Genomic DNA, 115343 nt, shown 5'->3' on the forward strand with positions numbered 1-115343 from the left:
TGAATTTAAAGCCAGACTTGGCGGCGCGCTGGGCATAGATATCCAGCAGTTCGGCTGCCACGTCTCGCACTTTCTCGGCCGCTTTTTGTCGTGCCCGCCCCCAGGCTTCTCCGCCCAGTTTATGCAGTGGCGCATTTTCATCAGCACCGCCGGAATAACGGCTAATCAGATGCAAAGATGAGACTGGCACATACAACTTATCTTCACCGGCGTAGGTCAGTATCAGGTATTCAGCTTTGATGCCGCCAGCTTCGAGCGTGGTTAAGCCCAGATAGCGGCCCACGCCATGTTCCAGATGAACCACTGGCTGGCCGGGGCGCAGCTCGGCCAGGTTGCGGATTAGGGTATCGGTATTGATGGTACGCCGATTATCCTGCCGACGGCGGCTGACGCGCTCGCCAAGTAGGTCACTTTCACAAATCAGCGCTAATTGTTTATCGGTATCGAGGAAGCCGCGTTCACTGGCGCCGATCATCAGATAATGACCGGGAGCCGCCGCTGGTGGTAACGCTGTAATCAGGCTCGGGCTGATTTTTATCCGGGCCAACAGGTCTTGTAGCGTTTCTCGTCGGCCTTCGCTTTCGACTGAAAACACGATGCTGCCACTGAATGTTTCGATAAAGCGGCGCAGGTTATCCAATGGCGCTTTTTGCTGTGCTTGCACAGCCACATCAGGCAGGGGCTGATAGTGCAAATTGGTATTGGCAGCTTTAGTCGGCAGTGGATCTGTCTTGAACTGGAGCCGAGGCCACTTTTTTAGCTCAGTGAACAGCGAATCAACCCGTAACCAGAGCGTATCGGGTGCCAGCAATGGGCGCATTGGGTCAACACGGCGGCTTTCAAAGCGCTGATTCACATCTAGCCAGAAACGCTCAGCGGAACCTTCCAGATCGCCGGTATTCACCAATAAGGTATTTTCAGGTAAATAACTGAACAGTGAGGGCAACGGTTGGCTAAAGAACAAGGGTTGCCAATATTCGATACCCGCAGGCCAGATGCCTTTACTCACTTGCTGATAGATGTGTTCAGCGTCGCGGCGAACTTCAAATTGTTCACGCCATTGGCTACGGAATAACTCGATTGCGGTTTTGTCTATCGGAAATTCATGCGCAGGCAGGAGGTTTATCTGTTCAACTTCAGACAGCGTGCGCTGCGAATCAACATCAAACACGCGCAGACTGTCAATGTCATCATCAAAGAAATCAATTCGATACGGCTCTTCGCTGCCCATTGGATACAAATCAAGCAATGCCCCACGGGTCGCAAATTCACCATGTTCCATTACCTGATCAACACTGCGGTATCCTGCCTGCTCAAGTTGCGCGCGTAGTTTATCACGCGACAGATGCTGGCCTTTTTTCATCACCAGCGCATGGCCGTGTAGGAATTCATGCGGGCATACGCGTTGCATCAGGGTATTAATCGGGAGAATAATAACACCGCGATCCATCGTGGGCAGATGATACAAACACGAAAGGCGCGCTGAAATAATATCCTGATGCGGCGAGAAACTGTCGTAAGGCAGTGTTTCCCAATCGGATAGGGTGCTTACTGGGCGGAGTGAGAATTGTTGCACCTCATCACGCAGGCGCAGGGCCGTTTGCATGTCAGGGGTAATTAACATTACCGGGCCATCATGGCGCTCAATGATTTCCGCACATTCCACCGCGCAGGCTGAGCCAGTCAACTGACCTAATTGACGGGTATCACCAGGCCGCTGCGGCAATGAATAACGATATTGTTGGGACATAAGCAGTTAAACAGTCTCTTAGTTTGTATACCCGCCGCCCTTCAAGAGGCAGAGGTGTTGGCTGCCCTTGCTCACCCCAATCACTTAGTTATCTAAGCGCTTGAGTATTAATGAGCCTTCACCCTATGGGCTAGCATAAATGCTATTCAAATCGGTTGCTTACCGACTTTTTACTTGGGTGCCGCCTACCGGCATGACCAAGTAACAGGGATAGCGTTAACCCATGTTGCCGTTCAGCAGGACAGTATCAGCACAACAGATGACAAATTATCTCGGCGGCTATCCTAGCACGTGAGGGGGCATAGCCACAGACTGGCACCCTGATTTGGAATAAAAGCCAGAGATATATCCAATAGATCTCAAGATGCAGGAAGGCGGCAAGCGAGAAATCCCGATGAGCTTACTAAAGTAAGTGATTCGGGTAAACGAGCGCGGCCAACACACCTGTAACTTGAAATATGAAGGATATAGGCGGTTAATGGTTCCATAAAGGCGTAGTACCCTTTATTATCCTCGATCACTTTGCTTTAGCAACAGGATCTAAACAGATTTCATGTATCAACCTGTCGCACTATTTATTGGTCTGCGTTACATGCGCGGGCGTGCATCTGATCGCTTCGGTCGGTTTGTCTCATGGCTTTCTACTATTGGCATCACGCTTGGCGTGATGGCGCTGATCACGGTACTGTCGGTGATGAATGGTTTTGAGCGTGATTTGCAGAATAATATTTTGGGGCTGATGCCGCAGGCGCTGATTACCACGCCACAAGGTTCTCTCGACCCGAACAAAATCCCCGCCTCAGCATTGAAATCACTGGCTGGTGTTACCGATATTGTGCCGCTGACCACTGCTGATGTGGTGTTGCAGAGTGCACGTAATTTGGCGGCAGGTGTGATGCTGGGTGTTGATCCCGAGCGTCATGAACCACTGGCCGATTATTTGGTTAACGTGCACCTGAAGGATTTACAGCCGGGGAGTTACAATATTATCCTGGGCGAAAAACTGGCGGGCCAGTTGGGTGTTAAACGTGGTGAAACATTGCGTTTGATGGTCCCTAGTGCCAGTCAGTTCACGCCAATGGGGCGCATTCCTAGCCAACGGCTGTTTAATATCATTGGAACATTCGCCGCAGACAGTGAGGTGGATGGCTACCAAATGCTGGTTAATCAGCAGGATGCATCACGTCTGATGCGTTATCCCGCGGGCAATATTACCGGCTGGCGTCTATTCCTTGCACAACCGCTGTCCGTTGATAGCCTGAGCCAACAGGTGTTGCCAGAAGGCACGGTATGGAAAGATTGGCGTGAGCGTAAAGGTGAGCTGTTCCAGGCGGTGCGTATGGAAAAAAATATGATGGGGTTGCTACTTAGCCTGATTATTGCCGTCGCAGCCTTCAATATTATTACCTCGCTGGGTCTGTTAGTGATGGAAAAACAGGGCGAAGTGGCCATTTTGCAAACTCAAGGATTGAGCCGCCGTCAAATTATGCTGGTCTTTATGGTGCAGGGGGCTACCGCTGGGGTAATTGGCGCATTACTTGGTGCCGGGCTGGGTATTTTACTCGCCAGCCAATTGAACACGATTATCCCGATTCTCGGTTTATTGATTGATGGTGCCACCTTGCCGGTGGAAATTAACCCGGTACAGGTCGCCGTGATTGCTCTGTTGGCGATGGCGATTGCCTTGTTGTCCACGCTTTATCCTTCCTGGCGCGCTGCCGCCGCACAACCTGCCGAGGCTTTACGCTATGAGTAACCATCCATTATTACAGTGTTTAGATTTGTGCAAACGCTATCAGGAAGGGCAATTGCACACTGACGTATTGCGTAATGTGTCGTTCACTATCGAAGCTGGTGAGTTGATGGCGATTGTCGGCAGTTCCGGTTCAGGTAAAAGTACCTTATTGCATCTGCTGGGTGGTCTGGATTCCCCAACCTCCGGCGAGGTTATTTATCAGGGCCGTTCACTGAATCAGCTCTCTTCCACCGCGAAAGCGGAATTACGTAACCGAGAGTTAGGTTTTATCTATCAATTCCACCATTTACTGCCTGATTTTACCGCATTGGAGAATGTCGCAATGCCACTGTTAATCGGTGGAGCCAAACCCGCAGAGGCGCAGGATAAAGCCCGGGCGATGTTGACCGCGGTAGGGTTGGAAAAACGGAGCAAACATCGGCCGTCTGAGTTGTCTGGTGGTGAGCGTCAGCGGGTGGCGATTGCCCGTTCGCTGGTGAACAACCCGTCACTGGTTTTGGCAGATGAACCGACCGGTAACCTGGACCAACGTAATGCTGACAGCATCTTTAATCTGTTAGGTGAATTGAATGTTCGCCAGGGGACGGCATTTTTAGTGGTAACTCACGATTTGCAGTTAGCAAAACGTATGAGCCGCCAGTTGGAAATGCGCGATGGCCAGCTACAGCAACACTTGACACTGGTGGGGGCTGAGTAATGGGTGTGTCGCCACTTTCACTCTTAATCGGCTTACGGTTTAGCCGTGGCCGCCGTCGTGGCGGTATGGTGTCATTAATTTCAGTGATATCTACCTTGGGTATCGCCTTGGGTGTTGCAGTATTGATCGTGGGTCTAAGTGCGATGAATGGCTTCGAACGTGAGCTGAAAGATCGCATTTTGGCCGTGGTACCACACGGCGAAATTGCGGTGGTTAATCAGCCGTTCAGTGGCTGGCCGCAAACTCTACAACGGATTGAAAAAGTGCCCGGTATCGTAGCGGCCGCCCCTTATATCAATTTCACCGGCCTGATTGAAAATGCCACACAACTGCGTGCAGTACAGGTTAAAGGTGTTGATCCGCAGGCAGAACAGCGCCTTAGCGCATTACCCAGCTTTGTGCTTGATCATGCTTGGGATAATTTCAAAGCGGGTCAGCAGCAGATTATTTTAGGTAAAGGTCTGGCTGACGCATTAGGTGTGAAACAGGGGTCATGGCTGACAGTAATGATCCCGAATAGTGATCCTGAAATGAAACTGCTGCAACCTAAGCGTATTCGCTTACAGGTCGCCGGTGTTTTTCAGCTCAGTGGCCAGTTGGATCACAGTCTGGCACTGGTTCCTTTAGCTGATGCCCAGCAATATTTGGAAATGGGTGACAGTGTCACTGGTATAGCCATCAAGGTCAATGATGTATACAACGCGAACAAACTGGTGCGAAGTGCCGGTGAAGTGAGCAATGCGTATGTTTATATCAGCAGTTGGATTGGCACTTATGGCTATATGTACCGCGATATCCAGATGATTCGTACCATCATGTACTTGGCCATGGTGCTGGTGATAGGTGTTGCCAGTTTTAATATTGTGTCCACCCTGGTTATGGCTGTTAAAGATAAAAGTAGCGATATAGCCGTGTTACGCACATTAGGGGCCAAAGATGGTCTGATCCGTGCAATCTTTATCTGGTATGGCTTATTAGCCGGACTTATCGGCAGTATCAGCGGGGTGATAGTGGGGGTGATTGTCTCGATGCAATTGACCAACATTATCCGTGGGCTGGAGCGGCTGATTGGTCATCAATTCTTGTCTGGCGATATCTATTTCATTGATTTCCTGCCGTCAGAATTGCACTGGTTTGATGTGGCCTGCGTATTAGCCACCGCGCTGGTGCTGAGTTTAATTGCCAGTTGGTATCCTGCACGTCGCGCAAGTCGTATTGATCCGGCTCGGGTATTAAGCGGGCAATAATTACCCCCGTTATACTTCAAGCCGCATCTGCGTTGGCTGCTTTCGTTTACCCCCAGTCACTTGTTTCAGTAAGCGCCTGGGACTTATTCAGTTGCCGTCTTCCTACAGCTCGAATTATTTAGGGTATATAAGGACAATTCTATGTATTACGGTTTTGATATGGGCGGCACCAAGATTGAGTTAGGCGTTTTTGATGCCAATCTGCAACGAATCTGGCATAAACGAGTCCCAACGCCCCGTGAAGATTATCAGCAGTTACTGCAAACTTTGCGTGATTTAACGCTGGAAGCTGATGCATATTGTGGTGTTAAAGGCAGTGTGGGTATTGGTATTCCCGGTTTACCCAATGCCGATGATGGCACAGTATTTACGGCCAATGTGCCATCGGCCATGGGGCAATTATTGCAGGGTGATCTTTCCCGCCTGATTGAGCGTGAAGTTCGAATCGATAACGATGCTAACTGTTTTGCGCTGTCCGAAGCGTGGGATCCTGAATTTCGCACTTATCCAACCGTTCTGGGGCTAATTCTTGGCACCGGTGTTGGCGGTGGCCTGATTGTTAATGGCAGTATTGTTAGCGGGCGGAATCATATTACCGGCGAATTCGGCCACTTTCGGTTACCGGTAGATGCGTTGGATATTTTAGGCGCAGATATTCCGCGCGTACCCTGTGGTTGCGGCCATAACGGTTGCATAGAGAATTATATCTCAGGGCGTGGTTTTGAATGGATGTATAAGCACTTTAACCAACAATCGCTGCCCGCAACTGAGATTATCGCCAACTATAATGCTGGCGAGCCTAAAGCAGTAGCCCATATTGAGCGCTTTATGGATGTGCTGGCGGTATGTTTGGGTAATTTATTGACGATGCTTGATCCACATCTGGTTGTCATTGGTGGCGGGCTATCTAATTTTGACAAGATTTATCAGGAACTACCAAAACGCTTACCCGAGCATTTATTGCGAGTGGCGCGATTGCCACGCATTGAAAAAGCGCGTTATGGTGATGCGGGCGGCGTTCGTGGCGCTGCGTTTCTGCATTTGAGTGAATAATAGTCGTCACAAGCTATAGAGTCGTCACAAACAATAACGATATCCAATATAGAGGCAAAAGTTATGCGTATTCGCCATCGGCTATGTCGGTTTCGCAAGAATAAGCATTTGCGGCATCAACGTTTTCGTTCCCGTATCTTTCATCGGGACAGTGCTGCTACATCAGAAATGAAGAAACCGTTTGTGGTGGTGCTTACCGGTGCGGGGATTTCTGCTGAGTCAGGTATCCGTACTTTCCGTGCCGCAGATGGCCTATGGGAAGAGCATCAGGTGGAAGATGTTGCAACGCCGGAAGGGTATCGTCGCGACCCTGAGTTAGTTCAAGCTTTTTATAATGCTCGTCGCCGTCAATTGCAGCAGCCAGAAATTGCACCCAATGCGGCGCATCAGGCGCTGGCAGATTTGGAAGCGGTGCTGGGTGATAACTTTGTTCTGATTACCCAGAATATTGATAATTTGCATGAAAGGGCAGGCAGTAAGCGTGTTATCCATATGCACGGTGAATTGCTGAAGGTGCGTTGCACGCAGTCTGGCCAGGTATTAGATTGGCCGGGAGATCTCTCGGCTGACGAGCGTTGTCATTGCTGCCAGTTCCCATCCCCTTTGCGACCTCATATTGTGTGGTTTGGTGAAATGCCGATGGGGATGGATGATATCTATCAGGCGCTGGCTGAGGCTGATTTCTTTATCTCGATAGGAACTTCAGGCCACGTCTATCCAGCGGCTGGGTTTGTCCATGAGTCACGTTTGCACGGTGCTCATACTGTTGAATTGAATCTGGAACCCAGTCAGGTAGAAAGCCAGTTTGATGAAAAACATTATGGTTTGGCCAGTAAAGTAGTACCTGAATATGTGCGTGAGTTTTTGACTACCCGGGGCGAGAATCGTCAGGGTGATAGCAGTAATTAGCCAAAATGGCGTATAAATAAACGATAGTCCCTGCGGGTTGATGAATAAATCACCCTGCGGGGTTTTAGCATCCCACCTTATTATTCTGGCTTAAGTTTGCCTAAAGCTGACTTGACGCAATATTTGATCACGATCACTTCCCCATAATGATATTCACTATTATGAGGGTGGGAACCATGGACAAATTACTCGACCGCTTTTTCAACTATGTCTCTTTTGATACACAAGCAAAAGCCAATGTAAAATCCGTGCCGAGCACTGAGGGGCAGCACAAGCTTGCGCTGGCATTACAGCATGAGTTGCAGGCGCTGGGGTTTTCTCAGGTTACCTTGAGTGATCACAGTTGTGTAATGGCAACATTACCTGCAAATGTCTCTTGGCCGGTCCCCACTATTGGTTTTATTGCACATCTCGATACGTCACCTGATTTTTCGGGCAAAAATGTTAATCCACAGATTGTAGAAAGTTACCGTGGTGGGGATATTGCCTTGGGGATAGGCGACGAGGTGTTGTCACCAGTCATGTTTCCGGTATTACACCAGCTACTCGGCCACACATTAATTACCACTGATGGTAAAACCTTGCTGGGGGCCGATGATAAAGCCGGTATTGCCGAAATTATTACTGCAATGGTGCGGTTAAAGCACAGTAATGTGCCTCACGGCGATATCCGCATTGCATTCACTCCCGATGAAGAGGTTGGCAAAGGTGCACGCTTCTTTAATGTGGACGAGTTTGATGCCCAGTGGGCTTATACCGTTGATGGTGGTGGTGTTGGCGAGTTAGAGTTTGAAAACTTTAATGCGGCGTCAGTAACGATCAAGATTGTCGGTAATAATGTCCACCCAGGCAGTGCCAAAGGGGTAATGGTAAATGCGTTATCACTGGCGACCCGTTTCCATCAGGAACTTCCTGCGAATGAAACTCCTGAATGTACAGATGGTTACGAGGGTTTTTATCATCTGCAAAGTATTAAAGGCACTGTCGAGCGGGCAGAAATGCACTATATAGTACGTGATTTCAACCGTGATGGTTTTGAAGCCCGTAAGAAGAATATGGTGGATATTGCTAAGCGGGTTGGTAAAGGTTTGCATCGTGACTGCTACATCGAAATCGTTATGGATGACAGTTATTACAATATGCGTGAACATATAATCAAGCACCCGCATATCATCGAGTTAGCACAGCAGGCGATGCGTGATTGCGATATCGCGCCCGTCATGAAGCCAATACGGGGAGGCACTGATGGCGCGCAGTTATCTTTCCTCGGATTACCTTGTCCCAATATCTTTACTGGTGGCTATAATTATCATGGTAAACATGAATTTATTACGCTGGAAGGGATGGAGAAGGCGGTTGCAGTAATCATGCGGATTTCTGAACTAACCGCAGCACGAGCTAAAGCGTCATAAATTGCCTGCTACCTGCTTAACAGCCTATAACAAACGCCCCGTAAATGGGGCGTTTTGTATCATATATCACAGAGATTAGTCGTTGAAATACCAATAACCGCTATTAACCAGTTCCGCCAGCAGTGCCAGGAACGCCGGGTCTTCCAATGCATTACCAAGTTGTTGAGCATCCACACTGAAATGTTGACACAAAGCATTGGCAGCACTCATATGCGGCGTATCAATCAGTTCACCGTTAACAAAGCAGCTATCACCAATACGTAAAGCGCGCAGGCCACTAAGGCGGCGTAATGCCTCACCTTGTTGTAGCAAATCATAGATCTCACTGGCCTGATAAGGTGGTTCAGGTGGTGCAACATCCAGCTCATGACGTGATTGAGAAGTAAACTCACCAAACCAGTTTTGGAAATGCTCGGGTTGCTGGAGTAAATCCAACATCATTGCCCGCAGCTTATCGACTTCATGTGGCAAAATATCTGCTGGCTGGTCACGCAGTTGCAAATCAGGATCACTGTAACGGTAGCTCCCCAATTCACGCGAAAGGATATAATCGGCAAAACCACTGACTAATTCACGGCCATTTGGCGCGCGGAAACCTACTGAATAATTCAATGCATTTTCAAGTGCATAGCCTTCATGGGGGAAACCCGGTGGAATGTAGAGAATATCGCCCGGCTCCATTTCCTCATCAATGATGGCATCAAAGGGAGCGACTTGTAGCAAGTCAGGGTGTGGGCAATGCTGCTTCATTTCAGTTTTTTCACCCACTCGCCAGCGGCGGCGGCCAGTCCCCTGAATGATAAAGACATCATATTGATCAAAGTGTGGGCCAACACCGCCACCGGGTACGGAGAAGGAGATCATCAAATCATCCATACGCCAGTCAGATAGTTGGCGGAAGGGGCGCATTAATGCAGCGGCAGGCTCATGCCAATGGTCAACAGCTTGAACCAGTAGCGACCAGTTGGTTTCACCTAAGTGATCAAAACTCTCAAACGGGCCGTGACTCACTTGCCAACGACCATCTTCATGGCTTACCAAGCGGCTGTCGACTTCATTTTCCATAGCTAGCCCAGCAAGTTCATCCGGCGAGAGCGGGTCTATAAAGTTTTTAAAACCGCGTTTGAGGATAACGGGGCGTTTCTGCCAGTAACGTTGCAGAAAGTCAGGCCAATCGAGACAGAGTTGGTAATCCATGTTTATTCCAGAATAGGAGGGAATTTGCTTGTGATTATAACGGAAGCCAGCCTTTAGTATCAGGGGCTGGCAGGCAAATTTTGTTAATCATCGTGATAATCATGTTGCTGGCCAAAAGTCACCATCATTTTGGCTCCACCCAGGGGGCTTTCAGTGATGGAAATCTCACCTTGATACTGTTCAATAATTTCGGCGGCCACGGATAGCCCCAGCCCTTGTCCAGGGCGCAAAGTATCAACTCGCTGGCCGCGCTGGAAAATCAGCAACCGCTTACTTTCAGGAATACCCGGTCCATCATCATCTACCACAATAGTTAGCTGTTTTTCAGAGTGTAGGGCGGTAATTTCAACGAATTCAAGACAATACTTGCAAGCGTTATCCAGTACGTTGCCCATCACTTCCATAAAGTCATTTTTATCACCAAGGAAGGTGACTTCAGGTGAGATATCCAGCGTCAGTACTACCCCTTTACGCTGATAGACTTTATTCAGTGCACTGCACAAGCTGTCTAACAGCGCCGGTACCGAGTGGATTTCCCGGACCAGTACATTATGTTCGGAACGCATACTGGCGCGGTGCAGGTAATAGCCAATTTGCTGAGAGATACGGCTTATCTGCTCTAGCATGATAGGTTCGACCTCTTCGATGGTCGTCTGCTTGCCGGTACGTAAAGAACGCAGGGTGGTCTGTAATACCGCCAGTGGGGTCTTAAGGCTGTGGGTGAGGTCCGACAAGGTTGTGCGATACTTGGTATAACGTTGACGCTCATTGGTGAGCAGAATATTGAGGTTTCGAACTAAGCTCTGCAATTCACGCGGTGGATTTTCATCCAGTTGTTCGCGTTCACCTTTTTCCAACTGACTGATCTGACTGACCAGTGCTTTAATTGGCCGCAGGCTCCAGTAGGCCGCCAGCCACAGTAAGGGGACCACCAACAGCAAATTAGCCAGTAACACATAGCTAAACCAGTTCCACACCAAGTCAGAACGTTGTAACTCCTGCGGGATAGTATCTACGACCACAATGGTGAGCTGTGGTAAGCGTGAGGTCGCAGGATAAGTATTGACGGAGATGGAGTGCGTTAGGGCGCTGTTATCAGTATCGTCATATTTTTTGAGCTGGTCTTGGGCTTTGGGGTTATCACCCAACATCATGCTACTGATGTGTGTCCCGGTATCCAGCTCGTAGAAGCCGGGTTTTTGTAACCAACTTTTTTCGATATGAGACTCAAGCTCGGGCACATGGCGCTGACGCCACAAAATATTGCCGTCTTTGTCATAAATCAGCACCAATGTTGGGATGTTCAGTTCAAGTTCAGGGGGAACCGAAATACTCAGTTTATTATCATGCCACTGAGCCAAACTGAAAAATAAGTTACTTTCACCGCGATGGGCGCTGAAGGTATTTTTATCAAAGCTGACAATGTACCCAACCACGGCAACCATGCCATAAGATAACGACAGCGCTAAAATGACACCTGCTGTCGCCATAAGAAAACGCGCACGAAGAGAGAACGGTTTGCTATTTTTCCTGAACATAGTGTCTAGCTGGCGTCAAAACGGTATCCCTGACCTCGGATGGTCGTAATCACTTCGCCTTCATGTTCTGCCAGTAGCTTTTTACGCAAACGGCCCATTAATACATCGATGGTGTGGCTCTCACGTAGTTCTGCATCAGGATAGAGTTGCAGCATGAGCGTATCTTTGCTGACCACTTTACCGGCATTACGAATAAGGGTCTCGATGATAGTGTATTCAAAGGCTGTCAGTTTAATCTGTTGCTGATTGACACACAACTCTCGGCGCGAGAGGTCAATCTGAAACGGAGGGAATTCAATTACCTGAGATGCTAAACCAATATTGCGGCGCATCAACGCCTGCATCCGTGCGATGACTTCTTCGAGATGAAAGGGCTTAGTCACGTAATCGTCGGCACCTGCTTCCAGCACGGCGACTTTATCTTGCCAGCTTTCCCGTGCCGTGAGCACCAGAATAGGTAAGTTTGTTTGATGACTGCGCCAGCGACGAATAAGACTTAAGCCATCTTCCCCGGGAAGGCCGAGATCAATAATCGCGATATCCGGGGCATGCTCTTGCAAGAAATAGTCTGCTTCTTTAGCATCTTCCGCCGCATCAACCTGATGGCCCATTTCACGCATTTGCACCGTAAGATGGTGACGCAATAAAGCATTATCTTCCACAACCAGAACCCGCATACCACATTCCTCGATAAGACTTAACCGGGTAACTCAATATTACCCGGTAAGTAAACAATTAAAACCAACGACTTAGAAGTTATAACGTAAACCTGCTTGCATTGCTTGATCACTCACTTTCCAGTTATGGTAGGTGTAACCTACTTCCGCTGCAAGGCTCTGTGTTAAGGCGTAGCTCGTCGTAATTCGCGCTTCATGGAATGCCCGGTGGTCATAATTTGCCAGGCGATAAGCAACATCCATACCGATACTTTGCGTGAGTTTGCTCTTAATACCTATTTCACCGGTAGCGCTATTGTAGGTATTGGTTTTTTTACCGTCTTTGCTGGCATCAAATACCATCGCATGGCGGCTGCCACCCACTAAGCTATAAAAATCGATATTAGGTGAAAAAGCAAAGTGGTACCCCAAGCCGAGCACTGCTTGTGCAAGGCCGCGATCGTTATTGGCAATACTGTTCAGGCGGGCATCAATAAAAAGATCATTATCAAATCCATAGCCACCATTCAGATAAATGCCGCCCATCTCGCGATTACCAGTCTGGCTATACTTTTTTTGGTCAAACTGTTTATCAAAACGGGCATTATTGCTGATGGCACCATATTGCAGGCCACCTGCAACATAAGTGTAATCACCCGCTATTGCGGCTGTACAGGTGCCCATCAGGGCGAGAGATAATAAGGTTTGCTTCAACATATAATAATAGCTCCTGCAATTGTAACGTCCTTTTGGCATCGCGGGTATTATCGATGATAACGGCTAAACCGTTGCTAAACAGGGGAGAGTACGCGGGAAAATAAGAGAAATCAGGGGGATAATACAGGTGGCATAGGGCTACCACCTGTATTAGGGATTAAAAAATTACTTTAATTCATCGACCATAGTGGCTGCCCGGCCAATATAATTAGCGGGCGTCATTGCTTTCAACCGGGTTTTTTCTTCTTCCGGTAAGGCAAGGCCATCGATAAATGCCTGCATGCCTGCGGCATCTACCCGCTTGCCACGGGTGAGTTCTTTTAGTTTTTCATACGGTTTTTCAATGCCATAACGGCGCATTACGGTTTGGATCGGCTCAGCCAGAACTTCCCAGTTGTGATCAAGCTCATCCAGTAGGTGCGCTTCGTTGACTTCCAACTTGCTAATGCCTTTCATTGTCGCCTGATAGGCTATCAACGCATAGCCCAAACCAACACCCAAATTACGGAGCACTGTGGAGTCAGTCAGGTCGCGCTGCCAGCGGGAAACCGGTAATTTACTGGCCAGATGTCCGAGCACCGCATTGGACATGCCCAAATTGCCTTCGGAGTTTTCGAAATCAATGGGGTTTACTTTATGGGGCATGGTGCTTGAACCGATTTCACCGGCGATAGTTTTTTGTTTGAAATGATTTAGGGCAACGTAACCCCAAATATCACGGTCAAAATCGATCAGGATAGTATTGAAACGGGCAACACAATCAAACAGTTCGGCAATGTAGTCATGAGGTTCAATTTGCGTGGTGTATGGGTTCCAGTTGATCCCCAGCGACGTGACAAAACTTTCGCTGAACTGATGCCAGTCCACTTCAGGATAAGCAACGATGTGAGCATTATAGTTACCTACTGCACCGTTGATTTTACCCAGAATTTCCACTTGTGACAGTTGACGGAACTGGCGCTCCATACGGTAAGCAACGTTAGCCAGTTCTTTCCCGATAGTTGAAGGTGTGGCTGGCTGACCATGGGTACGGGACAGCAGTGGCAAATCACGGTACTGGTGGGCCAGCGCTTTAATTGAATCAATAATCTGCCGCCACATTGGCAATACCACATCCTGACGGGCGGTTTGCAACATTAAGGCGTGGGATAAGTTATTGATATCTTCTGAAGTACAAGCAAAGTGAATAAATTCTGACACTGCGTGCAATGCCGGAACACTCGCTACTTTTTCTTTCAGGAAATACTCAACAGCTTTCACATCATGATTGGTCGTGCGCTCAATGGTTTTGATGCGCTGTGCATCTTGTTCGTTGAACTGTTGCACGATCTTATCAAGGTAAGCGTTTGCGTCGGCATCAAAAGCCGGAACTTCTTTGATCTCTGCGCAGGCGGCCAGTTTTTGCAGCCAACGTACTTCGACCTGCACGCGGAATTTCAGCAAACCGAATTCGCTAAAGATTGGGCGCAGTGCGCTGACTTTGTCGCCGTAGCGACCATCAATAGGTGAAACGGCGGTCAGTGAGGATAATTCCATCGGTGGCAACTCCAATTACTTTGGTATGGTTCAATTATGAGCAAGAATACTCTGTGCCTGTTTAAAAAGACGATTTCGCGAAAACATTAACTGCAAGCGGCTTCCACCGACTTGTTGCCAAAGCACGGCTGAGCGAATTCCCGCCAGCAGGGCGGCACGAACTTTTGCCTGCACCAGCGTGCTTTGTAAAATAGCGGGTGAACCGGTAACCTGAATGCGTGGGCCGAGAGGGCTGATGACATCAGTATAAATGGATGCCAGTGAACTCATCATTGTTTCTGATTCAAGATCGAAATGTGCCAGTTGGCGATCAAGCTGATTGATTCGGTCACCTAATGTATTCATGGCAGGCTTATTGCCATTGAGCTTGCGTTCTAACACCATTAAGCTGAGGGTATAGCGGGTCAATTCTGCTGCTGGCCCCTGACGATTGGCATTTAAGACCGTTTGCAGCGTCTCCAATCCCATTTTCAGCGATTGCTCATTACCGCCGTACACCGCAAGTGTTGACGGTGGGTCGGTCTGTAGTAGCCCGCCCAAGATGGTGTTCAATGCCTCATTATCGCACTGGCCTTCATGAGCCAGTTGCTGAACCAAGCGAGCGGACTGGCAGATCCCTGCCAGTGCCAGCGTAATGTCATAATAATTCTTCGCCACGGTCACTCCTGTAAACGTTCTGGTTCATTGCTGGGCTGATTTAGTTTGTTACTACGTCAGTCAGTGGATAACGCTCTTCAATGATACCGCCGCCAAGGCAGACTTCACCTTGATAGAATACAGCGGACTGACCCGGTGTTACTGCGGCAACCGGGCTATCGAATCTGACCTCGATACGCTCATCATCCAGCGGGGTGACGGTGCAGGGAATATCCTGCTGACGGTAGCGTGTTTTCACCACACACTGAAAAGCGGCGGTTATCGGTTGACGGTCAACCCAATGCAACTGTTGGGCTATCAGGCCGACTGACATTAACCGTGGATGTTCATGTCCTTGCGCCACGAGCAAGATGTTATTGGCGACATCTTTATCTACCACATACCATGGGTCATCACCGCCATCTTTGGTGCCACCGATACCCAGCCCTTTACGTTGCCCCAAGGTGTGATACATCAACCCCTGATGCTCGCCCATATGCTGACCGTCAACAGTCATGATAGGGCCGGGTTGTGCGGGCAGATAACGCCCCAGGAAATCACGGAATTTGCGCTCACCGATAAAGCAGATGCCGGTGGAGTCTTTTTTCTTGGCGGTGACCAGATCAAGTTGCTCGGCGATACGGCGCACTTCGGGTTTTTCCAGTTCGCCGACCGGGAACAGGCTTTGGGCCAGTTGGTCGTGGCTTAATGTATAGAGGAAGTAACTTTGATCTTTATTGCCATCCAGACCACGTAGTAAACGGCTTTTGCCATCGACATCCTGGCGGCGAACATAGTGGCCAGTGGCAATATAGTCAGCCCCTAAGTCTTCGGCGGCAAACTCAAGGAAAGCTTTAAATTTGATCTCTTTATTACACAGAATATCAGGGTTAGGTGTGCGCCCGGCTTTATATTCTTCCAGGAACAATTCGAACACGTTATCCCAATATTCTGCGGCAAAATTGACGGTGTGCAACTCCATGCCCAGTTTGTCGCATACTGCTTGCGCATCGGCCAAATCGGTCGCTGCTGAGCAATACTCTTCGCCATCATCCTCTTCCCAATTCTTCATGAATAAACCGGCAACTTGGTAACCCTGTTGCTGAAGCAGGTAGGCGGAAACGGAAGAGTCGACACCGCCGGACATACCGACGATTACTTTTTTCTGGCTATTATCTGACATGGGAGTCTCACTAACGTAAATACCTAAGCTTCTGATAGAGACCAAGGCGGATAGCACTATCCGAACACTTTATCGCCACGGGCAAGGCATTATAAAAACAAGCGCCGGATTTTATCACGTTGACCGCTTGGCTGCATTCTAGATTCGCGCTCTCGACGAAATTACCTGAGTAAATCAACGCTACCTTTTATAAAGGCCAGTTAAAAGAACCAACCAGATCAAGGGAATAACGTTCGGGTTGTTGGTAACAGCGGATACTCTCGGCCACTAATGGTGAACGTAAATTGGCTGATTGCAGTATTTCATCAGCAAAGAGCCACCGACAGCAATCAATATCACTATCATGAGGATGGGTGGGTAAGGGGGCCAGCAGTTCAATAACGAAAGCGAAGCGCAAAAATGGGGTCTTGTCCGGGGCTATCCATTGATGCATTCGCAGAAACGATTGCGGTGTGGCGCGAATTCCGGTCTCTTCCCACAACTCTCTCTCTGCGGCTTGCAACAGAGTTTCATCGGCTTCCAAATGTCCAGCCGGTTGATTCCATAGTTTTTTGCCATTAATCGTCTCTTCGACAACTAAGAATTTCCCTTGAGCGTGCACAACACAAGCGACAGTTACATGGGGTTTAAACATGGTTAATCTCCTTCCATTCGCCGGGCTGTAGGTCGGCAAGGCTTAAATTTCCTACACTAAACCGTATCAGACGCAGGGTAGGGAAGCCAATATGGGCCGTCATTCTGCGCACTTGCCGATTACGACCTTCGTAAAGTGTGATCTGTAGCCAGCAGGTGGGACTATTTTTGCGCTCTCTGATCGGGGGCACCCGCGGCCATAGCCACTCAGGTTCATTAACCAACTCAGCCCCTGCGGGTAAGGTAGGGCCATCTTTTAAGGTGACACCACGGCGTAATTGGCCGAGAGCATCATCGCCAGGTATTCCTTCTACTTGTACAAAATAGATTTTACCTGTTTTCTCGCCTGGCTGGGTGAGTTTGGCTTGCAACTTGCCATCATTGGTTAATACCAGTAAACCTTCACTGTCGCGATCGAGTCTGCCTGCGGCATAAACGTCGTTAAAGGGGATAAATTCCTTCAATGTGCTACGGCCAGACTCATCGGTAAATTGTGGCAAGACATCGAAAGGTTTGTTGAATAACAGCACTCTCCTTGGGCCGACAGGCTTTACCCGTTTGGCCGGTGTCTTGGTGCTGAATCGGTTAACTTTGTGATTTTTAACAGAGAATTTATTCATGTTTATTGCGATTCCGAATGATTAGCGCATTATACCTCAATCCGTTTCGGATTGGCGTGGAACGAATATTCAAGTAGTATTGACACGAATCTTACAAGGCATTAACAAAATTGCGCTGAAGGAGAAGGTTGATGGAAAGCAAAGTAGTTGTTCCGGCAGAAGGTAAGAAAATTACTGTCGATGCTCAGGGTAAACTGGTTGTTCCGCATAATCCGATCATTCCATTTATTGAAGGTGATGGTATCGGCGTTGATGTGACCCCTGCCATGATCCACGTGGTAGATGCCGCGGTTAAGAAAGCCTATAAAGGTGAGCGTAAAATCTCCTGGATGGAAATCTACACCGGTGAGAAGTCAACGCATGTTTATGGCAAAGATGTTTGGTTGCCAGAAGAAACATTGGATCTGATTCGTGAGTACCGCGTGGCGATTAAAGGCCCATTGACTACCCCGGTCGGTGGCGGTATTCGTTCGTTGAACGTTGCTTTGCGCCAACAACTTGATCTGTATGTGTGCCTGCGTCCGGTGCGTTATTACGAAGGGACCCCAAGCCCGGTAAAACACCCTGAATTGACCAACATGGTGATTTTCCGCGAAAATGCTGAAGATATCTATGCTGGAATCGAATGGAAAGCCGGTTCACCAGAAGCTGAAAAAGTGATTAAGTTTCTGCGTGAAGAGATGGGTGTGAAGAAAATCCGTTTCCCTGAACAATGCGGTATTGGTATCAAACCTTGTTCAGAAGAAGGGACTAAGCGCTTGGTTCGTGCGGCAATTGAGTATGCAATTACCAACGATCGTGAATCAGTAACTCTGGTTCATAAAGGCAACATTATGAAATTCACCGAAGGTGCCTTTAAAGACTGGGGTTACCAGTTAGCACGTGAGGAATTTGGTGGTGAGCTGATCGATGGCGGTCCTTGGGTTAAAATCAAGAACCCGAATAATGGCAAAGAGATCATTATCAAAGATGTGATTGCTGATGCCTTCCTGCAACAAATTCTGCTGCGTCCTGCTGAATATGATGTTATCGCCTGTATGAACCTGAATGGTGATTACATCTCTGACGCCTTGGCTGCTCAGGTTGGCGGTATCGGTATTGCTCCGGGAGCCAACATTGGTGATGATTGTGCTTTGTTTGAGGCCACTCACGGCACTGCACCAAAATATGCTGGTCAGGATAAAGTGAACCCAGGCTCAATCATTCTGTCCGCAGAAATGATGCTACGTCATATGGGTTGGTTCGAAGCGGCTGATTTGATTATCAAAGGCACCGAAGGCGCAATTCAGGCCAAGACCGTGACTTATGATTTCGAACGTCTGATGGATGGCGCTAAACTGTTGAAATGTAGTGAATTTGGCGACGCCATTATTCATCACATGTAATTGCGCTATAAGTGCAATATCTCACGGAGGCTCCGGCTTCCGTGATTTTTAAAACCCCACCTAAACGCTCCTGCAAAACTCCTGCAAAACCCCACTGCAAAACAGTCTAGAAAATAACCACAATTAAACGGCTAAAACAGTCCATTCCTTACCTCGATCATCATTGTATTTATCTGTCATTGCCTGATTTTTATGACCGAGTAACGTCTTAGTATCTACCCCTTGCTCTCGATATAATCTTTCTGCTAATGATCTCTGTTCATGGAATGTTGGCGGGGTACCTTCCTTCCATTGCAACCCACTTTTATCTCTTGCCACAGAAAATCCCGTAGTGATTGCATAGCTTGATACTTTGCCACCACGCTTAGCTTTTGATGTTGTGTGGTGGTAATGCAATATATGTGGGCTGACGATTAAATCACGACACCGCGTAATAACATCTTGAAGTGAATAACCTAATACGTCACATCGGATACTAAGTGGAATTGCCAACCTAACACCGGTTTTTTCTTGCACAATATGAAGATGATCGTCCCAAATATCGCTGAACTTCATTTTAGAAATATCCCCTACCCATTCGATGAATAATGATGTCACGCTACGGGTAAATGGCCGCGAGTGGGTAGGGTGGACCTCTGTCTCTATCTCAGCAGGTATCGAGAGATTGGCCCGCGACTTTAATGTAGAGATCACCCGTCAATGGCCTGGTAGTGAAGAGGCTGGACACCTCCAGCCGCGAGTGAAAAAGGGCGATCCGGTCACAGTGTTGATCGGCACTGACTTGGTGGTCACCGGCTATATCGATGCCACACCGGTACGCTATGACGCCCGCTCAGTATCGGTGGGCATTGTCGGTCGCAGTAAAACCGAAGACTTGATCGACTGCGCCGCACTGATAACCCAATTTACCGGCCGCTCTTTTGTCCAGATAGCAACCCAGCTTGCCGCGCCATTTGGTGTGTCCGTAGTTAATGCTGGCGTCGAAAATACGCCCATGCAGGGGTTGCAGGTTGATTACGGCGAAACTGTGGTGGATGTGCTCGATAAAATGATGGGCATTCAGCAAGTGCTGGCCTATGACAATCCAGCCGGTGCGTTGGTCATTGGTCCGGTGGGTGCTTCGCGCACGGTTACCGCGCTGGTACTGGGTGAGAACATCATTTCTTGTGACACGGAACAGAGCATTAAAGACCGTTTTTCTGAATACGTAGTCGCTGGCCAGCGGTCGGGGAATGATGACGATTTCGGCGCGGCAACGACTAATGCGATCCGGGCTAAAACGGTAGACGGTGGGGTAAGTCGCTATCGTCCCATGGTTATCAAGCAGAGCGGTAATGCTACTGGCACCACGGTGATTGAACGCAGTCAGTTTGAAATGCTACGGCGGGCGGCGCGTACCGATGAAGTGACTTACACAGTGCAAGGTTGGCGACAGGGTAACGGCGATTTGTGGTCACCCAATCAACTGGTCACGGTGTTTGATCCGGTACTGGGGTTTAACAACCGCGAAATGTTGATAGCGGAGGTGACTTACAGCAAAAACGAGCAGGGAACAATTACCCAGTTGCGGATCGGCCCACCTGATGCCTATCTACCAAAACCTCCCAACCCCAACAAACGACGCAAGAAAGCCGAAGAGGACGAATTCTAATGAGTAGATTATTCGCGGGTTTGCAGCGCGGGATATCCAATATGTTGGTGCGCGCGGTAGTGCGCCGCCTGGACTCCAGCAGTAAAAACCAGATGCTGCAAATCCAGATGATAGCGGATGAGTTAAAAGACAACATCGAACATCTGGAGCCTTATGGTTTCACCAGCGCCGCACATACTGGCGCGGAAGCGTTTGCCGCTTTTCCAGATGGTGACCGTTCTCACGGCGTGGTGTTGGTGGTTGCTGATCGTCGGTACCGGATTAAAGGGTTAAAGGATGGGGAGGTTGCCATTTATAGCGACGAAGGGGACAGCATTATTCTCAAGCGCGGCAACAAAATAGAGCTGAACACCAAACAGTTTATTGTTAACGCCGAAGAAAAAGCAGTATTCAACACGCCGCTCATTGAAGCTACCGGTGAGATTAAAGCCGTCGGTAACATTGAGTCTGCTGCTGATATTAAAGATAAAACCAGCACCATAGCGACTATGCGTGAGCAGTTCAATTCGCACGATCACCCACATGGCGAACCGAATACTGACAAGCCTAACCAGAAGATGGAGTAACCCATGATCCTGATGGTGAACGGCCAACAACAATCAGTTTCCACCCCAACGGATAGCCTAACCCGCGCGGTGATTATTTTTCTTTTTACCTGGCGCCGCGCTGATCCCGATGATGATTCGGAGCAGCCCATGGGGTGGTGGGGTGATAGCTATCCCACCATACAAAATGACCGTATTGGATCCCGTTTGTACTTACTCCAACGCACCACACTGACCAGTAAAACAGTTGAGCTGGCGCGAGGTTATCTGGAGCAGGCATTGGCCTGGCTAAAAGACGACGGCGTAGTTTCACGAATAACCATCAACGTGCAGCGGCGCGGTACCGAAATACTGACTGCTGAAATAACGCTGTACCGTAACGATGGCAGTTCTCAGTTAATTACCTTCGATGATTTATGGAGTGCACGAAATGGCTGACAGCGGATTTAACCGCCCGACACTTCCCCAACTCATTACCCAAATCCGCAGTGACCTTAATTCTCGATTCCAAACTGATGCCGTTCTTCGCCGTACCGATACCGAGGTTTACAGCCGGGTGCATGCGGCGGCGGTGCATACCGTTTATGGCTATATTGACTATCTGGCCCGCAACCTGTTACCGGATCTGTGTGATGAGGATTGGCTAGCGCGACACGGCAATATGAAACGCTGCCCACGCAAAGAACCCTCAACGGCGACAGGTTTTGTGCGCTGGGAGGGCGTCACCAACGGCATTGAAGTGCCTGCCGGCAGAGTAATTCAACGTGATGATTTGCAGGAGTACACCACCACGGCAGCGGCGACATCTGTTGCGGGTGTTCTGCGGGTGCCGGTGATTTGTTCGGTCGCTGGCACTTTGGGAAATACCGATGATGGTATTGGTATGGTACTGACTCAACCCATTAACGGCCTGCCATCGTCCGCAGCGGCTGACAGCATTGAAGGTGGTACTGATATTGAGCCGGTAGAAGAGTGGCGCGCGCGAGTCATTGAGCGGTGGTATTACACCCCGCAGGGTGGTGCTGATCCTGACTATATTATCTGGGCTAAAGAAGTGCCTGGCGTTACCCGCGCATGGACTTATCGCCACTGGATGGGGGCCGGTACTGTTGGCGTTATGGTAGCCAACAGCAATCTGGAAAATCCAATACCGGATAATGCAGTGGTAACGGCTACGCGCGAGCACATTTTACCATTGGCTCCAGTGGCCGGAGCCAGTCTCTACACCTTTCCGCCGGTTGCCAAAGTGGTGCCGTTCCATATTCGACTCACACCAGATACGCCGGAAGTTCGCTATGCGGTTATAGCGGAGTTGCGCGCCATGTTCATGCGTGATGGTGTCCCCGGTGCAACATTGGATCATTCGCGTATTAGCGAGGCCATCAGTATTGCCACCGGGGAATATAGGCACGTTCTGGTCAGCCCGACCGATGATATACCGCTGGCCGCCACTGAGCTGCCCATTGTGGGAGATTTTACGTGGACCTAACAGATGGCTATGCCCAGCTACTAACAAATCTTCTGCCACGCGGCCCCGCATGGGAGGGTGATGATCCCCTACTGTTGGGGTTGGCTCCGTCATATTCCCGCGTACATCAGCGCGGGGACACTCTGATGGTGGAGATTGACCCGCGCAGTACCACCGAACTGATCGACCGCTACGAGCAACTCACTGGCTTGCCTGATTCCTGTGCGCCAGCAGGCGTACAGACCTTGGCCCAGAGGCAGCAGCGGCTTGATGCAAAGATTAATATCACAGGCGGGATTAACAAAGCGTTCTATCTGGCACAACTGGCGGCATTGGGCTACCCAGATGCCACTATCACCCAGTTTGAAAGTGATGTTTTTCGTTGCACCTCGGCCTGTATTGATTCGCTTTATTCAGAAGAGTGGCGGTACTGGTGGCAGGTCAACATGCCGACCGCCACGCAAATCACCGATATGACCTGCGTCTCGCTGTGTACCGATAGCCTGAGAACGTGGGGTGATACCACGGCTGAGTGCGTCATTAATAAACTCTGCCCATCACACACCTACGTAACTTTCTTATACCCGGAGTAACCCTTTATGCATCGTATTGACACTCCCTCCGCTCAGGTTGATAAATTTGGCGCAGGTAAGAACGGCTTTACCCGTGGCAATCCACAAACCGGTGTACCTTCTACCGCTTTGGATGATGATTACTTTGATGCCATTCAAGAAGAGATAGCTGGAGTTATCGAAAGCACTGGCGCGCCGCTGAATAAAAACAACCGTGCGCAGTTATTAGCCGCTATTAACACCATCATCGCAAATGGGGGGGCTAATTTTCTAAAGAAGACTAACAACCTTTCTGAAATTAAAGACGCTGGCCCGGCTGCGGTTGAACAGACCCTCACTAATATTGGTCTGACGGGGATGGGCATTGGCTTGCCAAGCATGACTGGGATAGATAATTTTGATTTTCAAACATTTGTATTTACATCCGGTGCGAATTACATAGCCTCTTCTACAAATTGGCTAAATGTTCCAACTGAAATTAGTTACCCCGCAGGATTAGCTATTAGCATAAAAGTTGATTATGTAACTGGAACCCAGATTGGGCTTGAGATAAAACCTAGCACTGTAAGCAGCTCAAACTTTAGGGCTTGGTATGTACGGTTGGGCGGTTACCCCGGCTCTCGGACATATACAGCAAGAGAGATCAGAACATCAGCAAACAAAATCCCAGCATCGGGAACTGATGTTGCTACAAATGCGGAAATGCAGGTGGGCACAGCGGATAAGCTGGTTTCGCTGGTTGGGTTAATGAGTGTTTTCGGTAAGAGAACTTTCTCTGAAAATGACTATATTCGCATACCTGATGTGCCAGGCGGATTAATAATCCAATGGATGAAAATCAATAATTTTCCGGCGAACGCATTTCAAACGGTCACACTGCCAACCGCCATGCCACATCAATTGCTTAATGTGGTTTCCACTATGTACTACGGTTCGCTTTCTGCAAGCGCTGAAGCTAACGCGCGCGTTACAGACTTTACATTAACGAGCTTTAGAGCAGCGGCAGGACTATCGTACACAACATCCCAAACCTTTATAGCGATAGGATATTAAGATGAATAATGTCTATTTTTGCGCCGCAACAGCGGGTTTTTACAGTGAACATTTAATAACTGATGGCTCGTATGATGACTCGCTACCCTCTGATGTCGTCGAGCTGACAGTGGAAGAAACCGAAACTTATAAGGGTGTAAATCCACCTGATGGGAAAATGCTTGGTGCCATTGATGGCCGACCTGCGTGGGTGGATTTACCACCACCAACACATGAAGAATTAGTTGCTAGGGCTAATGCCAAAAAGAGCCAGTTAAAAGCTATTGCCGATTCAGAGATTGAATGGCGACAAGATGCCGTTGATGACGGGAACGCCAGCGATAAAGAGATAGCAGCGCTTGCGGCGTGGCGTAAATACCGAGTTGCTTTGATGCGTATTGATACATCAAAGGTGCCGGATATTGAGTGGCCCGGATTGCCAGCATAGGAGCGCCGGGCTTAACCGCCCGGCATTTACTTAATGAATTATAAATCTACCTACCAAATAAGACGACTCTCGCTGGTTTATTATAGCTGATGATTTTTATTAAAAACCAAGCCAGCAAGGTTGTAACAGAGAAACAAACAAGGTTTGAAATAGTATGATTTTCAATGAATGCTAATGTTATTTTTATCGAAAGGTAAATCAATGGACCTTGAATTGCATAAAAAGCCAATGAATTATTAGATAAATAATCTATGGCGTAATTTAATTTTTTATAAATCCAATTATAATCAAGCCCAAATAAAAACACTATGGCACTAATAGCTGTCGCATATCTAACCATGAATAATAGTCTATTATTCAATATATTGTTTTCTATAGTCAAACCAAAAATAGTCTCTACATTTAATCTATGCCATTGCGTTACCAGTGCCAAGTAAACAATCAATGATAAAATATTCACATATCTATTTTTTATTATTGATAAAATTGAGTATTGTTTAAAGCTGTAGCCCATGAAAAAGAAAAAAAACTGCCATGTTAATAAGCCCATTCCGAACTCACCTAGCAAGGTAAACTTATGTTGAAGTCGATCAGATATGATAATGAATATTATTATATAGAGCGCTTTGTTTTTTCTGGCAATACCATAAAGATACATGTTGTAAAAAACAAAACCCATAAGAACCATAAACCAAGAGATGGGTTAACTAGCAATGCTCGCATATAAGAGTAAAAAGAATTTAAATTAACACCATCCGTATTGAACATTAAGTAGTTTATTATTGCCCAAGAAAAGAAAGGGACTAACAAAAGTTTAGCTTTCTTCATTAAATCTGATGATATTATTTTTGGTTCTTTATAAAGATATCCGCTTATACACATAAATAATGGCATGTGAAACGAATAGATAACCTTAAAAAAAATGTCATCATCGAATTTGCTGGTCGTGGTTTGAATGACATGCCCCGCTATAACTAATAATGTTGAAAACGCCTTAAGTGCATCTATATTTTTATTTCTAACGTCCATTCTAGCCCCTTAAAAAGACAAAAGGATAAATTTCTTCAATTTCGCTGTCATTCTAATAAAATGGATAATATCACTGTATTCATATATCTAACAATCATTGCAGACAAAATAATGATGACTATACAAAATAGTCATCAAATGTATTTTTCAATTAGGACAAACATTCTATTGATACTTCCGTTGCACTAACTACCATAAAATCCCCATTGAACACTATCGAGAAGTAACTATTCACCATACTCTCACAGATTTAACTTTTATTTAACTGTGTTTGTATACAGTAATAAATTCCATAATGGTTGAAAAAGCTTTCTGCAAAACTATTTTTCTTCACTTAATAATCAAATGGTTACAAACATCATTTTTAACTGCTTTTAATGAACAAAAAAAGCCATCAATTACTTATAAATCATATAATTACTTGGATTTAGTGTATCTACTGCTGCGTCATATGGGTTGGTTCGAAGCGGCTGACTTGATTATCAAAGGCACCGAAGGCGCAATTCAGGCCAAGACCGTGACTTATGATTTCGAACGTCTGATGGATGGCGCTAAACTGCGCAAATGTAGCGAGTTTGGTCAAGACATCATCGACAACATGTAAATTGTTGAGCAGAACAAAGCCTCGCGGGAGTTTAAGCTGCCGTGAGGCTTTTTTTATCCCAAGAAGGGACGAAGTTGGTTGCTTAAATATCTATTAGTACAGATTTATCTCTTATTTGTTATTAAATTGTTACTCACCGCTCAAGCTGTTCTTGCGGTAGGAATATATGAAGAAAATATTTGACTGATTATGGTAACTCTTTATCCTTTACCGCAAGTTATTTGGCATATAGCTGCTGGCGAATTGTACTGAGCTTATTTAGCGAGCAGTTTTCAAGATATTATAAAAATTTTATTTTTTATTTTCTCTCTTAAAACAGAGGTTTACATTGTGACAAAGGATGTAGAAATTGTTAAAGCACGGCATCCGTTAGATAAGCAGCATATCAAACTGACTTATGTAACTCATTTTTACTGCAATCAGGGAAATATGGATTCTGTTGAATCTTTGTTGAAGGAATATGAATCTTACCCTGATGATATTAAAGATGCAGTGGAGTTTGTCATCGTCGATGATTGCTCGCCATTAGAGTATGACGTAAAAGATTATGATTTGAATTTCACGTGGTTAAGAATAACCACTGATATTCAGTGGAATCAGGCTGGCTCTCGGAATCTGGGGGTGACATACGCGAAGTCAGACAAGATTATCATTACTGATTTAGATTGCTTGCTGCCGGCAGAAACCCTGCGTTATTTGGTGAATGCCCGTAACCCTGGCCGTTCCCTGTATCGTATCTACCGCACAGATGAAAAAACAGGTAAAGCCTATCGTGGTCATCCTAACCTGTTCTTCATGTCCAGAGCACGGTTCTTTAGGTTGTATGGGTATGATGAAGAGTTCGCTGGCCATTATGGCTCGGAGGATTATCGGTTTGTGAAGTTCCATAAAGATCATGGTAGCACACCACGTTATCTGCCTAAGCAGTACCGGTGCATTGAGCGTAATGTGGATAGGAAGAAAAGCTACCATTCTCTGGATCGTGATTTGACTCATAACGCCCCGATTGATGACCGGAAGAAGAGTGAAATTGCACGGTTTGGTGCAGAATATGGCCATAGCCGAATATTCCTTAACTTTAACTGGGAAATTAAAAAAGTGCATTCACGTGTGCCGACGGTGCCTGAACGCAAGCTTTGGTGGCGACCATTATGGTGGTTCCGTTACTTGTTTAGATCACTGGCAGCATAACGGCACTCGCCACAAAATATTGCCATAGCTAGCGGTTATCTGATGGTTGGTTATGGCGTAAATTGGGGCTGCTATCCTTTGCGAAAAGGTATCTGATAGCCTCAACTGATTATCAATTCGAAGTGAGTGACTTATGATTTCTCCGGTTTCTACTTCTTTGCCCGGCTCAGCGCCAGTGCATCGATATGTTGGCATGTTTTCCTGTGCTACGGCATTCCTGTTAGGTATTGGTCTACCCACTTCTAATTTCATAATGAATTTGTCGATGGTGTTAGCTGTCATCTGTTTGCTGCTGAACCGCGATACTCGCTATGTGAAAACGTTGGCAAAGAATCCGTTGATTTGGTTGCCTGCCATTATGTTCATGCTGCTGGCACTGTCGTTGCTCTGGCAGCACAACCTATACGGCAAAGTGATGGTCAGCAAGTACTCCAAATTACTGTATATCTTACCGTTAGCGATGTTCTTTGTGCTGTCACGTTCATTGGCTGGCTATTTTGCCAAAGGTTTTTTACTGGCAAATGCCGTTATCCTGGCAGCCAGCCTGTGGGTTGGTCTTCTCCATCTGCCGCTGGGGCATATTGATCCACTGAATCCCTCTGTGTTTAAACTGCAAATTACGCATAATTTTTTTATGGCACTGGCTGCCGTTATCTGGCTTGCTCTGGCTTTTAGAAGCCAAGGATGGAAGCGTTGGGGTTATGGTCTGTTGGTGTGTTTGGCTATCTATAACATTGTGTTTATGGTGCAAGGCCGCACCGGCTATGTTGCATTGGCCGCGGCATTTGGTCTGTGGGGGTTACTGTCACTGTCAATCCGCCAGCGCTTGGCGATGGCCGTTTGCGCATTTATCGTCGCGGCCATTGTACTTATGGTGCCTAACCGGGCGGTAGATCGGTTGCAGCAGGGCGTGACTGAGGTTAAAACCTGTCTGGCCGTCTCGAATGGTGATGCTAATGTTTCCTGTGACAGCTCGATGGGGCTACGTACCGCATTTATGCTCGCCTCAGTGAAGTTGATTGAGGATGCGCCGGTATTGGGGCATGGGGCCGGGGGTTTTTGGTATTCTTTCTCGCAAAGTGCGTATAGCATCAATCCACATAATGAATATTTGATGCAGACAGTTCAGTCGGGATTGATCGGGTTAGCCTTATTCCTGGGATGGATGTGGTGCTATTTCCGCTCCGCATGGCGTTTATCTGCTCAGGTTAGAAATGTGCTGATTGCATTACTTGGTGCCTATTTGGCTTGCCACTTGTTTAATTCCTTCTTACTCGACTCTTCAGAAGGGCATCTGTTTATTATTCTTACGGCGATAGTTGCCAGTTATTCAGTTCTGCCGCCGAAAGAGCAAAATGAAATCAGTAGTCAATAAAGTTGGCTGTGAAATAAATAAGACAGGTGCCCGATGTGGCACCTGTTCTTTATCTGTTTATTCCGGTGTTGCCGTGGCTGAAGTGATGCCTAAACTGTTGTATCCCTCTTTAAAACCAAATACCTCTAAAAACTCATAAACTATTGAATACATATGGTATGGTGAGAAAAACAACCAGGCAAAAAGTGATAATAAAACCATAATGGCAACTAGCAAGAATTTATCCAGCAGCACTTTTCCTCCTTGTATTTTTTGGCTTCATAAACCTTGCCGAATTGATCTTTTAGGTCTAATACGCAAAGTACAATAACGATAACGTAAAACCATATAAAAATCATGGACAGAGTGAGCGAAAATGACTTTTTAGTCACTAGATCACCCAATTCTATGCAATATATTATTTCCCTCACCTTTGCTTTAGCACAGGTCTGTACAGTCGCCATGATAGCGATGCTCCAGTAGATGCTTCAGCCAATGATGCAGAAAATACGGTGTTCAGATGGGAGATATCAGTAGTAAGGACGACAGTGCTGCTGTATATGCGGGTAATCAGGTTAATCGCCTGACGCGATACCACCGTGTGACCTTAATGGGTCATGTTGTCGTTTTAATTGGTTGATTATCATGTTATTGCCATTGTTGAACAACCGGCACGACCCTGAAGATGAACCAATAAAAAGCCCTCAATGATGAGGGCTATAGACTAACGGTTGGCTTTATCATCAGCCTCATCGAGCAGGCCTTTGGCTATTTTGCTGGCATCCAGATAACGTGCTGAGTGTAAGATGCCGCTAAGCGTCTCTCGGACACTGGCCAGGAACTGATCGTTATCTGACTCATTAGCACATTCAACCATTAACGCGACAAGCAAAGCTTCATGGGCGATCAGATGATCTTCACCAGGTAAGTTTGCATCAGTTTCACCTTTGTGAGCGCGGACAGATGTTTGATTAAGTGATGACATAAAACTCCTTATTTAATAATTGAGTAACTCCCTGACTACTATAGCGGGATTTCTATTTATTGCTATCGTATAAAAATACAGGTGAAATTTATCCACCTGCATAGTGAGATTGGCTAAATTAGATAAAACCTAATTATTTATTGACCAAAGTCGACATCACATGCTTGATAAAACGCATTGCCTGAGTCTGCAACAATCCATGCCAGAATAATGACGTGATGGCCTTTTTTACCTTTAGGTAAATGAACCTTATGCTCGATTTTAGCCACTAACTTATCGTTGTGCGAGTAATAAGGAACATAAGGATAGATATCCTCATAAAACGGTGCTGGCTCTAATTGAGCCCGTGTAATACGTTCTGCTGGGTTCCAATCATCTTTGGTAATAAACCAACGATAACCACGAGTAACATGAGCAACAGTGTAGGCCCAATATATATCAAGGTCACTGCCTGGGTTAACCACGATAGTTGGCCAGGTAAAGTTATCATTAGGGTGACCGATAGACCGTAGCTTGTGTTGCATTTCTTTATCGGTGAAATTCACCACCTCTCGATTACCGCGGTGACCACCACTGAGAATAAGGCCATCAGGAGGTGGTGGGTTGCTCCAACTATCCATTTCGTAAGGGGGGGCGAAAGAACCGCCTGTCAAATCAGGGAAGTTTTTTCCTCCTTCCATTTCATTATTTTCCCATTCAGCAATCAATCCTAAATCAGTTGCTACCAAGCCTCGTGTTTGAGGATCAGTGACCCGGCCATGCCGAAGTTGTAATTTATTGTTACTCATGATTTTTACCTCGATAGTTAAGTGTTTATTTCGATTTTTATGCAACAATATATAAGTATTAATTGGTAATATTGCAGTTTGATACTTTGTAAATAACTTTATTCTACTGTTTATTTAATTATCAAACTTATCATTAATTTGTTTGTGATAAATATCGTTAATGCCAAGTTTGGTGCACATAATGACATTATGTTTTTTTGTGGGGAATTATCGTTTAATATATTATTTTGTGTTTAATTTTTTTATAAGTATGTGGTGTGATAATTCATTTATCAAATCCTTTAATTGTTACTCTATGGGTGAAATATGTATATCTTCACTGCTATTATATTTAACACGGTTACCGAACATGGCTGAGTTAAGGATTGGTCATCATTTTTATTATTATCATTTTTTAGGGGGCGATTAATTTGCATGCCACGATGGAACGTTGTAATTATGTTTATTTATTAAAGCGAAGTGATATTTTTAAAAAATGATACTCAGCCCTCTGACGACGTTAAACGCGGCAGTATTATGGCTACTGGGCATATTATATTATGCTGAAAATAAAGGATTACATCTGAGATGTCAGGCCAATAGCCTTAAGTCATGACGGGTCATATCTTATATGACATTAGCGGAGAATATCTTGCGACACTCTCCGCTAATTTTAATGCGAACATTACTGGATACCGTTCTTAAACACCTCGCCAAAGCCTACCGAAGTAGGGCGTTGGAGTATCAGTGCTGGCACTATTTCAGCGTTATGTCATCTAACAACCTATCTCATTTTACTGGGCGGTAAATTCGAACAGCCGCTGTTAGGCGCAGGGTTCGATGCGCCAATTCTTCTGCCGCCCCGGCATACTGTTCAACCATGGCCGCATTCTGGTGTGTCATTTGATCTAACTGACCGATCGATTGGTTAATTTGACCAAGTGCCTGTGTCTGTTCATGGGTTGAGGTGCTGATTTCACTGATTAGAGTAGAAACTTGACCCGCTTGTTTGACGATATTATCCATGGTGGCCCCGGCATTTTGCACTAAGGCGCTACCGTCACGGACCCGCTCCACACTGGTTTCAATTAATTGTTTTATTTCTTTGGCCGCGGTTGAGGAGCGCTGAGCCAGATGGCGTACCTCGCTGGCAACTACCGCAAACCCTCGACCTTGTTCCCCAGCACGTGCCGCTTCAACCGCCGCATTGAGCGCCAGAATGTTGGTCTGAAAGGCGATTCCTTCAATGACACTGATAATATCTACAATACGATGACTGGAGGCATTAATCGTGCCCATAGTTTCAATGACTTGATGCATCAACTCGCTGCCTTGTTCTGCGGCATGGCTGCTCATCGCGGCCAACGATGTGGTTTCATTGGCACTATTAGCACTGTGCTGTACTGTGGCCACTAATTGTTCTGTGGCGCTGACGATATGCTGCAAGTTGGCGGTAGCCTGTTCAGTTCTGACTTTTAACTCACGATTCCCCGCGGCAATTTCACTGCTGGCAGTGTTAATACCATCAACCTGGCCGCTAACGTCATCCGTCAGAGAACGGAGATTCAGCCCTAATTGATTGACACTCCGCATCAAGTAACCAATTTCATCAACGCGATTTAGCTGTACGTAATCACCAGCTTGCCCAGAAGAGACATCTTGCGCTTGTTGCAAAATTGCGGCGATAGGGCGGGCAACCTGACGTTCTAACCACCAGGAGGTCACCACGCTGCTGGCAACGCTAACTGCGGCCAAAACGAATAATGGCAAACCGGTTATCCCAATCACTCCGGCGGCCACAGTAGGGAGTAAAGCCGCCCCCAATAATGCCCCGCGCAAGCGCCAGCGCAATGGTAATTTTTGGAACAACGACAATAAAGACAACCAACCGGTACGAACAACTAACCCTCGATATAGTGCTATGTGGCGCTGCCTGGCCTTACCCGAATTAAAATCGGCATACAGTGCTTCCGCTTGTTTAACTTCTTCGCGAGTGGGTGCAATGCGTACCGAAATATAACCGGTCAGACGGCCATCATGACGTAATGGCGTAGCATTAGCGCGTACCCAATAGTAGTCACCATTTTTACGGCGATTCTTAACCAGTGATGACCAGGATAAGCCAGCATTCAGGGTTTGCCACATGTCAGCAAATGCCGCGGGTGGCATATCTGGGTGCCGAACAACATTGTGCGGTTGACTCAGTAAGTCCTGATATTCAAAACCACTGGCGCGAACAAAGGCGGCATTGGCATAGGCGATATTGCCGTGAATATCGGTGGTGGATTGCAAGGTGGTATCGCGATCAATGGGATACTCCTGCCGACTGACAGGCTTGTTCACTCTCATAATAACCTCAGTAAATGGGGGAGTTCCCTGATAACAGGTGAATACAATAACTACTGACGGTAATCGGCCTCATAAGATAAAACTTTATACTTTTATTAATTAAATTATTAATTCCCCATAATGGTGCTGATTATTCATGCTATTGCACTTTTTTGGGGCGCAATTGTATTTATGAAATGATTAATTTATTTAAATTTATTTTTTTATTCAATTCTAATTCTATTATTTAAAGTGATGTAAGTTATATAAAAACACATTAAAAACAACTGGATATGATTTTTACTGTAGGGTTGCATTAAATATAATTGATGAAAAGAGTGAATGAGTTCTCTTGCATCTAGTTGTTTGTCTATTATTTAGATAAAAATAGTTCAAATCCGTTTAGATGTTGCAAAAAATGATGTTCATGAGTTTTTTATTTACAATTGACCATTTATTATGAATATATGAATAACTATTTGTTACAGTAGTGGGGTATTAGTTGAGTTGCTATCAAGGGTAAAACCGCTGAAAGGCAGGGGTAAAAGATGATAACACCGTATGGACGTTTAATAGCAAGCTGCTCTAAATCTAATGTTTCATCTGTGCAGCTTGCAAGGTTTTGACGCTTGTAAATGGATTAAACCCATTTGAATATCGCACTTTTGCACCGTGGATAGGGTAAATTTTCTCGTCTAGCTAAAGTGATTATGACTTTTCTTCAAGCTTTCAATTTTCATCAAAAAATCATAGATAGGTGAAAGACGGAGAAAGTCTTTACTCAACCGGTCAACCAGTTGGTTGGAAAATAATAAATCCATATCTCTGCGGTGGCTAATTAATGCCCACGACTTCTTGTTGTACCAGACCGCCAATGCCGGTGGTTGATCTTTAATCAAAGGGCGCTTGTAACTCTCTCCCTCAATCGAGAAATCGGGATAAATACAGTCAGCTATGGTGAGAAAATCAGCCGGAGCACGGAGCAGTTGTTGTCTGAAAAGATCCATTGTTTCTCGCGAGGCGCTGTAATACCCCAACCCATAACGCCACCAGACTGGACCAAATTCGAAAAAGTAAGTTGGAGCATCCGTCCAATTTTTACGTGATCTTTTAAATGTTAACCAAATATTGCTGCGATAGAGTGACTTATCATGAGAAAAACGGGTATCGCGATTCATGCGAGAAATTGTCTTGCCAATCGCCGGACGAACTTCAAACAGTTCATCAATAGTCAGCATATCTGAACTCAGGTCGGTAACCAGTTTTCGCATTGGCTGTAGTAGATGCTGATCATAGATATCGCGATGTTCCTCGAACCATTCTTTGTTATTGTTGTGAGCAATGTGCTGTAAGAATGTCAGCCCATGTTGAGTAAAACCGGTAAATTCACCCATAATATTCCTTTCTATATGCAGGGCGGACTAAGCCTCTGTTGCCAACCATCAATGTTTTCACGTGACATTCATCTATAAGCAGTACACCGAGGTATTCGTTAAGTTATGATACCGGATAACCGCGCTAGGACAATTTTTAATTAGCTCATCTACCAGGCTTTAATTTTATTAAAAGTACAGGGCAATTTTAGGGGCAAACTAATAGTGAAGTATGTACCTCATTAATCCAGTGGCCCGCAAGCGTTGGATCCTTTCAGCTATTATCATATTCATTCGAGTGAACTGAGTGTTATTTGGCCACGGTCACGTCACTTATTGCCAAGCATTCGCTTTATTGTTGATGAACTTATCGCTTTATCGAAGCTGAACGCCTTTAGATAATTGTCATCTTATCTTCCACACTTAGTTCATTTTGGGAAGGTATCAACTTTTTTAACGGCGCTATCATATCTCTCTTAGTGCAATGAAGATGAAAATTGTCGCGCTACCTGGCTGAATGGCGGCTGAGAGGATGTCGATATCGTTTAATTATAATTAATAGCTAAATAATTACTTTTGTAGGTAGGTACTGCTCATTAATTCCTCTATTGTTATTCTCTTCATCACCTCCGTCGCCAGTCAAGAATGTGACTAGTCACGTTATATCATCGTGTTGGCAGCGGCGCTGGCTATTGTCATATAACAAGGGATAAAGAATGAAATTAGAAACATTATCTATTCATGCAGGTTATTCACCGGACCCCACCACCAAAGCCGTTGCGGTACCTATTTACCAGACTTCCTCCTTTGCTTTTGACGATACCCAGCATGGTGCTGATCTGTTTGATTTAAAAGTCGCCGGCAATATTTACTCGCGCATCATGAACCCCACCAATGATGTCCTGGAGAAACGGGTTGCCGCTCTCGAAGGGGGGATTGCCGCTCTGGCCGTGGCTTCCGGTATGGCGGCGATTACTTATGCTATCCAAACCATTGCCGAAGTGGGGGATAATATTGTGTCGGTGGCCAAGTTGTACGGCGGGACTTACAATCTGCTGGCGCATACGTTACCGCGTTATGGGATAGAAACCCGGTTTGCCGATCATGATGATATCGCCGCATTGGAAGCCTTAATCGATGACCGAACTAAAGCAGTTTTCTGTGAATCGATTGGTAATCCTGCTGGGAATATTGTTGATTTGAAAAAATTGGCTGATGCGGCTCATCGCCATGGTGTGCCATTGATTGTCGATAATACCGTCGCAACACCAATCTTGTGTCGACCATTTGAACACGGTGCGGATATTGTGGTTCATTCATTGACCAAATATATCGGCGGTCATGGTTCCAGTATTGGCGGTATCGTGGTGGATTCGGGTAAGTTCCCTTGGACGCAATACCCTGAGCGGTTTGCTCAATTAAATACCCCTGATCCGTCATATCATGGCGTGACCTATACCGAGCAATTCGGCGCGGCTGCCTATATTGGCCGTTGCCGGGTGGTGCCATTGCGCAATACTGGCGCTGCGTTATCGCCGTTCAATGTTTTCCTGATTTTGCAGGGGCTGGAAACATTGGCTTTGCGCATGGAGCGTCATACTGAAAATGCGCTGAAAGTCGCGCACTATTTGCAAAACCATCCACAAGTCAGTTGGGTTAAATACGCAGGCTTACCTGATCATCCTGAGCATGAACTAGCCCAGCGCTATTTAGGTGGCAAACCGGCCTCGATATTGTCATTTGGTATTCATGGCGGCCAGGAGGCGGGCGGGCGTTTTATAGATGCGCTGAATTTGATCGTGCGCTTAGTGAATATTGGTGATGCCAAATCACTGGCTTGCCACCCAGCGTCAACCACCCACCGTCAGCTTAACGATGAAGAGCTGATCAAGGCGGGCGTACCACGGGATATGGTGCGCCTATCGATTGGTATTGAGCATATTGATGACATTCTCAATGATCTTGCTCAGGCACTGGATGCTGCCAAGTCTTAGTCCGGCATTATTATAAGTTCTAATGGAGAACGGCCGGTAACTTAAGGGGAACCGGCCGAGAGTATTTGAATAGATTTAACGTGTTGCTAGCGTTGTAGCAATGACATCTGCATAAGGCGTTGTCGGCCGGCCAATCAGTTTACTCAATGTATGACTGTCATCAAACAGCCCTCCTTTAGCCGCGCCAGCATCAGAATCTGCTAATAGGCTGGCGAAAACATCAGGTAAACCGGCATCGAGCAATGCTTGCTTGAAATCTGCTTCAGACAAATCGTGGTACACCACAGCTTTACCTGACTGGCGGGCAATTTCTGCCGAGAATTCAGCCAGTGTATAGATATCGTCACCGGCTAATTCGTAAACTTTTCCTGCCTGGTTTTCCTGAGTTAGCACCACAGCGGCCGCTTCGGCATAGTCTTCACGTGCGGCAGAGGCGATACGCCCCTCAGCTACTGCGCCGATAAATGCGCCGTGTGCCAGGGCTGGCGCGATACTTGCTGCATAGTTCTCGGTATACCAGCCGTTACGCAATAACACCACGGGCAGACCTGATTCACGTAATAGTGCTTCGGTCGCCCGGTGTTCTTCGCCTAACCCCAGTGGGCTTTTATCCGCATGTAACAAACTGGTATATGCCAACAATTTAACCCCTGCACGCTTGGCCGCCGCGATCACGGCGCTATGTTGGGCAATACGCTGACCCACTTCACTCGATGAAATTAACAGTAGTTTATCAACACCTTGAAAGGCGGTATCCAGCGTGGCTGGTTGGCTATAGTCAGCTTTGCGGATTTGAACACCTAACGCCGCCAGCTCGTGGGCTTTGTCCGGGGTACGTACCGCAGCAATAATCTCACTGGCTGGCACTTTTTTAAGTAATGCATTGATAACAAGGCGGCCCAATTGGCCTGTGGCACCGGTTACTGCGATCATAATGACACTCCAGATTTGATGTTATGAGAAAGATGACAGACAGTTGGCAAAGAATAAAACCGCATGATTGGCCAGAAAGTTGCCCTTAAGTTCATCATATGCAATATACTAACTTTACGTAAGTACGCACCAAAAGGTTAGTATGAAAATAATAGAGCCGCAAAATTTGAGTCACACTGTTTCGTTTCCCGAACAAGTTCGGCGGGGTGAATTACTCAATGCTGATTGTCCCTCAAGAGAAGTGCTCAAGCGCGTAACCAGCCGTTGGGGGGTGTTAGTCTTGATTGCGTTAAGCAATGAGACTCTGCGTTTTAGTGCGTTGCGCAGAAAGATTGGCGGTGTTAGTGAAAAGATGCTGGCACAAACTCTGCAACACCTTGAAGAAGATGGTTTTGTTGAGCGTATTGCTTATCCGGTAGTACCACCTCATGTGGAATATAAATTAACGCCGTTGGGGAAGGAGATTCAGGAGCAGGTGGAAGGGCTGACTGTATGGCTTGAGGCCAATCTGCACCGCATTATGGCGCAACGACAACAGCGGGCAGAATTAACGACCAATACGTTGTAACAGCAGCCATGGCATCAACCATAGCTGCTGTTAGGATTTATCGCATAAAAGCATCACAGAGTTTTCAACGCTTCCACCGACTCGATAGCCATGGAGGCGATAAACTCGGTCACGCTATAATCGGCAACCGCATTAAACGGATCTTCGGCCAATATCTTATCCAGCTCTTCACGGGCAATACTTTTGGCCAAAATAATGCCACCGGTACGCGGCACTTTACGGCCTGATGCGATAAAAACACCTTGTGTATAGTACTTTTTCAACCACTCTTTATGACTTTCAGTGAGTGCTTCGACCACATCGATAGGTTGATGGTAAGTCAGACTGACAACAAACATGCGAAACTCCTTCAGGGCGAATGTCTAATTAAGATAACGCCTTGGCTGATGGCTGGCATCTTTAAAATGCATAATTATTAATTTTTATCTTAAGTTTTGGCCTTCATAGCTAAATTTGGCATATCCAAAGCCATAATCGTTATTTCACCTTTGCGCGCGGCAGCGTCTACCCTTAAAGCATCAGTTTCATCCCGCTAGATAAATAACGCAGAGGTAGCAATGGCTAAGATTACAGCATGGTTTATCGGTCTTCCCCTGTGGTGGTCAGCGCATTCAACCGCGAGCGATACCGTCCTGCATCAAGCGGATGGTGCGCATCTATTAGAAACTATCAATGCTATTGGTGGGTTGTATGGTATTGAGTTTATCCATCACGATGGTGCTTGAACCGCACGGTGATTGCACTAGATGGCGGGCAGAAAATAAAATCATCTGCCCGGATAAACATATTTAGCGGTAAGCGGCTAAAGCAGCTCGCATCCCCACACGTTTAATTGTTTGCAGCTGTTCAGTAATGCTATTGGTGAGCTGCGGGATGTGATTGAGGTCTTGCCCCCAATGGGTGGTGTCGGCTAATACCAATTGCACCAATCCCTCCATCGGCAGTGAACCGGCGTCAACGTCGTGCCACAGGGAGGCGAAACAATTTAGCCAGTGGGCATCATCCTGTAATGCAAAACATTCATCGTCACGTTTTCCTCGATAAAACATCAGTAAGGCGGCAAAAGCAAAGGTGAGTCGTTGCGGTAACTGCCCGTTATTTTGCTGGCTGGAGAGCAACTGAGGCAAAATACGGGTACGGAATTTGGTCATGCTATTGAGGGCAATAGACAGCAGTTGGTGCTGAATAAACGGGTTACGAAAACGGCTCAACACGGCTTGAGCAAAGGTTTGTAGCTCATCCGCGGGTAAATCCAACACTGGAATGATCTCTTCGCTGATCAGTTGTGCGACGAATTGACTGATTTGCGGGTCGGCCATGGCCTCGCCGACTGTATTTAAACCGGCCAGAAATGCGACCGGCACCAATGCGGTATGGGCACCATTGAGAATTGCTACTTTGCGTTCTTTATAGGGCTTAATATCATCGACGATTCGAATGTTTAGTGGGTATTGATTCAGACGTAGTTCCTGCGCTAATGATTGCGGTCCTTGGATCACAAACAGGTAAAAGTGTTCTGCGGTATCGAGGAATGCATCGTGATAACCCAGGTGGTTTTCCAGGGCCACAGCTTCATCGCGGGGATAGCCGGTCACGATACGATCGACCAATGTAGAGCAAAACGTATTGTGCTGTAATAACCATTGACTGAAACCTTCGCCTAAATTCCAGCACTGCGCATAGCGTAGGACTAACTCCAGCAATGCTTCGCCGTTATAATCGATCAACTCACATGGCAACAGCACCCACCCCTTATCGGCTGCCCCGGAAAAATGTTGAAAGCGCTCAAACATGAGCCGCGTTAATTTCGCGGGATAACTGGCGGGAGGCGTATCACCAAACTTATCATCTTCCAGATAACTTATCCCAGCCTCCGTAGTATTGGAGAACACCCAACGAATATCTTCATTACGGGCGAGGGCGAGGTAGCTGTCAAAGTCCTGATAAATATTGATTTCGCGATTAACCGAGCGAATGATGCGCGCATCACTGACTTTCTCACCCTGTTCGTTTAAACCGCGAATAATCGTGGTGTATAAGCCATCCTGAGTATTAAGTGATGGGGGGAAATCACTGTTAATCGGGCGGACCACTACGACACCGGCATTAAGGTCGGTATGTTCATTTAGTCGGTCCAATTGCCAATCGACAAAGGCGCGCAAGAAGTTTCCTTCACCAAATTGAATCACTTTATCCGGGTGAGTACGGCCAGGAAAGTTTTCGCGGTTTAACGTTAGCATGGTGTTATATCCTTAAAATGAGTGAGATCAGAATTGAATAACGCCTTTGATAAGATCTTTATTCTTCACGACCTGCTGTTCATAAATATCTGCCAAGGTATTGAATTCAAAACGATGTGTCAGGATCATGTCCGCCGATAATTTGCCAGCGGCCATTAATTTCCCCACTTTGTCAAAATCCTCAAAGGTGGCATTTCTGCTGCCCATCATGGTGGTCTCTTTCTTATGGAAGTCAGGATCAGGGAAACTGAGATCACCTTTGAATAAGCCCACAAATACAATGCTGCCCCCGTGACGGATAAAGTTGAGGGTGTTATTCATTGCTCGTTGGTTACCTGTGGCATCAATAACTTTTAATGGCAGCATGCCAGCAAATTGCTGGCGTAAATTCTGCTCAAATCCGGCATCGCTGGGATCTAATGCCCGGATATCCAACAGGTTTTCTACATGTTCACGGCGTTGTTCACTGGTGTCGGCCATCACTACATAGGCACCATCGGCTTGCGCAATGGCGGCCACACCCAAGCCAATTGGGCCAGCACCGACCACCAAAACATGCTCATCAGGGTGAACATCGGCACGGCGCACGGCATGGGCGCTGATGGCAAAAGGTTCAATCAATGCAGCCGAGACGGGATCTACATCGTCGACCACCAATAAATTACTGACTGGGACGGATAAATACTCACTGAAACCCCCGTCTTGATGGACGCCAATAACAGAAATGTTTTCGCAGCAATTGGTTTTACCGCTGAGACAAGAATTACAGTGCTGGCAAGCAACATAAGGAATAACGGCAACGCGTTGCCCGGCATGCATATTATTGACGTTATCCCCCAGCGCTATTATTTCGCCACAAATTTCATGACCCAATACCCGTGGATAACTAAAGAACGGTTGATTACCTGCCCAGGCATGTATATCTGTGCCACAAATACCAACATTTAAAACCTTTATTAAGGCTTCATTAATTCTCGGTAACGGTTGAGTTCGTTTTTGATAAATAAGTTTGGTTGGTTCAAGGCAAACTAAAGTATTCATCGTGGTCATGATTATTCCTCCAAAAGGTGAGGTTTGATATTCATTAAAAATCACAACCAGGTTTAAATCGAATGTGATATTTGTGAGGGATGACGAATTATTCTGTTTTAAATTGGTTTTAAATGAATAAAAAACAGCTAAGGATAATCATGAGCAGAACACAAAATCTTCGTCACAATGTCATCAATCAGATGATCGACGCTATTGCCAAAGGGCATATTACATCACCACTTCCTTCTCAAGCTTCCCTGGCAGAAATGTACAGTATCAGCCGAACAACTGTGCGTAATACCCTGAGTCATTTAGATCACTGTGGCGTGTTGGAGAAGGTCGGCGACTACTACATTATTGTCAGAACACCCCAATCAGAGGACGGTTTTGATTGTATCAGTCAGTCACCAGACGCTCAGGCCGACGTATTTGAACGTGCTTTTTTTCAGATGATTAATCAACGTCAGCTTCGTGCAGGAGATTCCTTTTCAGAGTTACAACTTGCTCGTGCCGCCAATGTCAGCGCTGTGGTGGTTCGTGAGTTCTTACTGCGTTTTTGTCGTTATGACCTCATTGTTAATATCCGCCGTGGTCAGTGGAGCATGAAAAAATTTGATCAAAACTATGCTGAAAAGTTATTTGAGTTACGTGAAATGTTGGAAACGCATGCGCTAAATCGCTTTTTAAATCTTGCACATAGTGATGAGCGTTGGCTGCAAGCCAAAGAGCTATTGGCTCGCCATCGGCAATTGCGGGATACCATTGGCAGCAGCTATCGCATGTTTTCACAGTTAGATCGTGATTTTCATACCCTGATACTTTCTGCTGCTAATAACCCATTTTTTAATCAATCTCTGGAGATTATTTCAGTTATTTTCCACTTCCATTATCAATGGGATGAGAGCGATTTAAAGCAGCGCAATATCGTGGCGATAGAAGAGCATATGGCAATTTTAAGTGCGTTAATCTTTCGCAATGATCTGGATGCGGTGCGCGAGTTACGGCGTCATCTTGATACCGCTAAGCAATCAATGATTCGTTCGATCACGCAGTACAGCGAATGATTAACCACCTAGAGAGTATTGCTGAAAGCGCATGCTAAGATAAAAAACTGGATAAAAAACCGCATAAAAAACCATTAAGGACAGATAAAATCCAGCAAACTATTAATCATCTCACGTATTCATCACAAAGATATGCTGTATATAGAATGCCCACATTAACCTGAATTTCAGTTAACTTATCTCTCTATAGTTGACGCTGTAATAAGTCTGTTTTCTTGAGATTTTTATTTCCTAATCGATTCATATCGGCCAGGTTTTTCTATGAATCGCAATATGAATATATTATAAAGTTCAGGAGCTGGGCGTGGAAAAAAATAATGTCGTGATAAATAATGATGCGGGTGTATTAAACCCAATATCAGATGAAACCCCCAAGGTCATACTACATACAGAGCGTTCTAGTCGTATTAAAAGAATTCAAACCGTATCGATGGTTTTATTATTCTTGGCCGCAGTTATTAACTTTCTTGACCGTAGTTCTTTATCTGTAGCGAATTTAACCATTCGTGAAGAGCTAGGGCTAAGTGCCACGGAGATTGGTTTTCTGCTTTCCGCATTTTCTCTGGCATACGGTATTGCTCAACTGCCGTGTGGCCCGTTGTTAGACCGTAAAGGCCCGCGCATTATGTTAGGGCTAGGCATGTTTGTATGGTCATTCTTTCAGGCGCTATCCGGGGCAGTTCATACCTTTACGCAATTTATTCTGGTACGTATTGGGTTAGGTATCGGTGAGGCACCCATGAACCCTTGCGGTGTGAAAGTGATAAATGACTGATTCAATATTAAAGAACGTGGCCTGCCTATGGGGATATTTAATTCCGCGTCGACAATTGGTTTAGCCATCAGTCCACCTATTCTGGCCGCCATGATGATGGTTATCGGTTGGCGTGGGATGTTTATTACCATTGGTCTTCTGGGGATCGCACTTTCTATCGGTTGGTATCTGCTTTACCGTAATCGTGACAGTATCAATTTAACCGAAGCAGAACAAAAATATCTTGATGCTGGCAGTGTTAATGTAAGTCGTAAGCCTATGAATTTTAAAGAATGGCGTGGCTTATTCCGTAATCGGACTATGTGGGGCATGATGCTGGGCTTCAGTGGCGTCAATTATACCGCATGGCTCTATCTGGCATGGCTACCGGGCTATTTGCAGACAACGTATCATTTAAATCTTGCCAGCACTGGCATGTTTGCTTCTATTCCCTTTATTTTCGGCGCGGCAGGCATGTTATGTAATGGATTCATTACCGATTTTCTGGTCCGTCAGGGTATGGCTCCTTTAAAAAGCCGCAAAATATGCATTGCGGTCGGTATGTTGCTGTCAGCGGCATTTACCTCTGTCGTCGTCCGTGCTGACACTACCGGGAGTGCGGTTATATTAATAGGCATGGCACTGTTCTGTATTCACTTCGCTGGGACATCATGCTGGGGGCTTATACATGTCGCGGTCTCTTCTCGTATGACTGCATCGGTTGGCAGCATACAGAATTTTGCCAGTTTCATATTTGCATCATTTGCACCGGTGATAACGGGTTGGATAGTTGATACCACTCACTCATTTAGCCTGGCATTAACCATCTGTTCTTGCGTTACTGTCCTCGGGGCTCTGTCTTACATATTCATTGTACGTGAACCCATTTTAGATACCGCAAAATAAAATGAGCAAGGCCGATCAGAACTCTCGATGAGATAACGATCGGCCTTTCTTGGTTATCTTTGTGGCTGGCAATGATGGCGGCGCTTAAACCAGGATTGCATCATGCCTGGGCGTGAGAACATCACTAAATTACCTAATAGGATGAGTAGTAAACCAATAATGGCATTCAGGTGCCAGTGATAGCCTTCATAGAAGGTTGATATGGTTAGGGCCACCAGCGGAAATAACAAGGTGCTATAAGCCGCACCACTGGCTCCGATTCGTCCAATCAAGCTGAAATAGGCGGCAAATGCAATCACGGAACCGAAGATAGCCAGATACAGCAATGAGCCAAGGTAACGTGGCGTGAGTTCGAGAGTAAAAGAGTGTTGTTGAATCAGACTGAAAAGTCCCATCACTGCCGCACCATAAGTCATGGCATAAGCATTGGTTGACAGAATATCCAATCCCCTGCGTTGGTGGCGGCTACTGATCATATTACCCAGAGAAAAACCATAGGTACCCAGCAAACTTAAGCCAATACCTTTAAGTAATTCCGGGGCCATTTGTGTGGCGGTCAGGTCTTGCCAGAACAAAGCAACAATACCTATCATGCCGAGGATACTGGCTGGCAGCAGGTTAGGGCTAAGGCGTTGGCGAAAGAAAAGCATGCCATTGATGGCATTAAACAGTACCGCCATTGAGAAAATAACCGATTCCAGACCGCTACTGATATAAGCCGCAGCATGATAAAAACAGTAAAAATTAAAAGCAAAGACACAAACCCCTTGTGCCAGACAAAAAAGGTGGTCACGTACCGTGAGCTGGTGCAGTCGGCGGGCGAGCAGTAAAACGATCATCATGACACCGGCCGCCAGCACAAACCGATAAAAAATGGACACAGTAATAGCAACATCACCTTGCTGTTGTAGGGTAATAGCAATCCAGGTCGTTCCCCAGATCAGTACAACTAACAAATATAGCAGCGCGTTCATCGTTATTTCTCATCACAGCTAGAAAACAGCAGTATCCGGTATGGGAAGCAGAGGCGCTTTCAGCGGCTTGCTTTAAATTGCAAAATCTTGCGCATTTTTACGATAAATCACTGGAAAATATAGTCTGCCGTCTGGCAAGCCATTAAACTGGTTTCATCCGCGTACCCAAAGGAAGTCAGCGCAATGTTGGAACGGTATCAAGCCTTTGAAACCCTAAAAGAACACAAAGCGCGCTTGCATGATTGTGTGCAACTCGGCTCGGGTATTCAATTGGCTGCCTGGTCTAACCGTGATGACTGTATTACACAAGAAAGCCCTGATCACCACACCTTGAGCCTGTATGTTGCCGATGGCTATGAGTGCTATCACAAAACGCGCGCTGGCTGGAAAAATGGCGGTGGACCGGATCGTTTTTGTATTATGCCAAAGGGCAGCTTATCCAGTTGGGATGTGCGGGATGACCTGTCATTTGTACATTTGTATTGCACCGATAAGCATCTGCGCCAGCTAGCTGAACAAATTTGGGAGCGCAGCCCCCAGTCAATTCAGGTTGATGAACGAATTTTCGCAGAAGATCCGCAAATAACGTTGTTATATCGCCAATTTTTACTGAATTGTAACTGGCAAGAACAGGCCAATCATTTAGCCCTCAGTAGTGCTGCTACCTTGTTGATGACCCATTTATTAAAAAATTACACCCAGTTGCAGTGGGCGATCCCCATAATTCGCGGTGGGTTGTCTCCGGCAGTGTTAAAACGGGTGAAAGAGTATATTGACGAACATCTTTCACAGCCGTTGCTGTTGTCAGACCTTGCTGAACAGGCAGGGTTGAGTGAGTTCCATTTCGCACGGATGTTTAAGCAGAGTACTGGGCTGGCACCACATCAATTTGTGTTGAAAGCGCGGTTATCTCGCGCAGACCAGCTATTAAGACATAGTATGATGCCGCTTATTCACATTGCCCTGGAGTGTGGTTTCAGCTCTGCCAGCCACTTCAGTAACTGTTTTAAAGTGGCTTATGGCCTAACGCCCTCGACTATTCGGCAACGCTAATCACAGCACGCTATAAGGGGCAACTTAGGTCACCTTCAGCACAATCAAGGAATGACTGTAGTTCTGCCGAGCGAGCTTCAGTTTTGTGGGTCAAACAAGCCGAGATAATCATAGGATGCACTGAACCGCCTTCGGTGGCTGAGGATTGGAAGGTACAATCTGCGTCACGGTATTTTATCCAGGTAAGTTGCGCACTCTTTAATAATGCTCTTTGGGCAACTGGGGTTTTGGCCAAAACCTGTTTATAAATACGGTTTAGTTCGGTATCGGCTTTCTTATAATCTAAATTTGCGCACTGGTTCATATCCAGTTGTGTCAGTGCGTTCTGGCAGTCAAGTGCCAATGCCTGGTGGACGGGTAATGCCAGTAGCGATATCAATATGATCTTCTTTAACATGATTATTTCTCCCAAATAATAGTCAAAAATAATGTTAGCCCCACATTAAATAATGTGAGGCTCAGAATTATATTACATTGGTTTCTTAGGTACCCACTCAATCTCTTTTTTCATCTCAGTAATTTTTTTGTTCGGTGATTTTTTACAAACATCAATCACTTTTGGTGTGTAGACCTGGTCTATTTCCTGGAAATCGACGCTATCGCCTTTTTTATACTGGATATCCTGGTTTAGGATCCAGAAAGCGACGGGGGTCATACTTTTCGGATTAAGATCAAGGAATTCTTTGCAGGTCATCTCTGTTGGGGTAGTGGGTGATGATGCCGCGAATACTGTGTTAACGGTTACGAGCATGAGTGTCACAATGACACTCTTAAGCAGTGATTTATAGAACATGACTATTTCCTTATCTATATATTATATTTCAACTGATATTATTGTTACATGGATGAGAGTTATATCTCGTTATTTAGCATGAGCTATAAAGGTATATCTTGCCAGCGCCAAGCTTAATTTATCGGGAGGAGGGGGTAAGACGGATTATTATTTTCCGCTGGTGTTCCTCTTATGTATCTGATTTGCATGAAAGAGATTTAATAGTGACTTATATAAGATTGGTAAACGTAGCTAGCAACAGTAATTTGTTATATTTTTTTGTTTCTTTATTGATTATGACAGGGTTATTTATTTTGAAATAAAAAGCAGAGCAACAAAATATGCCTGCTTTCAATTTATCTGTTGTTACAATAGTATTAGCTATACTAATAAATATAACATATTAAACTTTGTGGTTTTTATCTGATAGCGGTGGCGGGCATGGATACTTGCCATCATGTTGCGGCGGGATTTTTGCTGGTTGGCCATCATGATGTTCTTTCGCTGGCGGCAACGGGCGGCCACTCTTGTCTTTTGGCGGTTCAGGCGGGCGTTTACATCTCACTCCCGATTGTTTTTGTGCTTCTTTATTAATAGGTTGTGTGGCAAAGCTAGAGGCTGCATTCAATAGCAACACTGATACATCACAAAACATCAGTAACTTCTTCATTCTCGCTCCAGTTATTCAATAGGAATACATCATCACCATAACGGATTGTTCTTTCAGTTTTCTTGGCGAGATTTGTAATGATATTATCAAGTTGAGTGTCTGTAGTTATCTATTAGAGAGTATCATCATTCCAAACCTACACTGATTCATTGGTGTATGTTATAGTTCACAGTGTTATTATTAGCACCATCAGTAGACTGGTTATAATTTCATTTTTTCTTGTTCTAAATTATAGGTGATTTACTTTATGTCTTTATTTTCTTTTTATCATAACTGCCTGAATGCTTTGACTGGGAAAGTATTTGGTCAGCACCGTAAAGGTGAACCAGTGAAGAGAGAGAATGGGAAAGATAAATTATCTAATCTTCAACTGGATGTACTGTTGAATGCGGAAAAACAGGTCGCGATTATTACCACCGACTTAGAGAGTCGGATCACCATATTTAATGTGGGCGCGGAGCGAATGTTTGGCTATTCTAAAGATGAAGTCTTGGGATGCCCTATTTCGGATATACTGCATATTCCAGAGTTTGGTAAGGATCAAGCTGAGCTGGATTATTTATTGCTTAATCGGCGTGATGCCAGCGAGTGGTGTTATCAGCGCCAAGATGGGAAACGTTTCTGGGGAGCACTTAGTGTCCATGAAATAACTGCCGATAATAACCAGACCGTGGGTTATATTAGTGTGATTGCTGATGTTTCGGAAAGAAAATTCCTGCTGATGAAGCTGGAAGAAAGTAAGCAGATGATGGATCGTTTAACTAAGAATTTACCAGCAATGATTTATGCTTATTATTTAGATGCAGAGGGTAAATCTTATTTTAAATATTGTAGCGAGGGTGTCAGAAAAATATTTGCTCTGTCACCGGCTGATGTTTTGTATGTGCCCAGAGAGGAAAACCCTCTGTTTAGCCGCGTGCATACTGACGATATGGATATGCTAAAACAGGCGGTAGCCATCTCTCAACAGAATCTATCTGTCTGGCGCTGCGATTTTCGCGTGGTGTTGCCGGGCAAAGGTACACACTGGCTCCATGGTGAGTCTTTCCCGACGCTTCAGGATGATGGGGCTGTTATTTGGTATGGCTCGTTTTTCGATATTACTGAACTTAAACAGTCAGAATCGATCCTCAAGGCGTTGTCACAAACCGATGTATTAACTGGGGTCGCCAATCGTCGCCACTTTGATGATATCTATCAGCACATCTGGCAAAAAAACCGGATCGAAGGCGGTTCTCTGTCTGTGTTGATGATCGATTTTGATAATTTCAAAAGCTTTAACGACCTTTATGGCCATGCAATGGGGGATGTTTGTTTGAAATCCATTGTCGAAACTTTGTCAAAATCTATTCGTGGTGGTTCAGATATTTTGGCGCGCTATGGCGGCGAGGAGTTTATTGTATTGCTAGCACCCAGTACCCTGGCGGATGCGAAAGCGGTTGCCGAGCGCATGCGTCACTCCATTGAGGAGTTAGATATTCCCCATGGGATGTCGCCAGAGGGGCGGGTGACCATCAGCATTGGTGTGGCTTCGGTATCCGCGCCGGGTGAGTCTATTTCGGCGACAGACTTGTCGGATGCTGCGGATAAAGCGTTATATCGGGCGAAAACCACGGGGAAAAACCGCGTGGAAGCGGTGGTGCTGAACTGATACGTAAAGAGCGTGTGGGGCAGGGAAGAGAGTCATTACTGCCCCACAGAGAGTCGATTTAGGATAGTTAATGTCTAGTTGTCGTGATCCTGAGCTTCACGCAGGCGCTCTTGCTCTTCAGCTATAACCGCTTTGATTTCCTCCAGTACACCCTCAACATCAGCCGCTTCGGTGCTTTCTGCAAACTCACCAGTCAGTTGCGTTTCTGGATGCAGTTTGCCATCCTCATAAAGTGCCCACATCTCTTTGGCATACTTACGATTAAGCAGTTCTGGTGCGTATTGGCCATAATAGTGTGTCATGTTTGCGACATCCCGCTCCAGCATGGCTTTAGCATGATTGTTCGCCGCAGCATTGACGGCTTGCGGTAAATCGATAATGACCGGGCCCTCTTTATCAATTAAGACATTAAACTCTGATAAATCGCCATGAACCAGACCGGCGCAAAGCATCCGTACCACATATTGGATCATCAATGCATGGTCAATCAGCGCTTGTTCTCTGCTAAATGGCACATCACTCAGGCGAGGGGCGGCAAGGCCATCTGCATCGGTGACCAGTTCCATCAATAAAACACCATCAAGGCATGCATAAGGTTGGGGTACCCGAACACCGGCATTGGCGAGCAGGTACAAGGCATCCACCTCGGCAGTTTGCCAGGTCTCTTCCTGTTGCTTGCGGCCAAATTTAGAACCTTTGGCCATGGCTCGCGCGTCACGACTGTTACGAACCTTACGCCCTTCCTGATACTGAACAGCCTGTTTGAAACTGCGGTTTTCAGCTTCTTTATAGACTTTAGCGCAGCGGATATCCTGCCCACAACGGACAACGTATACATCAGCTTCTTTGCCACTTTTCAAACGACGGATGACTTCGTCAACCAAGCCGTCATCAACCAGCGGTTGGATTCGTTTTGGAATTTTCATGGCGTCCTTGTACCCTATTTAAGCCCGCGATGGAATGGCTTTGGCTGAATTTTCCTTCAGTTTACCATTCGCGCCCATCAGCGGGTGGGTTTTTACTGAGTATCAGGCAGCACTGAACTGGGCATTATGCAATTTTGCATAGGCGCCTTTACGGGCCAGCAATTCATAATGGTCGCCCTGTTCCACAATCCCTTCCTTATCGACCACAATGATACGATCGGCATTTTGAATCGTGGCTAAGCGATGGGCAATCACCAACGTCGTTCTGCCTTGTGATAATTCCGTTAGCGCAAGCTGGATGGCTTGCTCAGTGGCAGTATCAAGCGCGGAGGTCGCTTCATCCAGAATCAAAATCGGTGGATTTTTCAGGAAAATACGTGCAATTGACAAGCGCTGTTTCTGCCCACCGGATAATTTTACTCCGCGCTCACCAACAACGGTATCCAGTCCATCAGGCAAGCTTTCAATCAACTCATCTAGCCGGGCTTGTTGTGCTGCAACCATTATTTCATCGTCGCTGGCATCGAGTTTACCGTAAGCAATATTCTCACGGATAGATCCGCCGAATAAGAAAACGTCCTGCTGAACAATACCGATATTATTACGCAATGATTGTTGAGTCATATCACGGATATCAATACCATCAATCGTGATTGCCCCCTCATCGAGTTCATAAAAGCGGGGCAGCAGTGAGCATAATGTGGTTTTACCCGCCCCCGATGGCCCGACGAATGCCACAGTTTCGCCAGCCCGGATTTGCAGGTTCAAATGGGTGAAAATTTTATTCTGTGGTGAATAACCGAAACTGACATTGTGATAACAAATATCGCCATGCAAATGGCCAACAGGGCGAGCGTTTGGTTGGTCGACAATATCAGGCAGTGTATCTATCAATTGAGTGAATCGCTTAAAACCGGCAATTCCTTTCGGATAACTTTCCAGTACTGAGGTTATTTTCGCCACCGGGCGAAAAAACACTTCAACTAATAACAGAAAGCCGACAAAACCGCCGTAACTCAACTGGTCATGCACGACGTACCAGGTACCGGCAACCATCACAATTAACTGCACCAGACGGGTACTGAGGTAGCTCATGGTCATACTGGTGGTCATGATGCGGTAAGCCCGCAATTTGGTGGTGCGGTAGCTTTCGTTATCTGCGGCGAACAATTTCTTTTCATGAGATTCATTAGCGAAAGCTTTGACGACACGAATACCGCCGATACTTTCCTCAATGCGGGCATTAAAATTGCCAACTTGACCAAACAGTTTGCGCCAGGTCTCGGTCATCTGTGAACCGTAGCGGCTGACCAGATAGGTCATAAAGGGTACGATGATGATGGTGAGCATCGCCAGTGGTAAATGGACGGATGCCATCAAAATGAATGCACCGATAAAGGTCATAACGGCAATAAAAAGATCTTCAGGGCCGTGGTGGGCAATTTCTCCAACCTCTTCAAGGTCTTTGGTGACGTGGGTGATAATATGGCCGGTCTTCATATTGTCGTAATAGCTGAATGATAACTTTTGCAGATGGCTAAAAGCCTGGCGGCGCATGTCGGTTTCGATACCCACACCCAATGCGTGCCCCCAGTAGTTAACAATCGCCATTAGCGCAGTATTGAGCAGATAAATCATCAACAGGCCAGTTGCCGCCCAAACGATCAACACCCAATCTTGATTGGGAAGTAATTTATCAATGAACAGTTTTACCGCCATCGGGAAACTCAACTCCAGCAGCCCGGCCAAAATGGCACAGCCAAAGTCCAGATAAAAAAGCCCTTTGTACGGGGCATAATAAGAAAAGAAACGGCGGAGCATTGGGGTATCCTTACAATTACAGAGGAGAAATCGGTACAAATGTCGGAAAGAGCTGTTCGCTGCATTATAAATGTAAATGGTTCTTAATAGCATTTATTTTGCTATTTATTATCCGATAATAGAATTCTTATCTGTGAGAATATGCATTGAAGCCAAGATTATATCGAGTATTGTTAGTCAGAAAATAGCGAGGAGCAGTAGCAATGAATTTGACCATGACAGATGCCCCAACGACTGAAGATATTGCAGAAATCATTGAGGGATTGAAGGCTTTTAACCGTAAATTTGTTGGTGATAATGGTCGTAAACCATTAGCCGTATTTATCACAGGAGAAGGTGGCGAAAAGTTGGGAGGGATTACCGGATATACATTAGGTAATTGCCTGAGTATTGAGTTGTTATGGGTATCGGATGCATTACGTCACTCAGGGGCTGGTACTAACTTGATGAACGCAGCCGAACAGGAAGCAATACAGCGGGGATGCAAGTTTGCCCAAGTAGATACATTCAGCTTCCAGGCTCGCCCGTTCTATGAAAAACAGGGTTATCAATTGAAAATGACGCTAGAAAATGTACTGGGTGAGTACCACCGTTATTATTTGACTAAAAATTTGATTAACGAGTTTGGCGGCACAAACCGACCATGCGCAGTTTAAATTCAAACAGTATCAAGGCCTATGTCTAATAGGTCTATTTTGTTACTGATACATAAAGAGGCTACCGCTGTGAGTATATATACGCCTTAATATTAGTGTCACGCCCACTCAACAGTGAATATTCAGCTTTTAAAGGAGGCTCACATTTTCTCTGAATTGCATCTATAGGCGTGGGTCTTCTATTAGGTTATTCTGTTTTACATTGGATTAGTTAATGTAAATGGAAATGAATATGGCGGCTTCATCAAATAAAAAGCTCTCGCTGTGGTCATTAACCTCGCTGGTCGTGGGTTCAATGATAGGTGCTGGTATTTTCTCTTTACCTGCTACATTCGGCCGAGCAACCGGAGGCTTGGGTGCCATCATCGCGTGGATTATTGCTGGTGGCGGAATGTTAACTCTGGCCTTTGTTTTTCAGACTTTGGCACAACGTAAGCCAGATTTGGATTCCGGTGTTTATATTTATGCTAAAACTGGATTTGGTGATTATGCCGGTTTTGCCTCAGCCATTGGTTTTTGGGCTGGCGCCTGTATCGGCAGTGTTTCCTATTTTGTTTTGATCAAATCAACATTGGGAGCCTTCTTCCCACTATTTGGTGATGGTAATACGTTATCCGCAGTCTTAATTGCGTCATTAATCTTGTGGAGTTTTCATTTTATGGTGCTACGCGGTATCAAAGAAGCCGCAGCAATCAATACTATTGCCACTTTTGCTAAAGTTATTCCGATATTTATTTTTGTTATTGTGCTGGCATTTGCATTTCATACAGATACGTTTGCATTAAACTTCTGGGGTTCCCAATCTTTGTCTGGTGTCGGTGATCTCTCCCATTTGGATGACTATGGTTATACCGGTCATGCGGCATTAGATATTGGTGCAACATCAGAGACACTATTTGCTCAAGTGCGCAGTACTATGTTGGTCACCGTATTTGTTTTTGTGGGCATTGAAGGGGCGAGTGTTTATTCCCGTTACGCTAAAGAAAGAAAGCATGTTGGTATTGCTACTGTTCTCGGTTTTATTGGTGTTTTATGTTTACTGGTATTAGTGACAATGCTTTCCTATGGTGTGCTGCTTCGTCCTGATCTTGCTGCTTTACGGCAACCCTCAATGGCTGGGGTGTTAGAACATATAGTGGGTCGATGGGGCGCTATATTTATCAGCATCGGGCTGATTATCTCCGTTATGGGCGCATATCTGTCATGGACCCTATTGGCGGCTGAAGCACTCTATTCCGCAGCAAAAAGTAATATCATGCCGCAGATATTTGCAACGGAGAATAAGCGCGGGGTGCCATCGGCAGCGGTTTGGATGTCGAATATTTTTATCCAATTATTCTTAATTGTTACGCTCTTCACTGAGTATGCGTTTCAGTTGGCACTGGAACTCACCAGCTCATTAGTTTTGATCCCCTATTTGCTGGTTGCGGCTTATGGGTTGAAATTGGCCTGGACCCGAGAAACCTATTCGGCAGGTTCGGTCGAGCTGAAGAAAGATTTTATTTTTGCTTTGATAGCAACACTATATGCCATATTAATGGTCTACGCGGGCGGGTTGAAATACATATTACTGTCAGCAGTGATATATGGTCCGGGAACTGTGCTGTTTATCATCGCGAAGCGTGAGCAAAAGAAAGCAATATTCGCGCCGATTGAAAAATGTCTTTTTGCCGTGGCCATGATTACCGCTTTAGCCGCTCTGTATAGCCTCGCCACAGGGATAATTACGGTATAATAACGGCGGTGATACAGTAATTGTCTACTGAACAGAGATGACATTATATTATCGCCACAAACACTTAACTAAAACTAATGTATTTTGCGCCTATCCCTAACTTTACAATAGATGGGCTTGATCTATAACACAGAGTACGACAGGATCGCGTTGGAATAACTAATGGTTAGGTTGATATCCGATAGAAATGTATCCATTATAAAACGCGATTTTTCTTATATAGAGTTAGGATTGGTGTGCGCCAATCAGTAGGTATTGCTTTGAAAAAACAACAAAATATTACCCCGAATAGTGATTATTCTGCGGGAATTGGCGATGCGCAATTTGCGCTCGTGGTTTTACTTACAACATCATGTTTGCTGATTGCAATAACATTGATTGCGATCCTATGGCTAATCTAATGATACGCCATAGAAATTAGGGGGAATGTATGGATAAGAGCTTGTTTGATGACAACAAAGTCATCGCATTGATCGGTTTACTGTTGGCGGCACTCATTGTTGTCAGTGTCATGTTTGCGATGACCTATATGGCGGATCGCCAACGTAACGAAGCACAACCTATTGATGTACAGAATTGCTATAAAAAGAACTGAAAAGCGTTATTCGCCGGAGAGCAGTGGTAAGCATTCAGGCGAATCGTGGGTATTGCGGAGTGTTATGCCAGCTTCTGATGAATAGCATGCAAGGGCAACGCGATATTCAGGTCAATATCAGTATTTTGCCTGAAATCATACGGAGTGATACCGTAACGTTTTCTGAACATGTAAGTAAAATGTGACTGTGAGCCAAAGCCAAAGTCCAATGCGATATCAAAAATCGTACTATCACTACTTCTTAGTTGATAAACCGCGCCCGCTAAGCGTCTTTCCCGAATGTATTTACCCAGCGATACCCCGGTCACTTCTTTAAATATTTTCTGCATATGCCAAAGCGAATAGCCTGAATACACGGCTAACTCTTCAAGGTAGATGACCCGCCCTAGATGGGTTTCGACCCATTTACTGAGGGCGCAGACTAACGCGAGATGATTTTCTTGTGACATTATTTAGTCTGTTTTTTCTGGATAGGAGTAGAGCAGTATACACAAGTTGAATCGAACAACACAAAACACCAAATTGCTCCCGATTGAACAAAATAGACCATAAAGACTTTTCAGACAGTGTTTGCAAAAGATTTTTCTGGTGCCATAGTAAAAGGGTAGTGTCATCAGGAAGGGGTCTATCCCGAGGATAAAGGGTTGAGTTTGGAAAAATAGAAATTAAAAATGATGAGGTGATCGCATGTTAATAACGGTGATTATGACTCTGATAGCGGTTGTCGGCGTAACCGTTTTTTTAAAGATGCCAGTAATGGTCCTGCATAAAGGTAAAGGCGCAGGAGGTGATGAACTGTGAGATTAGGAATATTGTGATCGATCTACATCTAATGAGTTTCCTCTAGAACCAGGTGATTGATAATTTCATGCCTGGTTTTTTTATATCCCCCCTTCGTACTGACGTTAGCTTTCTTGCCATCTCATATCTGCTTCTTTCTCGCAAAAAGAGGGGGCAATTGATTGATTAAGCACATCATCGACATCGGTTGTAGGTATTTCATTAGCCGAGGATAATGCCAGTCTCTCGAGTCGACAAGAGCAGTGCAGGTTAAAGAAATATTTCAGCAAGCGTGATATCCTTTTACGATATTACTGAGAAGGAATTATGCATGTCTGAAATGTTTACTAATGACCAAGAGCTGGTGTCAGACTTGGTTGCCTGCCAACTGGTGATTAAGCAAATCCTTGATGTGATTGATATCATTGCTCCGGTGGAGGTGCGAGATAAAATGTCCCATCAACTTAAAGCTATTGATTTCTCTACACACCCGGCAGGGGCGGACCCAGTGACTAAGCGAGCGATTGAGAAAGCCATTGCATTAATTGATATGAAATTTAGCCAAAAATAACCGCTACCGTTTAAGGCTGTCTGCAAGTAGGGCGGTAGTATCAGGCTAGCGGCCGTGGGGGAAATGCACTGCGGGTTATGAATAGCAAACCCGCAGTTCAATTATTCAAAAACGTTATTGCCGATCTTTTTCACTAATGGGCAGTTACTGACACCAATGACACCATTTTCACCGTTTATAAATTGAGCGGTTGTAACAGTTCTTGCCGTCAGATATTTACACTGCAAACCAATGCCTGCGGCGTTTTTCTCACTGCCAATAAGCACGCCATAGCCTGAAAAGAGAAGGCCCAAGTATATGATTGCTGCCACCAGAACCAGTCTGAATAAACTCATGTAGTCACTCCATGTAATTAGTTTTACTTATTTTTTAGGATAAATATTTAACAGTTTAACGAGTAATGATAAGTTAGTTAATAGTAAAAATCCTAAATCATATTGATTTATAAGACTAAACAGTAAATTCTTATAAAAAATGTTGTTACAGAGCTATAGTGCACATCAGTAATTACATTTTGGCTATAAATGGTTGATGTTTAATACAGTATAATTAAAAAAAACATTACGGAAGGTGCCCGATTTGAACATTAAGAAACTTGTTGCAGCGGTAGGGATCATTGCCGTTTGCTGCTTGTTTTATCTATTAGCCCTTGATAGTTATTGCGATCAGGGGGGGACTTTTTCTACCGGTATTTGTGCTATCACTTCGATTATTCCATGGTAAGGATAGCCTATTATGCTTAGCTATAATAACGATAAATAACTATTACTATTCGTTATCGTTATTAAGTATGAATCACTTATTCAGATCCCCTTTGTGGTGGGCAGAGTGATAAGATAGCGCCTTAGCCACGTATGTCATAGGGTCGTCAATGTTAGATACAAATATGGGGGCACTGGGTGTCATCCCAATTGCTTTATCGCTGCTTACTGTCATTTTCTTCTTGATAGTCTGGTTCTTTTTGAGCCGTGCCAGTGTACGAGCAAATGAACAAATCCGTTTGTTACACGAAATTGCCGAACAACAAAAACGGCAAACCGAATTGCTCAATGCTTTACTGGAAAATGCTACGGGTGTCAGGCATGAGCAAGACGATAGTGATATTGTCTCGCCTCTCGACTTTAAAGGGTTTATTCCAGAGCGATAAATCCCCCCGGTTCTGATGCTGTCACCCGGCGGTATCAGAATATCGTCGTAGCCAGAGTGATGGTTTCTCCTGCATAGCCGGCATTATCTTTTTGCGCGATGTGAGTTTGCCCCTTTATTTAGCCCAATATACTGCTCTGATTGTCATAAATTTGTCTTATTTTCGCCGTAATGTAGCCAGGACTTTTCAAGAAAACGGTGATTCTAATGATTAAATGGTATGAAGAAAGTGACACTGAAGTGAACCGAAATATTGCACTGCTGACAGGGGAAGATCCCGATAAGTGGTATCCATACGGTGGAGTTAAAGGTAAGGACTACTGCAAAAACCCTTCTGATGCCTGGCCTATCATCTATGCCAATAAAATTGGCCTCTATTCCCCTGAAGTTAATGATAATAATCAGTGGAATGCTCGGATTACCAATCCGCAAGGTGAGTGGCAAGCCTATAGCCAAAGTCCACTTCGTGCCGCGATGATCTGTTACCTGCTCAGCCAAGATATTTGAGTAAATATTGATGGTTTTCGACCGCGTGGAGACCCATATGCTGAGCGTGTGGCGTGACCAACGGTAAGCGATTCTCTGACTGACTTCTTGGAGCTGATGATGAAACGTATTATTAAAGGGGATTCAAATTTATCTCACCTGGTCATTGCCCATGCGGCGATTGACCACCATCAAAAATCTTATGGTGAGCGGCGTCAAGGCTGGCCTTCAACTTATCTTATCCGCTATAAAAATAATCGCGTGGCGGTTGAAGTTGTCACCCGGCGTCAATCTTATGTCGCGACATTGATGATTGGGGCCAGGAATCTGAGTAAGTTATGTGGCATATCTGCGTTACAACCCTAAACAGACAAAGCATCATTGTCTTCTAATCAAATCCTTCCCATGTAAACATCGGCTGATTGATCCTTCTCCGATAGTCAGCTAACTACCTTTATTCTTGCTGCAATTAGGTTTAAGTGTTAAAAAACCGCCGCAGATTCATTTATGAAAGCGCTGTTTAGCACGTTAGTGCGTAATAGGTGCGGCAGAGGATAGGATGGAACAGCAGTTGCAGGATTCAACACTAAAACGCGGTTTAAAAAATCGACATATTCAACTGATTGCCTTGGGTGGTGCGATTGGGACCGGATTATTTTTAGGGATAGCTCAGACGATTAAGATGGCTGGCCCCTCAGTGATACTCGGCTATGCCATCGGTGGTTTTATCGCTTTTCTCATTATGCGTCAGCTCGGTGAGATGGTTGTCGAAGAGCCAGTTGCAGGTTCATTTAGTCATTTTGCGTATAAATATTGGGGCGATTTTGCTGGCTTCTTATCTGGTTGGAACTACTGGGCGATGTTTATACTGGTTGGTATGGCTGAATTGACCGCCGTCGGTATTTATATTCAATACTGGTGGCCAGAGATTCCCACCTGGGTTTCCGCTGCTGTATTTTTTGTCTTAATAAATGCCATCAATCTTATTAACGTACGTATGTATGGTGAAACTGAATTCTGGTTCGCAATCATCAAGGTTGTTGCCATTATCGGTATGATTGTGTTCGGTGCATATCTGCTGGCTTCCGGTACTGGTGGGCCTGAGGCATCGGTTACTAACCTCTGGGCACAAGGTGGGTTTATGCCCCATGGCTTGAGCGGATTAGTGATGGCGATGGCGGTGATTATGTTTTCTTTTGGTGGCTTGGAGATGGTTGGCATTACGGCCGCTGAAGCTGAAGATCCACATCACAGTATCCCTAAAGCAACCAATCAGGTTGTCTATCGCATCCTTATTTTTTACATCGGTTCATTGGCGGTACTGCTTTCCCTATATCCGTGGGGCAAAGTGGTTGAAGGCGGTAGCCCCTTTGTGATGATTTTCCATGCGTTAGATAGCAATTGGGTTGCAACAATCTTGAATGTAGTGGTTTTGACCGCAGCGCTATCGGTTTACAACAGCGGTGTTTATTGTAATAGCCGCATGTTATTTGGCTTGGCATCGCAGGGGAATGCGCCTAAGTTGTTGACCCGGGTTAATAAACGTGGCGTGCCTATTCTGTCAATCGCACTTTCGGCGTTGGCCACTTCAGCCGGTGTTGTTATAAACTATATTATGCCGGGCAAAGCGTTTGAACTGCTTATGGCGCTGGTTGTTTCAACATTGGTCATTAACTGGGTGATGATTTGTTTAGCTCACCTCAAATTCCGGGCTGCGAAGGTGCAAGAAGGCGTAGAACCGCGGTTTAAGGCGCTATGGTACCCATACGGTAATTATCTGTGCCTGGTGTTTCTGTCGTTGATTCTGGTCATTATGTATCTCACTGATGGTATTCAGATCTCAGTGCTAATGATGCCAGTTTGGGTTGCGCTATTGTGGTGCGGTTTTATACTCACTCGGCGTAAACATAGGCGGCATGAACTGAATGTAAATGACTCAGACGCAGCCTGATTGAAGTGTTAGCATAAAAGTGCCGGGCGATTAACTGTATGAAAAATCAAGCCCGGCGGTTATCACCTAAGACGCTATTTGTTGTGTTTAAATAATCAGCAATAAACTAAGCGGATACTCAGCATAGTTTTAATTGATAAGAACTATCGTATTTTTTGGGATCAATTAACGCTAATTGAGATTAATTCTTAATAGTCGCTTGTAACCACTTTAATTGCATGGTTTAAATAGTTAAATAATAGCGTCCATTAGAATTGCCAGCGCATCCAGGTAAACAAAACATTACCATTATTATAAGTGCCGGGAATATAGGTGCTTTGTAGTGAAAACTTATTATATTCAATAGAAATAAGTGGCAAAGGCAATGGGACAGGAATGTAATAATATTCATGACGTGCGGTAATGCTGGCGGTAAAACCTACGCCAAAACGCCAGCCGTCCATCGCTCCCGGTATCCACATTTTTTGATAGCCATAACCTATAATGGGTTCAATTTGGTTGTGCGAATCCATAAATGCCATCGCATACACAGAGTGCCAGTTGTTATCCTCATCATAGCGATATTTGCCATAGCCGATACCCCATGGCCGCTCATTGTATGACTCTATCTTGTCATCATCGTAGGTCCAGCGGTTGTGCCAGGTATTCAGCGGGATATACAGCTCCTGGTTTGGTGAATCCCAGGTAAGCGAGATGTTGCTCGTCAGGCGTTGCCACAGACTCCCATTGCTGGTTTGCGGGTTATGTTGCCCTATAGATGTCGGTGTTGGCTGATAGTTTTCCTCCGCCAATACAGTAGCGGCCTGACCCCACCATAAGCTACTGAGAATACAGGTGTTGATAATATATTTACAATTCATAACATGGCTCTCTGATGCCCATAAGGCGAAATAAGATATCTGTGCATCAGATAATCTTTGTACTTATCAAAATAAGGGTGATTAATAGATTATTTATAATTGCGTGGAGCTTATAATCTCGAACCTAAACCACACTATAACGATAAAGTAATTTAGAATTTTCAACTGTACATCAGTGCTATTAAATTCTGTTTCAGAAAAGTAAAGAATATATCAAGAGGGATTTCTCACACTAAATGTAGGTGGATTAGGCTGCATTTCACCCTGGTGAATTAACTAATAATGCGTGCTTTAGGCGATATTCATGCAGATTAAATAAAGTGCTATCGCACCTTGTTGGTGCGATGCAGCTAATTTTTCTCGTGTATTGCACCTATATAGCACAATACCAGTCCATATGGAGAGTCAATCTTTTAGTATTAAATTTGGCATTTTGGCTTATATTTTTATATAACAAGTGGCTCTCCTTACTGTTGGGGGTAGGTTGTGCAATTGTGCTTCATAACAAAGTCGTCAATAAATTATTTCTGATTTTTGAGCAAAGATAAGATTCAAGCTATAACCTGATATTAAGTAAGGGGTTAGCTAGCAAGCTTGCCCCTGTGACAGTCACTAGATGAAGAGAGTGAGCCGTCAGAACTGGGGTGGGATATATTCAATTATTATATATTTAATGCTAATAAAATTTATACCATTGTGATTTTCGGTTCGATGCTGGGGATGGAAAACAGCAAATATCCACGTAAGCAGTATTATAAAAAGTGTTAGCTGAAATGTTAAAAACCAGTAAGAAAGCGCGATAGGCCAGTATAAAAAAATAGAGCAGAAAATACGATGACCTTCAACAAATTTCAGCATATTTACGCATTCTTTATGAGCAAGCGTTTCAAATATGTGCGACAGGTTCACCCTTGATTAAAAATGGCTTGCCATCGAATACAGAGTATGTGATAACGCATATGGGTAAAACGAGGTACAGTTCTGTATATGTGTGGCATTTTCAGTAAAGAAGTTCTGAGTAAAGACGTTAGCGTTGAATACCGCTTCTCTGCCGATCCTTATCTTAGTGCCTCAAGCAGTAACGACTCTAGTTTGTCTATGTAAACGCCTACGGGCGAGTTAAACAATCCAAAGGAAATACTCAAGATGGCAAAGATCAAAGGTCAAGTTAAGTGGTTCAACGAGTCTAAAGGTTTCGGTTTCATCACTCCAGCTGACGGCAGCAAAGATGTGTTCGTACACTTCTCTGCAATCCAGGGTAATGGTTTCAAAACCCTGGCTGAAGGCCAGAACGTAGAGTTCGAAATCCAAGACGGTCAGAAAGGTCCGTCTGCAGTAAACGTTACTGCAATCTAATCAGCTCTTTTGCTGTAAAAACCCGCCTTTGTGCGGGTTTTTTCGTATTCAGGGTGCGATAAATATTATCTATCCGTTAAGGCAAAATAATTAAGCCGGAATGTTGATTACGGCCTTTAATCCCTGGATGGGTTGGATCAATCGCTTGCTGCTGGCTGGTTCGGCGGAAACTGGTATATTTGAAGTGACTTTTATTATTATCATCATGTTGAATAGTCGTACAAATAGTACAACTGCCTACATGATCGACTTGATGAATTCCTGCACTTCGTAATTGGTGTTCAGCAATGGCCGCTAAGTTGAGGTGGCGAAAACGGGGTGAAATGATATTTTTAACCAGTGGTAATTTATTAATAAACCTTTCGACCAACTCCTCATTGACTTCATAGCAGCAAGACTGTGCGGCAGGCCCTACGGCTGCAACCCAATTTACAGGGTCATCATCGCGCGCAATACGCTCAACCATCTTTAAGATAATGCCATCAAATAAGCCCCGCCAACCGGCATGAACCACCGCAATGGCTCTCCCTTGTCGTTGGCTAAAAATGATTGGCAGACAATCAGCCGTCAGAACGGTCAATAAAATGCCTGCTTGAGTGGTATAGAAACCATCGGCTTCACCACACTCTTGTCCCGGGGCGGTCACATCGATAATCGTAGTGCCATGAACCTGCTTTTTAATGGCTTGTGAAGCCTGATATGGCAAGAGGCAGGAAGGTAGCAGGGCCGATTTATTGCCAAAACCATGGCAGAGGGTGGTGATCCGGCTAAGTTGTGGTGAAAAATCAGTCATAGAACCTACCTAATGAAGAAAAAGAACGCCACTCAGTGTAAGCCGATTTTTAAGTTATTGACCAGTCACCTTTTCTTTTAAATCGCCGTTAGTGAATTGTTGCAAAATAATGCATCTTGTATCACTGTTTTGGCACCCGTTAGTGTCTGGGATAGGGTTTAATGGCAGCTATGATGCACGCTATTCTCCAGGGTTGATCTTAATGATTCCTAAACCAAAAACTGACAGTAACAACTTTATTCGTTGGCGCTTTGGCTTGTTGTGTAGTTGTATTTTAATGTCACTTTTTGGCCTGCTGGCACGGGTTGCCTGGCTGCAAGTTATTGAACCGGACCCGCTGGTAAAAGAAGAAGATATGCGTTCAGTGCGTGTGGTGGCAACACCCAATACACGCGGTATGATAACTGATCGTGGCGGGCATCCGTTGGCGGTCAGTGTCCCGGTCGAGGCCATTTGGGCTGATGCCAAAACGGTACTGGAAAAAGGCGGGGTAGGTACTACCGAACGCTGGCAGGCATTGGCACAGGAACTCAATATGCCAATAGGCCAATTAATCAACCGTATCAATCAAAACCCCAATGCCCGTTTTATCTATCTTGCCCGACAAGTTGAACCTAATGTTGCTGAGTACATTCAACGCTTGAAACTGCCCGGTATCGCGACCAAAGCGGAGTCACGGCGTTTTTATCCGTCCGGTGATGTGGCGGCCAATTTAATTGGTTTCACTAATATAGATGACCAGGGTATTGAAGGCGTAGAAAAGAGCTTTAACTCGCTATTAAGTGGCACGGCTGGCAGTAGAGTGGTACGTAAAGATCGCTTTGGCCGAGTGGTTGAGGATATCTCTTCTACTGATAGCCACCCGGGACAGAATGTTGAACTCAGTATTGATGAGCGTTTGCAGGCTGAAACATCCCATGCGCTGACCAATGCTGTCATGTTTAATAAGGCTGATTCTGGCTCCGCAGTGGTTATTGATATTAATACTGGCGAAGTCTTGGCGATGGCCAACTATCCCACCTTTAATCCGAATAACCGCGCCGCCACGGCGGAAGAGAATTTTCGTAATCGGGCTATCAGCGATATTTTTGAGCCGGGTTCGACAGTCAAACCGATGGTGGTAATGACCGCATTACAACATCATCTGGTAAAGCCAGACAGCGTACTGGATACCCATCCTTATGTGCTGAGTGGGCACCAAATTAAAGATGTAGGTTTTTATCCCGCGCTATCGTTGACCGGCGTATTGCAGAAATCAAGTGATGTTGGCGTCTCTCGCCTGGCATTGGCAATGCCGTCTTCGGCATTAATGGAAACCTATGCGTTGTTTGGTTTGGGAAAACCGACTCAGTTAGGCCTTACCGGTGAAAGTAGCGGGTTAATGCCACAGCGACAACGCTGGAGTGATCTGGATCGCGCTACCTTCTCTTTCGGTTACGGCTTGATGGTGACGCCGCTGCAACTGGCTCGAGTCTATGCCACCATCGGCAGCTTCGGTATTTATCGGCCATTATCGATTACTAAGGTCGATCCTCCGGTGTTAGGGCTACGGGTATTCCCCGAGGCTCTGGTGCGGCAAGTGGAACATATGATGGAAAGTGTGGCGTTGCCCGGCGGTGGCGGAATGAAGGCAGCCGTCAGGGGATACCGGGTTGCCGTTAAGACGGGGACTGCTAAGAAGATTGGGCCAAATGGCCAGTATATTGATAAATATGTGGCTTATACCGCGGGTGTCGCGCCTGCCAGCCAACCCCGTTTTGCCTTGGTGGTCGTGATAAACAATCCGCAAGGCGGCAAATACTATGGCGGCGCGGTTTCTGCCCCGGTATTTAGCGATATTATGGGGCAAATTTTGCGCACCATGAATGTTGAACCTGACGCTATTCCAGCAGGGATGGTACACCATAGCTGATATTCGACCGATTTATGGCGTTAAACAGTGGCTTGCAACGGTGGAAGTGCTTCTTTAGACTAACGCCGTGTCTGTCCGCGATTCTGGCGGTTATTTGTCTGTCATCTGGAAATCAACCATGTCTTATCAGTGCCCCCTTTGTCATCAGGCTTTGCAGCTTAGCGTGCAGCAGTGGCGTTGCAGCAATAATCATCAGTTCGATTGCGCCAAAGAGGGTTACGTCAATTTGATGCCAGTGCAGCACAAGGGATCGAAACAACCAGGAGATAGCCCGGAGATGATGCAGGCCCGGCGGGTATTTCTTGATGCGGGATATTATCAGCCCTTGCAGCAGCGGGTCTGCGAGCTTCTGGATGCCACGTTACCACTGGATGCCACCATGTTGTTGGATATCGGTTGTGGTGAAGGTTATTACACCGGCGCTGTGGCAGATAGGTTAAATCGGCGGCGTCAAATGGCTGTTTTCGGTTTAGATGTGGCAAAAGTCGCCGTAAGGTATGGCGCAAAGCGCTACCAACAGGTGAGCTTCTGTGTAGCTTCCAGCCATCGCTTACCTTTTGCCCATAATTCGCTTGATGCGGTATTAAGGATTTATGCACCGTGCAAAGCGGCGGAGTTATCACGTACCGTGAAACCTGGCGGGATTGTGGTTACTGTTGCCCCTGGGCCGCGTCATCTCTATCAGTTAAAAGCACTGATCTACCCAGAAGTACAACTCCACGGTGATGCACAAGAGCACCTTGAGGGGTTTGACTTGCTGAGTTGCGAAAAACTGGCTTATGAAATGAAACTTCCGGGTAAGCAGAGTTTTAATTTATTGCAGATGACCCCTTTTGCCTGGCGGGCATCAATCGAGATGGGGCAGGAGTTGGCTGCGCGGCAGGCATTTATCTGTGAAACTGACTTTGTCATTGCGTTGCACCGCCGCAGAGAAGAGCCTGCGGCTGAAATTGCAGCCGTGAGCAGTGACCAATAGTCTATGTTGTTAGCCTTGGCCTGACAGTGTTCGGGCCACGAGTCTTATATAAATTATATCAATCCAGATTTGATTTTTAATAATCACCAATACCTTAATATTAGCTAACTCCCCTAAGGTAAACTCTCATTATTATTTTAATATATTTATAGTGTGACATTCCCTGGTGTAGAATCATTAATTAACTTAAGTCAAATTCATGGTTTTTTTATATTTACTGAAGTGGCTTATTTAAGATCTAAGTTTCGCCAGGTTCGACCACCGGATTCAGTCACCAGTATAGAGGGTATAAACCGTACCTCCTCGGCAATTTTTAGTGCTAAATCAGCAACTTCTTGTTTGTTTAGTGTGCCGCTGCCATAATTGAATTCCCCTTCAGGTAATTTATAGACTTTTTCCCGACCAATAAGGCGGGTAAAGCCGGCATCAATCATTTTCTTATTAAGTGACTCGTAATCGCCGTCCACTGCATTATGCAAAACAACACTAACCGTAAAGTACGGCATATCTATTTGTTCCAAGCTATAAGATGATTATCTTTATATAGCACAGCACTGACAGCGATATTTTGACCAAAGTCTAATTGCGCGACATACCAACCAATAACCCTGCTAAAATTATGTCATTAAGGGCGATTGAGTTAATGCGCTTCTGATGATTGATCAATTTGATGAGTGGGTGGCAGTCATCGCCACCCAGACCAGAAGGTGTTTAGAGTGAGAGTGATAGCCGGTTACGGCCTGCGTGTTTTGCTGCATAACAGGCGATATCTGCCTGACGCATGGCTTGTGCGGCATTCTCAGTTTGGCGAGTTAGCGGGACGGCGCCCAGACTTGCGGTAAATGTATACGATTGACCGTGCCAATGAAATTGGATGGCGGCAATATCGGCAACCACAGATTCCAGAATGTCTGTTGCAGGCTTGTTTTGACTATTAAACAACACGATAGCAAACTCATCGCCACCTAAACGGGCGACAATGTCATTTTCACGAACGGCTTGTTGCATGGTTTGTGCCACCATTCTCAGCACCATATCCCCAGCTTCATGGCCTGCGGTATCGTTAACATCCTTGAAATAGTCTAAATCGACATAACAGAGGATATGCTGCTCGTTGTCCCCCAATTGGCTGATTGATTGGGTGAGCCGCTCTTCCAATCGACGCCGATTAATCAGGCCAGTTAGCATGTCATGATTGGCCTGATATTGCAGTTCGCGCTGTGCATGGCGGGCGCGAGTCACATCCTGAAATACCACGACCGCGCCGGTGAGTATATTGTCACGATCGCGGATCGGCGAGGCAGAACAGCGAATCTCTTGCCGTTCTCCTTGGCTTGATAACAACTGGCTGCCTTCTGGCAATAAGGTATTGCGCCCTTCGGCCAAACACTGATTGAAGGCAACTAACTGATTTTTATCTTGCAACGGAGACCACAAAATAAAAACGTCTTCAATAGGTAAACCGCAGGATTCATTTTGGCTACGCCCGGTCATCTCTTCGGCTTTGGGGTTCATCAGTACCACACGGCCTTCTGTGTCGAGGGAGATAATCCCCTCCTGGATAGATGACAACACCCGATGCAGTTGCTCGCGCTCTTCATAACGTGCGACCTCACTGGCGCGCAGTGCATCTTCGCGTTGTTTGCGCTCACTCATATCACGGATTATTTCGGCATAACCGAGAAGTTTCCCATTATTGTCATGGACAACTGTTATGACTGTCACTGCCCAGTAGCGCGTCATATCTTTGCGAACCAACCAGCCCTCGCGTTCCATTCGGCTCGTCGATGCTGCGGTCTTCAGCAACTTCTCCGGTAACCCGGCGGCAATATCCTCGGGTAAAAAGAAACAACCGAAATGCTGACCAATTATCTCATTACTGGCATAGCCAATATTCCGTTCAGCACCGTGGTTCCAGGTATTGACCCGGCCCCAGGGATCAAGCATTAAAATAGCGTAATCCTCAACAGTATCAACCATTAAGCGAAAACGCTCTTCACTGATGCGCAGTGCTTCTTCTCGTTGACGACGCTCGGTGAGATCACGGACAATTTTGGTAAAACCCAACAGTTTGCCACTGTCATCATGCATTGGGTTAATTGCCACACTGGCCCAATAGCGAATACCGTTTTTGCGCACATGCCAGCCTTCGCTCTGGTAATTACCTTCTGCGGTGGCTTTGGCGAGTGATTTCTCCGGCACGCCAGCAGAAATATCCTCCTGTGTGAACAGCAACGCAAAATGTTCACCGATTATTTCATCACTGGTATAGCCTTCATTCCGTTCTCCACCTTTATTCCAGGTGAGAATTCGGCCATGAGTATCGGTCATGTAAATAGCATAGTCTTCAACTTCACTGATCAGATGACGAAACTGTTCCTCACTCTTTCGCAGCGCATTTTCGCGCTGCCATTTATCCGTCAAGTCGCGGGTGACATGGACGAATCCCTGCAAAATATGGTCTGAATCATGCAGCGCACTCAGCGTAATATTGCCCCAAAAACGTTTACCATTCTTACGCACCCGCCAGCCCTGGGTTTCATAGTGGCCAAACTGATTGGCATGTTGCAGCCCTTTGGCCGGTAATTTGTTCGCCAAATCCTCTGGGGTATAAAACAGTTCGAAAGATTGACCAATAACTTCTTCGCTAGCGTAACCGGCATTGCGTTCTGCGCCACTGTTCCAAGTGAGGATATGTCCTTGAGCATCAATGATGTATATGGCGTAGTCATCAACGGCTTCAATCAAGAGCCGGAAAATATGATCGTCAAATGATGCTGGATGCAAAGCCATTCCTGTATTTCCTTGAATTAATATTCAGCCACCTTTGGCTGAGCGGATCGAGAGCCAGAAGGGTTAATCTGTTATTGCGGTAAAAGTAATGTAGCAGTCTATCGCTAACAGATGAAATTAGGTAATGAGAATTTTCTTACCAGAAATAAATACACGATAAGAATTGTAATGGATATGAGGGTTACGCTTATCAAGCCTGTCACTACGGGGCTTCAGGTAAGGAACTGATGTCAATATAACAGGGAGAAAGAATAAATCGCCTTATTAATAATAGGGGGTGGTTGGCGTGAATAACCCATAAAAATTGACTTAAGTAGGGAAGGGGTAATTAGTCTGGTCGTATATAAAAGTAATTTACGCAATCATTTCCCTTTAATTTCATTTCCCCTCATTTTGGGCCATAAGATTACCGACCGAGATCATGTTCATTACATAACTGATCTAATTTTTTCACGATACAAAAAATAACCCCGCAGAAATGCAGAAGTGCTTGCATCGGCAACTGTTATCAGGATAATTCTGAATCCTTATAATAAGCATTCTCATTATTAACAAAATTGCAAACTTCAGGGGCATCAACACGATGAATCAAACTATCTCTACCTGCGCAAATCAGAAGCGGCTTGCACCACGTCTTTTGTGCGTCATGATCGGTGCGGCATTAGGGACTTTGTCTGCATCTGTATGGGCAGCAACAGCCACAGACAATACGGCTGAAAGCAGCAAAAAGGCTAGCACAACAGCTGATGCCACTCAGGTTGATAGCAGCAAAACAACGGATACTATTACTGTGGTCGGGACGCAAGAGACCTTCCGTGCCGGTGGTAATGATCTTATTCCAACCTATCTGGACGGTCAGGTAGCTAACGGTGGGCGTATTGGCTTCCTGGGGCAGCAAGATGCGCGTAACGTACCTTTTAACGTGATTGGCTACACATCTAAATTGGTAGAAGACCAGCAAGCGCGGACACTGGCTGATGTGGTCAAAAACGATGCTTCAGTACAGAACGTGCGCGGCTACGGTAATGCTTCACAGAACTTCCGTATTCGTGGTTTTAATCTCGATGGGGATGATATTTCGTTCGGCGGTCTGTTCGGCGTACTGCCACGTCAGGTGGTTGATACCAGTATGGTCGAGCGGGTTGAAGTGTTTAAAGGCCCGAACGTATTTGTGAACGGTATTTCGCCGAGCGGCAGCGGTGTGGGTGGGATGATTAACCTGGAGCCTAAACGAGCCGGTGATACCCCATTGACGCGTGTTAGCGTGGATTATACTTCTTCTGCCAAGGTTGGTGGTGCGCTGGATGTCGGTCGCCGCTTTGGTGACAATGACCAATTCGGTGTGCGGGTTAATGTGCTGCACCGCGAAGGCGAAACGGCTATTCATGATCAGAACGAGCGCACGACCGCACTCTCTACCGGTTTGGATTACCGTGGTGACCGCGCCCGTACTTCTTTAGATATTGGATATCAAAAACAGACCGTTCACGGTATGCGTACTGATGTTGCCATTGGTAGTGCGACGGTGATTCCAGAACCACCGGCAGCCACCTTAAACTATGGTCAGCAGTGGGTCTATACCGATATGGCAACCACCTTCGGTATGCTGCGTAGTGAGTATGATTTAAGCCAGAACTGGACGGTATACGGTACCCTCGGTGCCAGCCACAATGACGAAACCGGGCAATATGGCTCACCAACGCTGACTGATAATAATGGCAACGCCACCATCAGCCGCCTGTATGTGCCTTATGTTTCTGACTCTATTGCTGGTTTAGGGGGGATTCGTGGTCATTTTGAAACCGGCCCAGTAACCCATAAGATGAATCTCGGTTATGCCGCTAACTACCGAACGGCTAAATCTGCCTGGAATATGTCAGGACCAGTAGACACCAATATCTATAACCCAGGGGTAATCCCATTCCCCCCAACTGCTTTTGCTAGCCCTAATCAAGACCCAACACTAAACAGTCAGGTTCGGGCCAGTAGCATCTCGGTGTCGGATACCCTGTCGGCAATGGATGATAAAGTGCAGCTGATGCTGGGGCTACGCCGTCAGGAAGTGGTTATTCGCAATTTTGACAGTGGTGTACCAGACAGTAAAAACGTGCAAGATGCCATGAAAGTGACACCAGTTTATGGCTTGTTGGTTAAACCGTGGGAAAATGTTTCCCTGTATGCTAACCACATTGAAGCATTATCGCCGGGGAAGGTCGCGCCTTGGTATACCGCCAATGCGGGTAATGTTACTGGCATTATTCATGCTAAACAGAATGAAGTCGGCGTGAAATTCGATAACAAACGCTATGGCGGTACCTTGGCTCTGTTTGAAATCACCAGACCTGCCGGTGCCATTGATGCAACAACCAATATCTACGCCTTGGGGGGTGAACAGCGTAACCGCGGCGTTGAACTGAACGTATTCGGTGAACCGGTATTTGGTACTCGTCTGTTAGGTAGTGCCGTGTGGTTGGACCCGATACTGACCGAAGCGCAAAGCAGCCAAAATAATGGTAATTATGCTGTGGGTGTGGCTCGCTATCAGTTAGTGTTTGGCGGTGAGTACGATATTAAAGCAGTAGAAGGTTTGACGGCTACGGGTACTGTCACACGTTCTGGTTCGCAGTATGCTAACCAGGAAAACACCTTAAAACTAAAACCATGGACCCGTTTGGATCTGGGCATGCGTTACACCATGCCGCTGAAAGAGACCAATCTGATCTGGCGTGCGAATCTCGAGAACGTGACCAACGAACGTTACTGGGAGTCGGTTGAAGATACCGGTACTTATATGTACCAAGGTAATCCGCGTGAGCTAAAACTGTCTGTTTCCATGGACTTCTAATCAGAGGTTGATGCCCGTTTGCTAAGCGGCATCTGAACCATAAAAAACCCCGCTATTCTTTGAATGCGGGGTTTTTTTTGCCCAATGATTTTATCAGCAGAATAGACGCGTTTTAGCCATTAAGCGACCCGATAGATGTGCTCATACAGAATATTAAAGCCGATCGCTATCAAGACTATCCCACCAATGATTTCGGCACGCTTACCCAATAATGGGCCAATATAACGGCCAATCAGCATACCTAAGGTAGCCATAATCATGGTTGCCAGACCGATCGCCATGGCGGTGTGGACAATGTTCACTTGTAAGAAGGCTAAACCGACACCAATTGCCATGGCATCAAGGCTGGTAGCAATTGCGGTCATGACCAAAACCCAGAAGCTGTGGCTGCGCATTTTTTCAGTCTCTGCAACTTGTTGTTTCGCACCCTCAAAAATCATGCGGCAACCAAGAATAAACAGCAGACTGAAAGCAATCCAGTGGTCCCATTCCAGAATATATTGACTGGCGAACAGGCCGATACACCAACCTATGAGTGGGGTAATAGCTTCTATTACGCCAAAAATAAGGCCAGTACGTAGTGCTTCTCGAAAACGGGGTTGGTGTAGACTGGCGCCTTTACCAATAGATGCAGCAAATGCATCCATAGACATAGCAAAAGCAAGGATAAGAGTTGCAGATAGATTCATAGCAATAAACTCGGCCGGGCGGCTCCATATACACGTAACCCACCCCCAACCTAACGACGGAGCTACGTGTCTATGGTCTCGCCAACCTTACCTGGCTACCCGTACCACGTTTCAATAGATGAAACGAGTATGTTGATACGGGCGTTTCTGCTTATCAATAAATACCCTTCAATTACGTTAGGTACAATTGCACAGAAACCGGCTACTCCCCATGAACGGCGCAACCTTAACATATAAATTATTATATCGACAACCCCAAAGATAATAAGACAAACCACTATTACTGATAATGATTTTCATTATCGAGAGTTTTGTGCGAAATAGTACATATAAACATCGATAACAATGTGGGAATAAGCAGGAGAAGAGACAAGAGTATTGCTGGGAAATTAATCAGTTAAGTAGGCACTCAATAGACACATTTCCCAGGAGTGTTTGTTTATTGTTGATTTTCAAGGAAAAAATTATAAATTCTCTCTAGATCATCTAATTGTTTAACCTGGATTAATAATCTGCGCTGCTCTAAATCAATGACTAAAATTCCATCTTCAGATAAATTCATACTTTTTATTCGGCTATATTCAATAAAAGCATTAGCGTAGAAGAAACCGGTATTTTTAAACAATAATTTGGGCCAACGGATATAAGAGATATAAACCGCAATGAGCGCTAAACCCACTAATAAATAGGTGGTTAACGGTGCACCATTCGCCATGACATTATTGTAAATGAGGATAGCTATCAGTCCGACAAAGATGGCACAGTCGATTTTGCTTTTACGTTTTAAGTGAACTTGCAGTCGGGTCTTCCCTTTCATCATGTTCATGATGAATTCATCATAAATAGCATAAGCGAGCAGTAGGGCGATAAAAACAATTAAAACGAGATCAGTAACCGACATGCAACAACTCCCAAGATATACATCCCCATCATCTTTCAAACCACAGGTGTGTTGCTGCCACCTTCCTGCACTTTGAAATCTATTGGGCATTGGTATCTATCCTAAAAAAAACCGGGAGTAAACCCCCGGTTTTTACCAAATCTAATCAGAACATTAAGGTGCCAGGAAGCCAATCCAGTAACCGAAGATACCGATGGCGAAGAAGCCCATAATAATCCACAACGCGTTAACTTTACGACGTAATAGCCACATACAGCCGAACGTTAACAGTAATGGCACCAAACCTGGCATCAACTGGTCAAGAATGGTTTGCACCGTAGTTACTGTGGTCTGACCATTCTGATTGGTTATCTTGGATACCACCACCGGTATGTTGACGTGGGTCCACTTGTTAACCAAGGCCCCCATAACAAACAGGCCGAGGATAGACGCCCCTTCAGTCAGTTTTTGCAGCAGGCCACCGTCCATATCGCTGACGATATTGACGCCTTTTTTATAGCCATAGGCCACACCGTAATAACGGGTCAGCAAACGTACCAGGTTAAACAGTACAAAGAACAGCAATGGGCCAAGCAAACTGCCGCTCATTGCGATACCGGCACCGAGAGCTGCCAACACCGGGCGCACAGTACCCCAGAATATTGGGTCACCGACACCTGCCAGCGGCCCCATCAGACCGACTTTGATCCCGTTAATTGCCGCATCGTCAATCTCGGCACCATTGGCTTTCTGCTCTTCCATCGCCAGCGTTACGCCCAGAATTGGCGCGGCAACGAAGGGTTGGGTGTTGAAGAATTCCAAATGACGTTTGATTGCCTGCTTACGCTCTTCCGAGTTCTCAGGGTATAGACGACGGATCGCCGGCACCATTGAGAAGCAGAACCCCAGCGCCTGCATACGTTCGAAGTTCCACGACCCTTGGAAAAGGTTAGAGCGGATAAACACCCCGCGAATATCAGCAGGCGTGAGTTTCTTTTCACCAGTCGCTGTGGTTTTATCAAGCACAGTTGTTGTATCAACCATTTCTCTCACCTTTTCCTAGTCTAATTCGTTATCAAGGTCATTATTGGACGGGCCAGACTGTACAACCTGAGACTTGTTGTATTTAGGACTGAGCTGGATATAAAGAAGGGCCATAACCACACCAATAACACCCAATGCCACCAGGTTGAAGTTGGTAAATGCGGCGGTCACGAAACCTAAGTAGAAGAATGGCATCAGGTAGCCGGCACGCATCATGTTAATAACCATGGCGTAACCTACTACGACGATCATACCACCGGCGATATTCAGGCCACTGGTAACCACATCAGGAATCGAACTGAGCAGCATCTGAACTTCAGATGTCCCAACAGACAGGGCAACGATCAGGGCAGGGATAGCGATACGCATCGCCTGCAAGAACAGGGCTGAAATGTGGATCCAGGTTATCGCTCGTAGGCTGCCACGTTCGGCGGCTCCGTCGGCGGCGTGCTGGAAGGCCACAGTAATGGTACGGACGATAATGGTTAATACCTGACCGGCTGCTGCTAGCGGAATAGCCAGTGCGATACCTGCACCGATGTCTTGGCCACCTGCAATAACCAGAATAGTAGAGATAATCGAGGCTAACGCGGCATCAGGAGCTACTGCGGCCCCGATGTTCATCCAGCCGAGCGCGATCATCTCCAAGGTACCACCGATAATAATACCGGTTTTCATATCACCTAAAACCAGACCTACCAGAGTACAAGCGACCAGGGGACGGTGAAATTGGAACTCATCCAGAATGGAGCCCATCCCGGCGATACATGCAACTATGAATATCAGCACAATCTGAAGAGTTGTGATCTCCATTGTACTTCTCCTATGACCAAAAAAGCTGAGTAAAAATAACCGTGTTCCAAACAGAACAGGGCATTACCTTTCTACGTAGTTTTTAATAAAGCTATTTATTAAGTTTGCTGATTAAATCCATCATCTTGAGTCGGCTATCCGAAGAGACTTTCCGAACTTCCAGCTCAATACCACGGGCATTTAATTTATTAAAAGCTTCAATATCTTTTTCATCAACGGAGACCGCATTATTCACCTGGGTTTTACCCTGACGGAATGCCATACCACCGATATTGACTGACTTGATGTCTACACCACCCTCAACCATACGGACGACGTCAGTTGGGTTAGTAAATAACAGCATGACCCTGTCTTTGGCATATTTCGGGTTGTCATAGACGCGAATCGCTTTTTCAACATCAACGACGTGCGCGGTGACGCCGGGAGGAGCAACTTGCTTTAGCAATGTACTGCGCACTTTGTCGGCAGCAACTTCGTCGCTGACGACAATAATGCGGTTTACGTTGGTTTCTTTGGTCCAGCGGGTGGCGACCTGACCATGTATCAAACGGTCATCAATACGCGCCAACACAATCTTCATATGATCATTGGGACCTAAAGCGACGGCTGGGGCCGCGACTTTACGTGCAGCGGCAGGGGATTGCGGGTGAGTGGTATCCACATCAGGTTCGACGGTTTTTAATGCTTTAACCCCCTCACGACCGGTTTGCACCGCGATGTTAACCAATTCAGCAAATGATGGGTTATCATCACGAGCCATAAAGGTTTCAACCAGCATCGGGATATTAACCCCGGCAACGACCTCATAATTTTCTTTATCAGTAACAATTCGACTGGCAGCGTTAAACGGGCTACCACCCCAGGTATCAACCAAGAATAGAACACCACTGCTGGTATCAAGCCCGGTCAATTTACCGTTGTATTTCTCAATCAACGTTTCGGCATTTTCACCGGGGACGAAATCGATATAAGCGACGTTAGCTTGCTCGCCTAAAATCATTTCAGCTGTTTTCAGCAGTTGTTCTGCCGCAGCCCCATGTGTGCCGATGATAATAGCTATACTCACTCGCTACCCCCTCTGTTAACTCAGAATTGAGTCCTAGCACGTAACAGAAAATCCAGTAATCACCCACAGCACTTCGGTATACATTGAATCTATTATGATAGTCACAATATCAGCGTACTGCTGATGATTTATTCGCAACACAAATGAATCGATTCAAGTAGGCCGCTTAATGTTGTTGGATGTGATTTATTTTAGTCAGTGAAAAAATAAATTATGTGACGTTGTTCATTTATTCGGACATGTTATGAATGATTTAGCTTACTTGGGTAATTAATCAACAGTTATATAAACGACATTGATGTATTCAGTTGGGCTGCTAGCGCCATATTAGACTTTTTGTGTTAACTATTTGTGTAATCGGTATAAAAATTGATTCATAACCACTTTTCGGCGAGGGATAAATTTCAGGTATAGAAAAATAGAAGCGCGGCTGATGATGAACCTTAAGGTGATGAGATGACTGTTTATCGTGGGTCAGGTAATAAATCCCCCTATGCTGATAAAAAAAATCCTGATAAAGTTAACGGCTCTATTAATTGTCAGGAGTTAAGGGCCTCAGCTCTCCCTATGGACTGTCACCGAAGTTACTGTTTATTTAGCGTTAATACCCAACCAGTGGGTTTAAATCTGGTTACTCAATCACGCACCTTTGCTGCGTACAATCTCACCCAATCTTTCTGCGTATCTATACTGACAACCGTGCTACGGCGTTTTGCTGTATCTGTTGCAGTGCGCACATCATCTAAATCGTGTTCTTATTTTCGGAGTCTGACATGGAATTTCTAATGGACCCCTCAATCTGGGCAGGGTTATTGACACTGGTGGTGCTGGAAATTGTTCTGGGTATTGATAACCTGGTCTTTATTGCCATTCTGGCTGATAAACTCCCCCCCAAACAAAGAGACAAAGCGCGAATTATCGGGCTGTCGCTTGCGCTGATAATGCGCCTGGGGCTGTTGTCGGTCATTTCCTGGATGGTCACGCTGACGACACCACTGTTTAGTGTCGGCAGTTTTAATTTCTCGGGGCGCGACCTTATTTTGCTGGTGGGGGGGCTGTTTTTGCTATTTAAAGCCACCACCGAGCTACATGAACGGCTGGAGGGTAACCAGCACGATGACAGTGCCAATCGAGGCTATGCCAGCTTCTGGGCGGTAGTGGCACAGATTGTGGTGCTGGATGCTGTATTCTCACTCGATGCAGTGATTACTGCGGTGGGGATGGTGAATGACTTGGCGATTATGATGACTGCGGTTGTCATCGCCATGGGCGTGATGTTGTTGGCATCGAAAACACTGACCCGATTTGTCAATGCCCACCCTACGGTGGTGGTGCTGTGTCTGAGCTTCTTGCTGATGATTGGCCTGAGTCTGATTGCTGAAGGCTTTGGTTTCCACATTCCGAAAGGCTATCTGTACGCTGCAATTGGCTTCTCTATTCTGATTGAGCTGTTTAACCAGATTGCGCGCCGTAATTTCATTAAGCATGAGTCACGCTTGCCAAGACGCCAGCGCACGGCTGAAGCCATCATTCGTTTGATGGGGGGGCGTCAGCAGCAGGAACCACAAAATGGTGACTCGCAACAGATGATACCTACCGAGGCATTTGCACAAGAAGAGCGCTATATGATAAGTGGTGTGTTGACATTGGCATCCCGCTCGATGCGTAGTGTGATGACACCACGGACAGAGATATCCTGGGTCGATTGTAATCGCTCACAAGAGGAGATCCGTGAGCAGCTCTTAGATACACCACACAGTTTGTTCCCGGTTTGTCGTGATTCATTGGATCAGATAATCGGCGTGGTTCGCGCCAAAGATCTGTTAGTTGCCATTGAGCGAGGTGACTCTATTTGTGAGTTCGCGGCGACAACGCCACCGATTGTGGTACCCGATACCATGGACGTGATTAATCTGTTGGGTGTATTACGCAAAGCAAAAGGCCGCTTAGTGGTGGTCAATGACGAATTTGGTGTGGTACAGGGTCTGGTAACACCACTTGACGTGTTGGAAGCCATTGCCGGTGAGTTCCCGGATGAAGATGAAACACCAGACATTATCACTGACGGTGATGGCTGGTTGGTGAAAGGGGGCGCGGATTTACACTCTCTGGAACAGGCTCTGGACTGTCAGGAACTGGTAAGCCCGACCGCCGATTATGCCTCACTCGCCGGGATGCTGCTGTCTCACTCAGGCCATATGCCAACCGCCGGGGATGTGGTTGAACTGCATAACCTGCGTTTTGAGATTATGGAGGTTTCGGATTACCGTATCGAGTTAGTGCGAATCACCAAACTGAATAACGAACTGGAAGAGTAAAACGCTAACAACGAAAAGAGTTTCGGCTAATGCGGGTCATCTTAAGGTGACCCGCATTTTTTAATGGATATTTCAGCGCTTTTTAGTTCGTTCAATTTGTCAGTCTAATGATTTTTAAATGATCAGACTGACAAATAATACTCATCATACTATTAATTATTTTTTAATAGACTAAACAATTATAGTTAATTCTGCTTTTTATTATTATTTAATTTTCCAGATTCGCAATTTAAATAAAGCTGATATATATAATAACGAAAGCAATAATACTAAACCCCAGTAAATACTGATGACTATTAAAATAAAGAATTACTCATTAAGTTATTTATAATCAACGGGTTATGTTTATTTTATGTGTGAATGGAAACAAGGCATAATTATTTAAAATAATAACGCTAAATCAATGGATATATACTATGCTTAAAATCACTTAAGCAAACTAATGCTCAACGCGGTTATCTGGGTATTTAAACAGAATTTAAGTAGGCATTAAAAACAGTTTAAAACATTGGTTTTAATCTATTTTAAAATGCAAAAATAGAAATTAACTTTCTGTTTTTGATGCCGTATAACCTATATTTTCACCATTCGACCCGCTTGTGATGGAGGTTCTATGAGAAAGATAGTTTTTGTTCTTGTATTAATGCTGTCTTCATTTGGTACATTCGGCCAGGAGACGGCGTCAAGGGCGCTTAGTGATGCATTATCGACCCCCATCGCCGCTGAGGTAAATAAAAAAGCGTGCGATACTCAGCCTCAAATACCTCAAGGAGATATTGATTGGTCTGTGTGTTGTGAGATATGTTGCATTCCCGCATGTTTTGGTTGCCAGGCATAACAGCCATTTTTAATCTTTTACTGTGCATCAAGGGGCGCGCCAGCATCCCCTTGATGAACACGATTTTTTCAATGTAATAAATTAATTACATTGCACTTTGATAGCCAGACCGCCACGGGATGTTTCGCGGTATTTAGCATTCATATCTTTACCGGTCTCAAACATGGTTTCGATAACTTTATCGAGGGAGACGCGTGGATCACTGGTGCGGCGCATCGCCATACGTGCAGAGTTAATGGCTTTTACTGATGCGATGGCATTACGTTCAATACAAGGTACTTGTACCTGGCCGGCAACCGGATCACAGGTCAGCCCCAAATTGTGTTCCATGCCAATTTCAGCGGCAATACAGACCTTTTCTGGGCTGGCACCCAGTAATTCAGCCAGACCCGCGGCTGCCATTGAGCAGGCAACGCCCACTTCACCTTGACAGCCTACTTCAGCGCCAGAAATAGAGGCATTCATTTTGTACAAAATACCGACAGCACCTGATGACAGGAAATAGCGGATAAAGATTTCCGGGGTGACCGGCTCAATAAAGTGGTCGTAATAGGCCAGCACTGCGGGGACGATACCGCAAGCGCCGTTGGTTGGCGCGGTAACAACACGCCCGCCCGCCGCATTTTCTTCATTAACTGCCAGTGCAAACATATTGACCCAATCAATAACGTTCATTGGATCACTGGACAGGCTATCGGAAGAGACTAGCAGGCGGCGCAATGCGGAGGCACGGCGCGGTACACGCAGAGGACCCGGTAATACGCCCTCGGTGTTCAGACCGCGATCAATACAGGCGCGCATGGTCTGCCAGATAGCGGTGAAATAGGCTTCAATCTCTTCTTTGCTGTGCATCGCCAGCTCATTCTGCATCACCATACCGGAGATAGACATGCCGGTTTGCTTGCAGTTTGCCAGAATTTCTTCAGCAGAATTAAATGGATAGGGCACGCTGACGGCATTTACCGCAGCTTTGCCGAAATGCTCTTCATCAACGATGAAACCACCACCGATTGAATAATAAGTTTTGCTCAGGACTTTCTCATCACCGGCAAAGGCGTGGATTTGCATGCCATTTTCGTGCAGTGGCAGATTATCGCTGCGGAACACCATTCCGCCTTCCCGTGGGAAATCAACTTCACGCAACCCATTGGCAAGCATCAATTTCTGGCTTAATCCCACATCACGGATAAAGGCTGGGATGCTGTCGATATCCACGGTGTCAGGCATATTGCCGGCTAACCCCATAATAATGGCGATATCGGTGTGATGACCTTTCCCTGTCAATGAGAGTGAGCCGTAAACATCAACGGCAACACGCGTGACAGATGGCATCAGGCCCTGAGTCACCAGCAAATCAGCAAACTCCTTGCCAGCTTTCATTGGCCCAACAGTATGAGAGCTGGATGGACCGATACCAATCTTAAACATGTCAAAAACGCTAATCACGCTATAACTCCTTAACAACGCATTTTGTTATTCCCAGTGCATATGAATGTGACTGAGAATATCTATATTAAGTATAAGAGTTCTGTGGATAGCAGCAGGTTACTTCGCATGATAAATATTTATACATGAAGTATTGCCATCACAGACCCTTGTTTATTTGGGTCCTACTGGTGTTAGCCGCATCGATTTGATGCCGCAACAGTTACATATCACGATCAATTTAGGGCTAAAAAACGATCAAAAACCATATGAAATTAACTACATATGGTGTCCGCCTGTGTTATCACCCACGAACTAAATCGAGAACAGCTTAGGATGACATCAGTAGCGCTCACTATCAGGTTTTAACCTTACATTTTTAGTGGTTTATAGTGATGAATGTTATTTTACAGATATTTCATAACGCTGACAGGCCAGTTTACAGTTTTTTTAAAATGGTTGTGCAGGGAAAATAGAGTAAAAATCGATGTGATGGGGTGATAGGGATCGCTTTATGCTGTAATTCAGCTTTTTTAGCGGCAACGCTGTGAGGTATGTCACTCATTACCCATGCTTGAGTGATGGTTTTAGATTAAATACTCACCTGTTGTGCCAGCCGCCGGATAATTGCCGCCGTCAAGCCCCAGACAAACTGGCTCTCATACCAAGAAAGATAGACCCGGTGATTGACACCTCCACGATGTATATCCAGAGAATAGTAGCGTGAAAGGCTAAGCGCCTCGTGTAAGGGCATTTCAAACAGACCAGCCACCTCTTCTTCATTAGCATGAAAGGCAATATTAGCGGGGATCAAACCAACAATCGGGGTGACCTGATAACCACTGGAACTGTCTAATGGCGCCAGTTGCCCGAGGACATGTACCGCCGAAGCAGGAATAGCGACCTCTTCTTGCGCTTCACGCAGTGCGGTATCAATCAGTGAACTGTCTTCCCTGTCTGCTTTGCCGCCGGGGAAGGCAACCTGACCGGCATGTTTACGCAGATGATCAGAGCGCCGTGTCAGCAGCAAAGTAGGCTCTGGTCGACAAATTATCGGAATTAAAACCGCGGCATGGTGGCTATTGGCCGTAAAGCTGCCAGCTTGGGGCAGTTGCAGTTGAAACCGGCTGATAAATTCAGACAAAGTTTGCCCGATAAATAATTCACTCACAGAATGGCTCGCTTATAAGCTGTCTTTTTCAAAGCCAGGCATTTCCAGTTGCGGCAAAATGCGGGCGATTTTATCAAATGTTTCCTGATATTCAGCCTGCTCCTGGCTATCAGCCACAATTCCTCCACCGGCAGAACAATAGATTTTGCCGTTTTCGGTCAACAGCGTGCGGATGGTGATGTTGGTATCCATCGTACCACAGCAACTAATATAGCCAATGTTACCGCAATAGGCATTGCGCCGCTGTGGCTCCAGTTGTTCGATGATCTCCATGGCACGAATCTTCGGTGCTCCGGTTATTGAACCACCGGGGAAGCAGGCTCGAAGCAGCGCCGTCGCCGGGCATTCAGCAGGCAGGGTCGCGGTAATGGTGCTAACTAAATGGTGCACTGCCGGGAAAGGCTCAACGACAAATAACTCAGGCACCCGCACGCTACCTGGTTGCGCCACACGGCCGATATCGTTGCGCAGCAGGTCCACTATCATCAGATTTTCAGCCCGATCTTTCGGTGAGTTAGCTAAGCGTTCAGCCTGCAAGCGGTCCTGCTCGGGGTGCTCCAAACGTGGCAGTGTGCCCTTGATCGGGCGGGTTTGAATGTGATGGTTTTCCAGCCATAAAAAGCGCTCCGGCGAGACACTCAGTATGGCGTTGTGTGGCAAGCGGATAAAGGCCGAAAACGGTGCGCGATTACTGCGACTCAACGACAGAAAGGCTTGCCATTCATCACCTTGATATTCAGCACTGAATCTCTGTGCCAGATTAATTTGATAACAGTCACCACTGTGTAGGTACTCTTGAATCTGGCGGAATTTTTCGCCATATTCCGCTCGTGACATATTGGCCTGCCATGGGCTGGTCAGTGTGAATGGCTGGGGAGCTTTAGGACTCTGTTGTTGCTGTAGCCAGAGTAGGCGCTGCTCGGCATCCCCGTGACACACCAGCGTCAGCTTCTGCAAATGATGGTCGGCAATCAGCGCCCAGTCATACAAGCCGACCGCCATATCCGGTAATGCGATATCTTGTTCGGCCAGTGTCGGCAACTTCTCAACTCGACGGCCCAGGTCATAACCAAATAACCCCAATGCGCCGCCCAGAAATGGCAGGTCAGGGTGTGATGGCAGTGGCAAGGCGAATTTATCGAGCTGCTGCTGTAATAAACAGAAGGGATCTGCCGGGGAGCAGACTCGGCCGTGCGCGCTGATTATCTCCGTTTGCTGGCCCCGGGTGGTGAGTGTTACCTGCGGGTCAGCGACCAATATATCAAAACGATTATGGGCATGTTCTGCGAATCCCGAATGCAGCAGCATTGCCCAGCTTTGATTGGCGAGTGGAGCAAATTGTTGGAGCAGGGCGTCAGGCTGATAAGGCAAGGCTTTGATGGTCAGGGATTTCTCACTCATGAGTCACTATTCTTTTCTTTCGGATGGACATATTGGGGGCGCGATGACGCAGTTCGCAGCGAGCCGCAGGGAAGATTAGCATAAATTGGCGGGCGGGTCGTCTGGGGCAGTCAATTCACCGCAGACCCGAATAAACAGGTATACTTAATCAATTATATGTTGGAGATGAATCAATGCTAGCGGGTATGCCTTCACTTTCCCATGAGGAACAGCAAGAAGCTGTCGAACGTATTCACAAATTCATGTCGGAAGGTATGAGCAGTGGTGAAGCGATCGCACTGGTGGCCGCAGAAATCCGTGAGCGGCACCAAGATGATCCACAAGCCATGGCTATCTTTGAAGATACTGATTTTGATGATCATGATGAATCTGATTATCGCCGTGATAATGAGCAAGATGCGGATGACATTGAGGATCCGTACGAGGGATAACCTCGGGATAGCAACGGATTAAACCCGCCGTTAATTGGCGGGTTTTTTTATGGGATAACCAGATGAACGGGCTGAGGGTTACCCACTGACCACGACAGCCGCTGCGGCCCGTTTCGCTACTTCGATGGCGGTAGTGATATCATCAGCGACGGCCAGCGCCACCCCTAAACGCCGTTTGCCGGCAATGTCAGGTTTACCAAATAAGCGAATTTGCGTATCGCCAGCCAAAGCAGTTTCTAAGCCATGATAAGCAATATTCTGGCTGGTCAATTCAGGTAAAATAACCGCTGAAGCGGCCGCGCCATATTGACGGATAGTGCCAATCGGGAAACCAAGAAATGCCCGGACATGTAATGCGAACTCAGACATATTTTGTGAAATTAACGTCACCATGCCGGTATCGTGCGGGCGCGGTGACACTTCACTGAAAATCACTTCATCGCCACAAACAAATAATTCCACGCCAAATAAGCCATAACCGCCGAGAGCTTTCACCACCTGAGACGCGATCGCTTTTGCACGCGCCAATGCGGTCTCACTCATCACCTGTGGCTGCCAGGACTCACGGTAGTCGCCATCTTCCTGACGGTGGCCAATAGGCGCACAAAAATGGATGCCATCAACAGCATTGATTGTCAGCAGGGTAATTTCAAAATCAAAACGAACCAAGCCTTCAACAATCACTCTGCCACCCCCGGCGCGGCCACCTTGTTGGGCATAATCCCAGGCGGTTTGCAGTTGATCAGCATGGCGGATCAGGCTTTGGCCTTTACCGGAAGAACTCATTACTGGCTTAACGATACAGGGATAACCCACTTCACTAACGGCCTGACGGAATGCGCTATCAGTGTCGGCGAAACGGTAGCTAGAGGTTGGCAATTGCAGGGTTTCTGCCGCTAAACGGCGAATGCCTTCACGGTTCATCGTCAGCCGGGTTGCCTCGGCACAAGGCACGACCCGTTGGCCCATCTTCTCGAGTTCAACCAGCATATCGGTGGCGATAGCTTCTATTTCCGGCACGATATAGTGCGGTTTTTCCTGTTCGACCAACTGTTTCAGCGCCGAGCCATCCAGCATATTAATGACATGGCTGCGATGGGCAACATGCATGGCGGGTGCATCTGCATAGCGATCCACGGCAATCACTTCCAGCCCCAGTCTTTGGCATTCGATAGCCACTTCTTTACCCAACTCGCCAGAGCCAAGCAACATGACACGGGTAGCGCCTGGGCGCAGAGCGGTTCCAATAGTTAGCATAGTTAGGTACCTACATCAGTGGGATAGTTGCACATTTATTTGTCGCGCGATCAATTTTACGGGCGCCAGTATACGGCAAAATGGCAACGAAAACGATTGCGTATCTGGCGAATGGCAGTGAGTCGATATCAATATATGCGCAGCGCATTGCGTATTTGGTCTGTTTTTTGCGGTTTAACTCCGGCAATGCCCCCATTTCTGGTATTATCGCGCCAAAATCTTGCGCTTGCCTTCAGGCTGTCGCTGCCATTCCATCCAGTTATAAGAGTTACTGCCGTGAGCACAACTTTCTTTTCTTCCCTGACGCTGCCTGCTGAGCAGTTGTCCAATCTTAATGAACTTGGCTATACCGAGATGACACCGGTACAGGCCGCGGCTTTACCGGCAATCCTCAACGGGCAGGATGTCCGGGCGAAAGCCAAAACCGGCAGTGGCAAAACTGCGGCATTCGGTATTGGTTTACTCGATAAAATTGCGGTCGGTGAGTTTGTTACCCAGGCATTGGTACTGTGCCCGACCCGCGAATTGGCTGATCAGGTCAGCAAAGAGTTGCGCCGCTTGGCCCGTTTCACGCAAAACATTAAAATCCTGACCTTGTGCGGTGGCCAACCGATGGGGCATCAATTGGATTCACTGGTACATGCGCCACACATTGTTGTGGGCACGCCGGGGCGTATTCAGGAGCATTTGCGTAAGAAAACACTGGTACTGGAAGATCTTAAGATTCTGGTATTGGATGAGGCTGATCGCATGCTGGATATGGGCTTTACCGATGCCATCGACGATGTCATTGCCTATACCCCGCCACAGCGCCAAACCCTACTGTTCTCAGCCACCTATCCGGTCGGTATCGAACGAATCAGTGCGCGAGTTCAACGCCAACCAATCAATGTTGAAGTTGATGATGGCGATGAAGTTCCTGCCATTGAGCAGGTGTTCTTTGAAACCACCCGCGAAAAACGTTTGCCGCTACTGATATCAGTTCTCAGTCATTATCAGCCGAGTTCTTGTGTGGTTTTCTGTAACACCAAGAAAGATTGCCAAAGTGTCTATGAAGCATTGGAATCTCGTGGAATCAGTGTGCTGGCTTTGCATGGTGACTTAGAACAACGTGACCGTGATCAGGTGCTGGTACGTTTTGCCAACCGCAGTTGTCGTGTGCTGGTGGCAACCGATGTAGCAGCCCGAGGCCTGGACATTAAAGATCTGGCGCTGGTGGTTAACTTTGAGCTGGCCTTTGACCCAGAGGTTCACGTGCACCGTATTGGTCGTACTGGTCGGGCAGGGATGAGTGGTCTGGCGGTTAGCTTGTGTACACCACAAGAGATGTCCCGCGCGCATGCCATTGAAGATTATCTGCAAATAAAACTGAAATGGACCCCGGCGGAACAGGTGAGCCGTAGTGCTAACGCGATGCTAGAGCCTGAAATGGTCACGTTATGCATTGATGGTGGGCGCAAAGCAAAAATTCGCCCAGGTGATATTTTGGGTGCTTTAACCGGTGAGGCCGGTCTGACCGCCGCTGACGTCGGTAAGATTGATATGTTCCCAGTCCATGCCTATGTTGCAATCCGTAAAGCCAGTGCCAAACGTGCCTTACAGCAATTACAACAAGGCAAGATTAAAGGCAAAAACTGCAAAGCCCGTTTATTGAAATAATTACACGAAGGGGAGATGACTGTTGCATCCCCCCGACAACTCACATTATACTGTTTATATGTACAGTTACTTGTGGGCGTGAAAGACATGAAAAGGACATACAGCAATGGCCGTTGAAATAAAATTCGTCGTGGTAAGACAGGGTGAGGAAAAAATGACTTTCACAACCAAAAAAGAAGCCGATGCTTACGATAAAATGCTGGATTTGGCTGACAATTTGTCTGAGTGGCTGTCACAGGCTCCCTTAACCCTTGAAGAAGATCAACGCGAGGCGCTGAGTTTCTTCCTGGCAGAAAATAAAGAGGCTTTGGGGCAAATTCTTCGAGGTGCTAACCCTGCGGCTCCTATCGATGGGCAAGCAAAAGTGAAAGCGGAAAAGAATGTGCCAGAGAAAAAAAACAAATCTGAAGAAAATCAAGCCGCTTAATTTGCCAACTTTCAGCAGAAAGTGAAAAAGGGATCTAAAATGAATCGTGAAATCACCTTCTTTAGCCGATTTGAGGCGGATATTCTGGCAGATCGTAAGACGATCACCATCCGGGATAGCAGTGAATCCGATTTCCGCCCAGGGGAAACCTTGCGCGTATGTCGCAATGAAGATGGCGTATTCTTCTGCCACATTATGGTCAAATCAGTCACGCCAATCACGCTGGAGGCACTGTCTGACCGTCATGCGGAGCAAGAAAATATGTCATTGGATGAGCTGAAAAAGGTGATTAAGGAGATCTATCCTGGGCTGGAACAGTTTTATGTGATTGAATTTACGCGGTGTTAATTAAACGGCGTTATCATTATTACCCTGCAACGCTGTTCACTCTGTAACCTACCTTTCAATCATCGTTCCTGCCATAGGATAGAAATAATAATATTTGGAGGAATGATGAGAAAGACAGGATTAGCCTTGGTATTGATCACTGCATTGGCGGGTATCACCAGTGGTGTACAGGCCCAAGAGCCGCGAGTAGCGAAATTACCTACTTGCCCCGGTTTAAACCAATCTCAGGTAGCAACGCAGGTTAAGCGAGATTTTCTGCAAAACAGAATTACGCGTTGGGAAGCGGATAAGAAACAATTGGGTACTGATAGCCCGGTGGTTTGGATTAGCGCGGTAGACATTACAGGCCAGGATGATGTCTGGCAGGTTCCAATGACTGTTCGTGGTAACAAAGGTGACAAAACCTACCAAGTGGTACTTGACTGCAAAGCTGGCAGCATTACCTATAATGGCCCTAAATAGGTATACCTCTCATTAGTAATTGACTCAAATAGGTCTGGGTAGAATAACGTCTGCATAAAGTTAATTGCTGCCAAACAGGTGCTGGAGGAAACGTATCTGGTACCTGTTTATCCCCCCCTCACGGCGGATACCCTCTCAGGTCTCTTTTATAATCATATTTATCATTTAATTAGCTCCCTTCAGCTAAATTATAAGCATATGCTGGTACTTGGCATCCACAGGTAATCGTGTCACTCTCGCGTTAACGAACACAGATGGATAACTCAACCAATGACCATACCTCCAAAGGCCGATAAACGCCCTTATCCAATAACTATGCACGGCGATACCCGTGTAGATGACTATTATTGGCTACGTGATGACCAGCGTACTGACGCCGATGTTCTGAACTACTTGCAAGCTGAAAATGATTTCACCAACGCAGTGTTGCAGCCACAGCAACCTTTGCGAGAAACCCTGTATCAAGAGATGGTTTCGCGAATTCCGCCACAGGAAGAATCAGTCCCCTATATCCGCAACGGCTATCGCTATCAGACGCGTTTTGAGCCGGGTAATGAATATGCTATTTACGTGCGTCAACCGGTTTGGGCTGATAGCAGTTGGGAAACGTTATTGGATGGCAACCAACGGGCAGCGGACAGTGAGTTTTATACCTTGGGTGGGTTGGATGTTAGCCCGGATAATCATCTATTAGCGGTTGCAGAGGATTTCTTATCGCGTCGCCAATATGATATCCGGGTGAAACATTTGCAAAGTGATGTTTGGCACGAAGAAGTTATCAGCAATACCTCATGTAGTTTTGAGTGGGCCAATGATTCAAAAACGCTCTATTACGTGCGCAAACATGAAAAAACATTACTGCCTTATCAAGTGTATCGCCATGTAGTAGGAACCGACCCTCAATTGGACCAACTTATTTATCAGGAAACCGACGATACATTTTATGTTGGGCTGGAAAAAACCACCTCTGAACGTTTCATTGTTATTAATCTGAGCAGTACCACTACATCTGAAATCTTGTTGCTGGATGCTGATAAGCCTGAATCCGCACCACAGATGTTTGCACCGCGCCGTAAAGACCATGAATACGGGTTGGACCACTATAAGCAACATTTTTATTTACGCTCAAATAAAGATGGCAAGAATTTCGGTTTGTACAAAATAGCCGAAGAAGGTAAGGAACAACGTGATTTTGCCGATGAATCTCAATGGGTGTCATTAATCGCGCCAACAACTGATGTTATGTTGGAGGGCTTCAGCCTATTTCGTGATTGGTTGGTAGTGGAAGAGCGTAGTGAAGGGCTGACGCATTTACGACAGATTCACTGGGCCACTGACGAAGAGAAATACATTACTTTTGATGACCCAACCTATGTTACCTGGCTGGCTTATAACCCCGAGCCAGAAACAGAATTGCTGCGCTATGGCTACTCCTCTATGACCACACCAAGTTCAATGTTTGAACTTAATATGGATACAGGTACGCGCCAGCTACTGAAACAGCAAGAAGTGAAGAATTTCACCCCGGAAAAGTATCGCAGCGAGCGGATATGGGTCACTGCAACCGACGGCGTAAAAGTGCCGGTTTCATTGGTTTATCACCAAGATCACTTTGTTTCAGGCAGTAATCCACTGTTGGTTTATGGCTATGGCTCATATGGCAGCAGTATGGATCCCGCATTCAGTGGTAGCCGATTAAGCCTATTGGATCGTGGTTTTGTCTTCGCTCTGGCTCATATTCGGGGCGGCGGAGAATTGGGGCAGCAGTGGTATGAAGACGGTAAATTGCTCAACAAGTTAAATACTTTCAACGATTTTATCGATGTTACCAAAGCACTGATAACTGAGGGTTATGGTGATGCTAACCGTGTATTTGCCATGGGAGGCAGTGCTGGTGGCTTGTTGATGGGGACGGTCATCAATCAGGAACCCGGGTTATATAAAGGCGTAGTGGCACAGGTGCCGTTTGTTGATGTGGTAACCACAATGTTGGATGAATCGATTCCTCTCACCACTGGCGAGTATGATGAATGGGGCAACCCGAACGATAAGGCGTATTACGACTATATTAAGCAATACAGTCCTTATGATCAGGTAAAGGCTCAGGATTACCCGCACATGCTGGTGACTACCGGCTTACATGATTCACAGGTTCAATACTGGGAACCGGCAAAGTGGGTCGCCAAGCTGCGTGAAATGAAAACGGATGGCCACCAATTATTGCTCTACACCGATATGGATTCAGGTCATGGCGGTAAATCAGGCCGTTTCAAAGCGTATGAAGACATCGCTTTGGAATATGCATTCATACTGGCTTTGGCTTAATCTAGTCAGGGATATTACGTCAGGTAATAGGTCAGGGTATGGCGCATATCTGGCGTAAGGTCAGTTATTGAAGCTAACATCCAACGCAGATAGTCCGGGTCTTGCCGGGCTATCTGTTCAATGCTTTTGCCCCGGTATTTCCCAAATTTAAATGTCTGTAATAACAGCGGCTGCTGTGTCATCTCGGCCATTTGTTCGGCGTTCCAACCAGAGTCTTGCATAATGCGCTGTAATAGCGCCGCAGTGACATAGCAGTCGTATAAAGCACGATGCGGGTATAGATTATCCGGTACTGAAACATTCAGTCGCAAAGCGTAACGCAGATATTGATTACTGTGCTTAATGTCAGGATAGAGCATTCGTGCCAGCTTAAGCGTGCAAATCCATTGGCCGCCCATCTCCGGTAATACCCCACGATCAAAAGGCGCATTATGGGCAACATAATATGGGCTGCCTTGATATCTTCTAATCGCAACCGCAATTCGTGGTTTGCCTTCGACCATTTCTTCAGTGATATGGTGGATTACCATCGCATCAATGCTGATTGGTCGGTCTGGACTAATCAGATCACTCATAGGGTTAGCCAATGCTCCATCAACTAAATCAATAGAAGCAACCTCAACAATCCCACCGGCTAAACCACAGGTTTCGGTATCGATAACACGAAAATACATTTCTATCTCCCACCGACTATTGCTAAATAATAGCAACAAAAAACCCGCCTAATATGGCGGGTTGACTGACGAGACGAAAAGCCCGTTTATTCTGCGCTGGTAGAAGATGACTTCTTAGCGCGTTTCTCCGCTTTTTTCTCAGCTGGAGTTTTTAGTGGCTTTTTCTTCGCGTTCTTTTTGCTGTCCATTCCCTTACTCATGGCTTGCCTCTCTTTACCTTCGGTTAGGTTGGTACGCCCACCTATTAACCACCTTATGAGGGTAAGTTGCAAGGAGATAAAGCATCAATGCAATTAATCTATTGTTTAACAACAGTATTATTAAATCTTAATCTATCTTGTTACCGTTTAAATCGTGTTATCCCGAGGATATAACTGCGCAGAATGCATTGAGATATGGCGTAATTATCGCCAGTTGGAGGAATTAATTGGCTGATTGGCGTAAATGTGATGTTTTATCGTTGACCCTGCGTGCTGTATAGGCTTTGATAACTTTAATGTCTAATAACAAACATGGAAAAATAATGGAACAATTACGTGGGCTTTATCCAGCGTATGAACCCTACGACAGTGGTTTATTAGACACCGGCGATGGGCATCAGATTTATTGGGAACTCTGTGGCAACCCAGAAGGTAAACCAGCTGTATTTATACATGGTGGACCGGGAGGGGGTATTGCACCTTATCACCGGCAACTTTTTAACCCTAAAAAATATAAAGTGCTGCTGTTTGATCAACGTGGATGTGGTCGTTCAAAACCCCACGCCAGTCTGGACAATAATACAACCTGGCATTTGGTCGATGATATCGAACGGCTACGCAAAATGGCGGATGTAGATAAGTGGCTAATCTTTGGTGGTTCATGGGGCTCAACACTCGCATTGGCTTATGGTGAAACACACCCCGAACGGGTCAGTGAGATGGTTCTGCGTGGAATTTTCACACTGCGCAAAAAAGAGTTGAATTGGTACTACCAGGATGGGGCCTCTCGTTTTTTCCCAGATAAATGGCAACGTATACTTTCCATTTTATCGCCAGAAGAACGGAGTGATGTTACTGCTGCTTACCGTAAGCGGCTGACATCACCTGACAAGGCGGTACAACTGGAGGCTGCCAAAATTTGGAGTTTATGGGAAGGTGAAACTGTTACATTATTACCGACCAAAAGCTCTGCTTCCTTTGGCGAAGATGATTTTGCTCTGGCCTTTGCCCGTATTGAAAATCACTATTTTACCCATCTAGGTTTTTTAGACAGTGATAACCAATTGTTGGATAACGTGACACGTATTCGTCACATTCCAGCAGTTATTATTCATGGTCGATATGATATGGCGTGCCAGCCACAGAATGCCTGGGATTTAGCACAAGCCTGGCCAGAGGCTGAATTGCATATTGTCGAAGGTGCTGGGCATTCCTTTGATGAGCCAGGAATTCTGCACCAGTTGATTCTGGCTACAGATAGATTTGCGCGTAAGTCATAATTGTCTTATTCGGTTCACTCCCGCAACTTGATACCTGCGGGAGCTTTTCGTCGCTTACTTTATCTTGGGCTCATAGGGTAAACGTGAGAATTTAATTGATTCAGCACGGTAGTGAGCTAAGCGTTGTAAAAAATACTCACGCAGTTCTTCCGGCTGTTCCCGGGCGATCATTTCAGCAATCACTGGCATATTGTAACGCTCTTTAAACGCCACGCCTGAAGCGGCTAAATCAACATTCATTTTTGCCGTTTCTTCGTCAGAAAGCTCCGTCAGATTATATCCCATCGTTTTCTCCTTCTTAGGCTGTGGGGGGTATGGCGCAAAAGGTAATGCAGGTAACGTGGATTGGCAAGTAGCGGATGTGACCAAACCATCACATTAATCGGTTATCTGTATTGGGATAATATTAATACCCACTGTAATTAATTATTACTTTAAGGTGAAAATCAAATAATAATCATTCCCTTTAGTATTTCGTCGGTAATGTGAATGATTCTTATAATAATTACGGTAATTTGTTTTTTATTATTTTTTTGATTTAAATCAAATGGTTGAGTTGTCTTTATCTTTTTAATGTTTTTATTGTAAATGGGGTGTTCTTATTTTGTATTTATCTTGGCATAATACGAAAAATAATCGTCACTTACCTGCATTATAAAAATAAGGGAATTATTATGTTGAAAACAGAAATGGCAAAAAAGCTCAATGAGCAGCTTAATCTGGAATTTTACTCTGCGAATCTTTACCTGCAAATGAGTGCCTGGTGCAGCGATAAAGGTTTTGAAGGTGCTGCGGCATTTTTAAAAGAGCATTCTCAAGAAGAGATGCAACACATGCAGCGTTTGTTCGAATATCTCAGCGGAACAGGCTCTATGCCGGTTTTGGGTACGATCAGCGCCCCACCAATTGATTTTGCTTCTCTGGCTGATGTATTCAAGCAGACTTACGAGCATGAGCAGCTTATTACTACTCAAATTAATGAACTCGCTCATGCAGCAATGGAAAACCACGATTATTCCACGTTCAATTTCCTGCAATGGTATGTGGCTGAGCAGCATGAAGAAGAAAAACTGTTCAAATCCATTCTTGATAAACTGGCCTTGGTGGGTAACAGCGGTAATTCATTGTTCTTCGTTGATAAAGATCTGAAAACAATGGCGGCCCAAAGCCACGTTCAAGCTTAAACTGTATTGTTAGAGTGATTGACGCAGTTTTTGATTCTCGATCAACAGAATCAGGAACTGCGATTTTCGTTTTTCCCCCGCTAACTTAGCTACACAACTCCCTCCATCTTATTGTTTTCGTGCTAATTGCATATTGTTTAGCTATGGTTTCTCGACTTGCCATATTCAAATCGTTATCATTTGCAATAACGACAAGGCAGTGAGTTGAATTGCTGCCCAATTATTGGTGATATTTCAATCACCACTCAGAATTTGGCGTTTTGTTTTGTGTGCTATCTCACAGGTAGTGCAATTGACTGGAAGTGATAGGGGTTCGCGCTGCCAATATAGGATATGGTTGGTAGCAGATTGATTCTTTTCCCCATTGATTAAGGGATACTATGTTTATTCGCAAAGTCCGTTCTTCTTGCCGCATGCTTTCGGCGCTTATTGTGTTGTTTGTTGGGCTATCTAGCCAGCAAGCTCTGGCTCACGCACACCTGAAGATAGAGTCGCCGGCTGCCGATACCACTATCGGTTCAGCACCAGAAGCAGTGACGCTGGGTTTCTCTGAAGGTATTGAACTCAATTTCAGTGACGTGAAAGTTACCGGGCCTGATAACAATGTAGTGAAAACTGGTGCGTTAAAATTGGATCCGGTGAATAACACACAGTTGATTTTGCCTATTGATCATGCATTAACGGCAGGGAAATATAATGTTTCATGGCACGTGGTGTCTGTCGATGGTCATAAAACCAAAGGCACATACAGCTTCACTGTGAAATAATATGTCTCTGGCGGCTCTATTCGTTCTGTGTCGCTTCTTGCATTTTCTGGCGGTGATGCTGATGTTTGGCATCAGTATATTCACCGCTGTATTAGCACCAGATCGATTCTCTTCAATACTCAAAAACCGTCTGTCACCTCTACTTATCTTCAGTACTTTTCTGGGGCTTATCTCTGCCGTGGGGCTTTTAGCCGTTCAGGCTGGAATGATGGGTGATGGTTGGGCTGATACTTATCGATTGACCGTTTGGTGGTCGGTATTTGGTACACGCTTCGGCCAGGTGTGGCAATGGCATATGGGTTTATCCATTTTGATTATGTGGATAGTGTTGCTGGGTTCAACTCGTAGCAACTATCGACTGATAGCGGGCTGCTCAACGCTGTTACTCGCGAGTCTTGCTTTTACCGGGCATGCGGCGATGCATGCCGGAGTAGTGGGATGGATTCACCAAACTAATCAAATCATACATCTGCTCAGTGCGGGTTACTGGCTGGGTTGCTTGCCAGCGCTGCTGATTTGCCTCGTTTATACCCGCAATAATGATGTCAAACGTGAAGCAATCACTACGTTGATTCGATTCTCAAGCTGGGGACATCTGGCCGTAGTATTGGTACTGGCGAGTGGTGTTATTAACAGCATCATTATACTGGGCGATACCGCGCTGACGCTGACATCTACTTATCAGATACTTCTGCTCTGCAAAGTGATATTGGTGATGTTTATGATTATTGTTGCACTGATTAATCGTTATCTCATCGTTCCATTGCTTAAGCAATTACCCGCTAAAGCTCACTATTGGCTAGTGGTAAATAGTTGTGTGGAAATTATTCTCGGTGTAGCGGTATTACTCTTAGTCAGTGTTTTTGCCACTATGGCACCGGTATAGGGTAAAGCTATAAGTAACAGATATTGCTACTGAGCTTGCATTGGAGCCTTTGGATGCGAGAAAATCTAGCAATCAATTAATTGAGGATAATTAAGATGAAAGGTTTTGTGCTGACGTTATCGTTGCTGATGCTATCAATTAACGCTATTGCTGCTGGAAAGATAGTGACGGTCAGTAAATTTGAATTTGGTAAGCAATGGGCATTTACCCGGGAAGAAGTGATGCTGGAATGCCGCCCAGGTAATGCTTTATTTGTGATTAACCCGAGTACGTTAGCGCAATATCCCCTCAATGATATTGCTACCGAGCAGATGAAATCTGGCCTTGTATTAGCGAAGCCGTTAGATATTTTGTTGTTAGATGACAGTAACAACCTTGGGCAGAAGATGAGTTTGGCGCCTTTCCAGCAGCGTGCAATGTCATTGTGTCAAAATTAAACCTGAGATTGTGAGACTCACCAATATTAACCCGTATTTTTCAAATGATTACTATTACTAGTAATAGGTTTGAGTTTTCGCCATTCAGATTAGTTTACAACCGTAATTAATTAGTTCTATTGCCAAGTTGGCGAAACACATGTACTCGACTACGCTTAAGGAGTACGGCTGAATAAGCCTACGTTAATGCCAACTTTTAGCGCACGGCTCTCTCCCAAGAGCCATTTCCCTAGACCGAATATAGGAATCGTATTCGGTCTCTTTTTATCTTATTGATTTTAATGGTTTTTTTTCTGAATCCCTCGAAATCCCCCGAAATTTCCCCGAAATCCTATACTCGGCCTAAATCTCAACCCACTCATTTTTACGTGAATCCAGGTATACATTCGTCATTTTCATCGACTTGTGACCGAGCAATTTCTGTGCAAACTCCTTACCGTATTCCGCTTCATAAAGACGCGATGCCAGGCTGCGGATCTCGTGAAAGCTGGGAGGGGATATTTCATAAACCAGATTGGTGGCCTTTAATGCTTTAACAAATGCTTTGGTGAGCGAGTCCGCATTTAAGGCTCCGGGTTTTCGGCCTGAGCTTTTACTGGATGAGCTGATGAGATATTCACTTTTACTGTCATTCAGGCACTTTTCTATAATGTTCCCAACGTTAGCGTTCATTATTTCCAACCGTAAAGAGAGTGATATAGCAATTTGATTGCCGGTCTTGCCCTGAATTACCCAAAGTTTGCCGTCATGCACATCGCTGGCCAGTAATTAGCGCCAATGCCAGGCTGAGTTGAACCCAGTTCTGCTGTTGGCCGACAGCCTCATAAATCTTGCAAAAGGCAGCATAGTCGAACCTTTCCCGCTTAACTTTTGGTGACGGTGTACGTGTTGCTTCCACTGGATTGCTGCTAATTAAACCATCAGCTATTGCTTCGCGAAAAACATCAGACAAAACAGAACGTAGATTTACCGCCATCGAACTTTTACCACTATCGACATAGGTGTTAATAAAATCAGCGATATGCTTGGTGGTAATAGCCTCGATCGGCTTATCTCCAAATTCTTGGTTAATATATCCGATTTGCAGGACTCTCATTTTCATGGTGTTCTCAGCCAGCTCACGACGCTTTAATATCTCTGAATAGCGCTTTAGCCAACTCGCTACGGTATTAACTTCGGCTTTAGCCGCAGGAGTTGGGGCAGGGGCTTGTAATCGTTCAAGCAGGGCAACTGGCTGAAAATTGGATTCAATATAATTATTGGCCTGAATAGCCTGAGATATAGCATCCCTACGGGCAATTTGCCCGAGGGTTATTTCCTCCCCTGTAATCGGGTTGCGCCAGTAAAATGATTTGCGCGAGCGGCGATAGGTAAGGTTCCTAGGTAAATTGGCATCATATCTTTGCGGCCTTGATGCCATGATTAATTCTCTCTATCAGTGATGAACTTGTACTGGGGGATGTTTTAAGTATTTCTTTTGCTAGCCGATAACTTTTAGGCTGAATATAAATCGCACCTGGCTGCACCCGATATTCGCGCCCATGTTTTTCAGGGGCCGGATAAATATTGCCACCTCGCGCCCAGCGCTGAAGTGTCTGGGGGGTTGGTTGCTTGCTGCGGTAGGTTTCTTCCGCCCATTCTTCTAATGTCAGTAATTTGGTCATTGGTCTTTCCTCAGTAGGAAAGGGCGCAAAGATGTTACGCCCTATTATGGTCGTTTGGTCTGGGGTGGTAAGGGGCTATGTTTTAGTGATACTGCTATCGAATGCTACGGTCGGATATGGTTAAACCTCCCGAATTAACCGGTTGATAATGTTTCTTTTGGAGGGAATGCGAAGCTGGTGTGCCAGTTGCCATGCTTTGCGCTGATTCTGGGTTTTATGCTCCAACATTTTGCGGATAGTGGTCACCAGGATACCATATGAATGGAGGGCGGGAGAGAAGGAGCAAACTCTGTTGTTAGCATTGTACAAAACAATCGAATTGTGGATAAAATCGGGAAAGGCATTTAACGGATAAGGGACTATTGATGCGTCATAATATATTGTTTTTTAAATATTTCTATTCCACGATATTCGGTTTTTTTTCTATTACTTCGGTCGCTTTATCAACTGTAAGTAATGTGGACTCGTACATCCAATATGCATTTATATTTGGAGTGTTTGGGGCTTTTACTACAGGGTATCATGCTGTTTTGGCTTTAATAGCCGAACAGTTATCTATGTCCAAAAATGCGAGAAAACGACAAAAGGGACGCTTATTTTATAATAGATTAACAGGATATAACCCTTCACCAGTAAACCTATTCATAATAGCTATTCTCTATGCGTCAGCTTACTTTTCGTTTCTTGTTCATCATATATTTTCCAATGATGCTCACTTTGGTTGGGCCATCGTGTTATCACTGATTTCGCTCTCTTTATTTATATGTCATCAGCTAAAGAAGCTTGATTCTTTTACCGTAAGCAAAAATGCTTAATAGCATAGATGCCATTGGCATCATCGGAACAGCAGCAAAGCTGGAAGTGCGTAACGGGAAAGTTCGTAAAGTTAACCACCAAGCGGAAACCGAGGAACAGGCCGCGCTGATTGAGTGGGCAGATAAGACCATTATCGATGGTATTTGTATCGGGGGCTATCTGATCCATATCCCCAATGAGGGGAAGCGTGAGCCAAAGGCGGCAAGGGATGCCAAGCGGCTAGGGTTGAGGAAGGGGGGGGCCGGATTTGTTTTTGGCGCTACCGCGTGGTGGGTATGCGGGGTTGTGGATTGAGATGAAAGCTAGCGATGGAAAACCCACCAAGGAACAGGCCAAGTGGATCGACAGAATGATAAATGCTGGGTTTTTTGCTGAAGTATACCAAGGTTCCAGAAATGCTAAAGATTCAATAGAGTCTTATCTTACATATGGTTATAGTGATTTCCCGAATGCGAATATATAACTGCTGCTATATTGGAGATTAAATATGGAACATATTGATATTATATATACCTTGATACGAAATCACTGCTTGAAAAATTTCCCATCAAGAGCTTGGTTTGATGTAAAAGAGATCATAGATAGTGGCCTTAAAGTAGGTCTCTTCGGTGAAGAGTTTACGGAGTGGACAACTCATGCTGTTGTCTCAGGAACTGATAGTTACGGTTCACCAATAAACCAATATTGCTTTATGGATAATTCTAATAACGCTGGCAACATAAAAGATAATCCTGCTAATTATTATGCAGACTACATTAAAGCTATGTATAAATGGTTGTACGATGAAAAATATATTTCTTTTACTCAACCTGATGGATATTTGGCAACGGAAAAGATGTTATTGACTAATCATATCAAAGTACTTCAGTAATTTTATTTTTTGCAATAATTCTGTTTTTGTTGCGATTTATGCAATGAAATATAGAATTAGTCTTGTGAATTTAAAACACAGGACTGACCAATGACTACAGCAATTGAACGTGATCAAAATACATGATCCGCGCTGTGTCGGCATATAATCGCTGAACATTGGCCGGGGTCGTGCAGTTCTGACCAAAGACCAGATATTAGGTACTTTTGCTACCTGCCAGCATCTACACCCTGTCGGATTCGATATTTTGATGACCAAATATCGCAATGACGGTAAAGCCGAGCAACGCTTACGGGCCGCAATTAGTGTGTGGCTGCATAAGTGATCGCATCCACCTCGTGTCATTGTTGCCTGCCAGTTAGCGCTGAATATGGTATTGGATAGAAATCTCCCGGCGCAGGTAGAGCAAATTGCAACTGTATTACGACGTTACGGCTCCCGTACTGGAATAACCAGAAAAGTCGTTGATGGGCTATATGGGCCAGATATTCTTCAGAACTCGATTACTCTGCTATTGCCGCAGGGTTTAAGGGATTAATACCCGACACCTCTGGTACTCAACAATCATGCTGTGATGATGAGGGTCTAATTGTTGATGGTTGTGTTGCCCGACTAAATCAATATCGACCTGATGAGTACGAACTGATTATACGGCATTATGTGTTGAATCAGTCAAAACGGGCCATTGCTCGGCAGCAGAAACGGGATGAAAGAGCCGTCAGGGTGAGCATGCAGATGGCCGAAGGATTTGTTGATGGTTGCTTGTCGATGATAGACGTTTGCCTGGAAATGGACCCGGCAACAATGAAGTCAGAAATTTATGATAAAAGTGTTGGTGCGGCCGCAAAAAGTGCATTAGTGTGATAAGAGTTGGTTATGCAGTAGCGCTTATCCAGTCAAATAAACCTCGCCTTTGTGCGGGGTTTTGTCGTTTCTGGAGTTTGCATTAGTGGGCTGAATTATCTGAAAAGTAACCTTGCTGATGGCGTGCTTATAAATTGATGCGTAGAATCCGCTTCCTAACCGCCACTAGCTCAGCTGGATAGAGCCGATAACCATAGTTGTTGTAGGTGCGAGGTTCGAGACCTCGGTGGCGGGCCAAATTTCAGCCCTTAGCTTAACAGCAGGGGATTTGCCGTTTTGTGAGTCATGCCCACTATAAAACTGGTCATGTTTAATGTTTGTTTATTATTGCAATGTAAATTATACAGTGCTGTGATAGTTACCTTGGTGCAAGGATTGCATTATCATTGGTACGGTTACAGGGTCAGCTATCACAGCACCAAATTCAAAGCCTCGGTTAATCGCCGAGGCTTTTTATTTTAAGTAAATCACTATTCGTTTAAAAATGGGTTATTAATATTTTGATATATTCCCTTAACAAACGATAGGGATGTGATTTATGAGAATGTTAATTGCTGTTGTTTTGTGTTTAGCATTGTCTGCTTGTTCTTGGAGTTGGATACCAATGCCGTACCCAAGTTCTTCAGAGATATGCCCTCGCGGGACGGATAGTATCTCTCAGCAATGCCGTTGAATTATTGGTGGGAGCTGTAATTACTGGAGGGCTCATTCGCATGAGCGCTGGGTAAATCAACGATACACACTATCGACTTTCCAAAAGAAGCTAAGTGTACCTTACTGATGTGAAGTGACAGTCGGGAAAGACAGGCAACTTTCCAGCCCTTGAGTTAATTGCTCAGGGGCTTTTTATTAGCTATCGATGTTGTTCTCCACCATATATACAAAGTGCGTACCAGGGCTCTGACCAAGAATTACAATCTTTATTACACGTGTGACTAACACCCATAGAGACACAAGCAAACGTAGGGGTTGCTATTGTAAACAACAAGGCTACCGCTCCATACTTTATAATTTTACACATAATGATTTCTCCAAATTTGCAGGTGAGCTTTTATATGCTCACGTCCATATACTTGAAATATTTAATGAGTGTCAAAATAAATACATTGGTCATTGATGAGCTGTATACTAGTTATTGGTGCAATAATTATGGTGCTATTTAATTTTGGTCTTTTTTCATTTCTACATTCGCATGGGTACTGGATTGGTTAATCCAATCGTTGTGAAACAGTATCCAGCCGAATGTGGTGAAAGCCGGCGCCGATATGTGGGGATACCAGTGGAACACCAGTGAAACGACGTCGGCGAATTCCTCGCCACCACAGAAGTACATTTAAAGGTATGTAGTCAGCACATCGTTAGATGTTGACGCCGGAACCGTAACCGACTTCAAAAATGATAAGCCCCGACATAAGTCAGGGCTTTTTTGTTTGTGGAATGGGCGGATACCTTCATTGAAAAGCGCATGTTTTATTAATGATCAACAGCGTCACCATTAGGCATTCTTTGTATTACTCGCCACACAACAGTAATGACGGATTGGAATCATCACCTTAATTTACTATTTATTTCGACCACATGGACAAATAATCCTGAAAGGTATTCATCATGTCTAATTCATTAAAATATCCCATTATTCTCGTTCACGGTTTCAGTGGTTTCGATAAGATTGCTGGAATCTATCCTTATTTTTTCGGTATTCAGCAAGCACTGGAAAAAGCCGGAGCTACTGTATTCACTGCCTCTATATCGGCAGAAAACAGTAATGAAGCTCGTGGTGAACAATTGCTCAGTTTTGTAAAACAAGTCACCCAGTTAACCGGATCCCACAAGGTCAACCTGATTGGCCACAGCCAAGGCCCTTTGGCCTGTCGCTACGTCGCCGCCATTCATCCCGAACTGGTTGCGTCTGTTACCTCCGTTAATGGGGCAAACTTTGGCTCAGAAATTGCCGATCTGGTCCGTTTGGCGATGAAACCAGGCTCCCTTCCAGAAGATATTGCGGGCGCAGTGATGAACGCTTTTGGCTCATTCCTTTCCATTATGACTGGTCGTCCCTCCCTGCCACAAGACAGTGTCGCAGCGCTTAACTCGCTCACCAGCGAAGGCGTCGCTAAATTCAATGCCAAATATCCGCAGGGTTTGCCAAGCAATTGGGGAGGAGAAGGTAAAGAATATGAGAACGGCGTTTATTATTATTCTTGGGGTGGGGTGATTAATTACAACCCGATTGAGCAGGGGCTCAATAATTTTGATCCGCTGCATATTTCAATGGTTGCCCTCTCATTTCTGTTCACAAAAGAACGTTTACAGAATGATGGGTTGGTTGGGCGCTATAGTATGCATCTCGGCAAAGTTATTCGCTCTGATTATTCAATGGATCACCTGGATGCTATCAATCAAACTGCGGGGATTGTTACCAGCAGTACCAACCCTGTTCAACTATTTGTCGAGCACGTGGCACGTTTAACATCGAAAGGGTTATAACTTTCGGATAAGAGTGCTTGCGAGCTCTGTCCCGTTTAGCTAATTGACACTGCTACAGTCAGGGCTACACCGAGTGCTTTTATAGTGTAATAGATTTAATTTTAGTCACTAGTTTTATGCAACGCTAAGCGATCAATTCACGACATTTTTTAAGGCTCGCTTCGGTGATTTTTTTGTTTATTTTTTTGGGGGGTGACGAGGAGCTCAATAAAAATGAGTGATATTTACTAATTGTTTATGTTGTTGGTGTAAATTATAACTTGCCGTGACAGTTGCTTTTTGATGATTGTGGCTCAGTCGTCCTACCTGTGGTAGTTAGCTATCACTGCATTCTATTTTATCGACCAATCCAATATGATTATTAGGCGCAAAAAAAAGCCCTTACCTCTATCTTATTTGGTAAGGGATGCCAATTCGGCCAACACCAGGGAAAGTTATGTTGATTTCATTTTACCGAAGGGATCGTTCCCGTCAATGAATATATAAGTTCAATTAATTGAATTAAAATAGATTATTTATAAATGGGTTTTATATAATTAGCTCGTTATTAATATCTATAGATTAAAATTGATATAGCCAGAGAACATCCCGATCACTACAGAATAATTTTAAGGCTACCAATTTGGTGGCCTTTTTTATTTAGCTCCCGTCAAAACAGTCAATTACTGAAAACACCCTCATATCTCCGAGTGACTACGACGGGAGCTATTACCTACTTGATCCAGTTGTGGCCCCCAGAATCAGCATTGGTCATATGCGAGGTGCCGGAGTTCGTTGGTGCTACATGGGGTGATAGTGGGCTGTATACACTAGCCCTCAAACGTGAGCTGCGGATCTGCAAGGGTCGGCTCGATGAAGTCATTAGTTGGCGGAAAAACGCCGGAAAGAAAACGTAATGACTAATGGTTAGCTGCCAATCGGGACGCTGGCGAAGATAGGTGGCACTATAAGTACCACCTAAAATGATAGTTGATAAGCTATAGGGCTAGCTGTATTGCACGGTCTCTGACCTGTCGTGCGATTGATAATCCATTAGTGAAACGTTGCTCTGCCGACGGTAAATCGCTTGGGTGATTAATATAAGCATCTGGCAAGTTTAGGTATAACTTTTGAACGATAGAGAGAAATTATCACTCATGTCTCATGCATCTGACATGATAGGCGCATTGTCAGATGAAATTGAAGAGCTGGAAGATAGCGATGATGTTGTACCGGATAAATTCCGAGCCGACTTAAAAGCCTGGAAACAGTATCGGGTAAAAGTGAAGAACATCGATGTTTCCCTAGTGCCCGATATTGAGTGGCCAGAGTCACCGGATACTGTTTTATCTGAAGCATGAAATACAAAACCGGGCTTAATTGCCGCCCGGTCTGTCAACTTATTTAGTTTGAATGTTGCAATCAGTATTAAAAGTTATATTTAACCCCTAACATCACCGCTGTATCGCTGTAACCTTTGTTGCCCACTTGCTGGCCAACATTACCCCAGAGATTGACTTGCTTGTTGATCTGACCTTCAACCCCCACTTTCACTTCCGCAATATTCGCTGCGCCTTCTTGTTTCACGGTCACACCATCCATATTGGTGCCAAAGTCTTTGGTGTTATGAACCCAGTTAATTTCAACAAACGGCTGGAACACACGATCTTTGCCTTTATCCTGAGCAGCGTACCCATTCATAAAGGCTTTCACACCCAGACGAGTCTGGATATTGCCATCACCTTCACCAGACACATTGGTGCCGTTGGTTTCTTTATGGTCGTCTGCTTTCACCCCCATCCAGGTAATCTGTGCTTTGGGCTGGATAAAGTAGGTGGCGTTTTTAGCTGCATTCTCGCCAACTTTAAAGGTATAGCCACTCTCAAGCGAGGCAGTCACACCCTTAGATTTGTACTCCTCACTTGCCAAATCCTGACCTTCAACGGTATTGTTGAACCAACTGTATTGTGCCCAACCGTCGACATACAATCCGGACTTGTCTTCATCGTTGGCATACCAGGTGCTGTACACGCCGACAGTGTAACCATCAACAGAGCCGTCTGACTGGTAACCGGATTTCGAGCGTGTATTGCTCTTGCTGTTACCGTAACCGGCCATGACACCTAAATGTAAACGGTTCAGGTCATTGTTACTCCACTGCGCGATATCGCCACCTAATTGCATCACATAGCGGTTACTTTGGGTTTTCAACTGCCCGCTGGTATCACGTGAGCGGTTATGTCCACCTTCATTGCGTAACCACATGCTGGTCACTTTATGCTCGCCTGTCAGGGCATCGATATATTGAGTTTCCCCTAAACGATCGTGCAGACGGGTGACAAACATATTGTTAGCTGCCGCCAAGTTCGCTGCATAACTTCCCGCCTCAGGGCGTTTCATTTCTTCACCTGGACCAACGGGATTTTCAGGGTCAACCGGTTCATTGCTTAGGCTAGTCAAATACCAGTTGGTGGTATTGCTACCTATCCCGCGGGCCAGTGAGTAATCATAGGCCCCGGCCACGATGCGACCACTTTTGACAAACTCACCGTCAGATAAACCGTTTACTTGGATAAGTTCAATACCGTTCAGGGTTTGTGCACCGCTGCCGCCGAGGTTATCCACCCTTACATGCGTATTGCCGCTCGTATTGCCGTTAATCACCAGTTTATCGGTGGGAGAGTTATCATCGGACAAATGACTGTTGAGTATTAACTTACCGTTGTTACTAGTATAATCACCATTAATGGTTAATGTGTTAAATCTGGAACCTATTCGAGTAGGGGAGTTAATACTCGATGACGATAAAATGCTCGGTGCGATTAATCCGGAATTTTCAACATTACCATTAATTATACCGCTACCACCCAACATACCTAACTCGGCAATATTAACTTGTCCGCCTAATACGTTATTCACAATCAGGCTACCACCATAAACCTGAGTTTTACCGGCAAAGTAACGACTATCACCGGTCAATGTGGTGGTACCTGCCAACTGGTTAATCGTGCCATTACCGTCAATTACCGCAGCCAATATATAGTCGCCGGTGTTATCTGTATGGTTCAGGTTAAGAATACTTTTATCAGCGGTGAACAGCTGAATGGCCGGAGCATCAAGATAGCCTGCGGCATGAGGCGCACTGATTTCAGTACCACCAATATTAATAACGTTGGTGCCGGCACTTGCCAGACTAGCATTATAATCGCCATAGCCCACACCGATCGCCTGACCGACAGAAACTTTACCACCGTCATTAATGGTTAATGCTCCGCTAGCGTTGCCCCGGCCAATAAATAAATTCGTACCTGCGTTCCATTCTGAACCTTGCCCAGTCACTAGCACACTATTTTCTACATCGTTTTGCTGGTCAGCCAGATAAGAAGATGCGGTACTCAGTACATTAACTTTAGCACCGTTAGAAACTGACATATTGCCTGATGCGGTATTGCCAATATAAACATCACCAGTAATATTCAAGGTCGAGCCAATGCCGTCGACCACCACCACTCCACCACCGCGGTTATCACCGTTATATCCGCCAATCAGTAAACCGTAACCATCATATGAACTATGAGCATTTACTGTGCCACCATTGGTAATATTCAGATAGCCTTTGCCATCACCGCCAACGGTAAGATTACCCGCTATATCGATCAATGAACCCTGACCGTCGACTTCAGCAATGCCTGTGGCACTAAGATGGTCAGCTAAAACTAATCCCCGACTGGCATTTAGCATATACATTTTTCCGCCGTCGATAATCTGCAACTCACCGTAGCCGTATAGGCCAACATAAAGAGATGCATTAGCCATGGTTAACGATGCATTGTCGCCACTCACAACTATTTTGCCACTACCATTACTTCCACTTTCGCCACCGACAGCAATAATATTAGTGCCTACCATCGTTAAATGGCCATTATCTGAAATGGTTAATTGGGAATTATTATTTAAAGAGGGGGCCAACTGAAGCTGAGTAATAGTGGATATACCATTACTAAGATTTACTAATCCATTATTAATTATCGTTGTGGTAGTGGTGTCGGGTATAGTATTCGGCAACCAGTTACCACCCTCAAACCAATTATCAGAGACTGAACCGTTCCATGTTCCGGCTAAAGTCGATGAACTTATACTGACTAATAATAATGACAACGTGATATTATTTAACTTTAAAGCGCTGAATGTAAACATTATATTTAATTTCACTCTTAAAATAGGTGCAAATAGCCACTTAGGATAAAATGGATTTTTTCCTAAAAGGCCTTAGAGGCAGATAATGTAATTTACCAGATACATTTCATCTTGGGGATAACCCTGGTACTAGGGTTCTTATTGAGTTTTACGCAACGTTCACATTACCTCGATACGCTAGATCGTGGCGTAAATTGTCTTCAACTTATAGTGGGCATATACAACCACATCATTTAGGTATTTAATCTGAAGGTCGGCACTTTCCTATTTTCCAACAAAGAATAGCCTTTATAGCTTTGTTTAAAATAATGTACTTATCGTCCGTTTTATACGATTGAGCTTCAGACTACTCCTTTAGCCCAAAAGGAACTTCAGCTTATCATCCCTCGATTTTTACAACAGTGTATTTTCAGTCGCTAAGGCCTGAGACTATATCTTACATGAGACCCATATGAAATGAGATGTCGCCCTGACTTTTGTAGGAAATTTCAATAATAAAGTGCTTGATCCGACAACTTTCATTACAGAAGTATGGCAGCGCCAAAAATGCCGCCAACTGTGGTAAATTGAGGGGAATTCAGATGGGAGCAGCTATGAGCACAAAAGATTCAGACGCGCTATATAACGAAATGTGCCGAGTAGTGGGGAAGGTGGTGCTTGAGATGCGTGATCTTGGACAAGAGCCAAAGCATGTGGTCATTGCGGGAGTGTTGAGGACATCATTAGCTAATAAAAAGATAAAGCGTTCAGAGATTACAGAAGAGGCGATGAGGGCTGTGGTGGAGGCGCTGGCTAGGAAGCAATAAAACCTGGCAGCGGGGCCGGGTCTATATTTATGCGGCTTGATTCTCAGCTTTAATTATACGACTTGCAGCTTGGTGTACTGTTGTTACAGGGACAATCCTAATAGAGTGTTTATCATCGACCTCTTGTATTGAAAATAGGGCTTCATTGAGTTTTGAAAATTGAGATTTACTATATGTCGGCTCATCTTCTGGTGGGCGATAAACAATGAATTCATAAGTGCTGCTATCCAGCAAGTCATAATCTTTTACAGAAAGTAAATCCAATATTCTAGCTGTATTACGATCAAGGTGGGTTGCTAGGTTATTGGGTATCAGTCTATCTATGTTAACTGCCACTTTGTGGCTAAGATAAAATATGATCGGCATTTAAAATCAACCATACACATAAATATCAGTCGCTTACCTCCCGCTTCGTTACTTTTATCTCATCCGCTATCGCCACTTTGCAGCCACTCTCAAATCGAGCTAATGGATTAAAGTGAATCGCGTCTTGCAGGTGGTCTGGCGCGGAGTGAGAGTAGCGCATGGTGACCCGAATATCTGAGTGGCCGAGGATACGTTGCAGCACGATGATATTGCCACCGGCCATCATATCCTTCGAAATCGTCTTTATGACTTTGCATTCTCTCTGTTAAGCTGCTCTGCCGGCTTCATAGCCTAACGTGATATAATCTTATTTTTACGGAAGATTTATGCTGACCAACTCATCCACTCGTCTTAACAAATATATTAGCGAGAGCGGTATCTGTTCTCGTCGTGATGCCGATCGTTATATTGAACAAGGACATGTTTTTATTAATGGCAAACGGGCCGCTGTTGGCGATCAAGTATATGGCGGGGATGTAGTCAAAGTTAACGGTCAGCTTATCGAACCGCGTGACGAAAACGACTTGGTGCTGATCGCACTGAATAAACCGGTTGGCATCATAAGCACCACCGAAGAGGGGGAAAACGATAACATCGTTGATTTCGTTAATCACAGTAAACGAGTCTTCCCTATCGGACGTTTGGACAAAGACTCGCAGGGGTTGATTTTTTTGACGAATCACGGTGATTTGGTTAACAAAATCCTGCGCGCCGGGAACGACCACGAAAAAGAGTACGTGGTGACGGTCAACAAACCGGTGACTGACGAGTTTATTCTCGGTCTGGGTGCTGGTGTACCGATGATGGGAACCGTGACCAAAAAATGCAAAGTGAATAAAGTCGCGACCTTTGTATTTAATATCACGCTGGTGCAAGGGCTTAACCGTCAAATTCGCCGTATGTGTAAACATTTTGGCTATGAAGTCACCAAGCTTGAGCGCACTCGTATCATGAACGTCACCCTGAAAGGGCTGCCAATGGGTGAGTGGCGAGATTTGACTGATGATGAGTTAATCGAGTTATTTAAGCTGATTGAAAATTCATCATCTGACGAAAAACCGGTGAAAAAAGCCAAGGCTAAGCCCGTGGCAGATAAAAAACCGAGTGTTAGTGGGGCGAAAAAGGCCGAAAAACCCGATGGTAACTCAGCTTCCCGCAAGCGCTTTACCCAGCCCGGACGTAAGAAGAAAGGGCGCTAAGCTCACGTAATTATTATCGGTCTCAGTACTCAAGTATATAAACTCGGCAATGGCCGAGTTTATATTGATGAAACACCTGGTGTGAAACCAATCATCAGTCTTTTTCCTCATGTCCTGTCAAACCTAACCTGACGCTATGCCCTGAGTACGGCATTAGTTCCCAATATTTAATATAGAGCATACTTTCTTGCTCGTATTGACGTCACAATAATAGTAGGTAGACTGGTATACCTATAACAATCCAAAGCAGGAAGAAATTTGCCATGTCCTCACGCGAACTATCAGAAAGTGCCCGAGATCGGCTGCTGAGTGCTGCAAGGGTGTTGTTCTATAACGATGGCATTGCGGCAACGGGTATTGATGCCATTGTTAAAAGGGCAGGTGTTGCCAAGAAAAGTCTCTACAACAACTTTGAGTCCAAAGCAGAACTTGTTGCTACTTATTTACAGATTCGTCATGAAGAGTGGCTCGCACTGTACGCTAATCGTCTGCAACAAACGGCGAGTCCGAAAGAGAGCGTGATGGCTGTTTTTCTTGCTTATGCAGACCATGCTGAATTTGCCTATGAACGTGGATTCAGAGGGTGCGGACTACTGAATGCCGCGGCTGAACTGCCCGCGGGCGCACCGGGCAGACAGGCAGTGCGCGGGCACAAGGAGCAGGTAGAGTCGATTCTGACTGAACATCTTTGTGTGCTTCTCTCTGGTGATGAACAACGTGCCATACGGATGGCCAGGCACTTTTCATTTTTACTCGAGGGGAGTATGTCTCGCGCGGGCTTGGAAGGGAATGGTGAGTGCGTTCGTCAGGCAATGACAATGGCCGCCGAAATGATGGAGTCGCTATGACTGTCACGCCAAGAGATCGCATGATGGGCAGGGTGGGAGTATTGATTGCGGCCATCTTGTGGGGAACCACTGGAACAGCGGCAACATTTGCTCCTGCGGTTAGTGCTGTTGCCATAGGCGCTGTTGCGATGGGACTTGGGGGGCTACTCCAGGCGATGATAGCCGCTGGGAGTATCATTAGTTATGTAGATAAACTCCTTCAACAGTGGCGTTTACTGCTGATAGGGGTCATTGCTGTTGCCATCTATCCGCTGGCATTCTATGCCTCTATGCATTTAGCGGGTGTCACTGTCGGGACTGTCATTTCTATTGGTTCTGCCCCCCTGTTATCTGCTCTGATTGAATATGTCTTGGAGGGCGAGCGGCTGACGACTCGCTGGATGTTGGGGGCGGCTCTTGGCATTGCAGGCATGGTGTTGCTTTGTATGGCTGAAAGTGGGGGCCACGGCACTCTGGTTCAGTCACCCAATGTCACGATAGGGGTAATTCTAGGCCTTCTTGCTGGTTTTACTTATGCGCTGTATTCGTGGGCTGCTCGCCGTTTGATGCAGCGAGGGCTTCCTTCTCGCACAGCGATGGGGGCGACTTTTGGTCTTGGCGGCATTTTGCTAATGCCAGTACTCTTTATGACTGGAGCCCCGCTGCTGGAATCTTGGAGTAATGCTGCAGTGGGTGCCTATATGGCGTTGGTTCCGATGTTTCTTGGCTATATTTGCTATGGATATGGGCTGGCTCGTATAACGGCAAGTATGGCGACCACCATTACCCTCATCGAGCCTGTTGTTGCTGCCATATTGGCAGTGATTATCGTGGGAGAAAGACTACCTATTACGGGGTGGGTGGGGATCGGGCTGGTGGTGGCTTGCCTGATATTTATTACTGTCCCGATAAAATGCGCTCTAATTGTTCGGGTAAGAGAAAACAATAGCCTGTAGTGGCACAATGATGCCTGATCTTGCCCGCTTGCAGCTAGATTTCTCCATTATTGCCACCTTCGCTTCAATTGTTGTTCCGATGATCAATCGTCCCTCTGTGCTATTGAGGGGAGTTCATCCAGGCACTTAAGTACGCCACAGCCTGTTTATTAACCACAATTTGTAGGCCAATTATCTATTTCAGTATGGTGCACTACGCTCATTCCCGGATAATCCCTATTTATGGGCGCACTATTCAGTGTGATGTTTGCTTTGTTCATTAACAATGTCGTGGTTGTGGTGATATCTAGTATGTTAATGTTTTATATCATTGGTTCGGTAATTTAGTCAGGCAACTAATATCAGCAGTGTGTTTATCACTGGTTTTCTGTGATATTACATTTAACTCAGCAGGCCATTTAACACTTTATTTTGGTGATTAGCATTAATGATTGGCAAATGTAGTTAACGTCACCTTGGTTGTTTTTTTGTGAACTTCCCAATTTCTTACAGAATAAATGTAGGAAATAAAGCACATCCTCTAATATTAAAAAATAATATCGGAACAGATGTTCAGCAGATCGAATTAATACAGTGAAACCCTCAATGAGATTGATCGCTGTCAGGCTGACGGTATACTTCACCGCAAATCAAAACCACATCAGGTCTGCGTTCATGAAGACGAGTAGCTACAGCCATGCATTCGTGGCGTGTTGTATAGACATCATCGGTCACGGGCAGTGCCTCGCAAGCATCCATACCGCAGGTGCTAACCAATAAAACAAATCCTATGAGCATATATTCTCCTTATTTATAGGATTTATATGAGTATAGCGCGTTTGCTGAAGAAGTAGTCTTCTCCTTTTCTAAGAAATGGAGTTTACATTTTTTGGTTAAGTATTAGCCAAGTTTGGTTACTGCTACCCCCATCAGAATAATGGCACTGGCGATGAGTCGTAACATCGATGGTTTCTCTTTTAGCATCCAGATTGAGATTATCATGGCGAACAAGACACTGGTTTCACGTAGAGCGGCAACGAGGGCGATTGGCGTGCTTTTCATGGCCCAAATGACAATGCCATAAGCCAGTAATTGCATCGCGCCACCAATCACGCCGTGTCGCCAGTGCTGGCGTATTTGACGAAAAACCACATTGCGGTGCATTATCCAAAGTAATGCAAACATGGCTATGCCGTTGCACATAAACAACCAAAAAATATAACTGAGTGGTTCAATGCTGGCGCGGCTGCCAGCCCCATCAGATAGGGTGTAGCAGGCAGTAAAAGTCGCAGTAATTAAGGCATAGATAATAGCCCTGCCATTGACTTTGTCAGTGCCACGTCGGCCATCAAATGTCATCATGATGACACCGGAGACTAAAATAGCCGCCCCAACTAAAGCTAACGACCTGGGGATTTCCGACAAGATTAACCAAGAGAGCAGAGCACTTAATAAGGGGGCAACGCCACGTGCGATAGGATAGATTTGACCAAACTCGGCTTGTTCATAAGCTTTACTTAGAAACAGGCAATAACCTGTGTGAAAAGCAACCGACAACAGTAACCAGGGAAGCGCGCTCAGCGAGGGTAACGCCACAAAAAAAATACCGAACAGTGAAATCACTCCGGAGAAAATTGCCATCAAAGAGATAGCGACAAAACGATCATTGCCAAATTTAACAAGAGCGTTCCAGCAAGCATGTAACAGTGCCGCGCCCAGCACGGCAAGAAATATTTCACTACTCATTCTATCCCCTTATTTAGGCGTCTCAGTTTACCTTAATTGCATTTATTTTCACGTCTGTAACACGTAAAAATTGTTGCAGATAGCTGATTCTTAGTGAGGGAAAAGATGAAGAAATGAGTTCAATGTCCCGATTTATTGCAAGAGTAAATATAACTAACTAACAACATCTGTATCATCTTATTTACTTTCTTAAGCAATAAATAAGGGTGGATTACGCCAAGGTGACATTGGTCTGATTAAGTAAATGGGGGTGTTTATTGCATATGATATTCGTTGTTTTTTCCTTATCATTGATAGTAGTCGTGTTTCTAATTTTATTTATGATAAAAGGAAATAATTAATTAGGACATATCTTGGATGATCTCAATGGACTAAAAAGAATACCAGTGGATATAATTCAACGGCAATAAATTATTATCAAAAACAGGGTCTGGCTATTATTAACCAGAGTCTACATTCATTTTATTCTGGGGTGTCTATTTTGTTAAAAAAAAGTGTTTTCCTATTATTTGCTATGGTCGTTGTTCTTGCCGGTTGTTCTGAACCTGAACCAACAGGCACTAAAGTTTTTGGTGGCAAAGCTTACATTGAGATGCCAGCTGAATTCACTTTAATGTCTAAAGAAATGCTGGCAACTAAATACCCTCAGCAGAATGCACCACAAGAAGCCTATTCCGTTGAACAGGGCAGTGTGTCCTTCGCATTCAGCGATAGCAATAGCGCCATACCCGATGGCAAGCTCGCTGAAGTTGTTAATATGATGAAGAAACAATTTGCGCCATTCAAACCGACTCTGGAAGAGAAGGATGTTGATGGGCGTAAAGCTTATATCATCACTATGGATACCCCGGCTGCTGATGGAACCATCAAGAATGTGATGTTGCTCACTACGATTGATGGGAAATTAGTTATTGCTACGTTTAACACGACTGAAGCTTTAGCTGACAAATATATGGATGTTGGCAAGAATGCACTGCTTTCTTTAAAGTTTAAGAAGTAACCATTAGTTAATTCAGTTATTTTAAGTCTAAAAAAATAGATAAATAGTAATAAAGGTTGCCTGATTAACAGGGCAACCTTTCTCATTGCTAAAGCAACGTTGTTGAGCGCTAGTGGGGAGACGGTACGCCGAACACTTCCTAAAACAGCTATAAATTGGCATCATAGCGCTATGTTGTTTTTTTAGGATGAGTAATGAAACAGTTCCCTTTTGATAAACGTTATGAGATTGAAGATGCCAGTGGTGTTGTTGAGTACTACATTGATGGTGATGAGTATATTCGCCGCCAGGATGGCGTACCGGGCTATCGAATCACAGGTTATGAAGTATATGAACATGATGCAGAGGCTAAACTCGCTGGTTTTCTCGAAGGGAAGCATATAACAACCCCGGATGCGGATATTCTGCTGACAATTTTAGATGACCAATAACCTACGGATTAGATTTCATTACTTTGGCTTTCGTCTGTGCAATGTTGCTATATAAAGATCATCTGCGGTTTTTGAAACAGAAAATAGGGCGTAATTAGCGATAATATTTTTTTGCAGAAGCTGCTATTCAATCTGGCTAAAACCGATTAACGTCAATCTACTTAGTGATAATCAGTCGGGGTTTCGATGAGCCAGCAAACTATTACGTTGTATACCGATTCAGATTTTTTCAGTCCTTATGTGATGTCGGTATTCGTATCATTGACAGAAAAAGCACTCCCTTTCTCATTAAGCGTCATTAATTTGTCTGCCGGTGAGAATCTGCAACAGGCTTATGCCCGTCTGTCGGCGACACGTCGGGTGCCGACACTGGTTATCGATGATTTTCAACTCTCTGAGTCTTCAGCTATTGCTGAATATTTAGACGAGCGTTTCCCGGCGCCAGATTACGCTCGGCTGTATCCGCAAGATAGGCAAGAGCGTGCCAGAGCGCGTGAAATACAGGCATGGCTGCGCAGTGATTTTATGCCGATCCGCACTGAACGGCCAACTGAAGTGGTCTTTGCTGGGTTAAGGCTGCCTCCTTTGTCTGATAGCGCGCAACAAGCGGCGAATAAACTTATTTCTGGGTTGGAGCGTTTGCTGTCGGATGGCAGAAGATATTTATTCAGTGAATGGTGTATCGCAGATACCGATTTGGCACTGATGCTTAACCGGTTAGTTCTGAATGGCGACAACTTACCTGAGTATCTTCGTCAGTATGCAAATTATCAATGGCAGCGGCCTTCTGTGCAGCAATGGCGAGTATTATCGCAGAAATAGAGGTAAGAAAAATTGAGGGTGGGGGCAATCCTCCACCTTGAACCAAAGTAGGATTAGCTTCGCTAGAATGAAAAACGTTATTGAGTTTGAAACTGAGCGTTTACAGCTACGGCAGTGGCTACCGTCAGACCGGGCACCTTTTGCAGCGCTTAACGCGGATCCTCGCGTTATGGCATTTTTCCCAGCCCCTCTAACACGTGAAGCAAGCGATATGATGGCTTCACGTTGTCAATTATTGATAGCACAGCGTGGCTGGGGGTTGTGGGCTGTTGAGCTGAAAGCTAGTGGGCAGTTTGTCGGCGCATTGGGGTTACATATTCCTACCGTTAAATTACCTTTTTCACCTTGTGTCGAGATAGGCTGGCGTTTTGCTTTTCCATTTTGGGGGCAAGGGCTGGCAACGGAAGCTGCATTGGCAGTATTGACGGTGGGTTTCGATCAATTAAAACTGGCTGAAATTGTTTCATTTACTGCTTTAATTAACCTGCGTTCACAAGCATTGATGGAACGAATCGGCATGGTGCGCGCGCCAGACCATTTTCCCCATCCAATTGTCAGCCCTGACAGCAAGTTAAGCCAACACTGTTGGTATCATCTTTCTCATCAACAATGGCATAACAGACAGGATGATTTTGTGAGACTATCATCAAATTAGTCTACGTTTAGTCAGTAATATTTGGCCGCATCTGCTAGGACATATAATGATAATAAGCTGGAAATTAGTTCGTTCCATGGCGTTGCTAACCGGAATTTCTTTATTGGCGGCCTGTAGCCAATTACCTAGAAATCCAGTGCCAGTGGAGTTAATGCCAGCGGCCGAAATCCCTGGAATGCCGGATATCCGTGCCGGCGCGGGGCACATTAGCCCGATATTTGAAGCGGATTTACTGCAATCTTATAAAGATGAATCGAAAGAGATGTTCCGAGCCGCGGATGGAACATTGGTTTATCCCCATCTGGCATTATCTGGTGGTGGCCCAAATGGCGCCTTCGGTGCTGGCTTTTTGAACGGCTGGACGAAAACAGGTAAGCGCCCCGTGTTTAAGGTGGTCAGTGGGGTTTCCACTGGCGCGTTAATCGCACCTTTCGCCTTTTTAGGGAGTGATCACGACCAGGCATTACATGACTTTTATACCACCACCACCACCCGTGATATTTTCCATCTGGATAATCTATTATTTCGCCTCTTTTTCCGCGAATCATTAGCGGATACCAGCCCGTTGTCTAAATTGATTGATGGGCATATTACTCCTGAGTTAATGAGTG

117 protein-coding genes, 5 pseudogenes and 1 riboswitch (2 of these 123 running past the window's edge) are annotated in these 115343 nt (G+C 45.5%); of the genes and pseudogenes, 69 read left to right on the forward strand and 53 right to left on the reverse strand.

The window, feature by feature from the left end; translation table 11 throughout:
• A protein-coding gene (gene mfd, locus V1956_RS11500) for a transcription-repair coupling factor (RefSeq protein WP_442825136.1) crosses the window boundary here: on the reverse strand, positions 1–1750 show its 5' portion. 1697 nt of this gene lie to the left of the window's left edge; the window shows 1750 of its 3447 coding nt (coding positions 1–1750); its start codon is at positions 1748–1750; its stop codon lies beyond the left edge, outside the window.
• 553 nt (positions 1751–2303) lie between these two features.
• Between mfd and lolC the strand changes: the two genes are divergently transcribed.
• From lolC to pepT, 6 genes are all read left to right on the forward strand, one after another.
• Positions 2304–3506 carry a lipoprotein-releasing ABC transporter permease subunit LolC gene (lolC, locus tag V1956_RS11505; protein WP_372559256.1) on the forward strand — a complete coding sequence of 401 codons (1203 nt, stop codon included), beginning with the start codon at positions 2304–2306 and terminating at the stop codon, positions 3504–3506.
• Complete coding sequence (gene lolD / locus V1956_RS11510; protein ID WP_083158541.1) at positions 3499–4203, forward strand: lipoprotein-releasing ABC transporter ATP-binding protein LolD; 705 nt, start codon at positions 3499–3501, stop codon at positions 4201–4203. The genes lolC and lolD overlap by 8 nt, the downstream gene beginning before the upstream one ends.
• Entirely contained in the window at positions 4203–5450 is a 1248-nt protein-coding gene (gene lolE, locus V1956_RS11515; RefSeq protein ID WP_372559254.1) for a lipoprotein-releasing ABC transporter permease subunit LolE, read from the forward strand. The genes lolD and lolE overlap by 1 nt, the downstream gene beginning before the upstream one ends.
• Positions 5451–5591: 141 nt before the next feature.
• Complete coding sequence (gene nagK / locus V1956_RS11520; RefSeq protein ID WP_442825137.1) at positions 5592–6503, forward strand: N-acetylglucosamine kinase; 912 nt, start codon at positions 5592–5594, stop codon at positions 6501–6503.
• A gap of 63 nt (positions 6504–6566) precedes the next feature.
• The gene (gene cobB / locus V1956_RS11525; protein ID WP_372559252.1) at positions 6567–7412 is read left to right on the forward strand and encodes a Sir2 family NAD+-dependent deacetylase; all 846 of its coding nucleotides are present in this window, start codon (positions 6567–6569) and stop codon (positions 7410–7412) included.
• Positions 7413–7588: 176 nt separating this feature from the next.
• Positions 7589–8824 carry a peptidase T gene (gene pepT / locus V1956_RS11530; RefSeq protein WP_372559251.1) on the forward strand — a complete coding sequence of 412 codons (1236 nt, stop codon included), beginning with the start codon at positions 7589–7591 and terminating at the stop codon, positions 8822–8824.
• A 75-nt stretch (positions 8825–8899) separates the two neighbouring features.
• Here the strand turns inward: pepT and V1956_RS11535 are convergent, their stop codons facing one another.
• The 9 genes from V1956_RS11535 to rluE form a co-directional block, all read right to left on the reverse strand.
• The gene (locus V1956_RS11535; RefSeq protein WP_372559250.1) at positions 8900–10021 is read right to left on the reverse strand and encodes a ribosomal protein uL16 3-hydroxylase; all 1122 of its coding nucleotides are present in this window, start codon (positions 10019–10021) and stop codon (positions 8900–8902) included.
• 83 nt (positions 10022–10104) lie between these two features.
• Positions 10105–11559, reverse strand: coding sequence for a two-component system sensor histidine kinase PhoQ (phoQ, locus tag V1956_RS11540; RefSeq protein ID WP_372559249.1), 1455 nt, complete (start codon positions 11557–11559; stop codon positions 10105–10107).
• 5 nt (positions 11560–11564) lie between these two features.
• The gene (gene phoP / locus V1956_RS11545) at positions 11565–12236 is read right to left on the reverse strand and encodes a two-component system response regulator PhoP (RefSeq protein ID WP_042569971.1); all 672 of its coding nucleotides are present in this window, start codon (positions 12234–12236) and stop codon (positions 11565–11567) included.
• Between the two features lie 72 nt (positions 12237–12308).
• The gene (locus tag V1956_RS11550; protein ID WP_372559248.1) at positions 12309–12932 is read right to left on the reverse strand and encodes a YPO1635 family putative outer membrane beta-barrel protein; all 624 of its coding nucleotides are present in this window, start codon (positions 12930–12932) and stop codon (positions 12309–12311) included.
• Between the two features lie 165 nt (positions 12933–13097).
• On the reverse strand, positions 13098–14468 hold the full coding sequence (gene purB / locus V1956_RS11555; protein WP_372559247.1) for an adenylosuccinate lyase: 1371 nt from the start codon (positions 14466–14468) through the stop codon (positions 13098–13100).
• A gap of 30 nt (positions 14469–14498) precedes the next feature.
• The gene (hflD, locus tag V1956_RS11560; protein ID WP_083158551.1) at positions 14499–15125 is read right to left on the reverse strand and encodes a high frequency lysogenization protein HflD; all 627 of its coding nucleotides are present in this window, start codon (positions 15123–15125) and stop codon (positions 14499–14501) included.
• A gap of 40 nt (positions 15126–15165) precedes the next feature.
• On the reverse strand, positions 15166–16287 hold the full coding sequence (gene mnmA / locus V1956_RS11565; protein WP_372559246.1) for a tRNA 2-thiouridine(34) synthase MnmA: 1122 nt from the start codon (positions 16285–16287) through the stop codon (positions 15166–15168).
• Positions 16288–16474: 187 nt separating this feature from the next.
• Positions 16475–16921 carry an NUDIX hydrolase gene (locus V1956_RS11570; protein ID WP_372559245.1) on the reverse strand — a complete coding sequence of 149 codons (447 nt, stop codon included), beginning with the start codon at positions 16919–16921 and terminating at the stop codon, positions 16475–16477.
• The gene (rluE, locus tag V1956_RS11575; protein ID WP_372559244.1) at positions 16914–17540 is read right to left on the reverse strand and encodes a 23S rRNA pseudouridine(2457) synthase RluE; all 627 of its coding nucleotides are present in this window, start codon (positions 17538–17540) and stop codon (positions 16914–16916) included. The genes V1956_RS11570 and rluE overlap by 8 nt, the downstream gene beginning before the upstream one ends.
• A gap of 131 nt (positions 17541–17671) precedes the next feature.
• Here rluE and icd point away from each other — a divergent pair, with 131 nt between their 5' ends.
• Positions 17672–18925 carry an NADP-dependent isocitrate dehydrogenase gene (gene icd, locus V1956_RS11580; protein WP_050310576.1) on the forward strand — a complete coding sequence of 418 codons (1254 nt, stop codon included), beginning with the start codon at positions 17672–17674 and terminating at the stop codon, positions 18923–18925.
• 123 nt (positions 18926–19048) lie between these two features.
• Here icd and V1956_RS11585 read toward each other — a convergent pair.
• A pseudogene (locus V1956_RS11585) lies at positions 19049–19498 on the reverse strand (tyrosine-type recombinase/integrase); the annotation flags it as partial.
• Between the two features lie 7 nt (positions 19499–19505).
• Between V1956_RS11585 and V1956_RS11590 the strand changes: the two are divergent.
• Genes V1956_RS11590 through V1956_RS11620 form a run of 7 tightly spaced genes read left to right on the forward strand, consistent with a single transcriptional unit; the run spans position 19506 to position 24641 of the window.
• Positions 19506–20576 (forward strand): phage baseplate assembly protein, encoded by a 1071-nt coding sequence (locus V1956_RS11590; protein ID WP_420074383.1) that lies wholly within the window; start codon positions 19506–19508, stop codon positions 20574–20576.
• Complete coding sequence (locus tag V1956_RS11595) at positions 20576–21142, forward strand: phage baseplate assembly protein V (RefSeq protein WP_420074384.1); 567 nt, start codon at positions 20576–20578, stop codon at positions 21140–21142. The genes V1956_RS11590 and V1956_RS11595 overlap by 1 nt, the downstream gene beginning before the upstream one ends.
• Positions 21143–21145: 3 nt before the next feature.
• Entirely contained in the window at positions 21146–21559 is a 414-nt protein-coding gene (locus tag V1956_RS11600) for a phage GP46 family protein (protein ID WP_420074385.1), read from the forward strand.
• On the forward strand, positions 21552–22610 hold the full coding sequence (locus tag V1956_RS11605) for a baseplate J/gp47 family protein (RefSeq protein WP_420074386.1): 1059 nt from the start codon (positions 21552–21554) through the stop codon (positions 22608–22610). Before V1956_RS11600 ends, V1956_RS11605 begins: the two co-directional genes overlap by 8 nt.
• Complete coding sequence (locus V1956_RS11610) at positions 22601–23182, forward strand: YmfQ family protein (protein WP_420074387.1); 582 nt, start codon at positions 22601–22603, stop codon at positions 23180–23182. Before V1956_RS11605 ends, V1956_RS11610 begins: the two co-directional genes overlap by 10 nt.
• Positions 23183–23188: 6 nt before the next feature.
• Entirely contained in the window at positions 23189–24214 is a 1026-nt protein-coding gene (locus tag V1956_RS11615; protein WP_420074388.1) for a gp53-like domain-containing protein, read from the forward strand.
• A 1-nt stretch (position 24215) separates the two neighbouring features.
• Positions 24216–24641, forward strand: coding sequence for a tail fiber assembly protein (locus V1956_RS11620; RefSeq protein ID WP_420074389.1), 426 nt, complete (start codon positions 24216–24218; stop codon positions 24639–24641).
• A gap of 46 nt (positions 24642–24687) precedes the next feature.
• Here V1956_RS11620 and V1956_RS11625 read toward each other — a convergent pair whose 3' ends face one another.
• Complete coding sequence (locus V1956_RS11625) at positions 24688–25191, reverse strand: hypothetical protein (protein ID WP_442825138.1); 504 nt, start codon at positions 25189–25191, stop codon at positions 24688–24690.
• A 62-nt stretch (positions 25192–25253) separates the two neighbouring features.
• Positions 25254–25670 (reverse strand): acyltransferase family protein, encoded by a 417-nt coding sequence (locus tag V1956_RS11630; protein WP_442825139.1) that lies wholly within the window; start codon positions 25668–25670, stop codon positions 25254–25256.
• A gap of 436 nt (positions 25671–26106) precedes the next feature.
• Between V1956_RS11630 and V1956_RS11635 the strand changes: the two are divergent.
• The 3 genes and pseudogenes from V1956_RS11635 to V1956_RS11645 form a co-directional block, all read left to right on the forward strand.
• Positions 26107–26274: pseudogene (locus tag V1956_RS11635) on the forward strand (NADP-dependent isocitrate dehydrogenase); the annotation flags it as partial.
• A gap of 330 nt (positions 26275–26604) precedes the next feature.
• Positions 26605–27465: a glycosyltransferase family A protein gene (locus tag V1956_RS11640; protein WP_442825140.1), complete on the forward strand. Its 861-nt coding sequence runs from the start codon at positions 26605–26607 to the stop codon at positions 27463–27465.
• Positions 27466–27598: 133 nt separating this feature from the next.
• On the forward strand, positions 27599–28840 hold the full coding sequence (locus V1956_RS11645; protein WP_420075426.1) for an O-antigen ligase family protein: 1242 nt from the start codon (positions 27599–27601) through the stop codon (positions 28838–28840).
• 57 nt (positions 28841–28897) lie between these two features.
• Here V1956_RS11645 and V1956_RS11650 read toward each other — a convergent pair whose 3' ends face one another.
• The 3 genes from V1956_RS11650 to V1956_RS11660 form a co-directional block, all read right to left on the reverse strand.
• A complete protein-coding gene (locus tag V1956_RS11650) occupies positions 28898–29074 on the reverse strand; it encodes a hypothetical protein (RefSeq protein WP_372559241.1) in 177 nt (58 codons plus the stop codon).
• A gap of 469 nt (positions 29075–29543) precedes the next feature.
• A complete protein-coding gene (locus V1956_RS11655; RefSeq protein WP_083158556.1) occupies positions 29544–29804 on the reverse strand; it encodes a hypothetical protein in 261 nt (86 codons plus the stop codon).
• 137 nt (positions 29805–29941) lie between these two features.
• Positions 29942–30592, reverse strand: a complete 651-nt coding sequence (locus V1956_RS11660; RefSeq protein WP_372559239.1) for a lytic polysaccharide monooxygenase auxiliary activity family 9 protein — start codon at positions 30590–30592, stop codon at positions 29942–29944.
• Positions 30593–31067: 475 nt separating this feature from the next.
• Here V1956_RS11660 and V1956_RS11665 point away from each other — a divergent pair.
• Positions 31068–31316, forward strand: a pseudogene (locus tag V1956_RS11665) (IS4 family transposase); the annotation flags it as partial.
• Between the two features lie 44 nt (positions 31317–31360).
• Here the strand turns inward: V1956_RS11665 and V1956_RS11670 are convergent.
• Entirely contained in the window at positions 31361–32920 is a 1560-nt protein-coding gene (locus V1956_RS11670; protein WP_372559238.1) for a methyl-accepting chemotaxis protein, read from the reverse strand.
• A gap of 674 nt (positions 32921–33594) precedes the next feature.
• Positions 33595–34293 carry a DUF2461 domain-containing protein gene (locus tag V1956_RS11675; protein WP_442825141.1) on the reverse strand — a complete coding sequence of 233 codons (699 nt, stop codon included), beginning with the start codon at positions 34291–34293 and terminating at the stop codon, positions 33595–33597.
• 695 nt (positions 34294–34988) lie between these two features.
• Here V1956_RS11675 and V1956_RS11680 point away from each other — a divergent pair.
• On the forward strand, positions 34989–36266 hold the full coding sequence (locus V1956_RS11680; RefSeq protein WP_442825142.1) for a bifunctional O-acetylhomoserine aminocarboxypropyltransferase/cysteine synthase: 1278 nt from the start codon (positions 34989–34991) through the stop codon (positions 36264–36266).
• Positions 36267–36341: 75 nt separating this feature from the next.
• Here V1956_RS11680 and V1956_RS11685 read toward each other — a convergent pair whose 3' ends face one another.
• The gene (locus V1956_RS11685) at positions 36342–37199 is read right to left on the reverse strand and encodes an SDR family oxidoreductase (protein ID WP_442825143.1); all 858 of its coding nucleotides are present in this window, start codon (positions 37197–37199) and stop codon (positions 36342–36344) included.
• A gap of 142 nt (positions 37200–37341) precedes the next feature.
• Between V1956_RS11685 and V1956_RS11690 the strand changes: the two genes are divergently transcribed.
• A complete protein-coding gene (locus V1956_RS11690) occupies positions 37342–37767 on the forward strand; it encodes a winged helix-turn-helix transcriptional regulator (RefSeq protein ID WP_372559234.1) in 426 nt (141 codons plus the stop codon).
• A 53-nt stretch (positions 37768–37820) separates the two neighbouring features.
• Here the strand turns inward: V1956_RS11690 and V1956_RS11695 are convergent, their stop codons facing one another.
• Positions 37821–38105, reverse strand: a complete 285-nt coding sequence (locus V1956_RS11695) for a YciI family protein (protein ID WP_083158564.1) — start codon at positions 38103–38105, stop codon at positions 37821–37823.
• A gap of 219 nt (positions 38106–38324) precedes the next feature.
• Here V1956_RS11695 and V1956_RS11700 point away from each other — a divergent pair, with 219 nt between their 5' ends.
• The gene (locus tag V1956_RS11700; protein WP_372559233.1) at positions 38325–38492 is read left to right on the forward strand and encodes a hypothetical protein; all 168 of its coding nucleotides are present in this window, start codon (positions 38325–38327) and stop codon (positions 38490–38492) included.
• Between the two features lie 63 nt (positions 38493–38555).
• Here V1956_RS11700 and V1956_RS11705 read toward each other — a convergent pair whose 3' ends face one another.
• Positions 38556–40007: a tagaturonate reductase gene (locus tag V1956_RS11705; protein WP_442825144.1), complete on the reverse strand. Its 1452-nt coding sequence runs from the start codon at positions 40005–40007 to the stop codon at positions 38556–38558.
• Positions 40008–40034: 27 nt separating this feature from the next.
• Entirely contained in the window at positions 40035–41057 is a 1023-nt protein-coding gene (locus V1956_RS11710) for a zinc-binding alcohol dehydrogenase family protein (RefSeq protein WP_420072009.1), read from the reverse strand.
• 140 nt (positions 41058–41197) lie between these two features.
• Here V1956_RS11710 and V1956_RS11715 point away from each other — a divergent pair, with 140 nt between their 5' ends.
• Both V1956_RS11715 and V1956_RS11720 read left to right on the forward strand, forming a co-directional pair.
• Positions 41198–42103, forward strand: a complete 906-nt coding sequence (locus V1956_RS11715; RefSeq protein WP_083158567.1) for a GntR family transcriptional regulator — start codon at positions 41198–41200, stop codon at positions 42101–42103.
• A 430-nt stretch (positions 42104–42533) separates the two neighbouring features.
• Positions 42534–43763: pseudogene (locus V1956_RS11720) on the forward strand (MFS transporter).
• 53 nt (positions 43764–43816) lie between these two features.
• Here V1956_RS11720 and V1956_RS11725 read toward each other — a convergent pair.
• Positions 43817–44737: a DMT family transporter gene (locus V1956_RS11725; protein ID WP_372559229.1), complete on the reverse strand. Its 921-nt coding sequence runs from the start codon at positions 44735–44737 to the stop codon at positions 43817–43819.
• A gap of 183 nt (positions 44738–44920) precedes the next feature.
• Here V1956_RS11725 and V1956_RS11730 point away from each other — a divergent pair, with 183 nt between their 5' ends.
• Complete coding sequence (locus V1956_RS11730) at positions 44921–45790, forward strand: helix-turn-helix domain-containing protein (RefSeq protein WP_442825145.1); 870 nt, start codon at positions 44921–44923, stop codon at positions 45788–45790.
• A 10-nt stretch (positions 45791–45800) separates the two neighbouring features.
• On the opposite strand, the gene V1956_RS11735 is transcribed toward V1956_RS11730, so the two are convergent.
• The 3 genes from V1956_RS11735 to V1956_RS11745 all read right to left on the reverse strand — a co-directional run bounded on the left by V1956_RS11735 (position 45801) and on the right by V1956_RS11745 (position 47232).
• Entirely contained in the window at positions 45801–46187 is a 387-nt protein-coding gene (locus V1956_RS11735; protein ID WP_372559227.1) for a lysozyme inhibitor LprI family protein, read from the reverse strand.
• A 72-nt stretch (positions 46188–46259) separates the two neighbouring features.
• Entirely contained in the window at positions 46260–46583 is a 324-nt protein-coding gene (hdeB, locus tag V1956_RS11740; RefSeq protein WP_372559226.1) for an acid-activated periplasmic chaperone HdeB, read from the reverse strand.
• Between the two features lie 382 nt (positions 46584–46965).
• Positions 46966–47232 (reverse strand): hypothetical protein, encoded by a 267-nt coding sequence (locus tag V1956_RS11745; RefSeq protein ID WP_442825146.1) that lies wholly within the window; start codon positions 47230–47232, stop codon positions 46966–46968.
• 247 nt (positions 47233–47479) lie between these two features.
• Between V1956_RS11745 and V1956_RS11750 the strand changes: the two genes are divergently transcribed.
• Entirely contained in the window at positions 47480–48883 is a 1404-nt protein-coding gene (locus V1956_RS11750; RefSeq protein WP_442825147.1) for a sensor domain-containing diguanylate cyclase, read from the forward strand.
• Positions 48884–48957: 74 nt separating this feature from the next.
• Here V1956_RS11750 and V1956_RS11755 read toward each other — a convergent pair whose 3' ends face one another.
• Positions 48958–49809 (reverse strand): PA4780 family RIO1-like protein kinase, encoded by an 852-nt coding sequence (locus V1956_RS11755; protein ID WP_083158573.1) that lies wholly within the window; start codon positions 49807–49809, stop codon positions 48958–48960.
• Positions 49810–49911: 102 nt separating this feature from the next.
• A complete protein-coding gene (locus tag V1956_RS11760; RefSeq protein ID WP_372559223.1) occupies positions 49912–51630 on the reverse strand; it encodes an ABC transporter ATP-binding protein in 1719 nt (572 codons plus the stop codon).
• Positions 51631–51833: 203 nt separating this feature from the next.
• Between V1956_RS11760 and V1956_RS11765 the strand changes: the two genes are divergently transcribed.
• The 3 genes from V1956_RS11765 to V1956_RS11775 all read left to right on the forward strand — a co-directional run bounded on the left by V1956_RS11765 (position 51834) and on the right by V1956_RS11775 (position 54616).
• Positions 51834–52286, forward strand: a complete 453-nt coding sequence (locus V1956_RS11765; protein ID WP_372559222.1) for a GNAT family N-acetyltransferase — start codon at positions 51834–51836, stop codon at positions 52284–52286.
• 232 nt (positions 52287–52518) lie between these two features.
• Positions 52519–54021, forward strand: a complete 1503-nt coding sequence (locus V1956_RS11770) for a basic amino acid/polyamine antiporter (protein ID WP_372559221.1) — start codon at positions 52519–52521, stop codon at positions 54019–54021.
• Between the two features lie 430 nt (positions 54022–54451).
• A complete protein-coding gene (locus V1956_RS11775; protein ID WP_083158578.1) occupies positions 54452–54616 on the forward strand; it encodes a hypothetical protein in 165 nt (54 codons plus the stop codon).
• A 62-nt stretch (positions 54617–54678) separates the two neighbouring features.
• On the opposite strand, the gene V1956_RS11780 is transcribed toward V1956_RS11775, so the two are convergent.
• Positions 54679–55065: a helix-turn-helix domain-containing protein gene (locus tag V1956_RS11780; protein ID WP_038632374.1), complete on the reverse strand. Its 387-nt coding sequence runs from the start codon at positions 55063–55065 to the stop codon at positions 54679–54681.
• Positions 55066–55727: 662 nt separating this feature from the next.
• Here V1956_RS11780 and V1956_RS11785 point away from each other — a divergent pair.
• The gene (locus tag V1956_RS11785) at positions 55728–55967 is read left to right on the forward strand and encodes a DUF2766 family protein (RefSeq protein WP_083158579.1); all 240 of its coding nucleotides are present in this window, start codon (positions 55728–55730) and stop codon (positions 55965–55967) included.
• A 101-nt stretch (positions 55968–56068) separates the two neighbouring features.
• Here V1956_RS11785 and V1956_RS11790 read toward each other — a convergent pair whose 3' ends face one another.
• Positions 56069–56302, reverse strand: a complete 234-nt coding sequence (locus tag V1956_RS11790) for a YobH family protein (protein ID WP_102970397.1) — start codon at positions 56300–56302, stop codon at positions 56069–56071.
• Positions 56303–56546: 244 nt separating this feature from the next.
• On the opposite strand from V1956_RS11790, the gene V1956_RS11795 reads away from it, so the two are divergent.
• The 5 genes from V1956_RS11795 to V1956_RS11815 all read left to right on the forward strand — a co-directional run bounded on the left by V1956_RS11795 (position 56547) and on the right by V1956_RS11815 (position 59550).
• A complete protein-coding gene (locus V1956_RS11795) occupies positions 56547–56690 on the forward strand; it encodes a PhoP/PhoQ regulator MgrB (protein WP_372559220.1) in 144 nt (47 codons plus the stop codon).
• Positions 56691–56838: 148 nt separating this feature from the next.
• Positions 56839–57114 carry a YebO family protein gene (locus V1956_RS11800; RefSeq protein WP_083158580.1) on the forward strand — a complete coding sequence of 92 codons (276 nt, stop codon included), beginning with the start codon at positions 56839–56841 and terminating at the stop codon, positions 57112–57114.
• Positions 57115–57320: 206 nt separating this feature from the next.
• Complete coding sequence (locus V1956_RS11805) at positions 57321–57620, forward strand: phage protein NinX family protein (protein WP_083158581.1); 300 nt, start codon at positions 57321–57323, stop codon at positions 57618–57620.
• Between the two features lie 96 nt (positions 57621–57716).
• The gene (locus V1956_RS11810) at positions 57717–57965 is read left to right on the forward strand and encodes a DUF4060 family protein (RefSeq protein ID WP_372559219.1); all 249 of its coding nucleotides are present in this window, start codon (positions 57717–57719) and stop codon (positions 57963–57965) included.
• 193 nt (positions 57966–58158) lie between these two features.
• Positions 58159–59550, forward strand: coding sequence for an amino acid permease (locus V1956_RS11815; RefSeq protein WP_442825148.1), 1392 nt, complete (start codon positions 58159–58161; stop codon positions 59548–59550).
• A gap of 248 nt (positions 59551–59798) precedes the next feature.
• Here the strand turns inward: V1956_RS11815 and pagP are convergent, their stop codons facing one another.
• Positions 59799–60410: a lipid IV(A) palmitoyltransferase PagP gene (pagP, locus tag V1956_RS11820; RefSeq protein ID WP_372559217.1), complete on the reverse strand. Its 612-nt coding sequence runs from the start codon at positions 60408–60410 to the stop codon at positions 59799–59801.
• A 987-nt stretch (positions 60411–61397) separates the two neighbouring features.
• On the opposite strand from pagP, the gene V1956_RS11825 reads away from it, so the two are divergent.
• Both V1956_RS11825 and cspE read left to right on the forward strand, forming a co-directional pair.
• Positions 61398–61514, forward strand: a complete 117-nt coding sequence (locus tag V1956_RS11825) for a DUF2627 domain-containing protein (RefSeq protein WP_002211058.1) — start codon at positions 61398–61400, stop codon at positions 61512–61514.
• A gap of 42 nt (positions 61515–61556) precedes the next feature.
• Entirely contained in the window at positions 61557–61766 is a 210-nt protein-coding gene (gene cspE / locus V1956_RS11830) for a transcription antiterminator/RNA stability regulator CspE (RefSeq protein ID WP_002221949.1), read from the forward strand.
• A 76-nt stretch (positions 61767–61842) separates the two neighbouring features.
• Here the strand turns inward: cspE and pgeF are convergent, their stop codons facing one another.
• Complete coding sequence (pgeF, locus tag V1956_RS11835; RefSeq protein WP_442825149.1) at positions 61843–62559, reverse strand: peptidoglycan editing factor PgeF; 717 nt, start codon at positions 62557–62559, stop codon at positions 61843–61845.
• Positions 62560–62761: 202 nt separating this feature from the next.
• Here pgeF and ftsI point away from each other — a divergent pair, with 202 nt between their 5' ends.
• Positions 62762–64471 (forward strand): peptidoglycan glycosyltransferase FtsI, encoded by a 1710-nt coding sequence (ftsI, locus tag V1956_RS11840; RefSeq protein ID WP_372559215.1) that lies wholly within the window; start codon positions 62762–62764, stop codon positions 64469–64471.
• A 118-nt stretch (positions 64472–64589) separates the two neighbouring features.
• A complete protein-coding gene (gene rlmA / locus V1956_RS11845; RefSeq protein ID WP_442825150.1) occupies positions 64590–65447 on the forward strand; it encodes a 23S rRNA (guanine(745)-N(1))-methyltransferase in 858 nt (285 codons plus the stop codon).
• 227 nt (positions 65448–65674) lie between these two features.
• Here rlmA and V1956_RS11850 read toward each other — a convergent pair whose 3' ends face one another.
• Positions 65675–65953 carry a hypothetical protein gene (locus V1956_RS11850; protein WP_442825151.1) on the reverse strand — a complete coding sequence of 93 codons (279 nt, stop codon included), beginning with the start codon at positions 65951–65953 and terminating at the stop codon, positions 65675–65677.
• A gap of 205 nt (positions 65954–66158) precedes the next feature.
• Positions 66159–68240, reverse strand: coding sequence for a PAS domain S-box protein (locus V1956_RS11855; protein WP_442825152.1), 2082 nt, complete (start codon positions 68238–68240; stop codon positions 66159–66161).
• 583 nt (positions 68241–68823) lie between these two features.
• On the opposite strand from V1956_RS11855, the gene V1956_RS11860 reads away from it, so the two are divergent.
• On the forward strand, positions 68824–71085 hold the full coding sequence (locus V1956_RS11860) for a TonB-dependent receptor (RefSeq protein WP_420075325.1): 2262 nt from the start codon (positions 68824–68826) through the stop codon (positions 71083–71085).
• 119 nt (positions 71086–71204) lie between these two features.
• Here V1956_RS11860 and mntP read toward each other — a convergent pair whose 3' ends face one another.
• The 5 genes from mntP to manX all read right to left on the reverse strand — a co-directional run bounded on the left by mntP (position 71205) and on the right by manX (position 75577).
• Positions 71205–71774 carry a manganese efflux pump MntP gene (gene mntP, locus V1956_RS11865; RefSeq protein ID WP_420075324.1) on the reverse strand — a complete coding sequence of 190 codons (570 nt, stop codon included), beginning with the start codon at positions 71772–71774 and terminating at the stop codon, positions 71205–71207.
• Between the two features lie 10 nt (positions 71775–71784).
• Positions 71785–71997, reverse strand: a riboswitch (yybP-ykoY riboswitch).
• A 216-nt stretch (positions 71998–72213) separates the two neighbouring features.
• Positions 72214–72675, reverse strand: a complete 462-nt coding sequence (locus V1956_RS11870) for a DUF986 family protein (protein ID WP_420074786.1) — start codon at positions 72673–72675, stop codon at positions 72214–72216.
• A 153-nt stretch (positions 72676–72828) separates the two neighbouring features.
• A complete protein-coding gene (locus V1956_RS11875) occupies positions 72829–73698 on the reverse strand; it encodes a PTS mannose transporter subunit IID (protein ID WP_083158592.1) in 870 nt (289 codons plus the stop codon).
• A 15-nt stretch (positions 73699–73713) separates the two neighbouring features.
• Positions 73714–74511, reverse strand: a complete 798-nt coding sequence (locus V1956_RS11880; RefSeq protein ID WP_004701713.1) for a PTS mannose/fructose/sorbose transporter subunit IIC — start codon at positions 74509–74511, stop codon at positions 73714–73716.
• Positions 74512–74602: 91 nt separating this feature from the next.
• The gene (gene manX, locus V1956_RS11885) at positions 74603–75577 is read right to left on the reverse strand and encodes a PTS mannose transporter subunit IIAB (protein ID WP_372559211.1); all 975 of its coding nucleotides are present in this window, start codon (positions 75575–75577) and stop codon (positions 74603–74605) included.
• 773 nt (positions 75578–76350) lie between these two features.
• Between manX and V1956_RS11890 the strand changes: the two genes are divergently transcribed.
• A complete protein-coding gene (locus tag V1956_RS11890) occupies positions 76351–77895 on the forward strand; it encodes a TerC family protein (protein WP_372559210.1) in 1545 nt (514 codons plus the stop codon).
• Between the two features lie 643 nt (positions 77896–78538).
• Positions 78539–78733, forward strand: a complete 195-nt coding sequence (locus V1956_RS11895) for an ST-I family heat-stable enterotoxin (RefSeq protein WP_442825808.1) — start codon at positions 78539–78541, stop codon at positions 78731–78733.
• Between the two features lie 81 nt (positions 78734–78814).
• Here the strand turns inward: V1956_RS11895 and V1956_RS11900 are convergent, their stop codons facing one another.
• The 3 genes from V1956_RS11900 to pabB form a co-directional block, all read right to left on the reverse strand.
• On the reverse strand, positions 78815–80179 hold the full coding sequence (locus V1956_RS11900) for an L-serine ammonia-lyase (RefSeq protein WP_083158595.1): 1365 nt from the start codon (positions 80177–80179) through the stop codon (positions 78815–78817).
• 571 nt (positions 80180–80750) lie between these two features.
• Positions 80751–81329 carry a CoA pyrophosphatase gene (locus tag V1956_RS11905; protein ID WP_083158596.1) on the reverse strand — a complete coding sequence of 193 codons (579 nt, stop codon included), beginning with the start codon at positions 81327–81329 and terminating at the stop codon, positions 80751–80753.
• A 12-nt stretch (positions 81330–81341) separates the two neighbouring features.
• Complete coding sequence (gene pabB / locus V1956_RS11910) at positions 81342–82730, reverse strand: aminodeoxychorismate synthase component 1 (protein ID WP_442825153.1); 1389 nt, start codon at positions 82728–82730, stop codon at positions 81342–81344.
• 173 nt (positions 82731–82903) lie between these two features.
• Between pabB and V1956_RS11915 the strand changes: the two genes are divergently transcribed.
• On the forward strand, positions 82904–83161 hold the full coding sequence (locus V1956_RS11915; RefSeq protein ID WP_083158598.1) for a YoaH family protein: 258 nt from the start codon (positions 82904–82906) through the stop codon (positions 83159–83161).
• Positions 83162–83239: 78 nt separating this feature from the next.
• Here V1956_RS11915 and purT read toward each other — a convergent pair whose 3' ends face one another.
• A complete protein-coding gene (gene purT / locus V1956_RS11920; RefSeq protein WP_372559207.1) occupies positions 83240–84418 on the reverse strand; it encodes a formate-dependent phosphoribosylglycinamide formyltransferase in 1179 nt (392 codons plus the stop codon).
• A gap of 276 nt (positions 84419–84694) precedes the next feature.
• Here purT and dbpA point away from each other — a divergent pair, with 276 nt between their 5' ends.
• From dbpA to V1956_RS11945, 5 genes are all read left to right on the forward strand, one after another.
• Positions 84695–86077, forward strand: coding sequence for an ATP-dependent RNA helicase DbpA (gene dbpA, locus V1956_RS11925; protein WP_442825154.1), 1383 nt, complete (start codon positions 84695–84697; stop codon positions 86075–86077).
• 106 nt (positions 86078–86183) lie between these two features.
• Positions 86184–86504 (forward strand): YebG family protein, encoded by a 321-nt coding sequence (locus tag V1956_RS11930; protein ID WP_372559205.1) that lies wholly within the window; start codon positions 86184–86186, stop codon positions 86502–86504.
• 39 nt (positions 86505–86543) lie between these two features.
• The gene (gene yqfB / locus V1956_RS11935; protein WP_083158603.1) at positions 86544–86852 is read left to right on the forward strand and encodes a N(4)-acetylcytidine aminohydrolase; all 309 of its coding nucleotides are present in this window, start codon (positions 86544–86546) and stop codon (positions 86850–86852) included.
• 105 nt (positions 86853–86957) lie between these two features.
• Positions 86958–87314, forward strand: a complete 357-nt coding sequence (gene yebF / locus V1956_RS11940; protein ID WP_372559204.1) for a protein YebF — start codon at positions 86958–86960, stop codon at positions 87312–87314.
• 270 nt (positions 87315–87584) lie between these two features.
• Positions 87585–89639: a S9 family peptidase gene (locus tag V1956_RS11945; protein WP_442825155.1), complete on the forward strand. Its 2055-nt coding sequence runs from the start codon at positions 87585–87587 to the stop codon at positions 89637–89639.
• Positions 89640–89653: 14 nt separating this feature from the next.
• On the opposite strand, the gene exoX is transcribed toward V1956_RS11945, so the two are convergent.
• Positions 89654–90313, reverse strand: coding sequence for an exodeoxyribonuclease X (gene exoX, locus V1956_RS11950; protein ID WP_420071380.1), 660 nt, complete (start codon positions 90311–90313; stop codon positions 89654–89656).
• Positions 90314–90836: 523 nt separating this feature from the next.
• Between exoX and pip the strand changes: the two genes are divergently transcribed.
• Positions 90837–91793: a prolyl aminopeptidase gene (gene pip / locus V1956_RS11955; RefSeq protein WP_372559201.1), complete on the forward strand. Its 957-nt coding sequence runs from the start codon at positions 90837–90839 to the stop codon at positions 91791–91793.
• 54 nt (positions 91794–91847) lie between these two features.
• Here the strand turns inward: pip and V1956_RS11960 are convergent, their stop codons facing one another.
• Entirely contained in the window at positions 91848–92078 is a 231-nt protein-coding gene (locus V1956_RS11960; RefSeq protein WP_083158608.1) for a DNA polymerase III subunit theta, read from the reverse strand.
• Between the two features lie 389 nt (positions 92079–92467).
• On the opposite strand from V1956_RS11960, the gene ftnA reads away from it, so the two are divergent.
• From ftnA to V1956_RS11980, 4 genes are all read left to right on the forward strand, one after another.
• Positions 92468–92977: a non-heme ferritin gene (gene ftnA / locus V1956_RS11965; RefSeq protein WP_083158609.1), complete on the forward strand. Its 510-nt coding sequence runs from the start codon at positions 92468–92470 to the stop codon at positions 92975–92977.
• Positions 92978–93357: 380 nt separating this feature from the next.
• The gene (gene yobA / locus V1956_RS11970) at positions 93358–93744 is read left to right on the forward strand and encodes a CopC domain-containing protein YobA (RefSeq protein ID WP_372559200.1); all 387 of its coding nucleotides are present in this window, start codon (positions 93358–93360) and stop codon (positions 93742–93744) included.
• A gap of 1 nt (position 93745) precedes the next feature.
• Positions 93746–94630, forward strand: a complete 885-nt coding sequence (gene copD / locus V1956_RS11975; protein ID WP_372559199.1) for a copper homeostasis membrane protein CopD — start codon at positions 93746–93748, stop codon at positions 94628–94630.
• 95 nt (positions 94631–94725) lie between these two features.
• Entirely contained in the window at positions 94726–95067 is a 342-nt protein-coding gene (locus tag V1956_RS11980) for a YebY family protein (RefSeq protein WP_442825156.1), read from the forward strand.
• 342 nt (positions 95068–95409) lie between these two features.
• Here the strand turns inward: V1956_RS11980 and V1956_RS11985 are convergent, their stop codons facing one another.
• From V1956_RS11985 to V1956_RS11995, 3 genes are read right to left on the reverse strand one after another with little or no spacing between them, the layout of a single operon-like run.
• On the reverse strand, positions 95410–95820 hold the full coding sequence (locus tag V1956_RS11985; RefSeq protein ID WP_442825157.1) for a tyrosine-type recombinase/integrase: 411 nt from the start codon (positions 95818–95820) through the stop codon (positions 95410–95412).
• Positions 95813–96487 (reverse strand): phage integrase central domain-containing protein, encoded by a 675-nt coding sequence (locus V1956_RS11990; RefSeq protein WP_442825158.1) that lies wholly within the window; start codon positions 96485–96487, stop codon positions 95813–95815. Before V1956_RS11990 ends, V1956_RS11985 begins: the two co-directional genes overlap by 8 nt.
• On the reverse strand, positions 96462–96731 hold the full coding sequence (locus V1956_RS11995; protein ID WP_442825159.1) for an excisionase: 270 nt from the start codon (positions 96729–96731) through the stop codon (positions 96462–96464). The genes V1956_RS11990 and V1956_RS11995 overlap by 26 nt, the downstream gene beginning before the upstream one ends.
• 365 nt (positions 96732–97096) lie before the next feature.
• Between V1956_RS11995 and V1956_RS12000 the strand changes: the two genes are divergently transcribed.
• From V1956_RS12000 to V1956_RS12035, 8 genes are all read left to right on the forward strand, one after another.
• Positions 97097–97546: a hypothetical protein gene (locus V1956_RS12000; protein ID WP_420071620.1), complete on the forward strand. Its 450-nt coding sequence runs from the start codon at positions 97097–97099 to the stop codon at positions 97544–97546.
• The gene (locus tag V1956_RS12005) at positions 97539–97841 is read left to right on the forward strand and encodes a hypothetical protein (protein ID WP_420075502.1); all 303 of its coding nucleotides are present in this window, start codon (positions 97539–97541) and stop codon (positions 97839–97841) included. The genes V1956_RS12000 and V1956_RS12005 overlap by 8 nt, the downstream gene beginning before the upstream one ends.
• The gene (locus V1956_RS12010) at positions 97831–98010 is read left to right on the forward strand and encodes a hypothetical protein (protein ID WP_420071622.1); all 180 of its coding nucleotides are present in this window, start codon (positions 97831–97833) and stop codon (positions 98008–98010) included. Before V1956_RS12005 ends, V1956_RS12010 begins: the two co-directional genes overlap by 11 nt.
• A gap of 24 nt (positions 98011–98034) precedes the next feature.
• Complete coding sequence (locus tag V1956_RS12015) at positions 98035–98418, forward strand: hypothetical protein (RefSeq protein WP_420075503.1); 384 nt, start codon at positions 98035–98037, stop codon at positions 98416–98418.
• Between the two features lie 474 nt (positions 98419–98892).
• Positions 98893–99282 (forward strand): antiterminator Q family protein, encoded by a 390-nt coding sequence (locus V1956_RS12020; protein ID WP_420075504.1) that lies wholly within the window; start codon positions 98893–98895, stop codon positions 99280–99282.
• Positions 99283–100890: 1608 nt separating this feature from the next.
• Complete coding sequence (locus V1956_RS12025; RefSeq protein ID WP_420075478.1) at positions 100891–101769, forward strand: lipase family alpha/beta hydrolase; 879 nt, start codon at positions 100891–100893, stop codon at positions 101767–101769.
• Positions 101770–102458: 689 nt separating this feature from the next.
• Positions 102459–102665 (forward strand): Rz1-like lysis system protein LysC, encoded by a 207-nt coding sequence (lysC, locus tag V1956_RS12030; RefSeq protein ID WP_420075438.1) that lies wholly within the window; start codon positions 102459–102461, stop codon positions 102663–102665.
• Between the two features lie 213 nt (positions 102666–102878).
• Positions 102879–103109, forward strand: coding sequence for a tail fiber assembly protein (locus V1956_RS12035; protein WP_420075437.1), 231 nt, complete (start codon positions 102879–102881; stop codon positions 103107–103109).
• A gap of 67 nt (positions 103110–103176) precedes the next feature.
• Here V1956_RS12035 and V1956_RS12040 read toward each other — a convergent pair whose 3' ends face one another.
• On the reverse strand, positions 103177–105657 hold the full coding sequence (locus tag V1956_RS12040; protein ID WP_420075439.1) for an autotransporter outer membrane beta-barrel domain-containing protein: 2481 nt from the start codon (positions 105655–105657) through the stop codon (positions 103177–103179).
• An 881-nt stretch (positions 105658–106538) separates the two neighbouring features.
• On the opposite strand from V1956_RS12040, the gene fumD reads away from it, so the two are divergent.
• Complete coding sequence (fumD, locus tag V1956_RS12045) at positions 106539–106751, forward strand: fumarate hydratase FumD (protein WP_420071626.1); 213 nt, start codon at positions 106539–106541, stop codon at positions 106749–106751.
• A 27-nt stretch (positions 106752–106778) separates the two neighbouring features.
• Here the strand turns inward: fumD and V1956_RS12050 are convergent, their stop codons facing one another.
• Positions 106779–107117, reverse strand: a complete 339-nt coding sequence (locus V1956_RS12050; protein WP_420075343.1) for a hypothetical protein — start codon at positions 107115–107117, stop codon at positions 106779–106781.
• 25 nt (positions 107118–107142) lie between these two features.
• A pseudogene (locus tag V1956_RS12055) lies at positions 107143–107343 on the reverse strand (hypothetical protein); the annotation flags it as partial.
• Positions 107344–107443: 100 nt separating this feature from the next.
• On the opposite strand from V1956_RS12055, the gene rluF reads away from it, so the two are divergent.
• The 3 genes from rluF to V1956_RS12070 all read left to right on the forward strand — a co-directional run bounded on the left by rluF (position 107444) and on the right by V1956_RS12070 (position 110099).
• A complete protein-coding gene (gene rluF / locus V1956_RS12060) occupies positions 107444–108316 on the forward strand; it encodes a 23S rRNA pseudouridine(2604) synthase RluF (protein WP_083158636.1) in 873 nt (290 codons plus the stop codon).
• A 263-nt stretch (positions 108317–108579) separates the two neighbouring features.
• Positions 108580–109164, forward strand: coding sequence for a TetR/AcrR family transcriptional regulator (locus tag V1956_RS12065; protein WP_083158637.1), 585 nt, complete (start codon positions 108580–108582; stop codon positions 109162–109164).
• Positions 109161–110099 carry a DMT family transporter gene (locus V1956_RS12070; RefSeq protein ID WP_442825160.1) on the forward strand — a complete coding sequence of 313 codons (939 nt, stop codon included), beginning with the start codon at positions 109161–109163 and terminating at the stop codon, positions 110097–110099. Before V1956_RS12065 ends, V1956_RS12070 begins: the two co-directional genes overlap by 4 nt.
• Positions 110100–110681: 582 nt before the next feature.
• On the opposite strand, the gene V1956_RS12075 is transcribed toward V1956_RS12070, so the two are convergent.
• On the reverse strand, positions 110682–110876 hold the full coding sequence (locus V1956_RS12075) for a hypothetical protein (RefSeq protein WP_083158639.1): 195 nt from the start codon (positions 110874–110876) through the stop codon (positions 110682–110684).
• A gap of 102 nt (positions 110877–110978) precedes the next feature.
• Positions 110979–111824, reverse strand: a complete 846-nt coding sequence (locus tag V1956_RS12080) for a DMT family transporter (protein ID WP_420071629.1) — start codon at positions 111822–111824, stop codon at positions 110979–110981.
• Positions 111825–112305: 481 nt separating this feature from the next.
• On the opposite strand from V1956_RS12080, the gene V1956_RS12085 reads away from it, so the two are divergent.
• The 5 genes from V1956_RS12085 to V1956_RS12105 all read left to right on the forward strand — a co-directional run.
• The gene (locus V1956_RS12085; protein WP_083158641.1) at positions 112306–112824 is read left to right on the forward strand and encodes a hypothetical protein; all 519 of its coding nucleotides are present in this window, start codon (positions 112306–112308) and stop codon (positions 112822–112824) included.
• Between the two features lie 194 nt (positions 112825–113018).
• The gene (locus V1956_RS12090) at positions 113019–113255 is read left to right on the forward strand and encodes a hypothetical protein (RefSeq protein ID WP_442825161.1); all 237 of its coding nucleotides are present in this window, start codon (positions 113019–113021) and stop codon (positions 113253–113255) included.
• 186 nt (positions 113256–113441) lie between these two features.
• On the forward strand, positions 113442–114077 hold the full coding sequence (gene yfcF, locus V1956_RS12095) for a glutathione transferase (RefSeq protein ID WP_442825162.1): 636 nt from the start codon (positions 113442–113444) through the stop codon (positions 114075–114077).
• Between the two features lie 67 nt (positions 114078–114144).
• A complete protein-coding gene (locus V1956_RS12100; protein ID WP_372559186.1) occupies positions 114145–114732 on the forward strand; it encodes a GNAT family N-acetyltransferase in 588 nt (195 codons plus the stop codon).
• Positions 114733–114778: 46 nt separating this feature from the next.
• Positions 114779–115343, forward strand: partial view of a patatin-like phospholipase family protein gene (locus tag V1956_RS12105; protein ID WP_372559185.1) — the 5' portion only. Its footprint extends 677 nt past the window's final position; 565 of the gene's 1242 nt are visible here — the first part of the coding sequence; it begins with the start codon at positions 114779–114781; its stop codon lies beyond the right edge, outside the window.

This window comes from Yersinia sp. 2540 StPb PI, from assembly GCF_052217165.1.
Lineage (GTDB): Bacteria > Pseudomonadota > Gammaproteobacteria > Enterobacterales > Enterobacteriaceae > Yersinia > Yersinia enterocolitica_E.

What these genes read in the sequence shown, in the direction of transcription:
- lolC (WP_372559256.1), top strand. Translation starts at nt 2,304, where the DNA reads ATGTATCAACCTGTCGCACTATTTATTGGTCTGCGTTACATGCGCGGG.
- lolD (WP_083158541.1), top strand. Translation starts at nt 3,499, where the DNA reads ATGAGTAACCATCCATTATTACAGTGTTTAGATTTGTGCAAACGCTAT.
- lolE (WP_372559254.1), top strand. Translation starts at nt 4,203, where the DNA reads ATGGGTGTGTCGCCACTTTCACTCTTAATCGGCTTACGGTTTAGCCGT.
- nagK (WP_442825137.1), top strand. Translation starts at nt 5,592, where the DNA reads ATGTATTACGGTTTTGATATGGGCGGCACCAAGATTGAGTTAGGCGTT.
- cobB (WP_372559252.1), top strand. Translation starts at nt 6,567, where the DNA reads ATGCGTATTCGCCATCGGCTATGTCGGTTTCGCAAGAATAAGCATTTG.
- pepT (WP_372559251.1), top strand. Translation starts at nt 7,589, where the DNA reads ATGGACAAATTACTCGACCGCTTTTTCAACTATGTCTCTTTTGATACA.
- V1956_RS11535 (WP_372559250.1), bottom strand. Translation starts at nt 10,021, where the DNA reads ATGGATTACCAACTCTGTCTCGATTGGCCTGACTTTCTGCAACGTTAC.
- phoQ (WP_372559249.1), bottom strand. Translation starts at nt 11,559, where the DNA reads ATGTTCAGGAAAAATAGCAAACCGTTCTCTCTTCGTGCGCGTTTTCTT.
- phoP (WP_042569971.1), bottom strand. Translation starts at nt 12,236, where the DNA reads ATGCGGGTTCTGGTTGTGGAAGATAATGCTTTATTGCGTCACCATCTT.
- V1956_RS11550 (WP_372559248.1), bottom strand. Translation starts at nt 12,932, where the DNA reads ATGTTGAAGCAAACCTTATTATCTCTCGCCCTGATGGGCACCTGTACA.
- purB (WP_372559247.1), bottom strand. Translation starts at nt 14,468, where the DNA reads ATGGAATTATCCTCACTGACCGCCGTTTCACCTATTGATGGTCGCTAC.
- mnmA (WP_372559246.1), bottom strand. Translation starts at nt 16,287, where the DNA reads ATGTCAGATAATAGCCAGAAAAAAGTAATCGTCGGTATGTCCGGCGGT.
- V1956_RS11570 (WP_372559245.1), bottom strand. Translation starts at nt 16,921, where the DNA reads ATGTTTAAACCCCATGTAACTGTCGCTTGTGTTGTGCACGCTCAAGGG.
- rluE (WP_372559244.1), bottom strand. Translation starts at nt 17,540, where the DNA reads ATGAATAAATTCTCTGTTAAAAATCACAAAGTTAACCGATTCAGCACC.
- icd (WP_050310576.1), top strand. Translation starts at nt 17,672, where the DNA reads ATGGAAAGCAAAGTAGTTGTTCCGGCAGAAGGTAAGAAAATTACTGTC.
- V1956_RS11590 (WP_420074383.1), top strand. Translation starts at nt 19,506, where the DNA reads ATGAATAATGATGTCACGCTACGGGTAAATGGCCGCGAGTGGGTAGGG.
- V1956_RS11595 (WP_420074384.1), top strand. Translation starts at nt 20,576, where the DNA reads ATGAGTAGATTATTCGCGGGTTTGCAGCGCGGGATATCCAATATGTTG.
- V1956_RS11600 (WP_420074385.1), top strand. Translation starts at nt 21,146, where the DNA reads ATGATCCTGATGGTGAACGGCCAACAACAATCAGTTTCCACCCCAACG.
- V1956_RS11605 (WP_420074386.1), top strand. Translation starts at nt 21,552, where the DNA reads ATGGCTGACAGCGGATTTAACCGCCCGACACTTCCCCAACTCATTACC.
- V1956_RS11615 (WP_420074388.1), top strand. Translation starts at nt 23,189, where the DNA reads ATGCATCGTATTGACACTCCCTCCGCTCAGGTTGATAAATTTGGCGCA.
- V1956_RS11620 (WP_420074389.1), top strand. Translation starts at nt 24,216, where the DNA reads ATGAATAATGTCTATTTTTGCGCCGCAACAGCGGGTTTTTACAGTGAA.
- V1956_RS11625 (WP_442825138.1), bottom strand. Translation starts at nt 25,191, where the DNA reads ATGGGCTTATTAACATGGCAGTTTTTTTTCTTTTTCATGGGCTACAGC.
- V1956_RS11630 (WP_442825139.1), bottom strand. Translation starts at nt 25,670, where the DNA reads ATGGACGTTAGAAATAAAAATATAGATGCACTTAAGGCGTTTTCAACA.
- V1956_RS11645 (WP_420075426.1), top strand. Translation starts at nt 27,599, where the DNA reads ATGATTTCTCCGGTTTCTACTTCTTTGCCCGGCTCAGCGCCAGTGCAT.
- V1956_RS11655 (WP_083158556.1), bottom strand. Translation starts at nt 29,804, where the DNA reads ATGTCATCACTTAATCAAACATCTGTCCGCGCTCACAAAGGTGAAACT.
- V1956_RS11660 (WP_372559239.1), bottom strand. Translation starts at nt 30,592, where the DNA reads ATGAGTAACAATAAATTACAACTTCGGCATGGCCGGGTCACTGATCCT.
- V1956_RS11670 (WP_372559238.1), bottom strand. Translation starts at nt 32,920, where the DNA reads ATGAGAGTGAACAAGCCTGTCAGTCGGCAGGAGTATCCCATTGATCGC.
- V1956_RS11675 (WP_442825141.1), bottom strand. Translation starts at nt 34,293, where the DNA reads ATGGGTGAATTTACCGGTTTTACTCAACATGGGCTGACATTCTTACAG.
- V1956_RS11680 (WP_442825142.1), top strand. Translation starts at nt 34,989, where the DNA reads ATGAAATTAGAAACATTATCTATTCATGCAGGTTATTCACCGGACCCC.
- V1956_RS11685 (WP_442825143.1), bottom strand. Translation starts at nt 37,199, where the DNA reads ATGATCGCAGTAACCGGTGCCACAGGCCAATTGGGCCGCCTTGTTATC.
- V1956_RS11690 (WP_372559234.1), top strand. Translation starts at nt 37,342, where the DNA reads ATGAAAATAATAGAGCCGCAAAATTTGAGTCACACTGTTTCGTTTCCC.
- V1956_RS11695 (WP_083158564.1), bottom strand. Translation starts at nt 38,105, where the DNA reads ATGTTTGTTGTCAGTCTGACTTACCATCAACCTATCGATGTGGTCGAA.
- V1956_RS11700 (WP_372559233.1), top strand. Translation starts at nt 38,325, where the DNA reads ATGGCTAAGATTACAGCATGGTTTATCGGTCTTCCCCTGTGGTGGTCA.
- V1956_RS11705 (WP_442825144.1), bottom strand. Translation starts at nt 40,007, where the DNA reads ATGCTAACGTTAAACCGCGAAAACTTTCCTGGCCGTACTCACCCGGAT.
- V1956_RS11710 (WP_420072009.1), bottom strand. Translation starts at nt 41,057, where the DNA reads ATGACCACGATGAATACTTTAGTTTGCCTTGAACCAACCAAACTTATT.
- V1956_RS11715 (WP_083158567.1), top strand. Translation starts at nt 41,198, where the DNA reads ATGAGCAGAACACAAAATCTTCGTCACAATGTCATCAATCAGATGATC.
- V1956_RS11725 (WP_372559229.1), bottom strand. Translation starts at nt 44,737, where the DNA reads ATGAACGCGCTGCTATATTTGTTAGTTGTACTGATCTGGGGAACGACC.
- V1956_RS11730 (WP_442825145.1), top strand. Translation starts at nt 44,921, where the DNA reads ATGTTGGAACGGTATCAAGCCTTTGAAACCCTAAAAGAACACAAAGCG.
- V1956_RS11735 (WP_372559227.1), bottom strand. Translation starts at nt 46,187, where the DNA reads ATGTTAAAGAAGATCATATTGATATCGCTACTGGCATTACCCGTCCAC.
- hdeB (WP_372559226.1), bottom strand. Translation starts at nt 46,583, where the DNA reads ATGTTCTATAAATCACTGCTTAAGAGTGTCATTGTGACACTCATGCTC.
- V1956_RS11745 (WP_442825146.1), bottom strand. Translation starts at nt 47,232, where the DNA reads ATGAAGAAGTTACTGATGTTTTGTGATGTATCAGTGTTGCTATTGAAT.
- V1956_RS11750 (WP_442825147.1), top strand. Translation starts at nt 47,480, where the DNA reads ATGTCTTTATTTTCTTTTTATCATAACTGCCTGAATGCTTTGACTGGG.
- V1956_RS11755 (WP_083158573.1), bottom strand. Translation starts at nt 49,809, where the DNA reads ATGAAAATTCCAAAACGAATCCAACCGCTGGTTGATGACGGCTTGGTT.
- V1956_RS11760 (WP_372559223.1), bottom strand. Translation starts at nt 51,630, where the DNA reads ATGCTCCGCCGTTTCTTTTCTTATTATGCCCCGTACAAAGGGCTTTTT.
- V1956_RS11765 (WP_372559222.1), top strand. Translation starts at nt 51,834, where the DNA reads ATGAATTTGACCATGACAGATGCCCCAACGACTGAAGATATTGCAGAA.
- V1956_RS11770 (WP_372559221.1), top strand. Translation starts at nt 52,519, where the DNA reads ATGGCGGCTTCATCAAATAAAAAGCTCTCGCTGTGGTCATTAACCTCG.
- V1956_RS11775 (WP_083158578.1), top strand. Translation starts at nt 54,452, where the DNA reads ATGGATAAGAGCTTGTTTGATGACAACAAAGTCATCGCATTGATCGGT.
- V1956_RS11780 (WP_038632374.1), bottom strand. Translation starts at nt 55,065, where the DNA reads ATGTCACAAGAAAATCATCTCGCGTTAGTCTGCGCCCTCAGTAAATGG.
- V1956_RS11785 (WP_083158579.1), top strand. Translation starts at nt 55,728, where the DNA reads ATGTCTGAAATGTTTACTAATGACCAAGAGCTGGTGTCAGACTTGGTT.
- V1956_RS11790 (WP_102970397.1), bottom strand. Translation starts at nt 56,302, where the DNA reads ATGAGTTTATTCAGACTGGTTCTGGTGGCAGCAATCATATACTTGGGC.
- V1956_RS11800 (WP_083158580.1), top strand. Translation starts at nt 56,839, where the DNA reads ATGTTAGATACAAATATGGGGGCACTGGGTGTCATCCCAATTGCTTTA.
- V1956_RS11805 (WP_083158581.1), top strand. Translation starts at nt 57,321, where the DNA reads ATGATTAAATGGTATGAAGAAAGTGACACTGAAGTGAACCGAAATATT.
- V1956_RS11810 (WP_372559219.1), top strand. Translation starts at nt 57,717, where the DNA reads ATGATGAAACGTATTATTAAAGGGGATTCAAATTTATCTCACCTGGTC.
- V1956_RS11815 (WP_442825148.1), top strand. Translation starts at nt 58,159, where the DNA reads ATGGAACAGCAGTTGCAGGATTCAACACTAAAACGCGGTTTAAAAAAT.
- pagP (WP_372559217.1), bottom strand. Translation starts at nt 60,410, where the DNA reads ATGAATTGTAAATATATTATCAACACCTGTATTCTCAGTAGCTTATGG.
- V1956_RS11825 (WP_002211058.1), top strand. Translation starts at nt 61,398, where the DNA reads ATGTGTGGCATTTTCAGTAAAGAAGTTCTGAGTAAAGACGTTAGCGTT.
- cspE (WP_002221949.1), top strand. Translation starts at nt 61,557, where the DNA reads ATGGCAAAGATCAAAGGTCAAGTTAAGTGGTTCAACGAGTCTAAAGGT.
- pgeF (WP_442825149.1), bottom strand. Translation starts at nt 62,559, where the DNA reads ATGACTGATTTTTCACCACAACTTAGCCGGATCACCACCCTCTGCCAT.
- ftsI (WP_372559215.1), top strand. Translation starts at nt 62,762, where the DNA reads ATGATTCCTAAACCAAAAACTGACAGTAACAACTTTATTCGTTGGCGC.
- rlmA (WP_442825150.1), top strand. Translation starts at nt 64,590, where the DNA reads ATGTCTTATCAGTGCCCCCTTTGTCATCAGGCTTTGCAGCTTAGCGTG.
- V1956_RS11850 (WP_442825151.1), bottom strand. Translation starts at nt 65,953, where the DNA reads ATGCCGTACTTTACGGTTAGTGTTGTTTTGCATAATGCAGTGGACGGC.
- V1956_RS11855 (WP_442825152.1), bottom strand. Translation starts at nt 68,240, where the DNA reads ATGGCTTTGCATCCAGCATCATTTGACGATCATATTTTCCGGCTCTTG.
- V1956_RS11860 (WP_420075325.1), top strand. Translation starts at nt 68,824, where the DNA reads ATGAATCAAACTATCTCTACCTGCGCAAATCAGAAGCGGCTTGCACCA.
- mntP (WP_420075324.1), bottom strand. Translation starts at nt 71,774, where the DNA reads ATGAATCTATCTGCAACTCTTATCCTTGCTTTTGCTATGTCTATGGAT.
- V1956_RS11870 (WP_420074786.1), bottom strand. Translation starts at nt 72,675, where the DNA reads ATGTCGGTTACTGATCTCGTTTTAATTGTTTTTATCGCCCTACTGCTC.
- V1956_RS11875 (WP_083158592.1), bottom strand. Translation starts at nt 73,698, where the DNA reads ATGGTTGATACAACAACTGTGCTTGATAAAACCACAGCGACTGGTGAA.
- V1956_RS11880 (WP_004701713.1), bottom strand. Translation starts at nt 74,511, where the DNA reads ATGGAGATCACAACTCTTCAGATTGTGCTGATATTCATAGTTGCATGT.
- V1956_RS11890 (WP_372559210.1), top strand. Translation starts at nt 76,351, where the DNA reads ATGGAATTTCTAATGGACCCCTCAATCTGGGCAGGGTTATTGACACTG.
- V1956_RS11895 (WP_442825808.1), top strand. Translation starts at nt 78,539, where the DNA reads ATGCTGTCTTCATTTGGTACATTCGGCCAGGAGACGGCGTCAAGGGCG.
- pabB (WP_442825153.1), bottom strand. Translation starts at nt 82,730, where the DNA reads ATGAGTGAGAAATCCCTGACCATCAAAGCCTTGCCTTATCAGCCTGAC.
- V1956_RS11915 (WP_083158598.1), top strand. Translation starts at nt 82,904, where the DNA reads ATGCTAGCGGGTATGCCTTCACTTTCCCATGAGGAACAGCAAGAAGCT.
- purT (WP_372559207.1), bottom strand. Translation starts at nt 84,418, where the DNA reads ATGCTAACTATTGGAACCGCTCTGCGCCCAGGCGCTACCCGTGTCATG.
- V1956_RS11930 (WP_372559205.1), top strand. Translation starts at nt 86,184, where the DNA reads ATGGCCGTTGAAATAAAATTCGTCGTGGTAAGACAGGGTGAGGAAAAA.
- yqfB (WP_083158603.1), top strand. Translation starts at nt 86,544, where the DNA reads ATGAATCGTGAAATCACCTTCTTTAGCCGATTTGAGGCGGATATTCTG.
- yebF (WP_372559204.1), top strand. Translation starts at nt 86,958, where the DNA reads ATGAGAAAGACAGGATTAGCCTTGGTATTGATCACTGCATTGGCGGGT.
- V1956_RS11945 (WP_442825155.1), top strand. Translation starts at nt 87,585, where the DNA reads ATGACCATACCTCCAAAGGCCGATAAACGCCCTTATCCAATAACTATG.
- exoX (WP_420071380.1), bottom strand. Translation starts at nt 90,313, where the DNA reads ATGTATTTTCGTGTTATCGATACCGAAACCTGTGGTTTAGCCGGTGGG.
- pip (WP_372559201.1), top strand. Translation starts at nt 90,837, where the DNA reads ATGGAACAATTACGTGGGCTTTATCCAGCGTATGAACCCTACGACAGT.
- V1956_RS11960 (WP_083158608.1), bottom strand. Translation starts at nt 92,078, where the DNA reads ATGGGATATAATCTGACGGAGCTTTCTGACGAAGAAACGGCAAAAATG.
- ftnA (WP_083158609.1), top strand. Translation starts at nt 92,468, where the DNA reads ATGTTGAAAACAGAAATGGCAAAAAAGCTCAATGAGCAGCTTAATCTG.
- yobA (WP_372559200.1), top strand. Translation starts at nt 93,358, where the DNA reads ATGTTTATTCGCAAAGTCCGTTCTTCTTGCCGCATGCTTTCGGCGCTT.
- copD (WP_372559199.1), top strand. Translation starts at nt 93,746, where the DNA reads ATGTCTCTGGCGGCTCTATTCGTTCTGTGTCGCTTCTTGCATTTTCTG.
- V1956_RS11980 (WP_442825156.1), top strand. Translation starts at nt 94,726, where the DNA reads ATGAAAGGTTTTGTGCTGACGTTATCGTTGCTGATGCTATCAATTAAC.
- V1956_RS11990 (WP_442825158.1), bottom strand. Translation starts at nt 96,487, where the DNA reads ATGGCATCAAGGCCGCAAAGATATGATGCCAATTTACCTAGGAACCTT.
- V1956_RS11995 (WP_442825159.1), bottom strand. Translation starts at nt 96,731, where the DNA reads ATGACCAAATTACTGACATTAGAAGAATGGGCGGAAGAAACCTACCGC.
- V1956_RS12000 (WP_420071620.1), top strand. Translation starts at nt 97,097, where the DNA reads ATGCGTCATAATATATTGTTTTTTAAATATTTCTATTCCACGATATTC.
- V1956_RS12005 (WP_420075502.1), top strand. Translation starts at nt 97,539, where the DNA reads ATGCTTAATAGCATAGATGCCATTGGCATCATCGGAACAGCAGCAAAG.
- V1956_RS12015 (WP_420075503.1), top strand. Translation starts at nt 98,035, where the DNA reads ATGGAACATATTGATATTATATATACCTTGATACGAAATCACTGCTTG.
- V1956_RS12025 (WP_420075478.1), top strand. Translation starts at nt 100,891, where the DNA reads ATGTCTAATTCATTAAAATATCCCATTATTCTCGTTCACGGTTTCAGT.
- V1956_RS12040 (WP_420075439.1), bottom strand. Translation starts at nt 105,657, where the DNA reads ATGGTAGGCACTAATATTATTGCTGTCGGTGGCGAAAGTGGAAGTAAT.
- fumD (WP_420071626.1), top strand. Translation starts at nt 106,539, where the DNA reads ATGAGCACAAAAGATTCAGACGCGCTATATAACGAAATGTGCCGAGTA.
- V1956_RS12050 (WP_420075343.1), bottom strand. Translation starts at nt 107,117, where the DNA reads ATGCCGATCATATTTTATCTTAGCCACAAAGTGGCAGTTAACATAGAT.
- rluF (WP_083158636.1), top strand. Translation starts at nt 107,444, where the DNA reads ATGCTGACCAACTCATCCACTCGTCTTAACAAATATATTAGCGAGAGC.
- V1956_RS12065 (WP_083158637.1), top strand. Translation starts at nt 108,580, where the DNA reads ATGTCCTCACGCGAACTATCAGAAAGTGCCCGAGATCGGCTGCTGAGT.
- V1956_RS12070 (WP_442825160.1), top strand. Translation starts at nt 109,161, where the DNA reads ATGACTGTCACGCCAAGAGATCGCATGATGGGCAGGGTGGGAGTATTG.
- V1956_RS12075 (WP_083158639.1), bottom strand. Translation starts at nt 110,876, where the DNA reads ATGCTCATAGGATTTGTTTTATTGGTTAGCACCTGCGGTATGGATGCT.
- V1956_RS12080 (WP_420071629.1), bottom strand. Translation starts at nt 111,824, where the DNA reads ATGAGTAGTGAAATATTTCTTGCCGTGCTGGGCGCGGCACTGTTACAT.
- V1956_RS12090 (WP_442825161.1), top strand. Translation starts at nt 113,019, where the DNA reads ATGAAACAGTTCCCTTTTGATAAACGTTATGAGATTGAAGATGCCAGT.
- yfcF (WP_442825162.1), top strand. Translation starts at nt 113,442, where the DNA reads ATGAGCCAGCAAACTATTACGTTGTATACCGATTCAGATTTTTTCAGT.
- V1956_RS12100 (WP_372559186.1), top strand. Translation starts at nt 114,145, where the DNA reads ATGAAAAACGTTATTGAGTTTGAAACTGAGCGTTTACAGCTACGGCAG.